This window comes from Streptomyces sp. cg35 (genome assembly GCF_050410835.1).
Lineage (GTDB): Bacteria > Actinomycetota > Actinomycetes > Streptomycetales > Streptomycetaceae > Streptomyces.
The window spans coordinates 6540136-6655478 of record NZ_CP191268.1 but is presented as its reverse complement, the minus strand read 5'-3'; the positions used below and the strand labels follow the sequence as shown (position 1 = coordinate 6655478).

98 protein-coding genes and 1 tRNA gene (2 of these 99 only partly in view) are annotated in these 115343 nt (G+C 72.0%); 44 read left to right on the top strand and 55 right to left on the bottom strand.

The annotated features are described in order from the left end of the window. Positions 1-237, top strand: the 3' end of a protein-coding gene (gene hrpB / locus ACQUQD_RS30345) for an ATP-dependent helicase HrpB (protein ID WP_428955338.1). It extends 2337 nt beyond the left edge of the window; the window shows 237 of its 2574 coding nt (coding positions 2338-2574); its start codon lies off the left edge, out of view; its stop codon occupies positions 235-237. 18 nt (positions 238-255) lie between these two features. Here hrpB and ACQUQD_RS30340 read toward each other — a convergent pair whose 3' ends face one another. The 3 genes from ACQUQD_RS30340 to ACQUQD_RS30330 all read right to left on the bottom strand — a co-directional run bounded on the left by ACQUQD_RS30340 (position 256) and on the right by ACQUQD_RS30330 (position 3306). Further along, a complete protein-coding gene (locus ACQUQD_RS30340; protein ID WP_428955337.1) occupies positions 256-1248 on the bottom strand; it encodes a DUF3068 domain-containing protein in 993 nt (330 codons plus the stop codon). 29 nt (positions 1249-1277) lie between these two features. Beyond that, complete coding sequence (locus ACQUQD_RS30335) at positions 1278-1412, bottom strand: SPW_0924 family protein (protein WP_428955336.1); 135 nt, start codon at positions 1410-1412, stop codon at positions 1278-1280. A 157-nt stretch (positions 1413-1569) separates the two neighbouring features. After that, positions 1570-3306, bottom strand: coding sequence for a lytic transglycosylase domain-containing protein (locus tag ACQUQD_RS30330; protein ID WP_428955335.1), 1737 nt, complete (start codon positions 3304-3306; stop codon positions 1570-1572). A 221-nt stretch (positions 3307-3527) separates the two neighbouring features. Between ACQUQD_RS30330 and ACQUQD_RS30325 the strand changes: the two genes are divergently transcribed. Next, a complete protein-coding gene (locus tag ACQUQD_RS30325; RefSeq protein ID WP_428955334.1) occupies positions 3528-4391 on the top strand; it encodes a DUF4184 family protein in 864 nt (287 codons plus the stop codon). On the opposite strand, the gene ACQUQD_RS30320 is transcribed toward ACQUQD_RS30325, so the two are convergent. Next, positions 4333-5277 (bottom strand): serine hydrolase, encoded by a 945-nt coding sequence (locus ACQUQD_RS30320; protein WP_428955333.1) that lies wholly within the window; start codon positions 5275-5277, stop codon positions 4333-4335. The genes ACQUQD_RS30325 and ACQUQD_RS30320 overlap by 59 nt on opposite strands. A 291-nt stretch (positions 5278-5568) precedes the next feature. Next, a complete protein-coding gene (gene polA / locus ACQUQD_RS30315) occupies positions 5569-8238 on the bottom strand; it encodes a DNA polymerase I (protein ID WP_428957695.1) in 2670 nt (889 codons plus the stop codon). 225 nt (positions 8239-8463) lie between these two features. Between polA and ACQUQD_RS30310 the strand changes: the two genes are divergently transcribed. The 8 genes from ACQUQD_RS30310 (at position 8464) to ACQUQD_RS30275 (ending at position 18430) form a co-directional block, all read left to right on the top strand. Next, entirely contained in the window at positions 8464-10743 is a 2280-nt protein-coding gene (locus ACQUQD_RS30310; RefSeq protein ID WP_428955332.1) for an FdhF/YdeP family oxidoreductase, read from the top strand. A gap of 80 nt (positions 10744-10823) precedes the next feature. Beyond that, a complete protein-coding gene (locus ACQUQD_RS30305) occupies positions 10824-11294 on the top strand; it encodes a PaaI family thioesterase (RefSeq protein WP_428955331.1) in 471 nt (156 codons plus the stop codon). Positions 11295-11713: 419 nt separating this feature from the next. Further along, the gene (locus ACQUQD_RS30300) at positions 11714-12331 is read left to right on the top strand and encodes a hypothetical protein (RefSeq protein ID WP_428955330.1); all 618 of its coding nucleotides are present in this window, start codon (positions 11714-11716) and stop codon (positions 12329-12331) included. Between the two features lie 454 nt (positions 12332-12785). Then, entirely contained in the window at positions 12786-14009 is a 1224-nt protein-coding gene (locus ACQUQD_RS30295) for a branched-chain amino acid ABC transporter substrate-binding protein (RefSeq protein WP_428955329.1), read from the top strand. Positions 14010-14128: 119 nt separating this feature from the next. Next, entirely contained in the window at positions 14129-15058 is a 930-nt protein-coding gene (locus tag ACQUQD_RS30290; RefSeq protein ID WP_428955328.1) for a branched-chain amino acid ABC transporter permease, read from the top strand. Between the two features lie 5 nt (positions 15059-15063). Further along, the gene (locus tag ACQUQD_RS30285; protein ID WP_428955327.1) at positions 15064-16848 is read left to right on the top strand and encodes a branched-chain amino acid ABC transporter permease; all 1785 of its coding nucleotides are present in this window, start codon (positions 15064-15066) and stop codon (positions 16846-16848) included. Continuing rightward, on the top strand, positions 16845-17717 hold the full coding sequence (locus tag ACQUQD_RS30280) for an ABC transporter ATP-binding protein (protein WP_428955326.1): 873 nt from the start codon (positions 16845-16847) through the stop codon (positions 17715-17717). Before ACQUQD_RS30285 ends, ACQUQD_RS30280 begins: the two co-directional genes overlap by 4 nt. Then, positions 17714-18430 carry an ABC transporter ATP-binding protein gene (locus ACQUQD_RS30275; RefSeq protein WP_428955325.1) on the top strand — a complete coding sequence of 239 codons (717 nt, stop codon included), beginning with the start codon at positions 17714-17716 and terminating at the stop codon, positions 18428-18430. Before ACQUQD_RS30280 ends, ACQUQD_RS30275 begins: the two co-directional genes overlap by 4 nt. 68 nt (positions 18431-18498) lie before the next feature. Here the strand turns inward: ACQUQD_RS30275 and ACQUQD_RS30270 are convergent, their stop codons facing one another. After that, complete coding sequence (locus ACQUQD_RS30270; RefSeq protein WP_428955324.1) at positions 18499-19155, bottom strand: ANTAR domain-containing response regulator; 657 nt, start codon at positions 19153-19155, stop codon at positions 18499-18501. A gap of 103 nt (positions 19156-19258) precedes the next feature. Here ACQUQD_RS30270 and ACQUQD_RS30265 point away from each other — a divergent pair. The 3 genes from ACQUQD_RS30265 to ACQUQD_RS30255 all read left to right on the top strand — a co-directional run bounded on the left by ACQUQD_RS30265 (position 19259) and on the right by ACQUQD_RS30255 (position 22277). After that, positions 19259-19341, top strand: a tRNA-Leu gene (locus ACQUQD_RS30265). Positions 19342-19427: 86 nt separating this feature from the next. Further along, positions 19428-20207 (top strand): helix-turn-helix domain-containing protein, encoded by a 780-nt coding sequence (locus ACQUQD_RS30260; protein ID WP_428955323.1) that lies wholly within the window; start codon positions 19428-19430, stop codon positions 20205-20207. A 135-nt stretch (positions 20208-20342) separates the two neighbouring features. Then, positions 20343-22277 carry an alkyl/aryl-sulfatase gene (locus tag ACQUQD_RS30255; protein WP_428955322.1) on the top strand — a complete coding sequence of 645 codons (1935 nt, stop codon included), beginning with the start codon at positions 20343-20345 and terminating at the stop codon, positions 22275-22277. A gap of 70 nt (positions 22278-22347) precedes the next feature. Here the strand turns inward: ACQUQD_RS30255 and pyk are convergent, their stop codons facing one another. Then, positions 22348-23784: a pyruvate kinase gene (gene pyk, locus ACQUQD_RS30250; protein WP_428955321.1), complete on the bottom strand. Its 1437-nt coding sequence runs from the start codon at positions 23782-23784 to the stop codon at positions 22348-22350. Between the two features lie 139 nt (positions 23785-23923). Next, positions 23924-24628, bottom strand: a complete 705-nt coding sequence (locus tag ACQUQD_RS30245) for an SIMPL domain-containing protein (protein ID WP_428955320.1) — start codon at positions 24626-24628, stop codon at positions 23924-23926. A 147-nt stretch (positions 24629-24775) separates the two neighbouring features. On the opposite strand from ACQUQD_RS30245, the gene ACQUQD_RS30240 reads away from it, so the two are divergent. After that, on the top strand, positions 24776-26593 hold the full coding sequence (locus ACQUQD_RS30240; RefSeq protein WP_428955319.1) for a bifunctional metallophosphatase/5'-nucleotidase: 1818 nt from the start codon (positions 24776-24778) through the stop codon (positions 26591-26593). Here the strand turns inward: ACQUQD_RS30240 and ACQUQD_RS30235 are convergent. The 5 genes from ACQUQD_RS30235 to ACQUQD_RS30215 all read right to left on the bottom strand — a co-directional run bounded on the left by ACQUQD_RS30235 (position 26590) and on the right by ACQUQD_RS30215 (position 33558). Then, complete coding sequence (locus tag ACQUQD_RS30235) at positions 26590-28023, bottom strand: lysine N(6)-hydroxylase/L-ornithine N(5)-oxygenase family protein (protein ID WP_428955318.1); 1434 nt, start codon at positions 28021-28023, stop codon at positions 26590-26592. The genes ACQUQD_RS30240 and ACQUQD_RS30235 overlap by 4 nt on opposite strands. After that, complete coding sequence (locus ACQUQD_RS30230; RefSeq protein WP_428955317.1) at positions 28020-29408, bottom strand: pyridoxal phosphate-dependent decarboxylase family protein; 1389 nt, start codon at positions 29406-29408, stop codon at positions 28020-28022. Before ACQUQD_RS30230 ends, ACQUQD_RS30235 begins: the two co-directional genes overlap by 4 nt. A 213-nt stretch (positions 29409-29621) precedes the next feature. Beyond that, positions 29622-32126, bottom strand: a complete 2505-nt coding sequence (gene pepN / locus ACQUQD_RS30225) for an aminopeptidase N (RefSeq protein WP_428955315.1) — start codon at positions 32124-32126, stop codon at positions 29622-29624. A 205-nt stretch (positions 32127-32331) separates the two neighbouring features. Continuing rightward, a complete protein-coding gene (locus ACQUQD_RS30220; protein WP_428955314.1) occupies positions 32332-32664 on the bottom strand; it encodes a chorismate mutase in 333 nt (110 codons plus the stop codon). A 6-nt stretch (positions 32665-32670) separates the two neighbouring features. After that, positions 32671-33558, bottom strand: a complete 888-nt coding sequence (locus tag ACQUQD_RS30215; RefSeq protein ID WP_428955313.1) for a helix-turn-helix domain-containing protein — start codon at positions 33556-33558, stop codon at positions 32671-32673. 170 nt (positions 33559-33728) lie between these two features. On the opposite strand from ACQUQD_RS30215, the gene ACQUQD_RS30210 reads away from it, so the two are divergent. Continuing rightward, on the top strand, positions 33729-35471 hold the full coding sequence (locus ACQUQD_RS30210) for a glycoside hydrolase family 35 protein (RefSeq protein ID WP_428955312.1): 1743 nt from the start codon (positions 33729-33731) through the stop codon (positions 35469-35471). A 122-nt stretch (positions 35472-35593) separates the two neighbouring features. Here ACQUQD_RS30210 and ACQUQD_RS30205 read toward each other — a convergent pair whose 3' ends face one another. Continuing rightward, on the bottom strand, positions 35594-38722 hold the full coding sequence (locus ACQUQD_RS30205; RefSeq protein WP_428955311.1) for an endo-alpha-N-acetylgalactosaminidase family protein: 3129 nt from the start codon (positions 38720-38722) through the stop codon (positions 35594-35596). Positions 38723-38951: 229 nt separating this feature from the next. Between ACQUQD_RS30205 and ACQUQD_RS30200 the strand changes: the two genes are divergently transcribed. Then, positions 38952-39857, top strand: coding sequence for a hypothetical protein (locus ACQUQD_RS30200; protein ID WP_428955310.1), 906 nt, complete (start codon positions 38952-38954; stop codon positions 39855-39857). A 348-nt stretch (positions 39858-40205) separates the two neighbouring features. Here the strand turns inward: ACQUQD_RS30200 and ACQUQD_RS30195 are convergent, their stop codons facing one another. The 3 genes from ACQUQD_RS30195 to ACQUQD_RS30185 all read right to left on the bottom strand — a co-directional run bounded on the left by ACQUQD_RS30195 (position 40206) and on the right by ACQUQD_RS30185 (position 44790). Beyond that, a complete protein-coding gene (locus ACQUQD_RS30195) occupies positions 40206-43010 on the bottom strand; it encodes a LuxR C-terminal-related transcriptional regulator (RefSeq protein ID WP_428955309.1) in 2805 nt (934 codons plus the stop codon). A gap of 90 nt (positions 43011-43100) precedes the next feature. Further along, the gene (locus tag ACQUQD_RS30190; RefSeq protein WP_428955308.1) at positions 43101-44036 is read right to left on the bottom strand and encodes an SDR family oxidoreductase; all 936 of its coding nucleotides are present in this window, start codon (positions 44034-44036) and stop codon (positions 43101-43103) included. Between the two features lies 1 nt (position 44037). Then, positions 44038-44790 carry an SDR family oxidoreductase gene (locus ACQUQD_RS30185; protein ID WP_428955307.1) on the bottom strand — a complete coding sequence of 251 codons (753 nt, stop codon included), beginning with the start codon at positions 44788-44790 and terminating at the stop codon, positions 44038-44040. Positions 44791-44970: 180 nt separating this feature from the next. On the opposite strand from ACQUQD_RS30185, the gene ACQUQD_RS30180 reads away from it, so the two are divergent. Continuing rightward, a complete protein-coding gene (locus ACQUQD_RS30180; RefSeq protein WP_428955306.1) occupies positions 44971-45873 on the top strand; it encodes a tyrosine-protein phosphatase in 903 nt (300 codons plus the stop codon). Between the two features lie 57 nt (positions 45874-45930). Then, the gene (locus ACQUQD_RS30175) at positions 45931-46899 is read left to right on the top strand and encodes an SDR family NAD(P)-dependent oxidoreductase (RefSeq protein ID WP_428955305.1); all 969 of its coding nucleotides are present in this window, start codon (positions 45931-45933) and stop codon (positions 46897-46899) included. 114 nt (positions 46900-47013) lie between these two features. Here ACQUQD_RS30175 and ACQUQD_RS30170 read toward each other — a convergent pair whose 3' ends face one another. The 4 genes from ACQUQD_RS30170 to ACQUQD_RS30155 form a co-directional block, all read right to left on the bottom strand. After that, entirely contained in the window at positions 47014-48630 is a 1617-nt protein-coding gene (locus ACQUQD_RS30170; protein WP_428955304.1) for a DEAD/DEAH box helicase, read from the bottom strand. Positions 48631-48721: 91 nt separating this feature from the next. Continuing rightward, the gene (locus ACQUQD_RS30165) at positions 48722-48925 is read right to left on the bottom strand and encodes a cold-shock protein (RefSeq protein WP_005318814.1); all 204 of its coding nucleotides are present in this window, start codon (positions 48923-48925) and stop codon (positions 48722-48724) included. Between the two features lie 143 nt (positions 48926-49068). Next, positions 49069-49704: a TetR/AcrR family transcriptional regulator gene (locus ACQUQD_RS30160; RefSeq protein ID WP_428955303.1), complete on the bottom strand. Its 636-nt coding sequence runs from the start codon at positions 49702-49704 to the stop codon at positions 49069-49071. An 88-nt stretch (positions 49705-49792) separates the two neighbouring features. Beyond that, entirely contained in the window at positions 49793-50353 is a 561-nt protein-coding gene (locus tag ACQUQD_RS30155; RefSeq protein ID WP_428955302.1) for a HutD/Ves family protein, read from the bottom strand. A 98-nt stretch (positions 50354-50451) separates the two neighbouring features. Here ACQUQD_RS30155 and ACQUQD_RS30150 point away from each other — a divergent pair, with 98 nt between their 5' ends. Together ACQUQD_RS30150 and ACQUQD_RS30145 are read left to right on the top strand one after the other, a co-directional pair. Then, a complete protein-coding gene (locus tag ACQUQD_RS30150) occupies positions 50452-51366 on the top strand; it encodes a rhomboid family intramembrane serine protease (protein ID WP_428955301.1) in 915 nt (304 codons plus the stop codon). Between the two features lie 58 nt (positions 51367-51424). Further along, complete coding sequence (locus tag ACQUQD_RS30145) at positions 51425-52339, top strand: chitosanase (protein WP_428955300.1); 915 nt, start codon at positions 51425-51427, stop codon at positions 52337-52339. A 124-nt stretch (positions 52340-52463) separates the two neighbouring features. On the opposite strand, the gene ACQUQD_RS30140 is transcribed toward ACQUQD_RS30145, so the two are convergent. From ACQUQD_RS30140 to ACQUQD_RS30130, 3 genes are all read right to left on the bottom strand, one after another. After that, entirely contained in the window at positions 52464-53924 is a 1461-nt protein-coding gene (locus ACQUQD_RS30140) for a glutamate synthase subunit beta (protein ID WP_428955299.1), read from the bottom strand. Continuing rightward, positions 53917-58527 carry a glutamate synthase large subunit gene (gltB, locus tag ACQUQD_RS30135; protein WP_428955298.1) on the bottom strand — a complete coding sequence of 1537 codons (4611 nt, stop codon included), beginning with the start codon at positions 58525-58527 and terminating at the stop codon, positions 53917-53919. Before gltB ends, ACQUQD_RS30140 begins: the two co-directional genes overlap by 8 nt. A gap of 363 nt (positions 58528-58890) precedes the next feature. Next, on the bottom strand, positions 58891-59622 hold the full coding sequence (locus ACQUQD_RS30130) for a VIT1/CCC1 transporter family protein (RefSeq protein ID WP_428955297.1): 732 nt from the start codon (positions 59620-59622) through the stop codon (positions 58891-58893). Between the two features lie 279 nt (positions 59623-59901). On the opposite strand from ACQUQD_RS30130, the gene ACQUQD_RS30125 reads away from it, so the two are divergent. The 10 genes from ACQUQD_RS30125 (at position 59902) to ACQUQD_RS30080 (ending at position 71291) form a co-directional block, all read left to right on the top strand. Beyond that, positions 59902-60939 (top strand): LacI family DNA-binding transcriptional regulator, encoded by a 1038-nt coding sequence (locus ACQUQD_RS30125; RefSeq protein ID WP_428955296.1) that lies wholly within the window; start codon positions 59902-59904, stop codon positions 60937-60939. A gap of 19 nt (positions 60940-60958) precedes the next feature. Then, complete coding sequence (locus ACQUQD_RS30120) at positions 60959-61918, top strand: carbohydrate ABC transporter permease (protein ID WP_428955295.1); 960 nt, start codon at positions 60959-60961, stop codon at positions 61916-61918. Next, complete coding sequence (locus ACQUQD_RS30115; protein ID WP_428955294.1) at positions 61915-62763, top strand: carbohydrate ABC transporter permease; 849 nt, start codon at positions 61915-61917, stop codon at positions 62761-62763. The genes ACQUQD_RS30120 and ACQUQD_RS30115 overlap by 4 nt, the downstream gene beginning before the upstream one ends. Next, positions 62763-64076, top strand: a complete 1314-nt coding sequence (locus tag ACQUQD_RS30110) for an ABC transporter substrate-binding protein (RefSeq protein ID WP_428955293.1) — start codon at positions 62763-62765, stop codon at positions 64074-64076. The genes ACQUQD_RS30115 and ACQUQD_RS30110 overlap by 1 nt, the downstream gene beginning before the upstream one ends. 36 nt (positions 64077-64112) lie before the next feature. Further along, positions 64113-65213, top strand: a complete 1101-nt coding sequence (locus tag ACQUQD_RS30105; RefSeq protein ID WP_428955292.1) for an ADP-ribosylglycohydrolase family protein — start codon at positions 64113-64115, stop codon at positions 65211-65213. A 286-nt stretch (positions 65214-65499) separates the two neighbouring features. Continuing rightward, positions 65500-66699, top strand: coding sequence for an ADP-ribosylglycohydrolase family protein (locus ACQUQD_RS30100; RefSeq protein WP_428955291.1), 1200 nt, complete (start codon positions 65500-65502; stop codon positions 66697-66699). Further along, complete coding sequence (locus ACQUQD_RS30095; protein ID WP_428955290.1) at positions 66696-67856, top strand: ADP-ribosylglycohydrolase family protein; 1161 nt, start codon at positions 66696-66698, stop codon at positions 67854-67856. Before ACQUQD_RS30100 ends, ACQUQD_RS30095 begins: the two co-directional genes overlap by 4 nt. Continuing rightward, the gene (locus ACQUQD_RS30090; protein ID WP_428955289.1) at positions 67856-69211 is read left to right on the top strand and encodes an ADP-ribosylglycohydrolase family protein; all 1356 of its coding nucleotides are present in this window, start codon (positions 67856-67858) and stop codon (positions 69209-69211) included. Before ACQUQD_RS30095 ends, ACQUQD_RS30090 begins: the two co-directional genes overlap by 1 nt. Further along, positions 69208-70419 (top strand): CaiB/BaiF CoA transferase family protein, encoded by a 1212-nt coding sequence (locus ACQUQD_RS30085; protein WP_428955288.1) that lies wholly within the window; start codon positions 69208-69210, stop codon positions 70417-70419. The genes ACQUQD_RS30090 and ACQUQD_RS30085 overlap by 4 nt, the downstream gene beginning before the upstream one ends. Beyond that, the gene (locus ACQUQD_RS30080; RefSeq protein WP_428955287.1) at positions 70416-71291 is read left to right on the top strand and encodes an HpcH/HpaI aldolase/citrate lyase family protein; all 876 of its coding nucleotides are present in this window, start codon (positions 70416-70418) and stop codon (positions 71289-71291) included. The genes ACQUQD_RS30085 and ACQUQD_RS30080 overlap by 4 nt, the downstream gene beginning before the upstream one ends. A 90-nt stretch (positions 71292-71381) precedes the next feature. Here ACQUQD_RS30080 and lgt read toward each other — a convergent pair whose 3' ends face one another. The 11 genes from lgt to hisI all read right to left on the bottom strand — a co-directional run bounded on the left by lgt (position 71382) and on the right by hisI (position 80056). After that, the gene (lgt, locus tag ACQUQD_RS30075) at positions 71382-72374 is read right to left on the bottom strand and encodes a prolipoprotein diacylglyceryl transferase (protein ID WP_428955286.1); all 993 of its coding nucleotides are present in this window, start codon (positions 72372-72374) and stop codon (positions 71382-71384) included. Between the two features lie 71 nt (positions 72375-72445). Continuing rightward, the gene (locus tag ACQUQD_RS30070; RefSeq protein WP_428955285.1) at positions 72446-73219 is read right to left on the bottom strand and encodes a DsbA family protein; all 774 of its coding nucleotides are present in this window, start codon (positions 73217-73219) and stop codon (positions 72446-72448) included. A gap of 72 nt (positions 73220-73291) precedes the next feature. Then, complete coding sequence (trpA, locus tag ACQUQD_RS30065; protein ID WP_428955284.1) at positions 73292-74107, bottom strand: tryptophan synthase subunit alpha; 816 nt, start codon at positions 74105-74107, stop codon at positions 73292-73294. Continuing rightward, on the bottom strand, positions 74104-75393 hold the full coding sequence (gene trpB / locus ACQUQD_RS30060; RefSeq protein ID WP_428955283.1) for a tryptophan synthase subunit beta: 1290 nt from the start codon (positions 75391-75393) through the stop codon (positions 74104-74106). Before trpB ends, trpA begins: the two co-directional genes overlap by 4 nt. Positions 75394-75499: 106 nt before the next feature. Further along, on the bottom strand, positions 75500-75646 hold the full coding sequence (gene trpM, locus ACQUQD_RS30055) for a tryptophan biosynthesis modulator TrpM (protein WP_428955282.1): 147 nt from the start codon (positions 75644-75646) through the stop codon (positions 75500-75502). A 10-nt stretch (positions 75647-75656) separates the two neighbouring features. Next, the gene (trpC, locus tag ACQUQD_RS30050; protein ID WP_428955281.1) at positions 75657-76466 is read right to left on the bottom strand and encodes an indole-3-glycerol phosphate synthase TrpC; all 810 of its coding nucleotides are present in this window, start codon (positions 76464-76466) and stop codon (positions 75657-75659) included. Positions 76467-76596: 130 nt separating this feature from the next. Beyond that, on the bottom strand, positions 76597-77034 hold the full coding sequence (locus ACQUQD_RS30045) for a DUF2752 domain-containing protein (RefSeq protein WP_428955280.1): 438 nt from the start codon (positions 77032-77034) through the stop codon (positions 76597-76599). A gap of 103 nt (positions 77035-77137) precedes the next feature. Beyond that, on the bottom strand, positions 77138-77386 hold the full coding sequence (locus ACQUQD_RS30040; protein WP_428955279.1) for an HGxxPAAW family protein: 249 nt from the start codon (positions 77384-77386) through the stop codon (positions 77138-77140). Positions 77387-77479: 93 nt separating this feature from the next. After that, the gene (locus ACQUQD_RS30035; protein WP_428955278.1) at positions 77480-78130 is read right to left on the bottom strand and encodes a TIGR02234 family membrane protein; all 651 of its coding nucleotides are present in this window, start codon (positions 78128-78130) and stop codon (positions 77480-77482) included. A gap of 49 nt (positions 78131-78179) precedes the next feature. Then, positions 78180-79673: an anthranilate synthase component I gene (locus ACQUQD_RS30030; RefSeq protein WP_428955277.1), complete on the bottom strand. Its 1494-nt coding sequence runs from the start codon at positions 79671-79673 to the stop codon at positions 78180-78182. A gap of 11 nt (positions 79674-79684) precedes the next feature. Further along, positions 79685-80056 carry a phosphoribosyl-AMP cyclohydrolase gene (hisI, locus tag ACQUQD_RS30025; protein WP_428955276.1) on the bottom strand — a complete coding sequence of 124 codons (372 nt, stop codon included), beginning with the start codon at positions 80054-80056 and terminating at the stop codon, positions 79685-79687. 84 nt (positions 80057-80140) lie between these two features. Here hisI and ACQUQD_RS30020 point away from each other — a divergent pair, with 84 nt between their 5' ends. Further along, positions 80141-80776 (top strand): TIGR03085 family metal-binding protein, encoded by a 636-nt coding sequence (locus tag ACQUQD_RS30020; RefSeq protein WP_428955275.1) that lies wholly within the window; start codon positions 80141-80143, stop codon positions 80774-80776. Between the two features lie 47 nt (positions 80777-80823). Continuing rightward, positions 80824-81225 (top strand): VOC family protein, encoded by a 402-nt coding sequence (locus ACQUQD_RS30015; RefSeq protein ID WP_428955274.1) that lies wholly within the window; start codon positions 80824-80826, stop codon positions 81223-81225. Positions 81226-81234: 9 nt separating this feature from the next. Here the strand turns inward: ACQUQD_RS30015 and ACQUQD_RS30010 are convergent, their stop codons facing one another. The 14 genes from ACQUQD_RS30010 to hisD all read right to left on the bottom strand — a co-directional run bounded on the left by ACQUQD_RS30010 (position 81235) and on the right by hisD (position 94098). Beyond that, positions 81235-81615, bottom strand: coding sequence for a VOC family protein (locus ACQUQD_RS30010; protein ID WP_428955273.1), 381 nt, complete (start codon positions 81613-81615; stop codon positions 81235-81237). A 151-nt stretch (positions 81616-81766) separates the two neighbouring features. Beyond that, positions 81767-83011 (bottom strand): MFS transporter, encoded by a 1245-nt coding sequence (locus ACQUQD_RS30005; RefSeq protein ID WP_428955272.1) that lies wholly within the window; start codon positions 83009-83011, stop codon positions 81767-81769. 12 nt (positions 83012-83023) lie between these two features. After that, positions 83024-83614 (bottom strand): ArsR/SmtB family transcription factor, encoded by a 591-nt coding sequence (locus tag ACQUQD_RS30000; RefSeq protein WP_428955271.1) that lies wholly within the window; start codon positions 83612-83614, stop codon positions 83024-83026. Positions 83615-83702: 88 nt separating this feature from the next. Continuing rightward, positions 83703-84932, bottom strand: coding sequence for a PucR family transcriptional regulator (locus ACQUQD_RS29995; RefSeq protein WP_428955270.1), 1230 nt, complete (start codon positions 84930-84932; stop codon positions 83703-83705). 168 nt (positions 84933-85100) lie between these two features. Beyond that, positions 85101-87065 (bottom strand): LuxR C-terminal-related transcriptional regulator, encoded by a 1965-nt coding sequence (locus ACQUQD_RS29990; protein WP_428955269.1) that lies wholly within the window; start codon positions 87063-87065, stop codon positions 85101-85103. A 102-nt stretch (positions 87066-87167) separates the two neighbouring features. Next, complete coding sequence (locus tag ACQUQD_RS29985) at positions 87168-88100, bottom strand: alpha/beta hydrolase family protein (protein ID WP_428955268.1); 933 nt, start codon at positions 88098-88100, stop codon at positions 87168-87170. Between the two features lie 274 nt (positions 88101-88374). Further along, on the bottom strand, positions 88375-89130 hold the full coding sequence (gene hisF, locus ACQUQD_RS29980) for an imidazole glycerol phosphate synthase subunit HisF (RefSeq protein WP_428955267.1): 756 nt from the start codon (positions 89128-89130) through the stop codon (positions 88375-88377). Next, the gene (locus tag ACQUQD_RS29975) at positions 89127-89546 is read right to left on the bottom strand and encodes a RidA family protein (RefSeq protein ID WP_428955266.1); all 420 of its coding nucleotides are present in this window, start codon (positions 89544-89546) and stop codon (positions 89127-89129) included. The genes hisF and ACQUQD_RS29975 overlap by 4 nt, the downstream gene beginning before the upstream one ends. Then, a complete protein-coding gene (gene priA, locus ACQUQD_RS29970) occupies positions 89543-90271 on the bottom strand; it encodes a bifunctional 1-(5-phosphoribosyl)-5-((5-phosphoribosylamino)methylideneamino)imidazole-4-carboxamide isomerase/phosphoribosylanthranilate isomerase PriA (RefSeq protein ID WP_428955265.1) in 729 nt (242 codons plus the stop codon). Before priA ends, ACQUQD_RS29975 begins: the two co-directional genes overlap by 4 nt. Then, positions 90271-90909, bottom strand: coding sequence for an imidazole glycerol phosphate synthase subunit HisH (gene hisH, locus ACQUQD_RS29965; protein WP_428955264.1), 639 nt, complete (start codon positions 90907-90909; stop codon positions 90271-90273). The genes priA and hisH overlap by 1 nt, the downstream gene beginning before the upstream one ends. 9 nt (positions 90910-90918) lie before the next feature. Then, the gene (locus ACQUQD_RS29960; protein WP_428955263.1) at positions 90919-91083 is read right to left on the bottom strand and encodes a hypothetical protein; all 165 of its coding nucleotides are present in this window, start codon (positions 91081-91083) and stop codon (positions 90919-90921) included. Positions 91084-91085: 2 nt separating this feature from the next. Then, on the bottom strand, positions 91086-91679 hold the full coding sequence (gene hisB / locus ACQUQD_RS29955; protein WP_026246354.1) for an imidazoleglycerol-phosphate dehydratase HisB: 594 nt from the start codon (positions 91677-91679) through the stop codon (positions 91086-91088). Beyond that, entirely contained in the window at positions 91676-92776 is a 1101-nt protein-coding gene (locus ACQUQD_RS29950; RefSeq protein WP_428955262.1) for a histidinol-phosphate transaminase, read from the bottom strand. Before ACQUQD_RS29950 ends, hisB begins: the two co-directional genes overlap by 4 nt. After that, complete coding sequence (hisD, locus tag ACQUQD_RS29945) at positions 92773-94098, bottom strand: histidinol dehydrogenase (protein ID WP_428955261.1); 1326 nt, start codon at positions 94096-94098, stop codon at positions 92773-92775. The genes ACQUQD_RS29950 and hisD overlap by 4 nt, the downstream gene beginning before the upstream one ends. A gap of 311 nt (positions 94099-94409) precedes the next feature. Here hisD and ACQUQD_RS29940 point away from each other — a divergent pair, with 311 nt between their 5' ends. The 5 genes from ACQUQD_RS29940 to ACQUQD_RS29920 all read left to right on the top strand — a co-directional run bounded on the left by ACQUQD_RS29940 (position 94410) and on the right by ACQUQD_RS29920 (position 99604). Continuing rightward, positions 94410-95924, top strand: coding sequence for an oxidoreductase (locus ACQUQD_RS29940; protein WP_428957694.1), 1515 nt, complete (start codon positions 94410-94412; stop codon positions 95922-95924). Positions 95925-96054: 130 nt separating this feature from the next. After that, entirely contained in the window at positions 96055-97029 is a 975-nt protein-coding gene (locus ACQUQD_RS29935) for a hypothetical protein (protein ID WP_428957693.1), read from the top strand. Positions 97030-97034: 5 nt separating this feature from the next. Beyond that, the gene (locus ACQUQD_RS29930) at positions 97035-97820 is read left to right on the top strand and encodes an LON peptidase substrate-binding domain-containing protein (protein WP_428955260.1); all 786 of its coding nucleotides are present in this window, start codon (positions 97035-97037) and stop codon (positions 97818-97820) included. Positions 97821-97838: 18 nt separating this feature from the next. Then, positions 97839-98342, top strand: a complete 504-nt coding sequence (gene ybaK, locus ACQUQD_RS29925; protein WP_428955259.1) for a Cys-tRNA(Pro) deacylase — start codon at positions 97839-97841, stop codon at positions 98340-98342. A gap of 299 nt (positions 98343-98641) precedes the next feature. Then, a complete protein-coding gene (locus tag ACQUQD_RS29920) occupies positions 98642-99604 on the top strand; it encodes a dihydrodipicolinate synthase family protein (RefSeq protein ID WP_428955258.1) in 963 nt (320 codons plus the stop codon). Positions 99605-99607: 3 nt separating this feature from the next. On the opposite strand, the gene ACQUQD_RS29915 is transcribed toward ACQUQD_RS29920, so the two are convergent. From ACQUQD_RS29915 to ACQUQD_RS29900, 4 genes are all read right to left on the bottom strand, one after another. After that, the gene (locus ACQUQD_RS29915; protein WP_428955257.1) at positions 99608-100294 is read right to left on the bottom strand and encodes a DUF2567 domain-containing protein; all 687 of its coding nucleotides are present in this window, start codon (positions 100292-100294) and stop codon (positions 99608-99610) included. Between the two features lie 34 nt (positions 100295-100328). Beyond that, on the bottom strand, positions 100329-101156 hold the full coding sequence (locus ACQUQD_RS29910) for an ABC transporter permease (protein WP_428955256.1): 828 nt from the start codon (positions 101154-101156) through the stop codon (positions 100329-100331). Then, positions 101153-102133 carry an ABC transporter ATP-binding protein gene (locus ACQUQD_RS29905; RefSeq protein WP_428955255.1) on the bottom strand — a complete coding sequence of 327 codons (981 nt, stop codon included), beginning with the start codon at positions 102131-102133 and terminating at the stop codon, positions 101153-101155. Before ACQUQD_RS29905 ends, ACQUQD_RS29910 begins: the two co-directional genes overlap by 4 nt. A gap of 172 nt (positions 102134-102305) precedes the next feature. After that, positions 102306-103538 carry an NYN domain-containing protein gene (locus ACQUQD_RS29900; RefSeq protein ID WP_428955254.1) on the bottom strand — a complete coding sequence of 411 codons (1233 nt, stop codon included), beginning with the start codon at positions 103536-103538 and terminating at the stop codon, positions 102306-102308. Between the two features lie 275 nt (positions 103539-103813). On the opposite strand from ACQUQD_RS29900, the gene ACQUQD_RS29895 reads away from it, so the two are divergent. Continuing rightward, positions 103814-103993 carry a hypothetical protein gene (locus tag ACQUQD_RS29895; protein ID WP_428955253.1) on the top strand — a complete coding sequence of 60 codons (180 nt, stop codon included), beginning with the start codon at positions 103814-103816 and terminating at the stop codon, positions 103991-103993. A 113-nt stretch (positions 103994-104106) separates the two neighbouring features. Here ACQUQD_RS29895 and dnaE read toward each other — a convergent pair whose 3' ends face one another. Further along, entirely contained in the window at positions 104107-107646 is a 3540-nt protein-coding gene (gene dnaE / locus ACQUQD_RS29890; protein WP_428955252.1) for a DNA polymerase III subunit alpha, read from the bottom strand. A gap of 179 nt (positions 107647-107825) precedes the next feature. Here dnaE and ACQUQD_RS29885 point away from each other — a divergent pair, with 179 nt between their 5' ends. The 5 genes from ACQUQD_RS29885 (at position 107826) to ACQUQD_RS29865 (ending at position 113849) form a co-directional block, all read left to right on the top strand. Then, a complete protein-coding gene (locus ACQUQD_RS29885; RefSeq protein ID WP_428955251.1) occupies positions 107826-109151 on the top strand; it encodes a DUF2252 domain-containing protein in 1326 nt (441 codons plus the stop codon). 55 nt (positions 109152-109206) lie between these two features. Beyond that, entirely contained in the window at positions 109207-109884 is a 678-nt protein-coding gene (locus ACQUQD_RS29880) for a hypothetical protein (RefSeq protein WP_428955250.1), read from the top strand. Between the two features lie 54 nt (positions 109885-109938). Continuing rightward, positions 109939-110757 carry a thioredoxin domain-containing protein gene (locus ACQUQD_RS29875; RefSeq protein ID WP_428955249.1) on the top strand — a complete coding sequence of 273 codons (819 nt, stop codon included), beginning with the start codon at positions 109939-109941 and terminating at the stop codon, positions 110755-110757. Positions 110758-110846: 89 nt separating this feature from the next. Beyond that, complete coding sequence (locus ACQUQD_RS29870; RefSeq protein WP_428955248.1) at positions 110847-112517, top strand: alkaline phosphatase D family protein; 1671 nt, start codon at positions 110847-110849, stop codon at positions 112515-112517. 342 nt (positions 112518-112859) lie between these two features. Beyond that, complete coding sequence (locus ACQUQD_RS29865) at positions 112860-113849, top strand: zinc metalloprotease (RefSeq protein WP_428955247.1); 990 nt, start codon at positions 112860-112862, stop codon at positions 113847-113849. A 16-nt stretch (positions 113850-113865) separates the two neighbouring features. Here ACQUQD_RS29865 and ACQUQD_RS29860 read toward each other — a convergent pair whose 3' ends face one another. Further along, positions 113866-114435: a dienelactone hydrolase family protein gene (locus ACQUQD_RS29860; RefSeq protein WP_428955246.1), complete on the bottom strand. Its 570-nt coding sequence runs from the start codon at positions 114433-114435 to the stop codon at positions 113866-113868. Positions 114436-114497: 62 nt separating this feature from the next. Between ACQUQD_RS29860 and ACQUQD_RS29855 the strand changes: the two genes are divergently transcribed. Further along, on the top strand, positions 114498-115343 hold the 5' portion of the coding sequence (locus tag ACQUQD_RS29855) for a mechanosensitive ion channel family protein (RefSeq protein WP_428955245.1). It continues 264 nt past the right edge of the window; the window shows 846 of its 1110 coding nt (coding positions 1-846); the start codon lies at positions 114498-114500; the stop codon falls past the right edge of the window.

Here is a 115343-nt window from a genome sequence, read left to right as displayed (position 1 = left end):
AAGCTGCAGGAGATGTTCGGGCTGGACGAGACGCCGCGGGTGGCCGGGGTGCCGGTGCTCGTGCATCTCCTCTCCCCCGCCGGGCGGCCCGCCGCCGTCACGGCGGACCTGGTGTCCTTCTGGCGCGACGGCTACCGCGCGGTGCGGGCCGATCTGCGGGGCCGCTACCCGAAGCACCCGTGGCCGGAGGACCCGGCCACGGCGGCGGCGACCAAGCGGACCAACCCCCGGCGCTGATAAGGCTGTTGGCGGGGGTCAGACGCCGGCCGGCTCCGGCTCCTGCGCGGGCCGGGGTTCCGGCTCGCCCGGCCGGCGGCCGCGGGCCTCCAGCCACAGGGCGAGGGCGAGCAGCAGCACGCCGAGGACCAGGAAGCCCCACGGCAGGTACGAGGTGAGCAGCAGGACGAGCGTGCGCTGGGACGTGACCAGGTCGACGGTCGACTTGATGAAGTCCTCGCGCATCTTCACGTCACCGGCGAACGCGGTGACCTTGTCGCGGCCGCCGAGCAGCGTGCCGCCGCGCATCTCCTCCTTGTGCTGCTCCTCGCCGTAGACGGGGGCGCCGGTCGTCGGATCGACCAGGAAGGTGCGGACCGTGGTGTACCACATCTGGGTGCCGGTCTTGGCGATCGATTCCGCGGTGATGCCCTGCACCGGGAGCTTCTTGGGGAAGGGGACCTTCGTCCAGGGGATGGTCTGCTCGAAGCGGTAGACCGTGACGCCGCGGAAGTCCTCGGTGCCCTTGTAGTGGATGGGGCGGGTGATGCGGGCGCGCGCGTCGAAGTACTCGTAGTCCCGCTTCTCCGTCAGGAACGGCCACTTGAACTCGATGCCCTCGCGCGTGACCTGGTCGCCGTCGACGGACTCACCGGTGGCGTGCACGGGCTCCTGGCTGTGCGCGTCGAAGATGTAGCGCTCGGGGATCTGGGAGACGAACGTGCCGTCGGGGCCCACGATGTAGCTCAGGCCGTCCCAGACGACGACGTCCCGCCCGGCGCTCTTCTCGATCTTGTCCGACTCCTCGACGTTGCCCTTGAGGGTCTGGACGACGGTGAGCTTGGGGACCTTCTTCGCCTGCATGGAGCCGTAGTCGATGAGGGTCGCGTTCTTCGCCTCCAGGACCATCGTCTGGTACTGGCTGGGCGGGATCTTCGCCAGGCGCGGGAAGGCGTACCAGCGCATCAGCGGGGACAGCGCCGTGAAGAACACGGCGAAGGCGAGCAGGATCAGGCTGGCCTTGCGGCGCATCTCGGCGGCCCTCCTCAACTTCGGTCGCGCTACGGGTGTTCGGGGACGGTGGTCAGCAGCGGCTTCGGGGACGTCTCGCCCGGTGGCGAGCCGATCGCCGAGATGGTGAGGACGAGGGCGAAGGCGGCGGCGAGTCCGATCGCCGCGGCGACGAGGGCGCGCATGTCCGACCTCCCTGAACCGTGCGACACACGGGATCTGATGAGGCGTCAGGCCTCTGAGTCGGTGCACCGTAGCAATGCCGGGCCCAGATGAGAACACGTTGCACACACGACGAAGCCCTCCGGCCCGCTGGGGTCGGAGGGCTGTGCGCGCCGGGCGTTACGCGGAGGGGCTCGCGGACTCGGACGGCGTCCCGGAGGCGCCGTCGGACGGGGCCGCGGTCACCTTCAGCTCGACGGTGAGCGTGCCGCCGCCGGTCGTGTCGATCCGCAGCAGGAACGTGCCGGCCGTGTCGTCCGCGTACAGCTTCGGCAGCTTGAGCACTCCGTCGGCGTCGGTCTTCAGGTCCTTCAGGGTGCGGACCGTCTTGCCGTCCGCGTCCTTGAAGTACGGGCCCTTGTCCGCCTCGGCCGGGTCGTCGGCCGACGTGATGAGCGTGGCGGTCGCGGCGACACCGTCGGCCACGGCGCCCTTGTACGTCGCCTTCACCTCGACGGCGTCCGCGAACGCCTCGCCGGCGACGCAGCTGAGCTCCTTGTCGCTGGTGCGGGCCAGCTTGTCGGCGGCCCGGGCGGTGACGGTCGCCGTGTAGTCGAGACCGGGCAGGGAGCGGCCCACGACGGTGGCACGGACCGTGAACCCGCCGGTCTTCTCGCCCGCGGTGATCTTGGGCGCGGTGGCCACGCCCGAGCTGTTCGTGGTGACGACGGCGCTCGCGGCGCCGCCCGCGAACTTCGCGTCCGTCCCGCCGATGATCGCGAACCGCACCTTGACCTTGGCGACGCCCTTGCCCTTGGCGTTCTGCGGGCGCACCGCGACCTGCTCGCCGAAGGTGTCGCCGGCCATCGCGGTCAGCTTGCCGGTGTCCGCGTCGGCGAGCTTGGTGACGGTCTCGGTGGGGGTGGGCGTGGGGGTGGGGGTGGTGGGCGGGTCCGTCGGTCCGGGGCTCCCGGAACCGCCGCCGGGCTTGCCCGGCTTGTCGGGGCTCGGCGACGTGCCGGGCGAGTCGGGCGACGGGGTGGGGGTCGGCGTCGGGCTCGGCGAGGGGCTCGCTCCGCCGCTGCCGCCACCGCCGCTGGGGTTGCGCGGCAGGACACCGGTGCCGTTGGGGACCTCGTGCGTGCCCTTGCGGTAGTACTCCAGCCAGGACAGGACGGTCGCCAGGTAGTCCGAGGAGTTGTTGTAGCTGAGGATCGCCTTGTTCAGGTCCGCGGCGTTGGACAGGTCACGGTCGGCACGGCACAGGTAGTGCCCGGCGGCGAGGGCCGCGTCGTAGATGTTGTTCGGGTCCTTCTTGCCGTCGCCGTTGCCGTCCCGGCCCGCCCACTCCCACGTCGACGGAATGAACTGCATGGGGCCGACGGCGCGGTCGTGCACCGTGTCACCGTCGTACGAACCGCCGTCGGTGTCGGTGATCTTCGCGAAGCCGTTGCCGTTCAGCACCGGGCCGAGGATCGCGGTGATCGTCGTGCCGTTCGCGTCGACGTTGCCGCCGCGCGCCTGGCCCGACTCGACCTTGCCGATCGCCGCCAGCAGCTGCCACGGCAGGTTGCAGCCCGGCTTGCTGGCCGCGAGCTCGGCCTCCGCCTTCTTGTAGGCGTCCAGGACGGTGGCGGGAATGCCCGAATCGGCGCCCCCGCTGCCCGCGCCCCCGGGCGAGGCGCTGGGACCGTCGGTGGGGCTGTCGAGCGGCGGCAGATCGGTGAAGTAGTCCGGTCCGGTCGCGCCGCCGGGCGGCGTCGGGTCGTCGGAGCGGTCCGCGGCCGACTTCCCGCCGCCCGTCTGCGGAGGGGTCACGCCGGGAGCCTGTGACGCGGACAGGGCCGCCACCGCCGCGGCGGCGACCGCGGCCGTCATCGCACCCCTGCGCAGCCGCCTGCCGAATACCGCCGCCATACCGCGAACCCCTCCCGTATAGCCCGTCAAAGCCGGTCTGTCCGGCCCGCCCCGGATCGCGGGACGTACCGGATCCCTGCACTCCCCAGCGCACGGACCCAGCCGACACTACGACAACTTCCGCCGCGCAGACACCTGTTCGCGCCCGGTATTCACCGATTGATCAGGTACGCGCTGTCGTACGCTTCCACGCTCGCACGTTCTCGATCCCAGGGGGTTCCGTGCCGTTCACCATCAGTCATGCCGCCGCTGTGCTGCCGTTCGTTCGGCACGACGGTTCGGGGCGCGGCCGGCTCGTGCCGTCGCTGCTCGTGGCCGGCTCGTTCGCGCCGGACGTCACGTACTTCGCGGCGAGCGCGGTGCCCGGGGCGATGGAGTTCGGCACGTTCACGCACTCCTTCACGGGGGTCTTCACGGTGGACGTCCTGATCGCGCTCGCGCTGGTGGCGCTGTGGCGACTGGTCCGGGAGCCGGTCCTCGCGCTGCTGCCGCGACGGGTGCGGGACCGGGTGTGGACGGTGGCCGGGGGACGGGGCGGCGGGGCCGGCCGCCGGTGGGCGTGGTGGTACGTCTCCGCGGCGATCGGGGCGACGACACATGTGGTCTGGGACGCGTTCACGCATCACGACCGCTGGGGGACGCGGGTCCTGCCGGTGCTCGGCGAGAGCGTCGCCGGGTCACCGCTCTACTGGTACGCGCAGTACGGGAGTTCGGCGCTCGCGCTGGGCGTGATCGCGGTGTTCGTGTGGCGGTCGGTGCGCGGCGCCGCCGCCACGGCCGGGCTCGCCGCCGCGTCGGTCCGGGAGCGGTGGCTGGCGCTCGTCCTGATCGGCGGGTGCGCGTGCGGCTGCGGCGCGGTGCGGGTGGTGCGCTGGCTCGCGTACGTGGACGAGGAGGGCCTCGCCTGGAAGCCCTGGGAGATCGTCCCGACGCTGTGCTTCGGAGCGGGCGCGGGACTCGTGCTCGGCCTCGTCCTGTACGCGGCGGCGGTCAGGGCGCTGGGGCGGACCGGGCGTCCGGCAGGGCCTACGGGTGCGGGAGTTCAGGCGCCCACGGCGGAACCGAGCCGTCCGAACGCTCGCTGATCTCGTCGGCCGGGGTGAGGCCGCGGGCGACGGCGCGCCCCTTGTTCAGGTTCCGGTGGACGGCCTGGGCAACACGCTCCACGGTGCGCACGCCGTACGCCATGGACGGGTTGTCGTGGGACAGGACGGCGATGCGGTAGGTGCGGCCGCCGCCGGTGAACGCGCCGATGCTGTGGATGCGCCAGCCGTGGGTGGCGCGGGGCAGCCAGCCGTTCTTGAGGTGGGCGCGCAGGCCGCGCGGCATGCCGGCGGTCACGCCCCAGCGCTGGTCCTTCCTGACCTCGCTCATCAGCTTCAGGCCGTAGGCCCGGTACGTGACGAACGGCCGGGGTCCGGTCAGCCCGCCGAGCAGGCGCAGCTGGTCGGCGGCCGTGGTGCGGGTCAGGCCCCAGTAGCCGTACGGGCCGAGGCTGGTGCGGGTCGTGCCGGCGCGGCGCAGCGTACCGGCCAGGTAGGGGTGGCCGAGGTCGTTCCACAGGCGGCTCGCGGCCGCGTTGTCCGAACTGCGGATCATGGGGCGGAGGTTGCGCCCCTCCCACGGGGTGAGGGGGCGGCCCCGCTGCTGGGCGCGGCGCAGGGTGGCCTCCAGCATGAGGACCTTCACGATGGACGCCGAGTCGTAGCTCAAGCCCGCGTCGAGGGTGCAGTTCAGGTTGGTGCGGTTGTCGTGCAGCGCGACGGAGACGGTGCCGCGGCGGCCGGCGAGGGCGCTGCGCAGGTCGCGGGTGAGCTGCTTGGCGAGCGCGGGGTTCTTGGGGGCGCGGCAGGTGGGATTGCGCTCCGCGGCCTGCGCGGTGGGGGCGGTGCCGAGCAGGGAGGCCCCGAGCAGGGAGGTGCCGAGCAGGAGCATGAGGGCGGTGTGCTTACGGCGGGGTTGTGGCGGCATTGCCCCATGGTGCGGGGGCACTCCGTCGGGGGGCGCGGTGTGAGGTCTGAACGGGGGTGTGGCTTCACGCGTGCGCGCCGTGGGGTGGGGGGTGGTGAGGTTTCGTCGGCGGGTGCGGGTGTTTCGTGGCTGGTCGCGCAGTTCCCCGCGCCCCTGGAGACGCGCACGGCGTGCGCCGTCTCCAGGGGCGCGGGTTCGGGAAGGCGCGGCGAAGCCGCAGCCTTCAGGGGAGCGGGGAACTGCGCGACCAGCCACAACGCACCCGCACCCGGCGAAACCATCCGCCGGAGGCTAGTGCGCCGCGGACTCCCAGTCCGTCCCCAGGCCCACCGAGACATCCAGCGGCGCCCGGAGGGCAACCGCGGCGGCCATCTCGCGGCGGACCAGCTGCTCCGCGGCCGCGGCCTCGCCGGGGGCGATCTCCAGGACGATTTCGTCGTGGACCTGGAGCAGCATCCGGGACGTGAGCTTCGCCTCCGTGAGCGCCTTGTCCACGTTGAGCATCGCGATCTTCACGATGTCGGCGGCGGTGCCCTGGATCGGTGCGTTGAGCGCCATCCGCTCGGCCATCTCGCGGCGCTGCCGGTTGTCCGAGTTCAGGTCGGGCAGGTAGCGGCGGCGGCCCAGCATCGTCTCGGTGTAGCCGGTGGCCCGCGCCTCGTCGACGGCCCGGCGCAGATAGTCGCGGACCCCGCCGAACCGCTCGAAGTACGTGTCCATCAGGGCACGCGCCTCGCCCGCCTCGATGTTCAGCTGCTGCGAGAGGCCGAACGCGGAGAGGCCGTAGGCCAGTCCGTACGACATCGCCTTGATCTTGCGGCGCATCTCCGCGTCGACCGCCGAGGGCTCCACGCCGAACACCTGCGCGCCGACCGTGGTGTGCAGGTCCTCTCCGGAGGTGAACGCCTCGATGAGGCCCTCGTCCTGCGACAGGTGCGCCATGACGCGCAGCTCGATCTGGCTGTAGTCCGCCGTCATGAGGGTCTCGAAGCCCTCGCCGACGACGAAGCCGCGGCGGATCGCGCGGCCCTCGTCCGTGCGGACCGGGATGTTCTGCAGGTTCGGGTCGGTCGACGAGAGGCGGCCGGTCGCGGCGACCGTCTGGTTGAACGTGGTGTGGATGCGGCCGTCCGCCGCGATCGTCTTGATCAGGCCCTCGACGGTGACGCGGAGCTTGGCCTGCTCGCGGTGGCGCAGCATGATCACGGGCAGCTCGTGGTCGGTCTGCGTGGCGAGCCAGGCGAGCGCGTCCGCGTCCGTCGTGTAGCCCGTCTTCGTCTTCTTCGTCTTCGGCAGGTCCAGCTCGCCGAAGAAGACTTCCTGGAGCTGCTTGGGCGAGCCGAGGTTGAACTCGTGGCCGACGGAGGCGTGGGCCTCCTTCACGGCCTGCTGCACGGCGCCCGCGAACATCTGCTCCATCGACTCCAGGTGGGCGCGGTCGGCGGCGATGCCGTACCGCTCCAGGCGCGCGAGGAGCACGGAGGTGGGCAGCTCGATGTCGGTGAGCAGCTCGGCCGCGCCGACCTCCTTGAGGCGCTCGCCGAACGCCTCGCCCAGGTCGAGGATGGCGCGGGCCTGGACCATGAGGGCGTCGGCCTCGGCCTGGTCGTCCTCGTCGGTGCCGAAGGCGAGCTGCCCGTCGGCGGCCGCGGCCGGGGCCAGCTCGCGGCCCAGGTACTCCAGGGACAGCGCGTCGAGCGCGAAGGAGCGGCGGCCGGGCTTGACCAGGTACGCGGCGAGCGCCGTGTCCATGGTGATGCCCTCGACGCTCCAGCCGTGCTCGGCGAAGACCCGCATGACGCCCTTGGCGTTGTGCAGGACCTTGGGCTTCGCGGCGTCGGCGAGCCACTGGGCGAAGGCCTTCTCGTCGGCCTCGTCGAGCGCCGACGGGTCGAACCAGGCGGCCTCTCCCCCGGCGGCCGCGAGCGCGATCTCCGTGACCGAACCGGCGCCGAGCGCCCAGGTGTCGACGGATGCCAGGCCCAGGACGGCCGTGCCGTGCTCGGCGAGCCACGGGGCCAACTCGCCCGTGCCGAGCACCTTTCCGTCCAGCTCGACGCCCGGCTCGGCCGGCGTCTCCTCGGCCTCGGCGGCGCCCGGGTCGACGGCGAACAGGCGCTCGCGCAGCGACGGGTTTCGGATCTCCAGGGTGTCCAGGATCATCGCGATCGCCGTGCGGTCGTACGGCGCGCGCTCCAGGTCGGTGACGCCCTTGGGCAGCTCGACGTCGCGCACCATCTCGGTCAGCCGGCGGTTGAGCTTGACGGCGTCCAGGTGCTCCCGCAGATTCGCGCCCGCCTTGCCCTTGACCTCCTCGGCGCGCTCGACCAGCTCGGCGAACGAACCGAACTGGTTGATCCACTTCGCGGCGGTCTTCTCGCCGACGCCGGGGATGCCCGGCAGGTTGTCTGACGGGTCGCCGCGCAGGGCCGCGAAGTCGGGGTACTGGGCCGGCGTCAGGCCGTACTTCTCCTGGACCTTCTCCGGCGTGTAGCGGGTGAGCTCGGAGACGCCCTTGGTCGGGTAGAGCACCGTCACGTGGTCGGTGACGAGCTGGAAGGAGTCGCGGTCGCCGGTGACGATGAGGACGTCGAAGCCCTCGGCCTCGGCCTGCGTGGCGAGCGTGGCGATGACGTCGTCGGCCTCGAAACCGTCGACGGCGAAGCGCGGGGTGTGCATCGCGTCGAGCAGCTCGCCGATCAGCTCGACCTGGCCCTTGAACTCGTCCGGGGTCTTCGACCGGTTCGCCTTGTACTCGGTGAACTCCGCGGAGCGCCACGTCTTGCGGGACACGTCGAACGCCACGGCGAAGTGCGTGGGCGCCTCGTCGCGCAGTGTGTTCGCCAGCATCGACGCGAATCCGTAGATCGCGTTCGTCGGCTGGCCCGTCGCCGTCGTGAAGTTCTCCGCGGGCAGCGCGAAGAACGCCCGGTACGCCAGCGAGTGCCCGTCCATGAGCATCAGCCGGGGGCGCCCACCTGCACCGGAGCCCGTCGCCTTCGTCGCGGTTGTCTTCGCCGTCTTTGCTGCTTTCTCTGCCACGTCCCCGATCCTGCCACGCCCCACTGACACTCCGGCCCACTGCGACCGGGCGGCGAGGCCGTCGGTCACCCGTGCGAGGATCGGAGACGTAGCTCACAGCACGGCCCAGCACGCTCGCAGGACCAGCTCGAAGGGGAGTCAGCCATGGCCAGCAAGCCGCCCGCGTCGGACCCGGTACAGGACGCACCGCAGGTCGCGGCCCCGCAGCACCATGCCGCAGGGCTTCCCGCCGTCAGGCACTCCCTCAAGATCGCGCGCGAGCAGATGGGCGTGAAGCGCACCGCGCTGACGCTGCTGCGCGTCAACCAGAAGGACGGCTTCGACTGCCCCGGCTGTGCCTGGCCCGAGCCGGAGCACCGGCACGCGGCGGAGTTCTGTGAGAACGGGGCGAAGGCGGTCGCCGAGGAGGCCACCCTGCGCCGGGTGACGCCCGAGTTCTTCGCCGCGCACCCGGTCGCCGACCTGGCGACGCGTTCCGGGTACTGGCTGGGCCAGCAGGGCCGCCTCACGCACCCCATGTTTCTCGCGGAGGGCGCCGACCGCTACGAGCCGGTGACGTGGGAGCGGGCCTTCGACATCATCGGCGACGAGCTGGCCGCGCTGGACTCCCCGGACGAGGCGGTCTTCTACACGTCGGGCCGGACGAGCAACGAGGCGGCGTTCCTCTACCAGCTGTTCGCCCGCGAGTTCGGCACGAACAATCTGCCCGACTGCTCGAACATGTGCCACGAGTCGTCCGGTTCCGCGCTCACGGAGACCATCGGCATCGGCAAGGGCAGCGTCCTGCTGGAGGACCTCTACAAGGCGGACCTGATCATCGTGGCCGGGCAGAACCCGGGCACGAACCACCCGCGCATGCTCTCCGCCCTGGAGAAGGCCAAGTCGGGCGGCGCGAAGATCATCTCCGTGAACCCGCTCCCCGAAGCGGGCCTGGAGAAGTTCAAGAACCCGCAGACGCCGAAGGGTCTCACCAAGGGCGCGTTCCTGACCGATCTGTTCCTGCAGATCCGGCTCGGCGGCGACCAGGCCCTGTTCCGCCTCCTGAACAAGCTGATCCTCGACACGGAGGGCGCGACCGACGACGCCTTCATCGCCGAGCATACGCATGGCTACGAGGAGTTCGCGGCGGCCGCCCGGGCCGCCGACTGGGACGAGACGCTGAAGGCGACCGGCCTGTCGCGCGCGGACATCGAGCGGACCCTGGAGATGGTGCTCGCCGCCAAGCGCACCGTCGTGTGCTGGGCGATGGGCCTGACCCAGCACAAGCACTCCGTGCCGACCATCCGCGAGGTGGTCAACTTCCTTCTGCTGCGCGGCAACATCGGCCGCCCGGGCGCCGGTGTCTGCCCCGTCCGCGGCCACAGCAACGTGCAGGGCGACCGCACGATGGGCATCTTCGAGCGGCCCGCGCCCGCGTTCCTGGACGCCCTGGAGAAGGAGTTCGGCTTCGCGCCGCCGCGCGAGCACGGCTTCGACGTCGTCCGCGCCATCCGCGCCCTGCGCGACGGGGACGCGCAGGTCTTCTTCGCGATGGGCGGCAACTTCGTGTCCGCCTCCCCCGACACCGACGTCACCGAGGCGGCGATGCGCCGCGCCCGCCTGACCGTGCACGTCTCCACGAAGCTGAACCGCTCGCACGCCGTCACCGGCGCCCGCGCCCTGATCCTGCCCACGCTCGGCCGCACCGAGCGCGACCTCCAGGGCGGCGGCGAGCAGTTCGTGACCGTCGAGGACTCCATGGGCATGGTGCACGCCTCGCGCGGCCGCCTGGAGCCGGCGAGCAGGCACCTGCTGTCCGAGCCCGCCATCGTGGCCCGCCTCGCCCGCCGCGTCCTGGGCGCCGCATCCGCCACGCCCTGGGAGGAGTTCGAGAAGGACTACGCGACGATCCGCGACCGCATCGCCCGCGTGATCCCCGGCTTCGAGGACTTCAACGCGCGCGTGGCGGACCCGTCCGGTTTCGCGCTGCCGCACGCCCCTCGCGACGAGCGGCGCTTCCCCACGACCACCGGCAAGGCCAACTTCACGGCGGCGCCCGTCGAGTACCCGCACCTCCCGGAAGGGCGGCTGCTGCTCCAGACCCTGCGCTCGCACGACCAGTACAACACCACCATCTACGGCCTCGACGACCGCTACCGCGGGATCAGGAACGGCCGCCGGGTCGTCCTCGTCAACGCCGAGGACGCCAAGGAACTCAGCCTGGCGGAGGGTGCGTACGTCGACCTCGTGAGTGAGTGGAGCGACGGCGTCGAGCGGCGCGCGCCCGGCTTCCGCGTCGTCCACTACCCGACGGCCCGCGGCTGCGCGGCCGCCTACTACCCGGAGACCAACGTGCTGGTGCCGCTGGACGCCACCGCGGACACCAGCAACACCCCCGCCAGCAAGTCCGTCGTCGTGCGCCTGGAACAATCGAGCACCGACTGAGCGTTCGCTCAGCCAGGTGGGAAGCTTTTCCAGCAGAACAGCACACAGGTAAGCAGGCACGACGGACGGAGCCGGGCCCCATGGGCGAGCAGAACCAAGTGAAGTTCCCGCAAGAGGTCATCGACGAGTACGCGGCGCTCGGCGTCGACCTGCCCGCCCTGTTCTCCGCCGGGCACCTCGGTACCCGGATGGGCATCGAGATCAAGGAGGCGGCCGCGGACCGCGTCGTCGGCACGATGCCCGTCGAGGGCAACACGCAGCCGTACGGCCTGCTGCACGGCGGCGCCTCCGCGGTCCTCGCCGAGACCCTCGGCTCGGTCGGCTCGATGCTGCACGGCGGCCTCGGCAAGATCGCCGTCGGCGTCGACCTGAACTGCACGCACCACCGCGGCGCCCGCTCGGGCCTGGTCACCGGGGTGGCCACGCCGGTGCACCGCGGGCGGTCCACGGCGACGTACGAGATCGTCATCACGGACGAGCAGGACAAGCGGGTCTGCACGGCGCGTCTGACCTGCCTGCTGAAGGAAGCGCCCACCGCGCCCACCGCCTAGGACCCGTCCGGCGGATCGTGTCGCGGGCGAGCCGGTCCCGGCGCGGCGCACGGACCTCCGCGTGCCCGCCGGACGCCGCGCGGATGCCGCGCCGGTGAGCGACGAGGGGCCCGGTCCCGTACGGCGATGCGCCGGAGAGTGACGGACGGGCACCGGTCCCGACACCTTCCGGCCCGCCCCACCGCGCGCGGGGGCCGCGCACGGACGCGGGCGGCGCGGCCCGTGGCGCCGCCGTGCGCACTTCGCGAGCGGGCCGCGGCAGCGACGCCCGCCCACGCCGCCTCATCGGGCCACCACGCCTCCAGGGGCGCGCGGCAGGGGGGATCCGCCCGGCGCGGACGCCGGCCCGCCGGACGACCCCAACCACCGCCGCACCGCGGGAAGTTGACGGAACTCCCGGCTCCGGCTCACCGTCGGGCATGACCGGCATCGGGCCCGTCGAGCCGTACGAACCGCCCGACGCCCCCTCCCCTCAGGCACCTCCGCCACCGGCAGACACCCTCGGTGACGACGCGCGGCGCCTGTCCGACCGCTGGACCGAACTGCCCCCGCACCGGCGCCGGTTAGCCGTGACCGCCGCGGCGACCCTCGTCGCCCTCGCCGCCTGCGCCGTCCTGCTCACCCGCCCGGAACCCGCGCCGACGCGTCCGTCCGTCCCCTGGCCCGCCCAGGTCACTCACCTGCGGTACAACGGCACGGACACCCGACCCGGCACCTTCCGCTTCACCGTGCGCGTCGACCGCGGCACGTCAGTGACGATCCATCAGGTCCTTCCCGGCTTCGGACAGTTGACGGCCGACACCACGCCACGACCGCCCTTCACGGTGACCCCCGGCATCCCGCGCGCCCTCGCCGTGCGCATCGGCGTACGCGACTGCACCACCCTGCCCCGACTCCTGGACATGACCTACCTGGACCTTTCCCTGCACAACCGGCGCGGACAGGAACTGCACAGCTTCATCTTCGTCGACCGTTACCCGCACGCCCTCCTCGCCCACCTGCGCGCCACCTGCGGGCCGCCCGTGCGTCACCGATGACCGACAGCCACCGACGACCTCACACGGCGGTAACACAGAGTTACCTCTGTCGCAACGAAGCAATGCGAGGGTCACGGCGCACACCCGCGCCCACCGCACCGCGCACCCCTCGCGCACACCGCGCGCCCATGCGTGTACCGCACACCGACCCAGGTCACCTCAAGTCCCATTGGAGAACTGCGCGTTCTCGACATGCGAACACCGCACACCGCGCCCGCACCCCCCGGGCCCGCCCCAATCGTCCGCACTGCGCCCACCCGACCCCGCCCCGGCATAACAAGAGCGTCACAGCCTCTTCCACACCTGCTCAGCACTCCCCACCTGCCCTTATAGTCACGGCCAGTCACCGCGCCGCCGGGCGCGTCACTTGCACGGCCCCTGTACCAACCCGTACGGCCCGGCGAGACACACGGCCTCCCAAGACCGGAAGGCCGCGCCAGGGAGAGGAATGATCGTGCGACACCGTTCTCTGCTCATACTCACGTCCGTGCTCACCACCGGAGCACTCACGCTCACCGCCTGCGGTTCGCGCGACGATGACAACAAGGAGTCCGGCAAGACCACCACCGTGGTCATCGGCGTGGACGCCCCGCTCAGCGGCGACCTGTCGGCCATCGGCATCGGCATCAAGAACTCCGTCGACCTGGCCGCCAAGACTGCCAACAAGAACAAGGAAGTCCCGGGCGTCACCTTCAAGATCAAGGCGCTCGACGACGTCGCGAACCCCTCCACCGGCGGCCAGAACGCGACCACGCTCGTCGGCGACAAGACCGTCCTCGGCGTCGTCGGCCCCCTGAACTCCAGCGTCGCCCAGTCGATGCAGAAGACCTTCGCCTCCGCGAACCTGGTCGAGATCTCGCCCGCGAACACCGCCCCCGAGCTCACCCAGGGCGCCAAGTACGCGACGACGAAGTCCCGCCAGTTCAAGACGTACTTCCGTACCGCCACGACGGACGCGCTCCAGGGCCCGTACGCCGCCCAGTACGCGTACAACACCCTCAAGCTCAAGACGGTCTACTCCGTCGACGACAAGAAGACCTACGGCGCGGGCCTCGCCCGCACCTTCCGCGAGGAGTTCACCAAGCTCGGCGGCAAGGTCGTCGCGACCGACCACATCAACCCCGACGACCGCGACTTCGGCGCCATCTCCACCAAGATCAAGAACTCCAAGGCCGACTTCGTCTACTACGGCGGCGAGTACCCGGCCGGCGCCCCGCTCTCCAAGCAGATCAAGGACGCCGGAGCCAAGATCCCGGTCATCGGCGGCGACGCCCTGCAGAGCGCCGACTACATCAAGCTCGCCGGCAAGAACGCCGAAGGCGACTTCGCCACCTCCGTCGGCGCCCCGCCGGAGCAGCTCGACACCGCCAAGAAGTTCATCGCCGACTACAAGGCCGGCGGCTACACCGACCCGTACGAGACCTACGGCGCCCTGTCCTACGACGCCGCCTGGGCCATCATCCAGGCCGTCAAGTCCGTCGCGAACGACAACGACGGCAAGCTCCCCAGCGACGCCCGCGCCAAGATCACCGAGGCCACCCAGAAGGTCTCCTTCAACGGCGTCACCGGCCAGGTCGCCTTCGACGAGTACGGCGACACCACCAACCGCACCCTCACCGTCTACCAGGTCAAGGGCGGCAAGCACACCCCGGTCAAGACCGGCGAGCTGGAGAACTGACCCACAGGGAACCCCCGCGGTAACCCTCCCCGGGATCCCACCGCACCAGCCCACGGCGCGGGGGGCACACAACAGCCCCCCGCGCCCTCGCACTTGACGACAACCTCGGAGGCCCAGCGGTGCACGATCTGCCGCAGCAGCTGGTCAACGGCCTGATCCTCGGAGCCCTGTACGGCCTCATAGCCGTCGGCTACACCATGGTCTACGGCATCATCCAGCTCATCAACTTCGCCCACGGCGAGATCTACATGATCGGCGGCTTCGGCGCCCTCACCATGTGGCTCTGGCTCCCCGGCGGCACGTCCCTCGCCATCGCGATGCCCCTCATGCTCCTCATGGGCATCGCCTGCTCCGTCCTCGTCGCCGTCGGCGCCGAACGGTTCGCCTACCGCCCCCTCAGGAACGCCCCCCGGCTCGCCCCGCTCATCACCGCGATCGGCCTGTCCATCGCGCTGCAGCAGGTCGTCTGGGCGTTCTACCCCGACGCCAAGGCCGACCGCACCTTCCCCCAGTTCTCCGGCGGCCCCATCGACCTCGGAGCCTTCACGCTCCAGCGCGGCGACCTCTTCCTCATCATCGCGGCCCCCCTGTGCATGGCCTTCCTCGCCTACTTCGTCGCCAGGACCCGCACCGGACGCGCCATGCAGGCCACCTCCCAGGACCCGGACACCGCCCAGCTCATGGGCATCAACACCGACCGGATCGTCGTCACGGCCTTCGCCATCGGCGGCGCCTTCGCCGCCGTCGCCGCCATGGCCTACGGACTCAAATACGGCCAGGTCGGCTTCAAGATGGGCTTCATCGCCGGCCTCAAGGCCTTCACCGCCGCCGTCCTCGGCGGCATCGGCAACATCTACGGCGCCATGATCGGCGGCCTCGCCCTCGGCCTCGCCGAAGCCCTCGCCACCGCCTACATCCAGGACATCCCCGGCATGGAGCTCCTCGGCGGCGGTGCCTGGAAGGACGTCTGGGCCTTCGTGCTCCTCATCCTCGTGCTCCTGCTGCGCCCCCAGGGCCTGCTCGGCGAGCGCGTCGCGGACAGGGCGTGATCACCATGACCGACACCACCACCACGGCCCCCGCACGCGCCGTGCTCCCGCTGCCCGAGAAGGCCGCCCGCTACGGCACCGCCGCCGGCGCCCTCCTCACCACCGCGAGCACCTTCCTCGCCTGGACCTGGACCGCGGAATTCCCCGGCGACCTCACCGTGACCGGCTACCCCGGCGGCCTGCAGGTCCTCACCCTCGTCGGCGGCCTCATCACCCTGCTGCTCACGCTCTCCGCCCTCGGCATCCGCGGACTGCGCTGGCTCACCCCCGGCGGCAGCACCGCACCCACCCTGCTCTTCGCCCTCGGCACCCTCGGCACCACCGGCTACACCCTCGGCGCCATCAGCTACAGACTCGGCGGCGTCGTCAACCTCGAACCCGGAGCCTGGATCGCCGGCATCGCCGCGCTCCTCACCGCCGTGTTCGCCCTCGGCATCCCCGCCGACGAACCCGACCCCGAGGCCACCGGCGCCGGCGCCCGCCTGCGCGCCGCCCTCAAGGCACCGCCCGCACGCCCGGCCGCCGTCACCCTGCCGTCCTGGGCCGAGATCCTGCTGATCGCCGTCGCCTTCGGCATCGCCCTCTACGTCTTCACGTACGGCATCGACACCGAATACGTCGAGCTCTTCACCGGCTACCTGATCCTGGTCCTCTTCGGCGGCATCGCCCTGACCAAGACCGGTCTGCCCTCGCGCCTCACCGCGCTCACCGCGAAGCACCGCACCATCGCGCTCACCGCGGCCTTCGTCGCCGCCGCCGCGTTCCCCTTCACCCAGTCCAACGACACCTACACCAACGTCGCCGCCAACATCCTGGTCTTCGCCACCGTCGCCCTCGGCCTCAACGTCGTCGTCGGCCTCGCCGGCCTCCTCGACCTCGGCTACGTCGCCTTCCTCGGCGTCGGCGCCTACGCCGCGGCCCTGGTCTCCGGCTCCCCCGACTCCACCATCGGCGTCCACTTCCCGTTCTGGGCCGCCGTTCTCACCGGCGCGGCCGCCTCCCTGGTCTTCGGCATCGTCATCGGCGCCCCGACCCTGCGACTGCGCGGCGACTACCTCGCCATCGTCACCCTCGGCTTCGGTGAGATCTTCCGCATCACCATGAACAACCTGGACGGCGACTCCGGGCCCGACATCACCAACGGCCCCAACGGCATCCCGAACATCCCCGACCTCGAAATCTTCGGGTTCAACCTCGGCGAGACCCACACCGTCCTCGGCGTCGACCTCGGCCGGTTCGCCAACTACTACCTCCTGATGCTCGTCTTCACGATCATCGTCGTCACCGTCTTCCGCCGCGCGGGCACCTCCCGCATCGGCCGCGCCTGGGTCGCCATCCGCGAGGACGAGACCGCCGCCCAGGCCATGGGCATCAACACCTTCCGCCTCAAGCTCCTCGCCTTCGCCCTCGGCGCCTCCCTCGCCGGCATGGCAGGCACCGTCCAGGCCCACGTCCAGTACTCGGTCACCCCCGACCAGTACAAGTTCGTGGAGAACGCGCCGCCCAACTCCGCGTTCCTGCTCGCCGCCGTCATCCTCGGCGGCATGGGCACCGTCAGCGGACCCCTCGTCGGCGCCTCCCTGCTCTACCTCATCCCCGCCAAGCTGCAGTTCATCGGCGAGTACCAGCTCCTCCTCTTCGGCGTCGCGCTCATCCTCCTGATGCGCTTCCGCCCCGAAGGCCTCATCGCCGACCGCCGCAAGCAGCTCGAATTCCACGAGATCGACCAACTCGACGTGCCAGAACAGCGATTGCCCGAAGAACCGGCCGTCACCAAGGCGGGGGCGTGACCACCATGACCACGACCACGACCACGACGACCCGTACCGTCCTCGAAGCCAGCGGCGTCACCATGCGCTTCGGCGGCCTCACCGCCGTCCGCGACGTCGACCTCACCGTCGGCGAGGGCGAGATCGTCGGCCTCATCGGACCCAACGGCGCCGGCAAGACCACCTTCTTCAACTGCCTCACCGGCCTCTACGTGCCGACCGAGGGCAAGGTCTCCTACAAGGACACCGTCCTGCCGCCCCAGCCCCACCTCGTCACCCAGGCAGGCATCGCCCGCACCTTCCAGAACATCCGCCTCTTCGCCAACATGACCGTGCTGGAGAACGTCCTCGTCGGACGCCACACCCGCACCAAGGAAGGCCTCTGGTCGGCCCTCCTGCGCGGCCCCGGCTTCAAGAAGGCGGAACGGGCCTCCGAGGAACGCGCCATGGAACTCCTGGAGTTCACCGGCCTCGCCAAGAAGCGCGACCACCTCGCCCGCAACCTCCCCTACGGAGAACAGCGCAAGCTGGAGATCGCCCGCGCCCTCGCCAGCGACCCCGGACTCCTCCTCCTCGACGAGCCCACCGCCGGCATGAACCCCCAGGAGACCCGCGCCACCGAGGAACTGGTCTTCGCCATCCGCGACCAGGGCATCGCCGTCCTCGTCATCGAGCACGACATGCGGTTCATCTTCAATCTCTGCGACCGCGTCGCCGTCCTCGTCCAGGGCGAGAAACTCGTCGAAGGCACCAGCGACGTCGTCCAGGGCGACGAACGCGTCATCGCCGCCTACCTCGGCACCCCCTTCGAAGGCGCCCCCGAGGACACCGCGCTCGACGAAGTCCAGGCCGCCGAAGCGCAGGCCGCCGCCGAAGGAGACGACCAGTGACCGCACTGCTGGAGGTCGAGGACCTCAAGGTCGCGTACGGCAAGATCGAAGCCGTCAAGGGCATCTCCTTCCGCGTGGAGGAGGGCCAGGTCGTCACCCTCATCGGCACCAACGGCGCCGGGAAGACGACGACGCTGCGCACGCTCTCGGGCCTCCTGAAGCCCCTGAGCGGCAAGATCACGTTCGCCGGACAGCCGCTCAACACGGTCCCGGCCCACAAGATCGTCGCCATGGGCCTCGCCCACTCCCCCGAAGGCCGGCGCATCTTCCCCCGCCTCAGCATCGCCGAGAACCTCCAGCTCGGCGCCTTCCTCCGCAAGGACACGGCAGGCATCACGAAGGACATGCAGCGCGCCTACGACCTGTTCCCCATCCTGGGCGAACGCAGGAAGCAGGCGGCGGGCACGCTCTCCGGCGGTGAGCAGCAGATGCTCGCCATGGGACGGGCGCTGATGTCCCAGCCCAAGCTGCTCATGCTCGACGAGCCCTCCATGGGCCTCTCCCCGATCATGATGCAGAAGATCATGGCGACCATCGCCGAGCTGAAGGCACAGGGCACCACGATCCTGCTCGTCGAGCAGAACGCCCAGGCGGCCCTGTCGCTCGCCGACCAGGGCCACGTCATGGAGGTCGGCTCCATCGTCCTGTCCGGCTCCGGCCAGGACCTCCTCCACGACGAGTCCGTCCGCAAGGCGTACCTCGGCGAGGACTGAACCCGCACATGACCGAGGCCCGCACCCCATCGGGGCGCGGGCCTCGGTCATGCCCAGGGGGCCGGGTCTCAGCCCTTCGACGCCTTCTTCTCCGCGGCGTCCTCGATGACCGCCTCGGCGACCTGCTGCATCGACAGCCGGCGGTCCATCGACGTCTTCTGGATCCAGCGGAACGCCGCCGGCTCCGTCAGCCCGTACTCCGTCTGCAGGATCGACTTCGCCCGGTCCACCAGCTTGCGGGTCTCCAGACGCTGGGTGAGGTCCGCGACCTCCTGCTCCAGCGTCTTCAGCTCCGTGAAACGCGAGACCGCCATCTCGATCGCCGGCACGACGTCGCTCTTGCTGAACGGCTTCACGAGGTACGCCATCGCGCCCGCGTCCCGGGCCCGCTCGACGAGGTCGCGCTGGGAGAACGCGGTCAGCATCAGGACCGGCGCGATCGACTCCTCGGCGATCTTCTCCGCCGCGCTGATGCCGTCCAGCTTCGGCATCTTCACGTCGAGGATCACGAGGTCCGGCTTGTGCTCACGGGCCAGCTCGATGGCCTGCTCACCGTCGCCGGCCTCGCCCACGACGGTGTAGCCCTCTTCCTCGAGCATCTCTTTGAGGTCGAGGCGGATCAGGGCCTCGTCCTCGGCGATGACGACACGGGTCGTCAGCGGCGGGACGTGCGACTTGTCGTCGTCGGCGGCGTCAACGGGCTGGGGCGACTCGGGGGCGGTCACGGGGGCGCTCCTTGTTCGGGCAGGCTATGGGCTGCTCCTAGAGACTACCTAGCTGCGGCCGCGCGTGATGACCCGGTACACTTCCGACGCGGCCAGCGGCCGGGCCGGGTTGGTGGAACGGTATACACGGAGGTCTCAAACACCTCTGCCTGAAAGGGCTTGCGGGTTCGAATCCCGCACCCGGCACACAGTTCCGTAAGTGGATGTTCGCGTTCTCGTGAACATCCGCTTTTTGCTGCGCGGCGTCACAATCGCTCACGCACAGTTACCCCATGGAACAGCACGCACCTTCGGTACGGGCACAAGCAATCGCGCTGATGCGCCAGGGCGTCGCCAACCGCGTCGTCGCGGAGCAGCTGAACGTCCCGAGGGGAACCGTCGGCTGGTGGCGCAGCGAGGACCGCAGAGCCCGAGGTGAGGCGTACGAGCCGGTGACGGACTGCCCCAGGTGCACTGGCCGTGACTTTGGCAAGGCCGCCTATGCGTACTTACTCGGCCTCTATCTCGGCGACGGCCACATCATCTCCAAGCCCCGACAGCACCACCTGTCCATTTTCTGCAACGCCACGCAGACCGGGTTGATCGCGGCCGCCGCGGAGGCCATGCGCCATGTCATGCCGCTCCCTCGCGTGAGCCTGCGCGAGAGGCCCGGCTGCATCGAGGTGAAGTCGTACACCAAGCACTGGACCTGCCTGTTCCCCCAGCACGGCCCCGGCAAGAAGCACGAGCGCGAGATCGCCCTGGTCTCCTGGCAGCGGGAGATCGTCGACGCGCATCCCTGGGAGTTCGTGCGGGGTCTGATCCATTCCGACGGCTGCCGGATCACGAACTGGACCACCCGGCTCGTCGGTGGCGAGCGCAGGCGCTACGAGTACCCCCGGTACTTCTTCACCAACAAGTCCGACGACATCCGGCAGCTCTACACGGACACCCTCGACAGGCTGGGTCTCGTCTGGACGCACTGCACGCGCAACGGCAGCCCGTACAACATCTCCGTCGCGCGTGCGGCAGACGTCGCCCTCCTCGACCTCCACGTGGGACCCAAACACTGACCCGCAATAGGACCCGTCACAGCGCCCCCGGCCGCCCCCTGGGACCCGCCCCAATTCCCCCGCGAGTTCTTGACCGGCCCACCCGCCTCGCACGATGTTCGGGGTCACACCCACCCGTCGTCCGAAGAGGTACGCATGAGCCCGATCAACCGGCGCCGCTTCGTCGCGGCCGCGGCCGGCGCCGCCGCGGCCGCCGTGGCCGTGAGCCCGGAGTCCGCGTTCGCAGCAGGGTCCGGCAGGAGCGTCGGCGCGACGGACGAGGACGGTCCGGACTTCGGCGACAGAGGCGATTTCACCGACGCCGACAAGGGGTTCGTCGCCGCTCTGTCCCCGGGCGTCGTCAGGAATGCGGACGGCAAGGTCGTCTGGGACAACGACGCGTACGACTTCCTGAAGCAGGACGCTCCGGCCACCGCCAGCCAGAGCCTGTGGCGGCAGTCCCAACTCGTCCGCAAGCAGGGCCTGTACAAGGTCACCGACCGGATCTATCAGGTCCGGGGGCTCGATCTGTCGAACATGACGATCGTCGAGGGCGACACCGGCATCATCGTCATCGATCCGCTGATCTCCGCCGAGACGGCCGCCGCCGCGCTGAAGCTGTACCGGGACCATCGCGGCGCCGGCAAGGAGGTCACCGCTCTTCTCTACACGCACCCGCACGTGGACCATTTCGGCGGCGCGTACGGCGTCCTGCCGAACGGGGCGGGGGACGTGCCGGTCGTCGCGCCGGAGGGGTTCCTGGAGCACGCGGTGTCGGAGAACGTGTACGCGGGGACGGCGATGACGCGTCGCTCCGCCTATATGTACGGCGCCCAGCTCCCCACGTCGGCCAGGGGGCAGATCGGCTGCGGTCTCGGGCAGAACGTGTCGCTCGGGACCGTCGGGCTGATTCCGCCGACCAGGAGCATCACGCGGACCGGGCAGGTCGAGACGTACGACGGCGTGCGGTTCGAGTTCCAGATGACGCCGGGGACCGAGGCGCCCGCCGAGATGAACTTCGTCCTCCCGGATCTGCGGGCCGTGTGCATGGCGGAGAACGCGACGCACACGATGCACAACATCATCACGCTGCGCGGTGCGCAGGTGCGGGACGCCCGCCAGTGGGCGCATTGTCTGGACGAGTCGATCGGCCTGTTCGCGGGGCGGGTGGACGTGGCGTTCGCGTCGCATCACTGGCCCACCTGGGGCGGCGACGAGATCACCGAACTGCTCACGCAGCAGCGGGACTTGTACGCGTATCTGCACGACCAGACCCTTCGGATGATCAATGTCGGGATGACGGGCCGGGAGATCGCCGAGGAGATGAGGCTGCCGCCCGCGCTGGAGGGGTGGGCCAACCGCGGCTACTACGGGTCCGTGAGCCACAACGTGAAGGGCATCTATCAGCGCTACATGGGCTGGTTCGACGCGAACCCGGCTCATCTGTGGGAGCACCCGCCCGTCGAGGAGGCGAAGCGGTACGTCAAGGCGATGGGCGGGCGGACGGCGACCGTGCTGAAGGCGAAGGGGTTCGCGCGGGACGGGGATCTGCGGTTCGCCGCGACGTTGTTGAACCACGTCGTGTTCGCGGATCCGGAGCACAAGGCCGCGAAGGCCGAACTTGCCTCTGTTTACGAGAAGTTGGGGTTCGCGACGGAGAACGCGGTCTGGCGGAACTTCTATCTCACCGGGGCCATGGAGCTGCGTGAGGGGGTGCGGCCCGGCGATTCGTCGACCGTGGGCCCGACGATGATGGCGGCGCTGAGCGTCGAGCAGCTCATCGATTCGGTGGCGATCCGTGTCAACGGGCCGAGGGCCTGGGATCTGAAGGTGCGGATGGACTGGAGTTTCCCGGCGTCCGGCGTCGTGTTCCATCTGACTTTGCAGAACGGCGTGTTGACGTATCGCAGCGATACGAAGGCGGATCCGGCCGCGGAGGTCACGCTGACCATGACCAAGCCTCAGTTGCTCGCTCTGCTGGGCGGCAAGGGGCTGGGGGACATCGGGGTCGTGGGGGACGCGTCGCTGTTGCAGAAGCTGCTGGCGGTCGTGGACGAGCCGGATCCCGGTTTCGCCGTGGTGACGCCGTAGGAGCGGGCGGATACGCGGCCGGGGCCGCACCCCGGGGAGGGGTGCGGCCCCGGCCGCGGTGGGTGACCGGTTACTTCGGGCTGTCGTCCTCGCCGATGTGGTGGATGCGGACGAGGTTGGTGGAGCCGGGGACGCCGGGCGGGGAGCCGGCGGTGATGACGACGATGTCGCCCTTGCGGCAGCGGCCGATCTTGAGGAGCTGCTCGTCGACCTGGGCGACCATCGCGTCGGTGGAGTCCACGTGCGGGCCGAGGAACGTCTCGACGCCCCAGGTCAGGTTGAGCTGCGAGCGGGTCGCCGGCTCGGGGGTGAAGGCCAGCAGGGGGATGGGTGAGCGGTACCTGGACAGGCGCTTCACCGTGTCGCCGGACTGGGTGAAGGCGACGAGGAACTTCGCGCCCAGGAAGTCGCCCATCTCGGCCGCCGCGCGGGCGACGGCGCCGCCCTGGGTGCGGGGTTTGTTGCGCTCGGTCAGGGGCGGCAGGCCCTTGGCGAGGATGTCCTCCTCGGCCGCCTCGACGATGCGGCTCATCGTCTTGACGGTCTCGATCGGGTATTTGCCGACGCTGGTCTCGCCGGAGAGCATGACCGCGTCGGTGCCGTCGATCACGGCGTTCGCGACGTCGCTGGCCTCGGCGCGGGTCGGGCGCGAGTTGTCGATCATCGAGTCGAGCATCTGGGTGGCGACGATGACCGGCTTGGCGTTGCGCTTGGCGAGCTTGATGGCGCGCTTCTGCACGATCGGGACCTGCTCGAGGGGCATTTCGACGCCGAGGTCGCCGCGGGCGACCATGATGCCGTCGAACGCGGCGACGATGTCGTCGATGTTGTCGACGGCCTGCGGCTTCTCCACCTTGGCGATGACCGGGAGGTGGCGGCCCTCCTCGGTCATGATGCGGTGCACGTCCTCGATGTCGCGTCCGCTGCGTACGAAGGAGAGCGCGATGATGTCGGCGCCGATGCGCAGGGCCCAGCGGAGGTCCGCCTCGTCCTTGTCGGAGAGCGCGGGGACGGAGACGGCGACGCCGGGGAGGTTGAGGCCCTTGTGGTCGGAGACCATGCCGCCTTCGACGACCTCGGTGCGGACGCGGGGGCCGTCGACGCCGGTGACCTGGAGGCTGACCTTGCCGTCGTCGACGAGGATGCGCTCTCCGGGGGTGACGTCCTCGGCGAGGCCGCCGTAGGTGGTGCCGCAGCTACGGCGGTCGCCCTGGATGCCGTCCTCGACGCTGATGGTGAACTCGTCACCGCGTTCAAGGAGTACGGGGCCTTCGCTGAAGCGGCCGAGTCGGATCTTCGGGCCTTGAAGGTCGGCGAGGATGCCGACGCTGCGGCCGGTCTCGTCGGAGGCCTTTCGCACGCGCTGGTAGCGCTCCTCGTGTTCGGCGTAGGTGCCGTGACTGAGGTTGAAGCGGGCTACGTCCATTCCGGCCTCGACGAGTGCCTTGATCTGCTCGTACGAGTCGGTGGCGGGGCCCAGGGTACAGACGATCTTTGCTCGGCGCATGATTCGAGCCTAGGCCTTACCGGCCGGTAGAGAATTGGCCGGGCGTGACTACTCAACGACCTTTGTATGAAGGGCTATTGACAAGCGCCGCTAAGTTTTGAATTTGATCGCGGGCGCGCTCCAATGAGCAGGTGGGATGTCAGAGCTGGGGCGGGTGCATCGTGAATCGCGCATTGACCTGGGCGTGCACGTGCTGGCGTTCGGGTTCGAGGTCGAGGGCGGGTGCGCTGTCGGGGGTGTCCCCGGCGAAGGCGGCGCGGGGCATGCCGCGGGCGAGTTCGCGCCCCGTCCAGGAGTGGTCCTCTGCTGCGACGTCGGCGAGTTCGACGAGGGCGGCGAGGGTGGTGCCGAGGGCGTCGGCGTATTCGCGGGCGCGCTGGACGGCTTCGTGGACGGCCTGCCGGCGTGCCTGGGCGTGGACCGGCGAGGTGGGGCGCAGGGACCACCAGGGTCCGTCGACGCTGGTGAGGTCGAGGTCGGCGAGGCGGGTGGCGAGTTCACCGAGGGCGGTGAAGTTGGTGAGGTCGACGGTGACGTGGACTCGGCCGTGGTGGGTGCGGATGCGTTCGCCGCGGCCGTGTTTGGCGAATTCGGGGGTGAGGGAGAAGGCTCCGGTCTCGAGGTTCTCGACGGCGTCGCCGTAGGTCTTGACGAGGTCGAGGACGCCGGTGTTGCGGCGGGTGAGGTCGTCGAGGGTGGCGCGGCGGTCGGTGCCGCGGGCGCTGACGGTGATGCCGATGCGGGCGAGTTCGGGGTCGGCTTCGAGGTGGGCTTCGCCGCGGACGGCGATGCGGGGTGCCTCGGGTGTCCCGAATGGCGTGGGTTCGGCGGGTGTGGGGGTCATGGCCCCACTGTCTCACTGGTGTCCGCCCCCGGCCGGTCATCGGATCGAAACCTGGAGGGGGTGTTGCGGGGGTGGGTTCTGCGCCAGAATCTACGCGCGTTACACGTGTGTTGACTCATCGCCAGTGGTGCCCCGAGGAGTACAGAGATGCCGTTGAACCGCAGAAGGTTTCTGGGACAGTCCGCCGCGACGGGCGTGGGGGTGGCGCTGACCGGCGCCCTGGCCGCACCGGCCGCGGAGGCCGCGGAGCGGGGTCACGGGCACGGGCACGGACCCGAGAAGCGGAAGCGGTACTCCTTCACGGTCATGGGCACGACCGACCTGCACGGGCACGTCTTCAACTGGGACTACTACAAGGACGCCGAGTACGCGGACACGGCGGGCAACGCGCAGGGTCTGTCGCGGATCTCGACCCTGGTGAAGCAGGTGCGCGAGGAGAAGGGCCGTGGCAACACGCTGCTGATCGACGCGGGCGACACGATCCAGGGCACGCCGCTGACGTACTACTACGCGCGCGTGGAGCCGATCACCGCGAAGGGTGGTCCGGTGCACCCGATGGCGCAGGCGATGAACTCGATCGGCTACGACGCGGCGGCGCTCGGCAACCACGAGTTCAACTACGGCATCGACACGCTGCGCACGTTCGAGTCGCAGCTGAAGTTCCCGCTGCTCGGGGCGAACGCGGTGGACGCGAAGACGGAGCGGCCGGCGTTCCGGCCGTATGTCATCAAGAAGCTGCGCACGCCGCACGGCAAGGACGTGAAGGTGGCGATCCTGGGGCTGACGAACCCGGGGATCGCGATCTGGGACAAGGCGTACGTGCAGGGTGTGCTGAAGTTCCCCGGCATCGAGGAGCAGGCCGCGCTGTGGGTGCCGAAGCTGCGCTCGATGGGCGCGGACGTGGTGATCGTCTCGGCGCACACGGGTGCCTCGGGCACGTCGTCGTGGGGCGATCAGCTGCCGTACGTGGAGAACGCGGCGGCGAACGTGGCGGCGAAGGTGCCGGGGATCGACGCGATCCTGGTCGGGCACGCGCACGTGGAGATCGAGCAGCAGGTCGTGACCAATGAGAAGACCGGGAAGCCGGTCGTCCTGTCGGAGCCGCTGTGCTACGCGGAGCGGCTGGCTCTCTTCGACTTCGAGCTGGAGTGGGAGAAGGGCCGCTGGACGGTGGCGTCGGTGTCGTCGAAGCTGCTGAACTCGAACACGGTGGCGGACGACCCGAAGATCACGAAGCTGCTCGCGGACGAGCACGCGCTGGTCGTGAAGTACGTGAACCAGGTGGTGGGCCGGGCGACGGCGACGCTGACGACGGAGGACGCCCGTTACAAGGACGCGCCGATCATCGATCTGATCAACAAGGTGCAGGCGGATGTCGTGACGGAGGCGCTGAAGTCGACGCAGTACGCGTCGCTGCCGGTGCTGTCGCAGGCGTCGCCGTTCTCGCGTACGTCGCAGATCCCCGCGGGGGACGTGACGATCCGCGATCTGTCGAGCCTGTACGTGTACGACAACACGCTGGTGGCGAAGTTGCTGACGGGTGCGCAGGTGCGGGCGTACCTGGAGTACTCGGCGGAGTATTTCGTGCAGACGGCGGCGGGTGCGGCGGTCGATGTGGACAAGCTGACGAACGCGAACAACCGGCCGGACTACAACTACGACTACGTGTCGGGTCTTTCGTACGACATCGACATCGCGCAGCCGGCGGGTTCGCGGATCAAGAACCTGAAGCACGGCGGTGCGGATCTGGACGACGCGGCGCAGTTCGTGTTCGCGGTGAACAACTACCGGGCGAACGGCGGTGGCGCGTTCCCGCACGTGGCGACGGCGCAGGAGCTGTGGGCGGAGTCGATCGAGATCCGGACGCGGATCGCGGAGTGGGTGACGGCGAAGGGCGTCCTCGACCCGGTCGACTTCGCGTCGGTGGACTGGAAGCTGACGCGGGACGGGACGCCGGTGTTCTAACCCTGGAGTTTGATCAGATTGCCGCGCTCACCTGTCTGCTGTCCGGGCAGGGGGGCGCGGTTCTCGTGTCCGGTGAGGCCGAAGGTGGTGAAGGCGGTGCGCCGGGGCTGCGGGTAGGGGTCCTTGCCCGTCAGGGAGTTGAGGATGGTGGAGCTGCGCCAGGCGGCGAGGCCGAGGTCGGGGGCGCCGACGCCGTGCGTGTGGCGCTCGGCGTTCTGTACGTACACCGCTCCCTGCACCGACTTGTCGAGGACGAGGCGGAACTGCTCGTCGATCCGCGGGCGTTCGCTGTTGTCCCGGCGGATGTAGGGGTCGAGTCCGGCGAGCATCCCGTCGAGCGGGCGCTCCTTGTAGCCGGTGGCGAGGACGACGGCGTCGGTGGTGAGGCGGGAGCGGGTGCCCTGTCCGCGGTGTTCGAGGTGGAGTTCCACTTTGGTGGTGGCGACGCGGCCGGCGGTGCGGACGCTGACGCCGGGGGTGAGGACGGCGTCGGGCCAGCCGCCGTGCAGGGTGCGCCGGTAGAGCTCTTCGTGGATGGCGGCGATGGTGTCGGCGTCGATGCCCTTGTGGAGCTGCCACTGGGCGGGGACGAGGCGGTCGCGCTCGGGTTCGGGGAGCTGGTGGAAGTACGAGGTGTAGTCGGGCGTGAACTGCTCGAGGCCCAGCTTGGAGTACTCCATGGGCGCGAACGCCTCGGTGCGGGCCAGCCAGTGGATCTTCTCGTGGCCCGCGGGGCGGTGCCGGAGGAGGTCGAGGAAGATCTCGGCGCCGGACTGGCCGCTGCCGATGACGGTGACGTGTTCGGCGGCGAGCAGGCGCTCGCGGTGGTCGAGGTAGTCGGCGGAGTGGACGACGGGCACGGTGGGCGCGTCGGCGAGGGGCTTGAGCGGCTCGGGGACGTGGGGCTCGGTGCCCACTCCGAGGGCGACGTTCTTCGTGTACGTGCGGCCGAGGGCCTCGGCTTCTCCGTCGGCGTCGAGCTGGGTGAAGTCGACCTCGAAAAGGGCGCGTTCGGTGTTCCAGCGGATGGCGTCGACCTGGTGGGAGAAGTGGAGCCCGGGCAGGTTCTCGCTGACCCAGCGGCAGTAGGCGTCGTATTCGGAGCGCTGGATGTGGAAGTTCTCGGCGAAGTAGAAGGGGAAGAGCCGCTCGCGGGTCTTGAGGTAGTTGAGGAACGTCCAGTGGCTGGTGGGGTCGGCGAGGGTCACCAGGTCGGCGAGGAAGGGGACTTGGAGCGTGGCGCCGTCGATGAGCAGCCCGGGGTGCCACTGGAAGGCGGTGCGCTGTTCGTAGAAGACGGTGTCGAGCTCGGTGAGGGGGTGGGCGAGCGCGGCGAGGGAGAGGTTGAAGGGGCCGATGCCGATGCCGACGAGGTCGCGGGGCGCCTCGTCGGGCGGGGTGGCGGACTGCGGGGTGGGCGCGGCTGTCATCGGGGCGTGTGTCCTTCCACCAGTTTCAGGAGGGCGGCGAGGTCGCCCGGTTCGGTGTGCGGGTTGAGCAGGGTGGCTTTGAGCCAGAGGGTGCCGTCGTCGGTGCGGGCCCGGCCGAGGACGGCGCGGCCTTCGGTGAGCAGGCCGCGGCGGATCGCGGCGATGGTCTCGGCGCTCGCGCCCGTGGGCCGGAACAGGACGGTGGAGAGGGTCGGGGTGTCGTAGAGCTCGAAGGCGGGGTGGGCGTCGACGAGCCGGGCCAGGTGGTGCGCGAGGGCGATGACCTGGTCGGTGAGGGCGCCGAGTCCGGTGCGGCCGAGGGCTTTGAGCGTGACGGCGATCTTGAGGATGTCGGGGCGGCGGGTGGTGCGCAGGGAGCGGCCGAGGAGGTCGGGCAGGCCTGCTTCGGTGTCGTCGTCGGCGTTGAGGTAGTCGGCCTGGTACGTGAGGGCCTGTACGTCGGCCGGGTCGCGTACGGCGATGAGTCCTGCGGCGACGGGCTGCCAGCCGAGCTTGTGCAGGTCCAGGGTGACGGTGTGGGCGCGGGCGAGGCCGTCGAGGAGGGTGTGGTGGCGGGCGCTGAACAGGAGGCCCGCTCCGTAGGCGGCGTCGACGTGCAGGCGGGCGCCGTGCTGTTCGCAGACGTCGGCGATCTCGGGGAGCGGGTCGATGAGGCCGGCGTCGGTGGTGCCGGCGGTGGCGGCGACGAGCTTGGGCCCGGGCAGGTCGGTGAGGGCCTCGTCGAGGGCGGCGGGGTCGAGGGTCCCGGTGGGTGCGGGCACGGCGATCGGGTCGGGCAGACCGAGCAGCCAGGCGGCGCGGGCGAGGCTGTGGTGGGCGTTGTCCCCGACGAGGAGCCGGACGGGTGCGCGGTGGCGGGTGGTCTCCCGGGCCAGCAGGACGGCGAGCTGGTTGGCCTCGGTGCCGCCGGTGGTGACGAGGGCGTCGCCGGGCGCCGTGTCGCCGTACACCTCGCGGGCGAGGGCGGCGGTCACGAGGGCTTCGAGGGCGGAGGCGGCGGGGGCCTGGTCCCAGGAGTCCATCGAGGGGTTGAGGGCGCTCGCGGCGAGGTCGGCGGCGGTGGCGACGGCGAGCGGCGGGCAGTGCAGGTGGGCGGCGCACAGGGGGTCGGCGGGGTCGGCGGCGCCTTCGGTGAGCGCGGTGACGAGGGTGCGCAGGGCATCGTCGGCGCCGGTCCCCTGCTCGGGCAGGAGGGTGCCCGCCCGGTCCTGCAGCCGGGTGGCGACGGCGTCGGGGCCGCCGGCCGGGAGGGGGCCGCCGCGGAGTGCGGCCCCCTCCTGGAGTGCGTCGAGGACGGTGGTGAGCAGGGGCCGCAGGGCGTCGGGGCCCTGGGTGCCTCCGGCGAGGGGCGGATGAGCGCTCACGGGCGCAGCCCGTTCCTCGAAAGGGCGGTGGTGGGCGACGGGCGGGCGCTCATGGGGGTCCTTCGGGTGCGTGACTGGCGGGGCGGCCACGAGGCCGTGCGCCCACCAGTCTTGAACCTTCGGGAAGTAGACCTTCGGTAAATGCGACAGGAATACCCGAAAGGGGTACTCCTTGGCCGGAAAGGTCTGTTGGTGGTGTATAAGGCGTGGCGGTTAGGGCTGTTGGGCCTGCCGTACCCGCAATGCCCTTGCCAGGTCGTCGAGTTGGTCGGTGAGCTTGCGGCGCAGGGCCGGGGTGGGGGTGCCTTCGGCGAGGGTCCGCTCGCCGAGGTCGAGGGTGTCGGTGTCGATGGCGTACGTGGGGAAGGCGTGCCGTCCGGCGGCTTCGGCGATGGCGGGGCCGCGGCGGTCGGCGAGGGCGGTGACGTCGGTGAAGTAGCGGGGTACGTAGCACCGCAGCAGGCCGGCCTGTTCGGGCTGCCAGAAGCCCTGGGCGGTCGCGGTGAACAGGTAGTTGGACAGGTCCTGTCCGGGGTCGGTGGTGAACATCGCGTCCCAGGCGGCCTGTTTGGCCTGCGGGTCGGGCAGGGCGGCGCGGCAGCGGGCGGCGCCTTCCTGTCCGGCGGCGCTGGGGTCGTGGGCGAGTTCGGCCTCGATGACGGCCTCGTCGACGGCGCCGAGGACGCTGAGCCGGCCGAGGATGCGCCAGCGCAGCTCGGGGTCGAGGTCGGGGCCGCCGCGGACGGCGCCGGAGTCGTACCAGTCGCGGATGACGTCGGCGTGCTGGGCGGCGTCGACGAGGTGGCGCACGGCGGTCAGGCGCAGGCCGGGGTTGCTGCCGTCCTCGGTGCGGCGGATGAGGTCCTCGCACAGGGCGGTGAGCAGGGTGAGCGCGGCGGGGCGGTCCTCGGGGGCGCTGTAGCGGTCGGCGACCTGGGTGTGGGCGAAGGCGAGGACGCCCTGGACGAGGGCGAGGTCGGTCTCCGCGGCGAGGTGGGCGCCGACGGTCTCCAGGTAGGCGGCGGGCTCCAGTTGCCCGTCGCGGACCATGTCGCGCAGCGTGTTCCACAGGACGGCGCGGGTGAGGGGGTCGGGGACTTTGGAGAGGCCGCGCAGGGCCGCTTCCTCGGAGGCCGGGTCGAGGCGGACCTTGGCGTAGGTGAGGTCCTGGTCGTTGGGGACGATCAGGGCGGGCCGGGGGCCGAGGAACGTCTGGGGCGTCCGGTCCGCGGGCACGTCGACGTAAAGGCGCTCGCTCAGGACGAACGCGCGGTGGTCGGCGGGGTCGCGGTCGTAGCGGCCGAGGGCGATGCGGTGCGGGCGGCTGCCGGTGCGCTCGGCGGCGAGGGTCCAGGTGTCGTCGGTGCCGGTGACCCGGGCGGTGAGGGTGTCGACTCCGGTGGTGCGCAGCCAGGCGTCGGCCCAGGCGTGGACGTCGCGTTCGGTGGCGGAGGCGAGGGAGTCGAGGAAGTCGGCGAGGGTGGCGTTGCCGAACCTGTGGCGCTTGAAGTGGGTGTTGATGCCGGCGAGGAAGTCCTTCTCGCCGAGCCAGGTGACGAGCTGGCGCAGGGCGGAGGCGCCCTTGGCGTAGGAGATCCCGTCGAAGTTGAGGAGGGCGGAGGCGGTGTCCTCGACGGCTTCGGGGGCGACGGGGTGGGTGGAGGGCCGCTGGTCCGCGTCGTAGCCCCAGGACTTGCGGGCGACGCCGAAGTCGACCCAGGTGTCGGTGAAGCGGGTCGCCTCGGTGAGGGTCTGGTAGCCCATGTACTCGGCGAACGACTCGTTCAGCCAGATGTCGTCCCACCACTTGAGGGTGACGAGGTCGCCGAACCACATGTGGGCCATCTCGTGGGAGATGACCATGGCGCGGGTCTGCCGCTCGGTGTCGGTGACGGCGGAGCGGTAGACGAACTCGTCGCGGAAGGTGACGAGTCCGGGGTTCTCCATCGCGCCGGCGTTGAACTCGGGGACGAACGCCTGGTCGTAGGAGTCGAACGGGTAGGGCTCGTCGAACTTCTCGTGGTAGCGGTCGAAGCACGCGCGCGTGACGTCGAGGATCTCGTCGGCGTCGGCGTCCAGGTAGGGCGCGAGGGAGCGGCGGCAGTGCAGGCCGAAGGGCAGGCCGCGGTGTTCGGTGCGGACGGAGTGCCAGGGTCCCGCGGCGACGGCGACGAGGTAGGTCGACAGGAGCGGGGTGGTGGCGGCCTGCCACTTCCCCTCCCCCAGGTGTTCGGTGACGCTGTTGGCGAGGACGGTCCAGTCGTCGGGGGCGGTGACGGTGAGGTCGAAGACGGCCTTCAGGTCGGGCTGGTCGAAGGCGGCGAAGACGCGCTGGACGTCCTCCATGAACAGCTGCGTGTAGACGTACGTCTCGCCGTCGGTGGGGTCGGTGAAGCGGTGCATGCCCTCGCCGGTGTGCGAATAGCGCATCGCGGTGTCGAGGCGCAGCTCGTGCGGGCCCTCGGTGAGGCCGGTGAGCGGCAGCCGGTTGCCGTCGAGCGAGGCGGGGTCGAGGGGCTGTCCGTCGAGGGTGGCGGAGCGCAGCTCGGCGGGTTTGAGCTCGACGAAGGTGTCCCCTGTCGCACGCGCGGTGAACCGGATCGCGGTACGGGAGTCGAAGGTGTCGGCGCCGGTGGTCAGGTCGAGGTCGACGGTGTACCGCTCGACGTCGATGAGCCGGGCTCGGGTCTGCGCTTCGTCGCGCGTCAGTACGGGCATGAGGTCATGGTGCCGTACGGCTCCGGCGCGGGAACAGGGCGGCTCGTGCGGCCCGGCCAGGGGCGCGGGGAGCTGCGCGGCCGGCCACGACGGCGCGGCAGCCGCCGAGGGATCTCGACCGGCTACGGCGCCGCGGCCCCGGGGCTCCGGCCCAGGCCCTGCTCCTCGGTCGCCGGAGGGGCTCGATGGTGCGCCGGTGCGTGCGTCAGCGCTTGGTGTCCTCGGCGATCTGCTCGTGGTGGCGGATGACCTCGCTGATGATGAAGTTGAGGAACTTCTCGGCGAACGCGGGGTCGAGCTTGGCGTTCTCGGCGAGCTGGCGCAGGCGCTCGATCTGGCGGGCCTCGCGGGCCGGGTCCGCCGGGGGCAGGGCGTGCTCGGCCTTGAGGTGGCCGACCTGCTGGGTGCATTTGAAGCGCTCGGCGAGCATGTGGACGACGGCGGCGTCGATGTTGTCGATGCTGTCGCGGAGCCGGGCGAGCTCGGCGCGCACCTCGGGATCGACGGCCGACTGGTCTGCGGGCTTGCTGGTGGTCATGACGGATCAGCCTACGTGGACCATGGGCGGGTCGTCGGGGTCGGGGATCTTGTCCGACCAGCCGCCGGGTACGGCACGGCCCTGCTGCTCGCGGAAGCGGACGGGTGCGGTGCCGACGCGGCGGGTGAACAGGCGGGAGAAGTAGGCGGGGTCGTCGTAGCCGACGCGGCGGGCGACGGCGGCGACGGGCAGTTCGGTGGCGGCGAGGAGTTCCTTGGCGCGGCCGAGGCGGATGCCGAGGAGGTAGTCCTTGGGGCTGCAGCCGGCGCCTCTGCGGACGGCGGTGCGCAGTTCGGCGGGGGTCATGCCGTGCCGGGCCGCGTGTTCGGCGACGGACAGCGGCTGGAAGGCGTCGCGGGCGAGGGCCTGGAGGACGGGGTCGCCGTCGGGGGCCATGTCGGCGCGGGCGCGGCGCAGGGCGACGAGGAGTTCGTGGACGGCGGCGCCGGTCTCGACCTCCAGGAGGGGGTTGCCGCGGCGGGCGGCGCGGGCGATACGGCCGACGGCGGCGCGGGCCGGGGCGGCGTCGGAGAGGGGCACGAGGGGCCGGTCGGGCTCGATGTAGCCGAGTTCGGTGTAGGTGGCGGTGGCGGGGCCGGTGAAGTCGACGAAGCACTCGTCCCAGCCGGTGTCGGGGTCGGCTCCGTAGTGGTGGGGGCGGCCGGGGGTGAGCCAGATGAGGGCGGGGGCGGTGACGGGGGCGCGGCGGCCGTCGGTGCCCTGGAACCAGCCGCTGCCCGCGGTGACGACGACGGCGACGTGGTGGTCGAGGGTGCGGGGTCCGACGGTCGGCAGCAGTCCGTGCTGGAGGCCCACGCCGAGGCAGACCAGGCCGAGGCGGTGGTGGACCGGGCTGGGTGTGAAGTACCGCATCCAGGTGTGGTACGTGGACATATGTCCCCTCCCGTGGTGCTTGTCCTGCGTGTTGTGGTGGCGTTCGGGGCACCGGGGGCGCCTTCCCGCGTCCAACACCAGCCGATCTTTGTCCATGGACCCCGTGGCCCGCCAGAGGTGAAGGTGGCGGCCGGTAGGTGAGGCGCCTATCGGGCACGGAGGAGCACGTGATGGCCGAGTTCAGGGTGGGCGAGGACGACTTCGAGGTGGACGGCAGGCCGGTGCGGCTGCTGTCGGGTGCCTTGCACTACTTCCGGGTGCACGAGGAGCAGTGGGCGCACCGGCTGCGGATGCTGAAGGCGATGGGCCTGAACTGTGTGGAGACGTACGTCCCGTGGAATCTGCACGAGCCGCGGCCGGGCGAGGTGGACGACGTGGCGGCGGTGGGCCGGTTCCTGGACGCGGCGCGGGAGGCGGGGCTGTGGGTGATCGCCCGGCCGGGTCCCTATATGTGCGCCGAGTGGGAGAACGGCGGGCTGCCGCACTGGGTGACGGGCCCGCTGGGGGCGCGGATCCGGACCAGGGATGCGGAGTTCCTGGCGTCCGTGGAGCGCTGGTTCCGGGTGCTGTTGCCGTACATCACGGAGCGGCAGATCGACCGGGGCGGCCCGGTGATCATGGTGCAGGTGGAGAACGAGTACGGCAGTTACGGCTCGGACGGCCTCTACTTGCGGGCCCTTGCGGACCTTCTTGTCGAACTCGGTGTGACAGTGCCGCTGTTCACCTCGGACGGGCCCGAGGACCACATGCTGACGGGCGGTACGGTCCCGGGGATGCTGGCGACGGCGAACTTCGGCTCCCACGCGCGCGAGGGCTTCGCGACGCTGCGCAGGCACCGCCCCAAGGGGCCGCTGATGTGCATGGAGTTCTGGTGCGGCTGGTTCGACCACTGGGGCGCCGAGCACGTCGTGCGCGATCCGCGGGACGCGGCCGAGGCGCTGCGGGAGATCCTGGAGTGCGGGGCCTCGGTGAACCTGTACATGGCGCACGGCGGGACGAGCTTCGGCGGCTGGGCGGGGGCGAACCGGGGCGGGCGGCTGCACGACGGGCCGCTGGAGCCGGATGTCACGTCGTACGACTACGACGCGCCGATCGACGAGTTCGGCCGGCCCACCGAGAAGTTCTGGCTGTTCCGGGAGATCCTCGGCCGGTACGCGGACGGGCCGCTGCCCCAGGTGCCCGAACCGCCGGCGGCGCTCGCCGCGCCGGTCACGGCCGGGCTGACCGCGTTCACGCCGCTGGACGGTGTGCTGGAGGCGCTGGGCGGGCCGGAGACGGAGCACGCCGTGCCGCCGTCGTTCGAGGCGCTGGACGTGGACCGCGGCCTGGTGCGGTACGCGGTGACGGTGCCGGGGCCGCGCAAGCCGTATCCGCTGCGGGCGAGCGGGCTGCGGGACCTCGCCGTCGTGTACGTCGACGGGGAGCGGGCCGGGGTGCTCACGGAGGAGGAGCCGGTGCTCGCGGAGCCTGTCGCCGGGCACGCGCGCGTGGAGCTGTGGGTGGAGTCGCTCGGCCGGGTCAACTACGGGCCGCGCACGGGCGAGCCGAAGGGGATCACCACCGGGCTGCTGCACGAGCGGCAGTACGTCCACGGGGTGCGGGCCAGGGGGCTGCGCCTGGACGCGTTCGTGCCGGAGCGGGTGGCGTCCCTGCCGTCCGTGCCGCCGGGCGACGGGCTTCGGGGCCTGTACCGGGGGTCTTTCGAGGTGGCGGGGGCCGGGGACGCCTCGCTCGAACTTCCGGGCTGGACGCGGGGGTTCGTGTGGGTGAACGGGTTCTGCCTGGGGCGGTACTGGGCGGCCGGGCCGCAGGATGCCCTGTTCGTGCCCGGGCCTGTGCTGCGGGAGGGGGTCAACGAGGTGTGGGTGCTGGAGGTGGACCGGGCGGGTGAGCCGGGCGTGCGGCTGCGCTGAGGCGGGGCCGGGGGCGCCTGTTCGTCCGCCGGGTGCGGTGGGGCGGCGGGTGCGGCTTTCGCCGTGGCCCGCAGCGCAGTTCCAGGCGCCCCTGGATGCGCACCCGGCGGACGGGCACGCGTTCAGGCCCCCTGGAGCTCGGTCACCTCGAACGCGTCCAGGGTGAACTCGGCCGTGCCGTCGTCCCCGGTCTTGCGGAGCCCGACCCACGCCTCGCCCTGCGCGGGCGCGGTGAACTCGTAGGTGAGGGTGGCCGGTTGGGTCGCGACGGGCAGGTCCTTACGGTCCAGCTCCCGCGGCTGCGGCTCGTCGACCGCCGTGATCCAGGCGTACTGGCCGGCCAGCTCGCACGCGTACCGGAGGCGGACCCGGTACCGCTTGCCGGGCAGGAAGCGGACGGTGTGCGGGACCGTGCGGTGGACGAGGCCGGTGTTCTCGCCGCGGGACTTCAGGGACTGGGTGCCGTCGATGACATCGTCGACGGCCTTGCCGTTCCAGCTGCGCTGCGTGAAGGGCGCGTGCCGCTGCGCGATGTGGGTGCGCGGATCGGTGGAGCCGCCGGCGTCGCCCTTCACGAAGGGGCCCCAGCCCTGCGGTACGTGCTCGAAGTCCTCGGCGGCGAGGACGTCCCGGGGAACGGTGGGCCGCACGGCCGCGGCGATGCGTACGTTGTCGAAGCGGACGCGGGCCCGGCCGGCGTCCGCGCGCAGGGTGAGAGTGACGGGGCCGCCGCCCTCGGGGACGGTGAAGTACGTGAACATCCGCTGGAAGCGGGTGTCGTGCTTGCGGTCGGCGGCGACGTGGTTGACGGCGGTGGACGTGTCCGTCCAGTTGGTGGCGGTGACGCCGTCGGCGGTGCGCACCTCCAGGGAAGCCTTGCGCCGCTCCCCCGCTGTCGCGCCGACCTCGACCTGGACGGACGCGACGTAGCTGCCGGGGGCGAGGCGGGACAGGCGCTGGGAGACGGTGGCGGCGGCGCCGGGCGCGATGAGGAGTTCGTGGTCGCCGAGGTCGCTGAGTGCGACGGCCGCGGGGCCGGTGACCTGCCAGCCCGCCAGGGAGCCGGAGTGGAATCCGGGGTCGTGGAGCGGGGTGCCCTGCCCCCAGTCGGGGTCGCGGTCCAGGTCGGTGCGGCGCCGGTAGAGGACGTACGGCTGGTCGGCGTCGGCGCGGAGCGTGACCTTGCCGCCGGCGACGGGCACGTGGGCGACGAAGACGCGGCCCTGGTCGGTGAGCCGGTACAGGGCGACGCGCGACAGGCCGGTCCAGGCGCGCGGGAGCTGCCAACTGCTGCTGCCGCCTTCGGGGTTGTAGTGGTACAGCTTCGCCGGGTCGGTGGCGTTGCGGGGTTCCCACGGCAGCAGGTAGGTGCCGTCGTCGTAGACGAGGCGGCCGTCGGTGGTGATGCGGCGGGTGCCGGTGGCGTCGCTGACGCTGGTGCGGGTGGCGCCGAAGAACGTGATGTCGTGGTCGCCCCACGCCTTGATGGGCTGCGCCTGGAGGTACTTGGCGGGCAGCGAGTGGGTCCAGATGAGCCGGTAGAAGGCGGTCCAGTCGGTCTTGCCGACCCAGCCTTCGAAGTTGCCCATGCGGGCGACGCCGAGGAGGGTGGGCCACTTGTCGGCGAAGACGTCCTTCTGGTGGTGCCGGATGAAGCGGATCAGCCGGGAGTTGATGCCGCGCGAGGTGTCGGCGCCGTAGTCGGTCTCGGTGGCCCAGTGCGACCACAGGGCGGAGCGTTCGAAGCCGTGGCCCCATTCGGTGGTGATGTTCCAGCCCTGCTCGCGGAAGGTGCGCTGGAGGCGGTCGGAGGTCCAGCCGGACTCGCGGAACACGTCGATGTAGAGGGTGTTCAGGGCCGGGTCGGTGTCGCGGCGCAGGTCGGCGAAGCGCCGGACGATGTCGCCGGAGACGAGGTCGCGGCGCTGGTCGATGCGGTAGCTCTGGTCGAGCCAGTCCCACTGCTCGTCCGCCTTGTCGACGAGGGTCTCGGAGAAGGCGTGGGCGACGGGGTAGGACTCGGTGGCGTTGACGTGCACGCCGAAGTCGCTGTTCCACTTCTTGCCCTCGCGGACCAGGGTGTTGAGGTCGTCGAGGCCGCCCGCGCGGGTGTTGTAGTTGCCCGCGTAGTCGGGGTGCGCGGAGTCGTGGCCCTCGGACTGGTAGCCCTTGAGCAGCGTGTACTGGCGCAGTCCGTCGGTGGCGAGGTGGATGCGCTTGACGTTGTCGAGGGTCGCGAGGAACGGGTTGGTGGCCTGCGAGGCGAAGTTGAACGGGATGTGCGGGACGACCCGCAGGTGCTGCTCGTCGGCGCCGCGCGGGGTGACGGCGATGTCGCGGAAGGCGATCGCGGCGTCCTGCCAGTCGACCGTGCCGTCGCCGTTCCGGTCACCGGTGACGATCACGGTGGCGTACGGGAGGGGTTCGGTGGCGTCGACGGGGGCGGTGGCGGCGCGGTGCGTCCACTGGCCGGGGGTGAGGCGGGCGGCGGTGTGGCCGTCGCCGCGGACGGTCTCGCGCCACAGGCGGCCGTTCTCCCAGGTGGTGCCCGCGGCGGTGTCGGGCTTGTCGTAGACCGTGTTGGTCTCGACGGCGCCGCCGAGGGTGTCGTGGGCGACGACGGCGTAGGCGCAGCCGGTGGGTGCTTCGGCCGGACTGTCGGCCTTCGGTGTGACGAGGGTGTCGCCGCTCTTGGCCTTGTCGAGCTGCACCTTCGCGGCGAGGAGGGCGGCGCCGGGCTGGTCGCTGCGGACGGACAGCAGCGCGAGGCCGGGGATCTGCAGGGTGCCGACGCGGAGTGCGGCGGTGTCGGCGATGCGGGTGACGCGCCAGTCGACGCGGAAGCCCTCGACGGTGATGCGTACGTCGATGGTGGTGCCGCCGTCGAGGGCGAGCCGGTAGTCGGCGCGGTCGGTACCGGCCGTCGACGTCACCTTCGGGGTGTGCTCGACGCCGTCGACGAGGACGGTCGTGACCGGGTCGGGCTGGGCGTGCAGGACGGCTCCGGTGGCGCGGTCGGTGTAGGAGACGACGGCCGGGAAGGCGGTGGCGACGCGGACGTCGAGGTCCCGGGAGCGGAGCACGGCGGCTGTACCGGCGGTGTCCGCGGCGCGGGCGGTGGTGGTGCCGGCGAGGCCGAGCGTCAGGGTGGTGCCCGCGGCGGCGCCGGCGGCGACGACGGCCCTGCGGCTGGGCCCGTCATGGCCTCTCGAGGGACCGGTGGGCGGCTTCGGCTGGCCTGTGGGGGGCACGGCGCACTCCTTCTCGCGGCGGTTCGGCGTGTCGATCACGATGCGCCGCGTGGGGCGAGGGCGCCCATGGACAAAGGAGGGACAGGTGTTGGACTAACGGACGCGCAGGGGCGGCCGGACCGCCCGTGAGGGGGTCTGGTGCCGGAGGCGGGCGGCCTTACTCTGGAGGCGCCGGGTCCGGGGGCGGGCCCCGGGGGAACACGGCCCGGCGGCCCCAGGGGGTGCGCGCGTGGCGAACGGCGGACCGGTGGTGCACGGCTATCCGCACCTGGAGACCGTGCGGTCGGCGATCACCGCGCTGTACAAGCGCCTCTCCTACGACACGGTGCACACCTTCGCATCGAGTGTCGTCCCCGCCGACGTGGCCTTCGGCGACCAGGACGATCTGCACCTGGGGGCGCAGCGGGTGGCGCGCGAGATGGTGCGGCACTATCACCTGCCGGACGCGCGCATGATCGTCGGCTTCCGGGAGATGCAGCACGCGGCGAGCGTCGAACTGGCCGCGGGGCCCGAGTACTTCATCGAGCTGAACGACCGGTTCCGTACGCATCGCCGGGACATCGGGGCGGCGCTGGCGCACGAGGTCATGCATGTGTATCTGCACCGGCTCGGCCTGTCGTTCCCGGGGACGCGGGACAACGAGATCCTCACCGACACGGCCGCGACGTACCTGGGCGCGGGCTGGCTGCTGCTCGACGCGTACCGGGAGGACGCGGCGTCGTCGCAGAAGCTCGGCTATCTGACGCCGGAGGAGTTCGGGTACGTACTGGCGAAGCGGTCGCTGGCGTTCGGCGAGGCACCGGAGACGTGGTTCACCAGCGCGCAGGCGTACACGGCGTACACCAAGGGTCTGGCGCAGGCGCGGCGCGACGAGCAGCAGCCGCCGTTGACCGCGGCGGGCTGGGCGGGCCGGCGCCGGTACGCGAAGGACCGCCGCTACGCGCAGGACCACGGCCCGCACGGGCCCGCGCCGGCCGGGCCGTACTCGTTCTCGGCGACCGGGCCGCAGGGGCGGTCGGGGCTGCGGGTGGCGTTCCCCTGCCCGACGTGCCACCAGCGGATCCGGGTGCCCGTGCGCGGGCGGGTGCGGGCGCGGTGCGGACTGTGCCGCACGGTCCTGGAGTGCGACACGTAGGGGGCGGCTCGCGGTCCGCCGAAGCCGTCCCGGCCGGCGGAGTCCCGGACTCGGGAGGCAGGGGCGCCGACATGCTGTGCGTCGTCCGGGTGTGCCCCGGGGTGAGGGCCGAGGCGGGACGCTGCCGCGCGGCGCGTGACGGTGCTTTCACGGCCGGGCCGTCCGGGGCGGCGGCCCGGTTCCCGGCGGTGGCGGCCGACGACGGCGCGGGGCCGCCGTGCGCCCGTCCCACGACCGTGGGGGGATCTCCCCCCTGGATCCCCCTGGATCCCCCGTGGCCCCCGTGGTGGTGCGTCCGGGCACTTCGACCGTAGGGCGCCGCGGTTGCCCGGCGCCCCGGGAGGCGGCCTAGGGACTTCCCCGGTCCGCGTCCTGCGGGCTGCGGCCCGGCCGGCTGCGGTCGAGGCGGGCGGCGAGGCGGGTGCGGGAGTCGACGCCGAGCTTGGCGTAGATGCGGCCGAGGTGGTACTCGACGGTCTTCACGCTGATGACGAGTTCGCGGGCGACCTGCCGGTTGGTGAGCCCCGCGGTGACGTGCCGGGCGACGGCCAGCTCCTGCGGGGTGAGCAGCGCGGCGGCGCCCGCGCCGCGTTCCCGGCGCTCGCCGGGGTCGATGCCGCAGGCCGCCAACTCCCTTTCGCAGCGCTCCAGATCGGGCCGTGCCGCGAGCCGGGCGAGGAGGTCGCGGGCCGTGCCGAGCTGCTCGGCGGCGCGGGTCCGTTTCCCGGTGCGGCGCAGGAAGGCGCCGTACGCGAGGTGGGCGTGGGCCCGGTCGAAGGGGGCCGCGACGTGCGGGGCCTGTTTGAGCGCGGCGCGGTAGGCCCGGTCGGCGGCGGGGTTGTCCCCGCGGGCCGCTTCCAGGGTGCCGCGGGCGCGGGCGGCGCGCAGCAGGGCGCCGTGGTGGCCGCGCCGGACGGCGATCACCTCGTACGGGGCGAGGGCCGCGGCGGCGCGCCGGTCCTCGCCGAGTGCGCTCCAGGCGTCGGCGAGCAGGTCCCGCCACGGGGTCGGTCCGGGCTCCTCGATGTCGCCGCGGCGGGCGAGCCCCGGCAGCGGCTCCAGGGCGAGGGCGACCTCCTCGTGGCGGCCGCGGGCGCGGGCGAGGTGGGCCTCGGCGAGCGCGGACCACAGGACGGGCTGGGCGTGGCCGAGGCGCGCGTATTCGGCGACGACCCGGGCGTGCGCCTCGGCCTTGGCGAACTCTCCCCGGGCGCTGTGGAGTTGGGCTGCCAGCATGCGGCAGTACAGGGCGATGTGCGGCTGGTCGGTGTCGGCGGCCAGGGTGAGGGCCTGGTCGGTGTGGGCCAGGGCGTCGTCCCAGGCGCCGATGCCGTGTTCGGCGGAGGCCAGGCACGTCGCGGTGACGACGCGGAACGAGGCGGCGCGGCTCCGGCTGCTCGCGTGGACGGCGGTCAGGTCCTGTACGGCGCCGGGGAGATCGCCCGTGATCTCGCGCAGGGTGCCGCGGCCGAGGAGTTCCTCCAGCTGGGCGGGGGTGGCGACGGCCGGGTCGGGCAGCGGGCCGAGCCCGTCGAGGGCCGCCGCCGCGCCGCCGCTCATCGCCAGGCCGCTCAGCCGCAGGTACCGGATCATGTCGGTGGCGGTGTCCTGCGGGGCGAGCCGCAGCGCGGTCTCCGCCCATTCGGCCATCTCGGCGCCGCGTGCCGTGCTCCCGCACAGGGCGGCGAACTGTCCGGCGACGCGGGCGCCGAGGACGGGTTCGCGGGCCGGGTCGCAGCGGCGCCAGGCGTCCCGGAGCAGGGCCTCGGCCCGGCCGAGGTCGAACAGGAGCAGCCGTCCGAGCAGATAGCTCCGCCAGCCGCTCGGTGCGAACTCGGCTATGTGCGCGGCGACTTCGGCGACGTCCGGGATGTCGCCGGCGAGCAGCCCGCACTCCACGGACTCCAGGGTGAATCGTTCGCGGCGGTCCGGGCGTGCGCTGAGCCGGGCGGCGTCGGCGAGGTGGCGCGCCGCGCACGCCCAGGCTCCGTCGGCGGCGAACTCCCGTCCTGCTGTGGCCAGTTCGTCGGCGAGCCGGTCGTCGGTGCCGGTGGCGGCGAGGGCCCGGTGCCGGAGGGCGGCCGCGCGGTCCGGGACGGTGCCGGCCGCGGCGCCGTGGAGTGCGGCGCGGCGGGCGGGGCCCAGGCGGTGGTAGACGGCGGCGTGCACCAAGGGGTGCGGGAAGCGGATCCCGTCGGTGCCGGGCCGGACGTCGAGGAGGCCGTTGTCGACGGCCTCCTCCCATGCAGCCAGCGCCGTCGTGGAGGGCCGGTCCGCCGCCGGTCGCGGGGCGGAGGCGGCCGGGCCCGGCGGTTCCCCGAAGGCGATCCGCGCCGCCGCCGTGAGGGTGCAGTGCGCGCCCAGGACGGCTGCCGCGCTGACGAGTCGCTCCGTCGGGGCGCCGCAGGCCGCGAGGCGGTCCAGGACCAGGGCCGTGAACGACTTCGGGGCCGGGGGTGTGACGTCGGGGCGTTCCAGCGCGTCGACCAGCGCCGGGCCCTCCTGGTCGAGGAGGGCGAGGACGTGCAGCGGGTTCCCGGAGGTGTGCGCGTGCAGGCGGGTCGCGGCCCGGGCGGTGAGCCGCAGGCCCTTCGCCCGGGCGGCCAGCCGGCGCAGCTCGCCGGGGTCGAGCCCGCCGAGCCCGACCCGTACGCAGCCGGCCGACGTGAACAGTCGCCGCACCCCTTCCGGGACCCCGCCGTGCTGCACGTCGCGGGCCACCACCAGCGCGACGACCCGGTCGGCCCGCAGCCGGCGCACGGCGAACGCGAAGGCGGTGAGCGACGCCGGATCGGCCCACTGCGCGTCGTCGACGACCAGCGCCACGGCGCCCGCGTCCCCGGCCTCCTGCGCCTCGTCGACCGCTTCGAGGAGCGCGGCCCCGGCCTCGACCGGATCGGTCCACGCCCGCCCGGCGCGTCCGCCGAGCAACTGCTCCACCACGCCGAACGCGAGGCCGGTCTCGGCCTCCTCGCCGCTCGCGTGCAGCACGTGGGGCATGTCGCCGAGGAAGCGATGCACCAGCGCCGTCTTGCCGACACCGGCCGCGCCCTCGATCAGCACCCGCTGCGGCGCCCCGAGTCCGGCGGCGCCGCGCGCGCGTTCCAGCACGGCCAGCGCGTCCCCGCGCCCGACGAACCGCTCGGCCTCCACCTCTTCAAGCTAGCGCTCCGCGAGGGCACCCGGCCATCGGCGGCGGGGCCGCGGGGCGCGATGGGCCGCCACGTCTTCGCGGCCCGCCGCTCAGGACGCCCCGTAGACGCTTCCCGGGGTCTCGGCGCGGGCCAGCAGTTCCCGTGCCGCGCCGCCCGCTCCCGCCGGGGTCCACCGCTCGGCCTTGTCGACGGTCGGCCCGGGCCGCCACCCCTCCATCACCGTGATGCGGCCGCCCTCCACCTCGAAGACCCGGCCGGTCACCCCGTCACTGGCCGCCCCGGACCCGAGCCACACCACCAGCGGCGACACGTTCTCCGGCGCCATCGCGTCGAACTCCCCGCCCCCCGGGGCGGCCATCGTCCCGGCGAACGCGGTCTCGGTCATCCGGGTCCGCGCGGCCGGCGCGATCGCGTTGACCTGCACCCCGTACCGCCCCATCTCGGCGGCGGCCACCAGCGTCAGCCCGAGGATCCCGGCCTTGGCCGCGCTGTAGTTGCCCTGCCCGACCGACCCCAACAGACCCGCTCCGGACGAGGTGTTGACGACCCTGGCCGTCACCGTCCGGCCCGCCTTCGCCTCGGCCCGCCAGTACGCGGCGGCCTGCTGGAGCGGCAGGAAGTGCCCCTTGAGGTGGACCCGCATCACGGCGTCCCAGTCGTCCTCGGCCAGGTTCACCAGCATCCGGTCCCGCAGGAACCCGGCGTTGTTCACCAGCGTGTCGAGCCGCCCGTACGTGTCGACGGCCGCGGCGACGAGGGACGCGGCGCCCTCCGAGGTGGCGATGTCGGCCCCGTGCGCCGTCGCCTCGCCGCCCGACGCCCGTATCTCCTCGACGACGTGAGCGGCGGGACTGTCCGGCGCGGGCGCTCCGTCGAGGCCCACCCCGAGGTCGTTCACGACGACCTTCGCGCCTTCGGCCGCGTAGGCGAGGGCGTGCGCGCGCCCCAGCCCGCGTCCGGCGCCGGTGACGGCCACCACCCGCCCCGCGCACAGTCCGCCGCCGACCGGCTTCGCGTCCGTCATCTCACGCCTCCTTGTTGACCGTTGCCGCATCCAGGAACGCGGGGCGTTCGCCGCCGCCGTGCACGAGCAGGCTCGCCCCGGTGATGTACGCCGCCGCGTCCGACGCCAGGAACACCGCGGCGTCGCCGATCTCGCGGGGCTCGGCGAGCCGGCCCAGCGGCACCGTGGCGCCCACCGCCGCGATGCCGTCGTCGTCGCCGTAGTGCAGCGCGGAGAGTTCCGTGCGCACCATGCCGAGCACGAGGGTGTTGACCCGGATGTCCGGCGCCCATTCCACGGCCATGGACCGCGCCAGGTTCTCCAGGCCCGCCTTCGCCGCCCCGTACGCCGCCGAGCCCGGCGAGGGGCGCGTCCCGCTGACGCTGCCGATCATCACGATCGAGCCGCGCGCCGCCGCGAGCCGTTCGCGGGCGGCGAGCGAGGCGGTGAGCGGCGCCGTCAGGTTCAGTTCGATCACGCGGGCGTGGCGCTCGGCGTCCGTGTCGCCGAGCAGCCGGTACGGCGTGCCTCCCGCGTTGTTCACCAGCACGTCCACCCGGTCGAGCCCCGCGAACACCTCCCCCACGGCCACGGTGTCGCGCAGGTCGACGGGGACGAACTCGCAGCCGTCCAAGGCATCTTCGGGCGGCCGGCGGGCACAGACCAGCACCCGCGCCCCGGCCCGCACGAACGCGCCCGCGATCCCCGCCCCCACCCCCCGGGTGCCGCCCGTGACGACGACGACCCTCCCGCTCAGGTCCGGCCCCTGCCCCATGCCCCCTCCTCCTGACCCTCCCGGTCTTCTGGGCCCTTCCCGGCCCGTTCCGCAGGCCTCGGCCGCCTGCTACCGTCGAGCGCGATCGCGTACCAAACAAACGTTAGGTGGAAAGGTAGCCGAACCCCTCGTTCGCCGCCACCACCCCGCTCCTGAAGCCCTCCACAAGGGAGTTCACGTATGCCAGGCACGCACAGCACCGCCCTGTCCCGCCGGACCCTGATCGGTGCCGCGCTCGGCACGGCCGCCGCGGCGGCGGTCGCCCCGGCCGCCGCCGCCCTGTCCGGCACACCGCCGATCCGGCACATCCCGCTGCAGGGCGCGGTGAACGTCCGCGACATCGGCGGCCACCGCACGCCCGGCGGCCGGGTCCGCCACGGGCTCGTCTACCGCGCCGACGCGCTGAGCAAGCTCACGGACGCCGATCTGACGACGCTGGGCGAACTGGGACTGCGTCATGCCGTGGACTTCCGGGTGCCGTTGGAGGTGCAGTACGACGGCGCGGACCGACTGCCCGCGGGCGTGGCCGGCATCTCCCGCCCGGTCACCGACAACGGGCTGTACGCGCAGATCCTCGCCGCCATCGGCTCCGGCGACCCGGCCCGGCAGGAGGAGATGCTGGGGAACGGGAAAGCGGCGGCGTTCATGCGGAGCGTGTACCCGATGTTCGTCTCCAGCGCCGACAACCGCGGGCGGTTCGCGGCCACCCTGCACGACATCGCGTACGGCGGCCGGGACGCGCTCCTGTACCACTGCACGTCCGGCAAGGACCGCACCGGCTGGACGACCTACGTGCTGCTGCGCCTGCTCGGCGTGCCCGAACGCGCCGCCGTGGCCGACTACTTGGCGTCCAACACCTTCCGCGCCGCCTACGACGCGCGGCTCCGCGAGAGCCTGCGGCAGTCCGGTGCGATGCGGAACCCGGATCTGCTGATCCCGCTCCAGGAAGTGCGCACCGACTACCTCGCGGCGGCCCTCGGCCAGGTGCGCCGCGAGTACGGCGGTCTGCGGCGGTACGCGGCCGAGGGCCTCGGGGTCGACCGGCGTACGGCCGGGCTGCTGCGGGCCCGGCTCGTGCACTGACCCGGACGCCCGGCGTCACTTGCCCTCGTGTGCGCTCCAACTCCTAATGTCCCGGGCATGACCAGCAGCACGCGACAACACAGGATCGGCAGCGGGTTCGGGGCGCACAGCACGGCGGCCGAGGTCGTCGCCGGGATCGATCTCACCGGGCGGACGGCCCTCGTCACCGGCGGCTACTCGGGCCTCGGCCTGGAGACGACCCGCGCGCTCGCCGCGGCGGGAGCCCGCGTCATCGTGCCGGCGCGCCGCCCGGACCAGGCGCGCGAGGCCCTGCGCGGTATCGGGGGCACGGAGGTGGCCGCGCTCGACCTGTCGGACCTGGAGAGCGTCCGCGCCTGCACCGACCGCCTCCTCGACTCGGGCCGCACCCTGGACCTCGTCATCACCAACGCCGGGGTCATGGCGGCCCCCGAGACCCGGGTGGGACCCGGCCTGGAGTACCAGTTCGCGACGAACCACCTGGGCCACTTCGCCCTGGTGAACCGGCTGCGCCCGGCGCTGTCCCCGCACGGTGCGCGCGTCGTCGCCCTCTCGTCCTCCGGCCACTTCCTGACCGGCATCCGCTGGCACGACCTCGACTTCCGTACGGGCTACGACCGCTGGCTCGCCTACGGTCAGGCCAAGACGGCCAACGCCCTGTTCGCGCTGCACCTGGACCGGCTCGGCGCGGCGAGCGGTCTGCGTGCGTACGCCGTGCACCCGGGGTCGATCCTGACCCCGCTGCAACGGCACATTCCGCGCGAGGAGTGGGCCGGGCGCGGCTGGGTCACGGAGACGGGCGCGCCCCGGCCCGGTTTCAAGACGCCGGAGCAGGGCGCGGCGACCACCGTCTGGGCGGCCACCGCGCCGGTGCTGGACGGGTACGGCGGCGCGTACTGCCAGGACTGCGACCTGGCCGAGTCCGTGCCGGACACCGCCGAGGACATGCTCGTCGGCGGGGTCAAGTCCTGGGCGCGGGACCCGGAGGCGGCGGCCCGGCTGTGGTCGCTGTCGGCGGACCTGACCGGCGTGGACGCCTTCGCCTGACCGGGCCCGCGTTCGAGCGCCAGGGCCTGTCCGGCGGATCGTGTCGCGGGCACGGGGCCCGGCACGCCGACCAGCACGGGCCACCCGGACGCGGCCTGACCCGCCGGACAGCCCCTAGGCCGCGGCCCTGCGGGGACCGCGCGGGCCGTGGCCACGGCGGTTGCCGCCGGCCGTGGAGCCGTTCGCCGCGCCGGTGCCCGAGCGGCGCCGGCCGCCGGACGCACCCTGAGAGGAACGCTGGCCGCCCTGCGCGGACCGCTGGCCGCCCTGCGAGGAGCGCTGCCCCTCGCCGCCCGCGGCACGGCCCGCGCCGCTGCCGCCGTTGCCCGAGCCACCGCCGCGCGAGCGGCGCGAACGGCGCGGCTTGGCGGCGGCCGCGGGGGCGGTGGGCTCCGGGACGGCGATGGTCACGGCCACACCGGAGGGCTCGCGCGCCCCGGTGATCGCCACCAGCTCCTCGTCCGTGGACCGGACCTGGGTGGTGCGGGGCTGCACCTTGGCGTCCCGCATCAGGCGCTGCACGTCGCGCTTCTGCTCGGGCAGCACGAGCGTGACGACGCTGCCGGACTCGCCGGCGCGGGCCGTACGGCCGCCGCGGTGCAGGTAGTCCTTGTGCTCGGTGGGCGGGTCGACGTTGACGACCAGGTCGAGGTCGTCGACGTGGATGCCGCGCGCGGCGACGTTCGTGGCGACCAGCGCGGTGACCCGGCCGTCCTTGAACTGCTCCAGGGTGCGGTTGCGCTGCGGCTGGCTGCGGCCGCCGTGCAGCGGCGCGGCGAGCACGCCGCTGGCCAGCAGGCGCTTGGCGAGCCGGTCGGCGGAGCGCTTGGTGTCGACGAAGAGGATGACGCGTCCTTCACGGGCGGCGATGCGCGCGGTGACGGCCTTCTTGTCGGTCTCGTCGAGCAGGTGCAGGACGTGGTGCTCCATCGTCGTGACGGCGCCTGCGGACGGGTCGACCGAGTGCACGACGGGGTCGGTGAGGAACTGCCGCACCAGCCGGTCCACGTTCCGGTCGAGGGTCGCCGAGAACAGCATCGTCTGGCCGCCCGGCGCGACCTGCTTCAGCAGCGCGGTGACCTGCGGCATGAAGCCCATGTCGGCCATCTGGTCGGCCTCGTCGAGGACCGTGATCCGGACCTGGTCGAGGGCGCAGTCGCCGCGCTCGATGAGGTCCTTCAGACGCCCGGGGGTGGCGACGACGACCTCGGCACCGCGGCGCAGCTGGCCGGCCTGCCGGGAGATCGACATGCCGCCGACGACGGTGGCCAGGCGCAGCCGGAGCGCGCCGGCGTACGGGGTGAGGGCGTCGGTGACCTGCTGGGCGAGCTCGCGCGTGGGGACGAGGACGAGCGCCAGCGGGGTCTTCGGCTCGGCCTTGGCGCCGGCGGTGCGGGCGAGCAGCGCGAGGCCGAAGGCGAGGGTCTTGCCGGAGCCGGTGCGGCCGCGGCCGAGCAGGTCCCGGCCGGCGATCGAGTTGGGCAGCGTCGCGGCCTGGATCGGGAAGGGCTCGGTGACGCCCTGCTCGCCCAGGGTCTTCAACAGGGCGGCGGGCATGTCGAGTTCGGCGAAGCTGTCGACCGGGGGCAGCGCGGGAGTGGTGTTCTCCGGCATGGTGAACTCGCGCGGCGGCGTGGGCTGTTGCCTGCGCTGCTGCTCGGGGGCGCGGCGCCTTCCGGCCCCGGCGGGACGGGGGGAACGCTGGCGGGACGGGCGGGACGAGCTGGCCATGCGGCATGCCTTCCGGGGACTCCGGGGGTGGGGACAGCATGAGCCGGGGCCCGCACCGTGAAGGTGCGGACCCCGGCCCGGTGATGCTCGATCAGGCGGGGAGGATGTTCTCCGCCTGCGGGCCCTTCTGGCCCTGCGTCACGTCGAACGTGACCTTCTGGCCCTCCTGGAGCTCACGGAAGCCCGAGGTGGCGATGTTCGAGTAGTGGGCGAAGACGTCGGCGCCGCCGCCGTCCTGCTCGATGAAGCCGAAGCCCTTTTCCGAGTTGAACCACTTCACGGTACCGGTGGCCATGTAATTCTCCTTGAAACAGGTAGCAGCCCCCCATTCCGAGAATGCCCCGGCAAAACAATAATGCGCCTGAGGAACATTCCCGTCAGGCGCACATAAAGTCTATGGGTACCAAAACTGCAACACGGAGACCTTAGCACGCCCTCTCACCGGGCCGCGATTCCGTCCAGGACCATGGACAGGTACTGGCGGGCGATCTCCTCGGGGCTGTGCTGTCCGCCGGGCCGGTACCAGGAGGCGGCCACCCAGACGGTGTCGCGCACGAACCGGTACGTGAGGCGGATGTCGAGGTCGGCGCGGAACACCTGGTCCGCGACGCCGCGCTCCAGGGTCGTCAGCCACGTCTTCTCGAACCTGCGCTGGGACTCGGCGAGGAACTCGAACCGCTCCTGCACGGCGAGCTGCCTGGCCTCCTTCTGGTAGATCGCGACGGCGGCGCGGTGCCGGTCGATCTCCCGGAAGGACTCGGTGACGAGGGCCTCCAGGGTCTGCCGGGGGCCGGGCTCGGCATCGAGGACGGCGTCGTAGCCGGACCACAGCTCGTCGAGGAAGGTGCGCAGGATCTCCTCCAGCATCGATTCCTTGGAGTCGAAGTGGTAGTAGAGGCTGCCCGCGAGCATGCCCGCCTCGTCGGCGATCTTACGGACGGTGGTGGCGTTGTAACCCTGGGCGGCGAAGACCTCGGCGGCGGTGGCCAGGATCTCGCGGCGCCGCTCGGGCGACGCGGCGGCCTTCGCCGACGGGGGCTTCTTGGTCACCTGGGGCTCCTTGTTCGTGGGCACGCCCCCATTGTGGTCCGTCGGCGCGGCGAGCAGCCCCGGCCCCTCCTGGCGGCGCCGCGGGCGTGCCCCGGTCATGGCGCGAGGCGCGTCACACTCCGCCGACGACGGCGACGGGCCCCGTCGCGTACAGGTCCACGGCGCCGTCCGCGGTCACGAGGGCGGCGTCGTGGCGGCCGAGCGTCCGCCCCGCCACCTGCGCGCCCGCCTCGGTGAGGGCGACGACGAGCGAGGGGCCCGGCGCGAGGGGCAGCCGGCCGCGGACGACGGCGACGGACGGGGGCTGGGCGAGGGCGTCGCGCCGCCACATGACGTTGAAGTTGACGACGGGCCCGCCGAGCAGCCGGCAGCCGGTGGGCACGTCGCCCGCGAAGTCCCTTGGTTCGTAAGGGGAGTCGACGAGGGTGGCGGCGGCGCCGACGGTCAGTTCCATGCCGTCGCCCTCGACCATGGTGAGCGTCCGGTCGACGCCGGGGAACGCGGAGAACGGCCCGTCGGCGGCCACCTCCGCGAGACTGACCCGCCAGCGGAAGTCGCCCGTGCCCGCGCCCTGCGGGGCTCCGGCGATCTCGCGGGTGACTCCGCCGCCGTTCTTCCAGGCGACGGCGGTGCGGTCGGCGGCGGGCAGCAGGCGTACGGCGGTGTCGATCATGAGCGCCGAGGGTACGCCGGGCGCACCCGCTCCGACCAGGCCCGCCGGGGGTGGCTATGTTGTTCGCCGCCCTACGTTGATGACCTCAGGAGCCGGCCGTGGAGCCCACCTCTCAGTCCGCCACGACGCCGACGTGCTACCGGCACGCCGGCACCGAGACGCACATCGGCTGCGTCCGCTGTGAACGGCCCATATGCCCGGCCTGCATGCGCGAGGCGTCCGTCGGGTTCCACTGTCCGGAGTGCGTGCGCGAGGGGAGCCGCTCGGTGCGGCAGGCCCGCACGGTGGCCGGCGGCCGGATATCGGCCGTGCCGCTGGTGACGTACGCGCTCATCGCGGTGAACGTCCTCGCCTACCTGGGCGAGGTGATCAGCCCCGGCATCGTCGAGCGGCTGCAGATGCTGGGCCAGGGCCTGGTCGGCCCCGACGGCGCGCGCTACGTCTTCCAGGACAGCTACCCCTCGGACTTCCACGCGGACGGGGTGGCCGCGGGCGAGTGGTACCGGCTGCTGACCGGCGCGTTCCTTCATATGCCGCCCACCGAGGGCGTGTTCGGGGTCCTGCACATCGCCCTGAACATGTGGTCGCTGTGGAACCTCGGCCGGATCGTCGAGTCCCAGCTGGGCCGCGTCCGCTATCTCGCGCTCTATCTGGTGTCCGCGCTCGGCAGCTCGGTCGTCGTCCTGCTGATCGCGCCGGACACCCCGACGGTCGGCGCGTCCGGCGCGGTCTTCGGGCTCGGTGCGGCGTACTACGTGATCGCGCGGCGGATCGGTGCGGACATGCGCCAGGTCAACCAGTTCATGGCGTACTTCCTGCTGTGGATGCTGATCTCGGCCGGGTTCACGTCGTGGCAGGGGCATCTGGGCGGCCTGCTCACCGGCGGCCTGGTGACGGTGGGGCTCGTGTACGCGCCGCGGGAGCGGCGGGGGCCGGTGCAAGGAGTGGTGTGCGGGGCGGTGGTGGTGCTGCTGGTGGCGCTGGCCGCCCTGAAGGTGGCGGCGCTCGCCTAGCGCGAGCGGTGCGGGGTCCACAACTCGGCCGTGACGGCGGCCGCTTACCCTGTCCCGCATGAAGCGCGCAGGCTGTCTGGTCCTCTCGTTCCTCGCCGTGGCCCCTGTCGCCACGGCGGCGGTCTTCTTCCTGTCCCCCGACGGCAAGAACGACGACGCGTCCGGCGGCCCCGGGACGTCGGCGACGGCGTCCGCGCAGCCCGGTCAGGTCGGCAAGTCGGCCGCGGAGCGCAAGGCCGACGACGAGCTGATCGCGGACCTGCCGCCCGGCCTCGCCGCCCCCGCCAAGAAGGAACTCGCGCAGCAGATCGTCGCCAGCGCCGAGAACTCCACGCTCGACTGGCGCGGCCAGTACGGCTACATCGAGGACATCGGCGACGGCCAGGGCTACACGGCGGGCATCATCGGCTTCTGCACCGGCACCCACGACCTGCTCACCCTGGTCGAGCGCTACACCGAGGCGCACCCGGACAACGGCCTGGCCCGCTACCTGCCCGCCCTGCGCAAGGTCGACGGCTCGGACTCGCACGAGGGCCTCGACCCCGGGTTCACCGAGGCCTGGAAGGCGGAGGCGAAGGTGGCGGCCTTCCGCAGGGCCGAGGACGAGGAGCGCGACCGGGTCTACTTCGACCCGGCGGTCCGCCTCGCCAAACTCGACGGCCTCGGCACGCTCGGCCAGTTCGTGTACTACGACGCGATGGTCTTCCACGGCCCGGGCACGGGCCCCACCGGCTTCTACGGCCTGCGCGAGGCCGCGATCAAGGAGGCCGACACCCCGTCGCAGGGCGGCGGCGAGAAGGCGTACCTGGACATCTTCCTGGACCTCCGGCGCAAGGCGATGAAGGAGCGGAAGCAGGACATCGACACCTCGCGCGTCGACACGGCCCAGCGGCAGTTCCTCTACGACGGGAACCTGTCGCTGAAGACGCCGTTGACGTGGCAGGTCTATGGAGAAACGTTCCGGGTGCCGTAGCCCCCCGTAGCCCCCGGCCCCGGACGCACCGCGACGCCCGCCCAGGCGTCCGGTCGGGGACAGTTAGGGCGAGCGTCGCGCTCAGTTCCGTACGCCGTTGTACGGGACGTTCAGGGACGGGGCGTCACACCATGAGGGCGCGGTCCGTCGGGCGGATCGGCGCCGGGAGTTCCGAGGCGCCGGTCAGGAAGCGGTCCACGCCGCGGGCGGCCGAGCGGCCCTCCGCGATGGCCCACACGATGAGCGACTGGCCGCGGCCCGCGTCACCGGCGACGAAGACGCCGGGGACGTTGGTCTGGAAGTCGCCGTCGCGGGCGATGTTGCCGCGCTCGTCGAGGTCCAGGCCGAACTGGGAGACGAGGCCGTTCTCCTGGTCGGTGCCGGTGAAGCCCATCGCGAGGGTGACCAGCTGGGCGGGGATCTTGCGCTCCGTGCCCGGCTTCGGCGTCAGCTTGCCGTCGATGAACTCGACCTCGGTGAGGTGCAGCCACTGGACGTTGCCGTCCTCGTCGCCCTCGAAGTGGGTGGTGGAGACGGAGTAGACCCGCTCGCCGCCCTCCTCGTGCGCGCTCGTGACCTTGTAGAGCATGGGGAAGGTGGGCCAGGGCTGACCCGCGTTCCGCTCGTCGCCGGGGCGCGGCATGATCTCCAGCTGCGTGACCGAGGCCGCGCCCTGGCGGTGGGCGGTGCCCACGCAGTCCGCGCCGGTGTCGCCGCCGCCGATGACGACGACGTGCTTGCCCTCGGCGGTGATGGGGGGCTGCACGAAGTCGCCCTCCTGCACCTTGTTGGAGAGCGGCAGGTACTCCATCGCGAAGTGGATGCCGTTCAGCTCACGGCCCGGGACCGGCAGGTCGCGGGAGATCGTGGCGCCGGCGGCGACGACCACGGCGTCGTAGCGCTTGCGCAGCTTGGCGGCGTCGAGGTCACGGCCGATCTCCACGCCCGTACGGAACTTGGTGCCCTCCGCGCGCATCTGCTCGATGCGGCGGTTGATGTGGCGCTTCTCCATCTTGAACTCGGGGATGCCGTAGCGGAGGAGTCCTCCGATGCGGTCCGCGCGCTCGTAGACGGCGACCGTGTGACCGGCCCGCGTCAGCTGCTGGGCGGCGGCCAGGCCCGCCGGGCCCGAGCCGATGACCGCGACCGTCTTGCCGGAGAGCCGCTCCGGGGCCTGGGGCGCGACGTCGCCGCGGTCCCACGCCTGGTCGATGATCGACACCTCGACGTTCTTGATGGTGACGGCCGGCTGGTTGATGCCGAGCACGCACGCCGACTCGCACGGAGCCGGGCACAGGCGGCCGGTGAACTCCGGGAAGTTGTTCGTGGCGTGCAGCCGCTCCTGCGCCGCCGACCAGTCCTCGCGGTACGCGAAGTCGTTCCACTCGGGGATCAGGTTCCCCAGCGGACAGCCGTTGTGGCAGAACGGGATGCCGCAGTCCATGCAGCGCGAGGCCTGCTTGCTGATGATGGGGAGCAGCGAGCCGGGAACGTAGACCTCGTTCCAGTCCTGCACGCGCTCGCCGACGGGACGCGTCCTGGCGACTTCGCGCCCGTGGTTGAGAAAGCCCTTGGGATCAGCCATTGGTCGCCGCCTCCATCATCTTCTCGGTGATCTCGGTCTCGGAGAGACCGTCTCGCTCGGCGGCGTCCTTGGCGGCGAGCACTGCCTTGTACGTGCTGGGGATGATCTTGCTGAAGCGGGCCACCGAGGCGTCCCAGTCGGCGAGCAGCTTCTCGGCGACCGTGGAGCCGGTCTCCTCCACGTGGCGGCGCACGACGTCGTGCAGCCACTGCTTGTCGGTGTCGTCCAGGGCCTCGACCGCGGACTGGCTCGCGCCGTTCACGTTGTCGGTGTCCAGGTCGATGACGTACGCGATGCCGCCCGACATGCCGGCCGCGAAGTTGCGGCCCGTCTCGCCGAGGACCACCGCGTGACCGCCGGTCATGTACTCGCAGCCGTGGTCGCCCACGCCCTCCGAGACGACCGTGGCACCGGAGTTGCGGACGCAGAAGCGCTCGCCGGTGCGGCCGCGCAGGAACAGCTCGCCGCCCGTCGCGCCGTACGCGATGGTGTTGCCGGCGATCGTCGAGTACTCGGCGAGGTGGTCGGCGCCGCGGTCCGGGCGGACCACGATGCGGCCGCCGGACAGGCCCTTGCCGACGTAGTCGTTGGCGTCGCCCTCCAGGCGCAGCGTGACACCGCGCGGCACGAACGCGCCGAACGACTGGCCCGCCGAGCCGGTGAAGGTGATGTCGATGGTGTCGTCGGGCAGGCCCGCGCCACCGAACTTCTTCGTCACCTCGTGGCCGAGCATGGTGCCGACCGTGCGGTTGATGTTGCGGATGGCGACCTGGGCGCGCACCGGCTGGGCGTCGGCCTGGTCCTGGGCCGCGAGGGCGTCGGCGGCGAGCTTGATCAGCTCGTTGTCGAGCGCCTTCTCCAGGCCGTGGTCCTGCGTGATCAGCTGGTGGCGGACGGCGCCCTCGGGCAGGTCCGGGACGTGGAACAGCGGCTCCAGGTCGAGGCCCTGCGCCTTCCAGTGGTTCACCGCCCGCTCGGTGTCGAGGAGTTCGGCGTGGCCGACGGCCTCCTCGATGGAGCGGAAGCCCAGCTCCGCGAGGAGCTCGCGGACCTCTTCGGCGATGAACTCGAAGAAGTTCACGACGAACTCGGGCTTGCCGGAGAACCGGTCGCGCAGCGTCGGGTTCTGGGTGGCGATGCCGACCGGGCAGGTGTCCAGGTGGCAGACGCGCATCATGACGCAGCCGGAGACGACGAGCGGCGCGGTCGCGAAACCGAACTCCTCGGCGCCGAGGAGCGCGGCGATCAGCACATCGCGGCCGGTCTTCAGCTGGCCGTCGGTCTGCACGACGATGCGGTCGCGCAGGCCGTTGAGCAGCAGGGTCTGCTGGGTCTCGGCGAGGCCGAGCTCCCAGGGGCCACCGGCGTGCTTGAGCGAGGTGAGCGGGGACGCGCCCGTGCCGCCGTCGTGGCCGGAGATGAGGACGACGTCCGCGTGCGCCTTGGAGACACCCGCGGCGACCGTGCCGACACCGACCTCGGAGACCAGCTTCACGTGGATGCGGGCCGCCGGGTTGGCGTTCTTGAGGTCGTGGATCAGCTGAGCCAGGTCCTCGATGGAGTAGATGTCGTGGTGCGGCGGCGGGGAGATCAGGCCCACGCCCGGCGTCGAGTGACGCGTCTTGGCGACCCACGGGTAGACCTTGTGGCCGGGCAGCTGACCGCCCTCACCGGGCTTGGCGCCCTGGGCCATCTTGATCTGGATGTCGTCGGCGTTGACCAGGTACTCGGACGTGACGCCGAAGCGGCCGGAGGCGACCTGCTTGATCGAGGAGCGGCGCGCCGGGTCGTACAGACGGTCCGGGTCCTCGCCGCCCTCACCGGTGTTGGACTTGCCGCCCAGCTGGTTCATGGCGATGGCGAGGGTCTCGTGGGCCTCGCGCGAGATGGAGCCGTAGGACATGGCGCCGGTCGAGAACCGCTTGACGATCTCGGAGACGGGCTCGACCTCGTCGATCGAGATCGGCTGCCGGCCCTCGGACTTGAAGTTGAACAGGCCGCGCAGCGTCATCAGCCGCTCGGACTGCTCGTTCACCCGGTCCGTGTACTTCTTGAAGATGTCGTAGCGGCGCGAGCGCGTGGCGTGCTGGAGGCGGAAGACCGTCTCCGGGTCGAACAGGTGCGGCTCGCCCTCGCGGCGCCACTGGTACTCGCCGCCGATCTCCAGGGCGCGGTGCGCCGGGGCGATGCCGGAGGCCGGGTAGGCCTTGGCGTGGCGGGCGGCGACCTCCTGGGCGATGACGTCCAGGCCGGCGCCGCCGATCTTGGTGGCCGTGCCGTTGAAGTACTTCTCGACGAAGGCCTCGTCGAGGCCGACGGCCTCGAAGACCTGGGCGCCGCGGTAGGAGGCGACGGTCGAGATGCCCATCTTGGACATGACCTTGAGGACGCCCTTGCCGAGCGCGTAGATCAGGTTGCGGATCGCGCCCTCGGCCTCGCCGTTCTCGTCGCCCGACAGGAACGTGCCGGCGCGGACCAGGTCCTCGACCGACTCCATGGCCAGGTACGGGTTGACGGCCGCGGCGCCGAAGCCGATCAGCAGGGCGACGTGGTGGACCTCGCGCACGTCACCGGCCTCGACCAGCAGGCCGACCTCGGTGCGCTCCTTGGTGCGGATGAGGTGGTGGTGCACGGCGGCGGTGAGCAGCAGCGACGGGATCGGCGCGTGCTCGGCGTCGGAGTGCCGGTCGGACAGGACGATCAGGCGGGCACCGGCGTCGATGGCCGCGTCGGCCTCGGCGCAGATCTCCTCGATCCGGGCGGCGAGGGCGTCGCCGCCGCCGCTCACCCGGTACAGGCCGGACAGGGTCGCGGCCTTCATGCCGGGCATGTCGCCGTCGGCGTTGATGTGGATGAGCTTGGCCAGCTCGTCGTTGTCGATCACCGGGAACGGCAGGGTGACCGAACGGCACGACGCGGCGGTCGGCTCCAGCAGGTTGCCCTGCGGGCCCAGCGAGGAGCGCAGCGAGGTGACGAGCTCCTCGCGGATCGCGTCCAGCGGCGGGTTCGTGACCTGCGCGAACAGCTGGGTGAAGTAGTCGAAGAGCAGGCGCGGGCGCTGCGAGAGGGCCGCGATCGGGGTGTCCGTGCCCATCGAGCCGATCGGCTCGGCGCCGGTCTTGGCCATCGGCGCGACGAGGATGCGGAGCTCCTCCTCGGTGTAGCCGAAGGTCTGCTGGCGGCGCGTGACGGAGGCGTGCGTGTGCACGATGTGCTCGCGCTCGGGCAGGTCGGAGAGCTCGATCTCGCCGGCTTCCAGCCAGTCGCCGTAGGGGTGCTCGGCGGCGAGGCCGGCCTTGATCTCGTCGTCCTCGATGATGCGGTGCTCGGCGGTGTCGACGAGGAACATGCGGCCGGGCTGCAGCCGGCCCTTGCGGACGACCTTCGCCGGGTCGATGTCGAGGACGCCGACCTCGGAGCCGAGGACGACGAGGCCGTCGTCGGTGACCCAGTAGCGGCCGGGGCGCAGGCCGTTGCGGTCGAGAACGGCGCCGACCTGGGTGCCGTCGGTGAAGGTGACACAGGCCGGGCCGTCCCAGGGCTCCATCATCGTGGAGTGGTACTGGTAGAAGGCGCGCCGGTCGGCGTCCATGGAGTCGTGGTTCTCCCACGCCTCCGGGATCATCATCAGGACGCTGTGCGGAAGCGAACGGCCGCCGAGGTGCAGCAGCTCCAGGACCTCGTCGAACGAGGCGGAGTCGGAGGCGTCCGGCGTACAGATCGGGAAGATCCGCTCCAGCTTCTCCGAGCCGAACAGCTCGGAGGCGAGCTGGGACTCGCGGGCGCGCATCCAGTTGCGGTTGCCCTTCACGGTGTTGATCTCACCGTTGTGGGCGACGAAGCGGTAGGGGTGCGCGAGCGGCCACGACGGGAACGTGTTCGTGGAGAAGCGCGAGTGGACGAGCGCGACGGCCGAGGCGAAGCGGCGGTCGGACAGGTCCGGGAAGAAGGGCTCCAGCTGGCCGGTGGTCAGCATGCCCTTGTAGACGATGGTGCGGGCGGAGAGCGACGGGAAGTACACGCCGGCCTCGCGCTCGGCGCGCTTGCGCAGGACGAAGGCCTTGCGGTCCAGCGCGATGTCCTTCGCGGCACCGTCCGCGTCCGCCACGAAGATCTGCCGGAAGACCGGCATCGTCGAGCGGGCGGTGGCGCCGAGCAGCTGCGGGGCGACGGGGACCTCACGCCACCCGAGGACGTTCAGGCCCTCTTCACCGGCGATGGTCTCGAGCTGCGAGACGAAGGACTCGGTGTCGTTCTCCGGCAGGAAGGCGATACCGACGGCGTACGCACCGGCGTCGGGCAGGTCGAAGTCGACCGACTCGCGCAGGAAGGCGTCCGGAACCTGGGACAGGATGCCCGCGCCGTCACCCGAGTCGGGCTCGGAGCCGGTGGCACCGCGGTGCTCCAGGTTGCGCAGAACTGTGAGCGCCTGCTCGACCAGCGTGTGGCTCGCCTCACCGGTGAGGGTGGCCACGAAGCCGACGCCGCAGGCGTCGTGCTCGTTGCGCGGGTCGTACATGCCCTGGGCGGCAGGGCGAGCATCCATGTGCGACCAGTTCTGGCCGTTCGCGGAATGCTGGGACGGCTGGCGCGGCGTACGCATCGGCTCTCCCGTCGTCGTCGTGGCATTTTTCAAGTGCCGAGGGACGACGTTGGCCCTCTGCGGAGGTACTGCTGATGTACTGCAAAGTTCATGCTGCTGCAAAATTTCGTGCAGGTTACATGATGGAACGATTCTCAGGAAGCGGATAGTTCGTTCCAACATGCGGACACCGCGGGTGGCGGCGGAAGGGGGCCCTGGGGACAGATCAGTGACCGGGGGGCCGATGTGCCGATGCGCGTCGCGGGCCTCATTGCCCACAGCGCTTACGGCTCATGCCCCGTGGTCAAGTACTCGAAACCGTCCAGTAACGACTACTTATGCAAGGCCCTGTATAGCCATCTTCCGGCCGTGACCGGCGAACCGTCAACCTATTGCCGTTCCGAAGAGACTGCCCAGGAGATACGTCACACCCGCCGCGGCGCCGCCCAGGGCCAACTGCCGCAATCCGCTGAACCACCAGGAGCGCGCCGTCACCTTCGCCACGACGGCGCCGCACGCGAAGAGTCCGATCAGCGCGAGCACCACGGCGGGCCACAGCGCGCTCGCCCCCAGCAGGTAGGGCAGTACGGGGATGAGGGCGCCCAGCGCGAACGAGCCGAAGGAGGAGACCGCGGCGACCGTCGGCGAGGGCAGATCACTCGGATCGATGCCGAGTTCCTCGCGCGCGTGGATCTCCAGGGCCTGCTCGGGGTCGCGCGACAACTGCCGGGCGACCTCCGCGGCCAGCTCGGGCTCGACACCGCGGGACACGTACAGCTCGGCGAGCTCCCGCTCCTCGTCGACCGGGTGCTTGCGCAACTCCCTTCGTTCGACGTCGAGTTCGGCCTCGACCAGCTCGCGCTGGGAGGCGACGGAGGTGTACTCGCCGGCCGCCATGGAGAAGGCGCCGGCGGCCAGGCCCGACAGACCGGTGATGATCACCGTCTGCTGCGAGACGGCGCCGCCCGCGACACCGGCCATCAGCGCGAAGTTGGAGACGAGGCCGTCCATCGCTCCGAACACCGCCGGACGCAGCCAGCCGCCGTTGACGTCGCGGTGGGTGTGATTGTCCCGGTGCGCGTCGTGCAGCGTCGCCTCGGTCTCGATGATGGCCATGCTCGTGATCCCCGCTCCCCTAGGTCGTTTACGGACCCGAAAGTACGCGCGAAAAAACGCCTCCGCTAGCAAGGAAGGCCGTACTTACCTGCGGTTTTGCACCCTGCGCAACAGGCCGGGCACGCGCTGACCTCGACCTTCCCCGACTCACCCGTGAGATGGATCACGTGATCGCTCCGTTGACGGGCCGGGAAACATGACCGCAACATCTGTAAACGTTTCCAGCAGCCGGAAACGTTTACAGCAACCAGACGTTCGCTGACACAAGGGGGCAAAGAGGTGCCGAGGACAGCGACCGCACCGCAGGGCGGTCAGCCGACGATCGTCTCCATCGCCGAGCGCGCGGGAGTCTCGATCGCCTCCGTCTCGCGCGTCCTCAACGGCGTCGGCGCCCGCCGCGACACCGTCGAGCGGGTCGAGCGCGCCGCCGCCGAGCTCGGCTACGTGCCGAACGCGGTGGCCCGCTCCCTCAAGGACGGCCGCACCCGGCAGCTCACCTTCGCGATGCCCGACATCGGCAACCCGGTGTACGTGGCGATGGTCCGCGCCATCCAGTCGGTGGCGAAGGCGGCCGGGTACCGCCTGCTCCTGCACTCCACGGACGCCGTCGTCGACGACGAGCTGGCCGTGCTGCGCAGCCTCGGCGACCGGACCAGCGACGGGCTCATCATCTGCCCCATCCGCATCACCGACGAGCACATCGAGGCGCTGCGCACCGCGGCCGGTCCCGTCGTGGTCATAGGGTCCCTGCCGGACGACGTGCCCGTGGACAGCGTGCGCGCCGACTCCGTCGCGGGCGCCTCGCTCGCCGTACGCCACCTGTACGAGACCGGGCGCCGCCGGATCGCCTTCGTCAACGGCCCCTGCGACACGGTCCCCGGCCGCAACCGCGCCGCGGGCTACCGCGCGGCGCTCGACGACTGCGGCCTCGTATACGACCCGGCGCTCGTCGTGCACACCGACTTCGGCATCGAATCCGGCGCCGAGGCCGCCGCGGCCCTCCTGGACCGGTCCCCCGACGCCGTCTTCTGCGCCAACGACCAGCTGGCGCTCGGCGCCGCCCGCGCCCTGCACTCCCGCGCGCTGCGCATACCCGAGGACGTCGCCGTCGCGGGCATGGACGACAGCGTGCTCGCGCAGGCCGGCTGGCCCCCGCTGACCAGCGTCGACCTCGGCTCCACCGAGCGCGGCCGGCGCGCCGCCGAACTGCTTCTGGAGCGCCTCGGCGCCTCCGGGACCGCCACCCCCCGCAGCACCACCGCCCCGCCCCGCCTCGTCGTCCGCGCCTCCACGGGCCGGGCGGCGCCCGACAGTTGAGAGCCACGAGGTTCGATCCATGAGTCTCACCGCCGACCGGGACAGTGCCGTCCCGGGCAGCCGCGGCACACCGCCGCCCCGCACTCCGGACCAGCGCAAGCGCGCGCTCGGCCTGGACCGGGGCGCCTGGTTCCTGCTGCTTCCCGCGCTGGTCCCGATCCTGATACTCAGCGTGGGCCCGCTCCTGTACGGCCTGTCGCTCGCGTTCACCGACGCGCAGGCGGGCCGCACGTCCCCCACGCAGTTCGTCGGCCTGGACAACCTGCTCGACCTGCGCCACGACAGCCTCTTCTGGGAGTCGTTCCGCATCGGCCTGATCTGGGCGGTGTGCGTCACGGCGCTGCAGTTCGTCCTGGCGCTCGGCCTCGCCCTCCTCCTCAACCAGAACCTGCGTTTCCGCTGGCTGGCCCGCACCCTCGCGCTGGTGCCCTGGGCGATGCCCGAGGTCGTGGTCGGCATCATGTGGCGCCTCGTCTACCACTCCGACGCGGGCATCCTGAACAAGACGCTGACCCAGCTGGGCCTGATCCACGAGAACATCGACTGGCTCTCCGACCTCTCCTACGCGCTGCCCGCGGTCATCGTCGTCGGCGTCTGGGCCGGCATGCCGCAGACCACGGTCGTGCTCCTCGCCGGTCTGCAGAACGTGCCGCACGAGCTGCGCGAGGCCGCCCAGCTGGACGGCGCCGGACTGTGGCGCCGCTTCACCACGGTCACCTGGCCCGCGCTCAAGCCGGTGGTCCTCGCCGTCACGGCCCTGAACTTCATCTGGAACTTCAATTCCTTCGGCCTGGTGTACGTCCTCACGCAGGGCGGCCCGGGCGGACAGACCCGGCTGCCGATGCTGTTCGCGTACGAAGAGGCCTTCAAGTACGGCCAGTTCGGCTACGCGGCCGCGATGGGCCTCGTCATGATCGCGGTGATCGCGGTCCTCCTGACGCTGTTCCTGCGCAAGAAGCTCAAGGAGGACGCAGCATGAGCGTGAGCCCCGCACTCCCCCGGGCCGCCGGCCGGGCGGGCCAGTACCTGGCCCTGCTCTGCTACCTGGTCTTCCTGGCCTTCCCCCTGCTCTGGCTGCTGTCGACCTCGTTCAAGTCGCCGCAGGAGCTGGGCTCGATCGACCCGTCCTGGCTCCCGCGGCACCCGAGCCTGGACAACTACCGGGCGGCCTTCGACGCGCAGCCGCTGCTCCACTCGGCACTGAACAGCCTGGTCGTCGCGGTCAGCGCCTCGCTGATCTCGGTGGCGATCGCGGTCCCGGCGGCGTACGTGATGGTCCGCTACAAGAGCCGGGTCGGCCAGGCCGGCACGGTCTGGATCCTGGTCAGCCAGATGTTCCCGTTCGTCCTGGTGATCATTCCGCTGTTCCTGGTGCTGAAGAACCTGCACATGATCGACAGCATCCCCGGCCTGATCATCGTCTACGTCGTCTGGAACCTGCCCTTCTCGCTCTGGATGCTCCAGGGCTACGTGAAGTCGGTTCCGCGCTCCCTGGAGGAGGCGGCGGCGATGGACGGAGCGGGCCGTCTGCGCACGCTGACGAGCGTGGTCCTCCCGCTGCTGGCCCCCGGCCTGGTGGCGACGCTGATGTTCAGCTTCGTGACGGCCTGGAACGAATTCTTCTTCGCGCTCGTGCTGCTCAAGTCCCCGGAGAACCAGACGATGTCGGTCATCCTCACCCGTTTCCTCGGCGCCGAGGGCGTCGCGGACCTGGGCCCCCTCGCCGCGGCCTCGGTCCTCGCCACGATCCCCAGCCTGGTCTTCTTCGCGCTGCTCCAGCGCCGGCTCGTGGGCGGCATGCTCAGCGGGGCGGTGAAGGGCTGATGCGCACCCGACGGATCACGGCGGCGGCCGCGGCCGCCCTCTGCCTGACCCTCGTCGCCGGATGCGGCGGCGACGGCTCGGACCCGTCCGACGGCACGGTCACCCTCGAATTCCTCAGCCTGGCCTGGCAGAAGGAGTCGGTCGACGCCAACAAGGCGCTCGTCAAGCGGTGGAACGACACCCATGACAAGGTCAAGGTCAAGTATGTGCAGGGGAGTTGGGACAACATTCACGACCAGCTCCTCACCTCCTTCGAGGGCGGCGAGGCGCCGGACATCTTCCACGACGACGCCTCCGACCTCACCGACTTCGCGAACGGCGGCTACCTCGCGGATCTCGGCCCGTATCTGCCGAAGTCGCTGAAGGAGGACATCCCGCAGGCCTCCTGGGACACGACGACGTTCGACCACAGGACGTACGGCATCCCGTTCCTCCAGGAGCCGCGCGTCCTGATCGCGAACACGAAGCTGCTGAAGCAGTCCGGCGTCCGCATCCCGACCGCTCAACACCCTTGGACCTGGGACGAGTTCGAGAAAGTCAGCAAGAAGCTCACCCACGACAAGAACAAGGACGGCCGGCCGGACACCTACGGCGTCGCCTGGTCGATGAAGGAACCCGTCAGCCAGTCCGTCAACCTCTCCCTGTCCACCGACGGCAAGATCTTCTACAAGGGCGAGGACGGCAAGAACGAGATCCGTTACGACGCGGCCGACTCCGCGGTCGCGCAGCTGATCAACCGGCAGGTCAACGAGGACCGCACCGCGCCCAAGTCCGGCCTGGGCATGTCGGGTTCGGACACGCTGCCCGGCTTCTTCGCGGGCCGCTACGCGATGCTCCCGCTCAACTTCTCGTACCGCCAGCAGGTCCGGCAGCAGGCACCCGAGGGCTTCGACTGGACGGTGCTGCCCATGCCGTCCGGCGCCGGCGGCCTGGCACAGGGCACGGCCCCGCAGACCCTCTCGGTCTCCCAGGACAGCAGGCACAAGCAGGCGGCGACCGACTTCATCGCGTACCTGACGCAGGCCGAGCACCAGGTCCAACTGGCGCGCGGCGACTGGCTGTTGCCCACGAGCACCGAAGCGCTGAAGGCCCCCTCGCTCACCACGGACAAGAACGGCTGGAGGACGGGGGCCGACATAGCGAAGGGCCTGCGCCCCTCGCCGGTGCTCGGGGTGCGCGGCTACGCGGAGTGGAAGGACAAGATCGCCACTCCGGCCTACCAGGAGTACTACAACGGCGCGTTCGGCATCGATGAACTGCGCAAGCGCCTGGCGGGCGACGGCAACCGCATCCTCGACCGCTACCAACGCTGAACCGAGCACGACCCCAGAAAAGAGCACGAACACACCATGAGCGTCAGCGTCGACCCGGATCCCCCCGCGGACGGCACCGCGGCCCCCCGCAGGCTGCGCACGGTCCCGCATCCCCCGCCGCCCGGCACGATCTCCCTGCGGGACCGGGCCAGGGGCGCGCTCCTCGGCCTCGCCGTCGGCGACGCGCTCGGCGCGCCCGCCGAGAACATGAAGCCGTCCCAGATCCGCGAACGCTGGGGCCGCATCGAGGGCTTCGTCTCCGCCGATCCGGCCGGGACGGACGACACCGAGTACGCGATCTTCTCCGGCCTGCTGCTCGCCGAGCACGGCGCGGCCCTCACCATCGCCGATGTCGAGGCGGCCTGGCACACGTGGATCGCGGACCGGGACGAGGGCCCGTTCAAGGGCGCGGGCTTCAGCGAGCGCGGCACGCTGGAGAATCTGCGCCGCGGTCTCGCGGCGCCCATCTCGGCGCAGCACCGGCACGCGTGGAGCGACGGCCTCGCCATGCGGGCGGCCCCCTTCGGTGTCCACGCGGCCGGCCGCCCCGCCGAAGCGGCGCGCCTGGTGTCCATCGACGGCACGGTGTCGCACGACGGGGAGGGCATCCACGGCGGACGGGCGGTGGCGGCCGGAGTGGCGGCGGCGATGGTCAGCCACAACCCGGACGCGGTCGTCCAGGCGGCGCTCTCCGTGGTGCCGGAGGACTCCTGGACGGCGCGCTCCCTGCACCGGGCGGTGTCGGCGGCGCGCCGGGCCCGCCGGGACCCGGACGGCACCCAGCTGTCCATGGAACGAGCGGTGCGCAAGGCGGTCGTCATCGGCGGCTACCCCTGGACGGACCTGGCGCCGGAAGCGGTCGGGCTCGCCTTCGGGGCGTTCGCGGTGGCCCGCGGCGACTTCCGTGAGTCCGTCCTCACGGCGGTGAACATGGGCCGCGACGCGGACACGACGGCGGCGGTCGCCGGGGCGCTCGCCGGGGCACTGTGCGGCGAGGCGTCGATCCCGGAGGCGTGGTCCGCGGCGATCGGCCCGGTTCGCGGCAGCTGCCTCCCGTCCATGGCGGGCAAGCACATCCTCGACGTGGCGGACCGCCTGACCCCGCCCCCGCCGGACCGCGAGGGAGCGGTGGCGTGACCCGGCACGGCAGATCGCCCAAGGCGGGGCCGCGGCCGATGGCGCCGCACTCGGACGAGAAGCCCCACCGGGCTGAGGCCGCACGTCGACGGGAGGGGACGTGTCGGGGTGCCCCCGCCGGACACCACAGGCATTCAGCGCCGGACGGCGCGCCTACGGCGTACGGAGGCGACGAGACCCATCCGGCCGGGGAAGTACCCCGGCGCGGCCCCGCCCCACGAACCGACCGCCGGCGCACCACCCCGGCAACGCACACCCCCGCCCCACCGAAAGGCCAGGCCTCCCCATGACGACCGCCCCGGCGGAGACGACGTCCCGCATCGAGGGTCTTCTGCTCGGCATCGCCGCAGGGGACGCGGCCGGCTGGCCGTCCGGGCGGCACCGCGCCGCCCGGCTCCCCGACTGGACCCGCCGTCTCACCCGCGAACTGGACACGTTCGCCGAGCAGAACGCGACCACCACCCTCCCCGTCCCGATCGCCCTGAACCAGCCCCCCGAGCCGCTCCGCCTCGGCCCGTCCGACGACGCCGAATGGGCCGCGTTCACCGCGCACGCCGTCCTCGACGCGTACGCCGAGGGCCTCGGCGACCTGCCCCCGGACCACCGTGTCCGCTCGGCGCTCGCCCTGGCCTGGAACACGCTCGCCGACGAGATCGCCGCGGCGGCCGCCCGGGCCGACGAGATCGAGTCGGCGAAGATCCCGCTGCGCGCCCGGATCTCCGTCCGCGCGGGCCTGGGCAATCTGGCCGCAGGTCTGCGGCCCCCGGCCACCGGCCACGACAACCCGCACTACTTCGACGACGCGGCCTGCGTACGGGCGGCCGTCCTCGCGGTCGTCCACCCGGGACAGCCCGAACGCGCGGCGGATCTGGCCGAGTTCGACGCCCGGTACACCCAGGACGGCGACGGCGTGCACGGTGCCCGCGCGATGGCGGCGGCCGTGGCGGCGGCGCTCGGCGGGGCACCGGTCGACGCCTGTGTGGACGCGGCGCTGGCCCAGCTCCCCGACGGCACCGAGATCCACCGCAACGCGCACCGCGCGGTGGAACTGGGCCGCACCACGGCGGCCGCCCGCCCGGGCCTGCCCGGCAACGCGTTCGCGCTCGTGCCCGTCCTGGAGCACGAGATCGTCGACCACGTCTACAGCTACGGCATCGCGGCCGCGGAGACGGTCCCCGTCGCCCTGGCCGTCGCCACGGCCGCCGCGGGCGCGGTCACCGAAGCGGTCCCGACCACCGCGTGCCTGTCCCGCGTCGCGGACTCGGCGCCCGCCCTGGCCGGTGCCCTCACCGGCGCGATCGGCGGCGCGGAGGCGCTCCCGCAGACCTGGCGCGACGCCTGTCGCACGCTGGCCGGCTGCGCGCTGCCCCGCCTGGCGGGCACGGACCTCACCGACCTGGCGGCACGCCTCGCGGCCACGCACGCACCACCACGGTCACATGCACACCTGATCAACTCGGCCTCCTCGGAAGGAACTTCGGCATGAGCAGCGTCCCCACTCACCCGTCACTGGAGGACCGCACCACCGGCGCCCTCGTCGGCGCCGCCGTGGGCGACGCGCTCGGCGGCCCGGTCGAGGGCTGGACCCCGGAGGCGATCGCGGAACGGCACGGCGGCCGGGTGCGCGGCATCGTCGAGCCGTTCTACAAGGACGACTGGAAGACGGCCCGCCCGATCGCGCCGTACCACAAGGGCGACGGCCACGTCACCGACGACACCCTGATGACGCACGCGCTGATCCGCGTCTACGAGAAGGTCCGCGACCACCTCGACGCGTACGCCGTCGCCGACCACCTGGTCCCGGACCTGATCACCACGCCCCGCTGGATCCCGGAGCTGGAGGCGGAGGCGCTCCCGCTCCAGCGCATCTTCCTCGCGGAGAAGTGGATCGTGGCCCGCATCCACTACGGCCACATCGACCCGCGCGAGGCGGGCGTCGGGAACATCGTCAACTGCGGTGCGGCGATGTACATGGCGCCGGTCGGCGCGGTCAACGCGGGCAACCCCCTCAAGGCGTACGAGGAGGCGCTGGACGTCGCGGGCGCGCACCAGAGCTCGTACGGCCGCGAGGCGGCGGGCGTCTTCGCGGCGGCCGTGGCGGCGGCGTACAAGCCGGACGCGACGCCCACCACGGTGATCGACGACGTCCTCTCCCTCGCCAAGGACGGCACGAAGGCGGCGATCGAGGCGGTCTGCGAAGTGGCGTCCCGCTTCGACGACTTCGAGGACGCGCTCCAGCCCCTGCGCGAGGCGGTCACCCCCTTCGACACGGTCGGCCCGGACTACCGCAAGCCGTCGCTGGGCGCCCGCCGCCCGTCGCGCCTGCACTCCATCGAGGAGCTCCCGGTCGCGCTCGGCATGCTGCTGGTGGGCCGCGGCGACTTCCGGCACACGGTGCTCGGCTCGGTGAACTACGGCCGCGACTGCGACTCGATCGCCACGATGAGCGGCGCGATCGTCGGCGCGCTGTACGGGGAGGGCGCGGTGCCCAAGGAGTGGAGTGCGGAGGTGGCGCGGGCCAGCAGGCTGGATCTGCACGCCCCGGCCGCCGCCCTCACGCGCGTCACGCGTGAGGTGCACGCGCGCGATCTGGAGCGCCGCCGCGCCCACGAGGCGGCGTTCGCGTCGGTCGCGGGGCTGTGATGCTGCGTCTGACCTGGGTCCAGCCCGAGGACCTGCTCGGTCACGAGCTGCGCCAGGCCGCGCAGGACGGCCGCGACGCGTCCGCGGTCGAGCGGCGCTGGACGGCGGTGGGCGGCCACCTGGCACCGGATCGGGCGGGCGCGTCCGCGGGGCCGACTCCGCCCGAACTTCGGTCTCTCGCCGGGCAGTTGCTGGACGAGCTGGCGGTCCTGCCGTCGCCCCTGGCGGCGGACGAGCCCACCGGTCTCACCGCGATCCGGGACGCCTGCCCGGCCTGGCCGCACTCCCCCACCGCCGCGCACCAGGCGTCGTACGACGCGGTCCACGCGGCCTGGCTGGGCCGGGCCGCCGGATGTCTGCTCGGCAAGCCGGTGGAGAAGCTGCCCCTCGCCGGGATCCGTGCCGTCGCGCGGTCCACCGGCAACTGGCCGCTGAGCGGCTGGTTCACGGAGGTCGGCCTCGACCCGGAGCTGGCCGCCGCGTATCCGTGGAACCGGCGCAGCGCGCCGACCTCGCTCGCCGAGAACATCGACGGCATGCCCGAGGACGACGACCTCAACTACCCGCTTCTCGCCCTGCTGTTGCTCCAGCGACACGGCACCGGCTTCACCACCGAGGACGTGGCGAAGCTGTGGCTCGACGAGCTGCCCGCCGGGCGCACCTTCACCGCCGAGCGCGTCGCGTACCGCAATCTTCTCGACGGCCTCGAACCTCCCGCCACCGCCGCTCACCGCAACCCGTTCCGGGAGTGGATCGGCGCGCAGATCCGCGCCGACGTCTTCGGCTGGATCAATCCCGGGGACCCGGCGCGCGCCGCCGAGCTGGCGCACCGGGACGCCGTGCTCACGCACACCGCCAACGGCGTGTACGGGGAGATGTTCACGGCCGCCGTCATCGCGGCCGCGGGCTCGGGCACGGTGGACGTGCACGCGGCGCTGCGGGCCGGCCTGACGGTCGTACCGCCGCGCTCGCGGTACGCGAGGGCGGTGCGCCTCGGCATCGAACTGGCCGAGAGCCAAGAGGACTTCGACACCGTGGTGGACGAGCTGCACGGCGTCTACGCCGACCACCACTGGGTGCACGTCCTGCCCAACGCGGCCCTGCTGGCCGCCGCGCTCACCCACGCCGACGGTGACTTCTCCGGCTCCATCTGCCGGGCGGTGTCGGGCGGCTGGGACACGGACTCCAACGGCGCGACGGCCGGTTCGATCGCGGGCCTGCTCGCGGGCGGCCCGGACGCGCTCGGCGCGCGGTGGACGGCTCCGCTGAAGAACCGCCTCGCCACCACGGTCGCGGGCTTCGACGGCATCGGCTTCGACGAACTGGCCAGGATCACTCTGGAGGCCCGCGCATGACGACCACTCAACAGACGACTCAGAACGGCCCGTTGACCGGACTGCGGGTCCTCGACCTGGCCACCCTCTTCGCGGGCCCGCTCTGCGCCACGATGCTCGGCGACTTCGGCGCCGAGGTGGTGAAGGTGGAGCATCCGCGCAAGCCGGACCCGTCCCGGGGCCACGGTCCGGCCAAGGACGGCATCGGCCTGTGGTGGAAGCTGCTCGGCCGCAACAAGAAGAACCTCACGCTGGACCTCTCCTCCCCCGGCGGCCGCGAGGTGCTGCTCAAGCTGGTCGCCGAGTCGGACGTCGTCATCGAGAACTTCCGCCCCGGCACCCTGGAGAAGTGGCACCTCGGCTGGGAGGAGCTGAGCGCCGCCAACCCGCGCCTCGTGCTGGCCCGCGTCACCGGCTTCGGTCAGTTCGGCCCGTACGCGCGCCGCCCCGGGTTCGGCACGCTCGCGGAGGCGATGAGCGGCTTCGCGGCGATCACCGGCCAGCCGGACGGCCCGCCGACCCTGCCCCCGTTCGGCCTCGCCGACTCCATCGCCGCGCTCGCCACCTCGTACGCGGTGATGGCGGCGCTGCGCGGCCGGGACGTGACGGGCCGCGGTCAGGTCGTCGACATGGCGATCATCGAGCCGATGCTGACCATCCTCGGCCCGCAGCCCACCTGGTACGACCAGCTCGGTTACGTCCAGCCCCGCACCGGCAACCGCTCCACGAACAACGCGCCCCGCAACACGTACCGCACGAGCGACGACAAGTGGGTCGCGGTCTCCACGTCCGCCCAGTCGATCGCGGAACGGGTGATGCACCTGGTCGGCAGGCCGGAGTTCATCGACGAGGAGTGGTTCGCGACGGGTGCGGGCCGCGCGGGTCACGCGGACGAGCTGGACGCGGCGGTCGGCGGCTGGATCGCGGTCCACACCCGCGACGAGGTGGTGGCGGCCTTCGAGAAGGCGGAGGCGGCCATCGCCCCGATCTACGACATCCGTGACGTGATGCGGGACGAGCAGTACCGGGCCCTGGACTCCATCACCGAACTCCCCGACCCGGACCTCGGCACGGTCAAGATGCAGAACGTCCTGTTCCGCCTCTCCGAGACGCCGGGCGCGATCAAGTGGACGGGCCGCCCGCACGGCGCGGACACGGACGAGATCCTCGACGGCCTCGGCCTGTCGCAGGCGGACATCGCCACCTTGCGGAAGGCTGGTGCGGTATGAGCACAGTGTTCCTGACCTGGCTGTACGTCCCCGGGGACCGCCCCGACGTCGTGGCGAAGGCGCTCGGCTCGGGCGCCGACGTGGTCCTCGTCGATCTGGAGGACGCGGTCGCCCCCGAGCGCAAGGCGTACGCGCTCGACGCGACGGCGGAGCTGCTCGCCGACAAGCACGAGGTGCCGGTGCACGTGCGGGTGAACGCGCTGGACGGGCCGCTCGCCGAGCGGGAGGTGCGGCGCCTCACCCCGCTGCCCGGTCTGGACGCGCTGCGGCTGCCGAAGGTGCACGACACCGCGGACGTGGCCCGGGTCGCCGACTGGGCGGTCGACGTGCCGCCGCTGTACGCCCTGCTGGAGTCGGCGCTGGGCGTCGAGCACGCCTACGACATCGCCTCCCACCCCTGTGTGCACGGCGTCGCGCTCGGCGAGGCGGATCTGCGGGCCGACCTCGGCGTCGCGGACGCGGCGGGCCTCGCGTGGGTGCGCGGCCGTGCGGTGGTCGCGGCCCGCGCCGCGCACCTGCCGCCCCCGCCCCAGTCCGTCTACCCGGACATCCGCGACACGGCGGGCCTGGCCCGGTCCTGCGCCGAGGGCCGCGCGCTCGGCTTCTTCGGCCGGACGGCGATCCACCCGCGTCAGCTCCCGGTGATCGAGGAGGCGTTCCGTCCGACGGAGGCGGAGCTGGCGGCGGCCGAGGAGATCGTGGGCGCGGCGGCCACCGACGCGGGGGCGCTCGCGCTCCCGGACGGCCGTTTCGTGGACGCGGCGGTGGTGGCCTCCGCCCGCAGAACCCTGGCCCTGGCAGGCCGGCCCACCACCGCTGACCGGCCCACCACCCCTGACCGGTCCGGCACCCCCAGCCCGTCCGGCGTTTGAGGACGAGCCCTCAGGGCGATACACCCGCACCAAGAAGGGCGCCGAACCAGAGACGGTTCGGCGCCCTTACGAGCGTACGGCGAAAACCAATCAGGCCTTCTTGGCCCCGGCCTCGTCCTTGGCCCCGGCGTCAGCACTCTTCACAGCGCCATCGCCATCGGCAACCCCATCCGCACCGCCATCAGCGTCGGCCTCGGCCTTGGCATCGGCATCCGCCGTGGCCGGCTCCTCGGCTGCGCCGGAAGCGCCGTCCCCGTCCTCGTCGGAGGCACCCGGCTCCACGATCTCCTCGCGTCCCGGTCGCGTCTTCGCCGACACCACCAGGTAGACCACGGCGAGCACGAAGACGATCAGCGCGGTCCAGTTGTTGAGGCGCAGACCGAAGATGTGGTGCGCGTCGTCGACCCGCATGTACTCGATCCAGAACCGGCCCACGCAGTACGACGCCACGTACAGGGCGAACGCCCGCCCGTGTCCCAGCTTGAACCTGCGGTCGGCCCAGATGACCAGCAGCGCGACGCCGATGCACCACAGGGACTCGTAGAGGAACGTCGGGTGGTACGTGCCGGGCACCCGCCCGTCCGTGTCCGAGGTGATCTTCAGGGCCCACGGCAGATGCGTCTCCCGGCCGTACAGCTCCTGGTTGAACCAGTTGCCCCAGCGGCCGGCGGCCTGCGCGAGGGCGATGCCCGGCGCGAGGGCGTCGGCCCAGGCGGGCAGCGGGATGCCACGGCGGCGGCAGCCGATCCAGGCACCCACCGCGCCGAGCGCGATGGCGCCCCAGATACCGAGGCCGCCCTCCCAGATCTTGAAGGCGTCCACCCAGTCACGGCCCTCGCTGAAATACAGCTCGTAGTCCGTGATCACGTGGTAGAGACGCCCGCCGACCAGGCCGAACGGCACCGCCCAGACAGCGATGTCGGCGACCGTGCCGGCCCGCCCGCCGCGGGCGATCCAGCGCCTGTTGCCCAGCCAGACGGCCAGGAAGACGCCGATGATGATGCAGAACGCGTAGCCGCGCAGCGGGATGGGTCCGAGATGGATGACCCCGCGCGACGGGCTGGGAATGTAGGCAAGTTCCATGGCAGGGTCGACGCTACCGTGCCGGGCCGCGGACACGTCCAGCAGCCCGGCTACGTCTCCATAACAAGGGCCTACTTGTCGGCGTCCTGCACCGTCTTCTTCAGCTTGTCCGGCGTCATGGTCTGGTCGTCCATGATGTTCTTGCCGTTGAGCAGGACCGTCGGGGTGCCCTGGTAGCCGCCGTCCTGGAACGCCTTGTACGACTTGTTGATCCAGCCGTTGTGCGTGCCGTCGTCCACACAGGACTTGAAGGTGTCGGTGACCAGCCCGTCGACCTTGCCGGCCAGGTCGATCAGCTTGCCGTTGTCGGCGAAGGTGTCCTTGGTCTCCTCCGGCTGGTTCTCGTACAGCACGTCGTGGTACTCGGGGAACTTGCCCGCGCCCTGGGCGCACGCCGCCGCGTTGCCCGCGTGGAGGGAGCCGCTGCCGCCCATGTTCGAGTCGATCAGCGTGACCGTGTGGTACTCGACCTTCAGCTGGCCGGCGTCGGTCAGCTCATGGATCGTCGAACGGTAGTTGTCCTCGAAGGACTTGCACGCGGGGCAGCGGAAGTCCTCCCACACCGTGAGCGTCGACTTGGCGCTGTCCTTGCCGACGGGGATCGCCAGATCGTCCTTGCCGGTGGCTCCCTTCGGCGCGACCACGGCATCCGACGAGCCGCCGGAACTGTCGTCACCGGAATTCGCCGCGGCCACGCCGATCACGGCGGCCAGCCCCAGCACACAGACGACGGCCGCGCCCACGATCAGGGTCCGGCGCCGCTTCTCGGCGGCTTTCTGCTTCTCGCGCTCCACGGCCAGCCGCTCGCGGGCCGTTCGCTTTCCCTCACGGTTCTTCTCGCTCACACCCGCCCAAACGAACCGGGGAGGCACGAGCGTGCCTCCCCGGTCCCACTTCCACCCATATGAGGGACGTTGCTACGCGTCGCCCCGTACGCCGGCCGCGAGTTCACCGGCGAGGGCGCGGACCGCGTCAAGACCGGCGGCCTCGTCGTCGGCGTCCAGCATCCGCTTCACGAACGCCGAGCCGACGATGACGCCGTCCGCGAAGGCGGCGACCTCCTTGGCCTGCCGGGCGTCGGAGACGCCGAGGCCGACGCAGACCGGCAGGTCGGTGGTGGCCTTGGTGCGGCGGACGAGGTCCTGGGCCTGGTTGCCGACGGACTCGCGGGTGCCGGTGACACCCATCAGCGAGGCGGCGTAGACGAAGCCCGAACCGGCCGCCGTGATGGTGGCCAGGCGCTCGTCCTTGCTGCTGGGCGCGACGACGAAGACGGTCGCGAGACCGTGCTTCTCCGCGTGCTCGCGCCACGTCGCCGACTCCTGCACGGGCAGGTCGGGCAGGATGCAGCCGGCGCCGCCCGCCTCGGCGAGCTCGGCGGTGAACCGCTCGATGCCGTAGCGGTCGATGGGGTTCCAGTACGTCATGACGAGGACCGGCTTGCCGGTGGCCTCGTGGGCCTCGCGCACCGTGCGCATGACGTCCTTGATCTTGACGCCGCCGCGCAGCGCGATGTCGTCGGCGGTCTGGATGACCGGGCCGTCGAGCACCGGGTCGGAGTGCGGCAGGCCCACCTCGACCACGTCGGCGCCGCCGTCGAAGACGGCCTTGATCGCCGCGATGCCGCCGTCGACCGTGGGGAAACCGGCGGGCAGGTAGGCGATGAGGGCGGAGCGGCCCTCGGACCTGGCAGCGGCCAGGGTGTCGCTCAACAGCTGGATGTTGCCGCTCACTTGGCGTCCCCCTCGATCTCCGCGGTGTCGGCGGCGTCGGCCGCGACCTCGGCGTCGGCACCCTCGTCGTACAGCCCGAAGTACCGGGCGGCGGTGTCCATGTCCTTGTCGCCGCGCCCGGACAGGTTGACGATGATCAGCCCGTCCTTGCCGAGCTCCTTGCCGACCTCGAGCGCGCCCGCGAGGGCGTGCGCGGACTCGATGGCCGGGATGATGCCCTCCGTGCGCGACAGCAGGCGCAGTGCCTGCATCGCCGCGTCGTCGGTGACGGCGCGGTACTCACCGCGGCCGCTGTCCTTGAGGAAGGCGTGCTCGGGGCCGATGCCCGGGTAGTCCAGACCGGCCGAGATCGAGTACGGCTCGGTGATCTGGCCCTCGTCGTCCTGGAGGACGTAGGAACGGGAGCCGTGCAGGATGCCGGGCTCGCCGGCCGTCAGGGTCGCGGCGTGCTCGCCGGTCTCGACGCCGTGGCCCGCGGGCTCGCAGCCGACGAGACGGACGTCGGTGTCCGGGATGAACGCGTGGAACAGGCCGATGGCGTTGGAGCCGCCGCCGACGCAGGCGATCGCGGCGTCGGGCAGCCGTCCGGCGCGCTCCAGGATCTGGCGGCGGGCCTCGACGCCGATGACGCGGTGGAAGTCGCGGACCATCGCCGGGAAGGGGTGGGGTCCGGCGACCGTGCCGAAGAGGTAGTGCGTGCGGTCGACGTTGGCGACCCAGTCGCGGAACGCCTCGTTGATGGCGTCCTTGAGGGTGCGGCTGCCGGACTTCACGGCGACGACCTCGGCGCCCAGCATGCGCATGCGGGCCACGTTCAGGGCCTGGCGCTGGGTGTCGATCTCGCCCATGTAGATGGTGCACTCGAGGCCGAACAGGGCGCAGGCGGTGGCCGTGGCCACGCCGTGCTGGCCCGCGCCGGTCTCGGCGATGACGCGGGTCTTGCCCATGCGCTTGGTGAGGAGGGCCTGGCCGAGCACGTTGTTGATCTTGTGCGAGCCGGTGTGGTTCAGGTCCTCGCGCTTGAGGAAGATCCGGGCGCCGCCGGCGTGCTCCGCGAACCGGGGCACCTCGGTGAGACTGCTGGGGCGGCCGGTGTAGTTGACCAGGAGGTCGTCGAGTTCGCGGGCGAACTCGGGGTCGTTCTTGGCCTTCTCGTACTCGACGGCGACCTCGTCGACTGCGGCGACGAGGGCCTCCGGGATGAACTTGCCGCCGAACGCGCCGAAATAGCCTTCGGCGGACGGGACGATCCCCTCCGGGTCGGGGATGAAGTACTCGCTGGGCATGCGTGAGCCTCACGGTGAGTCGGTGGAAACAACTGATCGCCGTGGGGGCGTGGGTACTCGGTCGAGTGCGGACCGTCTTGGGTTGCTCGCGCCGTTCCCGCGCCCCTTACAGGGCGCCCTGCCATCGCATGCCGTTGACCTGACCCGGCTCGTCACCGATGACGTACCGCACGCGCCGCCCGTGCACCCTGCGCGCGGGCGCCCGGCAGCCGCGCGGGCGGCAACCGGGGGCGAGGCGGACGGCGATGGACATGGTGCGGGTCTCAGCCCCGTCCGTGGCGCAGCGCGGGGTGCGCGCCGGCGGCGACCAGGTCGGAGACCGCGGAGCGCGGGTCGCGGCCGGTCACCAGGGACTCGCCCACGAGGACGGCGTCGGCGCCCGCGTTGGCGTACGCGATGAGGTCGTGCGGGCCGCGCACGCCGGACTCGGCGACCTTGACGATGTGGTCCGGGATGTCCGGGGCTACGCGCTCGAAGGTGCCGCGGTCGACCGTGAGGTCCTTGAGGTTGCGGGTGTTGATGCCGATGACCTTGGCCCCGGCGTCGACGGCCCGCTCCACCTCGTCCTCGTCGTGCGCCTCGACGAGCGGCGTGAGGCCGATGGACTCGGCGCGCTCGATGAGGGACTCCAGGGCGGGCTGGTCGAGGGCGGCCACGATCAGCAGGGCGAGGTCGGCGCCGTACGCGCGGGCTTCCCACAGCTGGTACGAGGTGACGATGAAGTCCTTGCGCAGGACCGGGATGTCGACCTTGGCGCGGACCGCCTCGAGGTCGGCGAGGGAGCCGCCGAAGCGCCGCTGCTCGGTGAGGACGGAGATGACGGCCGCGCCGCCCGCCTCGTAGTCGGCGGCGAGGGCCGCCGGGTCGGCGATCGCGGCCAGCGCGCCCTTGGAGGGGCTGGACCGCTTGACCTCACAGATGACCTTGACGCCGTCGCCGCGCAGGGCCGCGACCCCGTCCTTGGCGGCTGGAGCCTTCGCCGCGCGCTCCTTGAGCTCGTCGAGGCTGACGCGCGCCTGCCGTTCCGCGAGGTCGGCACGGACTCCGTCGATGATCTCGTCGAGCACACTCACGCGAGGGGACTCCTTTCCTGGCAGTTCGGTTCTCTGGGCAACCGAGTGGTCACTGTGATGGTATCCGGAGGAGGGCGAAGGCTCCGCATCCGGTTGACGGCGATCCCACTACCTGGACAAATGCTGTTGATCAAGGGAGCAGGAAGCCACCGACGGGCAGGTTCCGGACAACCGTGAAGGTCAGCACGACCGCGCCGAGTGTCCACAGGTGTACGCGCCCGAGGCCGAGGCCGAGCGGACGACCACGGGCCGCCCGCACGGCCCACACGGTCCACAGCACGGCGAAGAGGGCGTAACCGGCCACGGCCAGGGCGTTGGCGCCGAGGGCTCCGCCCAGGTCACCGTGCACGATGGCGTGGGCGCTGCGCAGGCCGCCGCAGCCGGGGCAGTAGACGCCGGTGGCCTGCAGGAGCGGGCAGGCGGGGTAGTGGCCGGGCTCGTTCGGGTCGACGGTGCCGACGTACGCGAACGCCGCCGCGACCGCTCCGAGGAGCCCGAGCGGCACGGCCAGCCTGCGCAGGGCGCCGGTGCGGGGGGCGGCTTCGGTGTCGGTCGTCTCGACGGTCACCCGTGAATTCTGCCCCGGTGGAGCGGGCTGCGCGCCCGGGGACACGCGAAAGGGGCGGTGCGGCGAGTCCGCCGCACCGCCCCCGCGTCGTTCTGCGAGCGGCTCAGGCCTCCGAGCCGGCGGTCGCGGCCGGGACGGTCTTGAGCTGCAGCTCGGCACGGCGCGGCTTGCCGAGGCCCATCGCGCTCATCGCGCCGCCGACGATCGCGGCGACCGCGAGCAGGGCGATGCCCGCCCAGAAGCCGGCCACGCTGCCCATCACCATGAAGGCACCGGAGACACAGAAACCGATGAAGGCGATGATGACTCCGGTCCAGGCGGCCGGGGTGTGTCCGTGGCTGGTGTCCGCCATGGCTTGCTCCTCGTGACTAATGGCCCGTGCGTACACGGGCTTGCATCGTTCGTTTCCATTGTCCCGTACGCGCTGTACGGGCCGGACCCGGGGTCAGGCGGTGCCCGTCGGGTCCTCGCCGCGGTCGAGGGCCTTCCACAGGTCCTCGGGGCGGTCCGGGTCGACGGGCTTCTGCCGGCGGGCCCGGGGTGCGCCGCTGCGCTCGTAGCGGCCGCCCATCGAGGGCCAGGCCGCGCCGTACACGACGGCGAGGATCCCGGCGATCAGGATGAGGGCGCCGCCGCCCGCCGCGACGTACGGCCAGGCGGTGTGACTGAGCGCGTCGATGGTGCCGGCCGCGTCGCCGGAGGCCTGGGCGGCCTTCTCGTCGAGCGCGGAGCTGTCGTCGGCGCCGAGCACGGCGGCGGCGACGGCGCCCGCGCCGCTGAGCGCGAGCAGCGCGGCGACCAGGACGCGGCCCGCCCGGCGCACCGCGAACACGGCGACGAGGGCGGCGAGCCCCACGATGGCGAGGGCCGCGGGGACGCCCGTGACGTCGCTGCCCTTGGCCGTCAGCGGGAGCTTGCCCCCCGCGACGGCGGCGACGCCGGAGCACCACTCCTGCCGGGACGCGAGCAGCGCGACCGCGGCGCCCGCGGCCCCGAAGAGCAGGGCGACGCCGAGACTGCGCCGGCCGCTGCTGCTCGGCCCGGCGGTCTCGGAGGCTTCGGTTCGGGGGTGCGGTACGGCAGTCACGTATTCCACTATCGCCTGTCCGCGCGGGTGTATGTGACCCGGGGGCGGGAGGCGTGGGTCACTTCACACCGTGGGCGGCGCCGAGCCGGTTCGCCGTGTGGACGGCACGGAGCACCGCCGCGGCCTTGTTGCGGCACTCGGTGTCCTCGGCGACCGGGTCCGAATCGGCGACGACGCCCGCGCCCGCCTGCACGTACGCCGTGCCGCCGCGCAGCAGCGCGGTGCGGATGGCGATGGCGGTGTCGGAGTCGCCCGCGAAGTCGAGGTAGCCGACGCAGCCGCCGTACAGGCCGCGCCGGGACGGCTCCAGTTCGTCGATGATCTGCATCGCGCGGGGCTTGGGGGCGCCGGAGAGGGTGCCGGCCGGGAAGCAGGCGGTGAGCACGTCGAAGGCGGTGCGGTCCCCGGCGACCTGGCCGGTGACGGTCGACACGATGTGCATGACGTGCGAGTACTTCTCGATGGACATGAAGTCGACGACCTCGACGGAGCCGGGCTCGCAGACCCGCCCGAGGTCGTTGCGCCCGAGGTCGACGAGCATGAGGTGCTCGGCGCGCTCCTTGGGGTCGGCGAGGAGTTCGTCGGCGAGCGCCTGGTCGTGCTGCGGGGTGGTGCCGCGCGGCCGGGTCCCGGCGATGGGGTGGACCATGGCGCGGCCGTCCTCGACCTTGACGAGGGCCTCGGGGGACGAGCCGACGACGTCGAACCCGTCGAAGCGGAAGAGGTACATGTACGGGGACGGGTTGGTGGCCCGCAGGACCCGGTAGACGTCCAGCGCGCTCGCCGTGCACGGGGTCTCGAACCGTTGGGAGGGCACGACCTGGAAGGCCTCGCCCGCCCGGATCCGCTCCTTGATGTCCTCGACGGCCTCCTGGTACTGCTCGCCGCCCCACAGCGCGGTGAACTCGGGCAGCTCGGACGGCGGGAGTGCGGCCGGGGCGGACTGCACGGGCTTGCCGAGGTCGGCCTCCATGGCGTCGAGCCGGGCGACGGCGTCGGCGTAGGCCTCGTCGACGCCGGTGTCGAGGTCGTTGTGGTTGATCGCGTTGGCGATGAGCAGGACGGACCCGTCCCAGTGGTCGAGCACGGCGAGGTCGCTGGTGAGCAGCATCGTCAGCTCGGGCAGGTTCAGGTCGTCCCGCTCCCCCGGGCCGATCTTCTCCAGGCGGCGCACGATGTCGTAGCCGAGATAGCCGACCATGCCGCCGGTGAAGGGGGGCAGGCCCTCGTAGCGCGGGGTGTGCAGCGTCTCGACGGTGGCGCGCAGGGCGGCGAGGGGGTCGCCGTCGACGGGGACGCCGACCGGCGGGGTGCCGAGCCAGTGGGCCTGGCCGTCGCGCGTGGTCAGCGTGCCGGTCGAGTGCACGCCGACGAACGAGTACCGGGACCAGGACCGTCCGTTCTCCGCGGACTCCAGGAGGAACGTGCCGGGGCGTTCGGCGGCGAGCTTGCGGTACAGGCCGACCGGGGTGTCGCCGTCCGCGAGGAGCTTGCGGCTGACGGGGATCACGCGGCGGTCGGTCGCGAGCTTGCGGAAGGTCTCGAGATCCATGGCGGCCGACCCTACTGCTTCACGGGGAGGATGTCGGCGTCGAAGCAGGTCCGGGCGCCGGTGTGGCAGGCGGCGCCCACCTGGTCGACCTTGACCAGGACGGTGTCCGCGTCGCAGTCCAGGGCGACCGACTTCACGTGCTGGAAGTGGCCGGAGGTGTCGCCCTTGACCCAGTACTCCTGGCGGCTGCGCGACCAGTAGGTGCAGCGGCCCGTGGTGAGGGTGCGGTGCAGCGCCTCGTCGTCCATCCAGCCGAGCATGAGGACTTCGCCGGTGTCGTACTGCTGGGCGATGGCGGGGACCAGGCCGTCGGCGCTGCGCTTCAGGCGCGCGGCGATGTCCGGGTCGAGGCGGCCGGCGGCGGAGGGGGGCGTGCTGCTCATGGGGGCCATTGTGCCGCGCCGTGCGGGTTCCCTTTCGCGGGCGTCCACTGTCCGGACGGGGGAGGCGGTCGTAGGCTGGCGCCCATGTCGACCCATGCCAAGCGTGAACGACTTCTCCTCGCCGATCTGTTGGAGGCGGCGGGCCCCGAGGCCCCCACTCTGTGCGAGGGCTGGACCGCCCGTGACCTCGCGGCGCACGTCGTGGTGCGCGAGCGCCGGCCCGATGCCGCCGGCGGCACCCTCGTCAAGCAGCTCGCCTCGCGTCTGGAGCGGGTGCAGGGCGAGTTCGCGGAGAAGCCGTACGAGGAACTGATCCAGCTGATCCGGACGGGGCCGCCGCGCTTCTCGCCGTTCTCCCTCAAGCAGATCGACGAGGCGGCGAACGTGGTCGAGTTCTATGTCCACGCCGAGGACGTGCGCCGCGCGCAGGCCGACTGGTCGCCGCGGGAGCTCGACCCGGTCTTCGCCGAGGTGCTGTGGTCACGCCTGGAGCGGATGGCGCGGGTCGTGGGCCGCAAGGCGCCGGTGGGCCTGGTGCTGCGCCGCCCGGACGGCCGGACGGCGGTCGCGCACCGCGGTGCTCCGGTGGTCACGGTCACCGGCGAGCCGTCGGAGCTCCTGATGTACACGTTCGGCCGTCAGGACGCGGCGGACGTGGAGGTGGAGGGCGACAAGGCGGCCATCACCCAGCTCAGCGAGACGAAGGCGCTGGGCCTGTAGACACGGCACGCACCACACGCACCACACGCACCAACGGAAAGGCCCCCATGATCAAGCTCGCGATGACCAGCGTCTACGTGGACGACGTGGCCAAGGCCCACGCGTTCTACACGGACGTGCTCGGGTTCGAGACGCGGACGCACATCGACCTGGGCGACGGGACGCTGTTCGCGACGGTGGGGGCGGCCGGCGCCCAGGCGGACGTGGAGCTGCTCCTGGAGCCCGGCCAGGGGCCGATCGCGGAGCCGTACCGCGCGGCGCTGCGGGAGGCCGGCCTGCCCAGCATCGTGTTCTCGGTGGAGGACGTCGCGGCCGAGTACGAGCGGCTGCGGAAGCTTGGCGTGGCCTTCACCCAGGGCCCCGAGGAGCAGGGCCCGGTGATCACGGCGGTGCTCGACGACACGGTGGGCAACTTCGTCCAGCTGATGCAGCCGGCCGCGACCGGCTGACGGGTCCCGTCAGAGCGGGTTGATGCGCGCTTTCAGCAGGCAGAACTCATTGCCCTCGGGATCGGTGAGGACGTGCCACTGTTCCTCGCCGGTCTGGCCGATGTCGGCCCGGCGCGCTCCGAGCTTCAGGAGGCGTTCGAGCTCGGCGTCCTGATCGCGGTCGGTGGGGTTGAGGTCGATGTGCAGCCGGGACTTCCCCGGCTCCGGCTCGTCCCTGGCGCTCAGGATGATCGTCGGCTGCGCACCGCCGAACCCGTCGCGTGCGCCGATCTCGAGGGTGCCGTCGTCCTCGCGGTCGAGCACCACGAAGTCCAGGACCTCGCACCAGAACCGCGCCAGCACCTCGGGGTCGCGGCAACCGAGCACGAGTTCACCGATACGACATGCCATGGACGAAGACCTGCTCTCAGCGTCGGAACCGCCGGGCCGCGGGGCGCTCCTGGGCTCCCCGCGGCGGGAAGACGATCGAGACCGTACCGGGCGGTGCGAGCGGGTGTGAAGCGCTTTTCGGGGTCCGCGCCCCGCTCCCGTCGAACAGTCCTCAGGGGAGTTCGGCCCGGCGCAGGGGACCCGAGCAGAGGGCGACGACGCCGCCGAGCGCGCAGACGCCCGCGCACCCGGCGAACACCGCTCCCGTTCCCCACAGCGCGACGGCCCACCCGACCACGGGGAACGTGAGCGGTGCGACGCCGAAGCTGACCAGGGTGGCGGCGGAGGTGACCCGGCCGACGTAGGCGGGGCCCGCGTGGCTCTGCAGCAGCGCCCCGCTCAGGGTTCCGCACAGCCCGAGGGAGAGGCCGACGGCGAGTGCGACGCAGGCCGCGCCCACGACGGACGGCACCCGGGCGAGCAGGGCCATCGCCGCGGAGCCCAGCACGGCCATCACGCCGGTGACGAGCCCGGCGCGGGGCGCCCGTCCCCGTACGGTGATCAGGAGTGCGGCGGCCCCGGCGCCGACGCCGAACCCGGCGAGCACCCAGCCCATTCCGGTCGAGCCCCAGCCGCGCTCGTGGGCGAGGAGCGTGAGGCCGAGGTTCATCGGGCCGACGAAGCCCAGGTCGCCGAGGGCGATGACGAGCACGAGGGGCCGCAGGACGGGGTGGTGGGCGATGTGCCGCAGCCCGTCGCGCAGTTCGGCCGTGACGGCCGCGCGCTCCTGCCGGTCCGCGGGCGGCGGTCCGGCGTCCCGGACGGCGATCAGCAGCGGCAGGGACACCCCGATGAGCAGCGCGGCGGCGCCGAACGCCCCGGCCGTGCCGCCGAGCGCGATGCCGAGGCCGGCGAGCGGTCCGCCGAGCACGTTGGCGAGCCGGGTCGCGAGGGCGCGCAGCCCCTGCACGCGGGCGAGTTGGCCGCGTTGCGCGATGCGGGCGGGCAGGGCGCCCGCGGCGGGCAGGAACACGGCGTCGACGATCCCGAAGACGACGGCGACGGCGCCGAGCGCCCACAGTCCGGGGCTGGTCGCGAGCAGGGTCGCGGCCGCGGCGACGACGAGTGCGGCGCGCACGGCGCTGGTGGCGAGGACGACGCGGCGCGGTCCGTACCGGTCGGCGACCACTCCGCCGCCGAGCATGAGGACGGCGCGCGGTACGGCGCTGACCGCGGTGACGAGGCCGGCCTGGGCGGGGGTGCCGTGCTGCACGGCCGCCCAGGACAGGGCGAAGTAGTAGACGTTGTCGCCGACGGCGGACGAGACGTACGCGCTGAGCCAGCGCAGCACGTTCCCGTCGCGGTGGGCGGCCGGCGTGCCGTCGGTGGCGGTGTCCCGCAGGGCGGTGGACGCCATGGCGGGCCGCCCTCAGTTCCGGAACGGGAAGGCGTAGGTGTGCACCGCGACGTTCTCGCGGCCCTCGGTGTTCCCGGCGTCCTCTGCGGCCCGGCCCTGTTCCTCGTAGCGGCGCAGCAGTGCGCGCATCTCGCCGACGAGCTCGGTGAGTTCGGCCGCGGTCAGCCGCATCATGGACTCGGACGACTCGTGGGCCGTGGCCCAGGCGTCGTCCCAGGCGATCCGCTGGTCGAGGAAGCGCCGGTACATGTCGGCGCGCTGCTCGAAGAAGAGCCGGCTGGCGGCGGTGTGCGCGGCGGCCTTCTCGGGTGCGCTGCGGAAGTCGGCGTCGCGGATCTCGACGCCGTCGGACGCGGGCTGCCACCAGCGCTCGCGCCCGTCGACGCCCTGCGGCTCGGCTTCCTCGATGAGGCCGTGCTCGGCGAGCTTGCGCAGGTGGTAGCTGACGAGTGCGACGGCCTCGTCGACGTGCTCGGCGAGCTGCGAGGCGGTGGCGACGCGGCGCAGGCTCAGCTCGCGGTAGAGCATGCTGCGCACGGGGTGGGCGAGGGCCTTGAGCGTGCCCAGGTCGGTGATGCGGCGGTCTCTCTCTTTGCCTGCCATACCGCCACCGTAGATACGAAAGAAATGTTGCGCAATAAAAATTGCGGAACTTGTCCTGCGCTTCCGGGGCCGGGAGCGGGCCGGGACGTCAGTCGTGCGGGCGCAGGCGGTGCGCCTGCAGCGCCAGGGCGAGTTCCACGAGGTCGGTGGGGCGGGTCAGGCTCCGGCCGGTGAGCTGTTCGCAGCGGCGCAGGCGGTTGAGGACGGTGTTGCGGTGGCAGTACAGGCGGGCGGCGGCGCGCTGCGCGGAGCCGTCGCAGTCCAGCCAGGCCGTCAGGGTGTCGAGCAGCAACGCCCGGTCGGCGGACGGCAGGGTGCGCAGCGCGCCGAGCACCCGGTCGGCGAGGAGGTCTCCGAGCGCGGGGGCGCCGGCCACGAGGGCGGCGGGCAGTTCGTCGTCGAGCAGGACGGTGCCGCCGCTCGCGGGGCAGATCCGCAGGGCGGTCTCGGCGAGGCGCCGGGCGCCTCCGACGGCGGCGAGCCCCTCGACGGCGGAGCTCACGCCGACGCGTACGCCGGCCCCCCGGTCCGTCGACGCACGCCACGCGGCGGCGAGTTGCCGTACGTCGCACTCCCCCAGGGCGACGATGCCGCGCTCGGCGTCGGGCGCCGGGTGCCACACCGTCCGGGTGCCGGTGGGCGCGGGCGCCACCGTTCTGCCGCCCGCGACGAGCACGACGGCGTACCGGCCGCGCTCGGGCAGGCCGAGCGCGGCGGCGGCGTCGGGCAGGTCGGCGATGCGGGTGGCACCGTCGAGCAGGGCCGCGGCCGTCAGGCGGCGCCGGTTCTCGCGGCGCCAGGTCAGTTCGTGCTCCGCCCGGCGGTAGGACTCGGCGACGCAGGCACAGTGCTCGTCGACGAAGTTCCGCACGTCGGCAGCGAGATGGACGAGCAGATGCGCGTCCCGCGGATGGTGCCGGGTCACCTCGTCGACGAGCGCCTGCCAGACCAGGGCGCCGCCGAGCCGGAAGGCGTGCAGCAGGGCGTCGAGCGGGAGGCCGCGGGCCGCGCGTTCGGCGCCGATGCGGGCGGAGCAGGCCCGGGCGGCCTCGCGGGAGCGGGCGGGGTCGAGCAGGGAGGCGACGCTGTGCCGCAGGGAGCGCTGCACCTCGCGCCGTACGTCCCCGGGGTCGGCGTCGATCGCGGCGCGGTAGGCCGGTTCCCGTGCGTGCAGTTCGGCCGTCAACCGGTCGGTGAGCGTGGGCAGTTGCCCCATGAGCGGGAGCGCGGCGCGACGCAGTACGGCGACCGCGTCGGACCCGGCGGGCGGGGGTCCGGTCCGGGGGCGGGGTCGAGGGGGTACGAGGTGCACGGGCATCGCGGTCCTCCACGGGTCGGCTCGTGCCGGAGCGCGCCTGAGCCGCCCCGGGGCCCGAGAATGACATACCGTCTGGTCGGTCTCCAGCCCTCGGGACATAACGACACCGTGACGCGTACGGATCCGTGAGGTGCGGCCCGGGCGGGGACGCGGGGCCGGGACCGGATCTCAGGAGTGCGCGACAGGCCGTTCCGCGTGGTTCACGAGGCGGGCCAGTTCGACCCGGGAACGGACGCCCAACTGCGCGAACACGTTGCGCAGATGGTGGTCGACGGTGCGCGGGCTGACCGACAGGCGCAGGGCCACCTCGCGATTGGTGGCGCCCTCCGCGACGCAACGGGCGATGCGCAGCTGCTGCGGGGTCAACTCCGCGAGTCTGCCCGGAGGTTCGCGATGGCCGGGGGCTTCGCCGGTGGCGCGCAGCTCGGCGGCCGTCCGGTCGGCCCAGACCGTGGCGCCGCACCGCTCGAAGGCGACCAGGGCGTCGCGCAGCAGCACCCGCGCGCGGGCGGGCCGGCGCGCGCGGCGCAGCCATTGGCCGTGCAGGGCGGCGGTGCGGGCCCGCTCGAAGTCGCCGTCGGCCCGGTCGTGACGGGCCAGGGCCTCGGCGAACCGGGCGTCCGCGCGGGCCGGGTCGCCGGCGGCCAGCAGCGCCTGGCAGCGGGCCAGTTGGGCCAGCGCCTGCGGGTCGTAGCCCCGCTCGGTCCACACCGTGAACTCCGCGACGGCGGCCCGGGCCCCGTCCGGGTCGCCGGCCAGGGCCGAGGCCTCCACGAAGCACGGCACGGCGAGCATCCGGACCGCGAAGTGGCCGCGCCGCGGCCCCGGCCGCACGAGCGGTCCGAGCCGGGCCGCCGCCTCGGCCACCCGGCCCCGGGCCAGATCGGCGCGGGCCAGGGCCCATTGGGCGAGGGTGGCGGCCTGGACGAGACCGTGCCGGGCGGCGACGTCCTGCGCGGCCCCCGCGTGCCGGGCGACCGTCTCGGCGTCACTGTCCAGCGAGGCGACCAGGGCGAGGATCGCGTGCATGTGGGCGAGGACGTTGCGCTGCCCCGTGGCGCGCGCCGCCCGCAGCCCCTCCTCGGCGTGGGCCCGGGCGCGGGCGTGCCGCCCGGTGCGCAGTTCGCCGTACGCGAGCAGTTCCAGGGCCCGGGGCAGCTCGGGCCCCGCGTCGTGGGCGCGGGCGGCGGCGAGGGCGCGGCTGCCGAGAAGGCAGGCGGCGTCCACGTCCCCGGCGACGAGAGCGGCGGCCCCGGCCCGCAGCAGCGCGTCCGGGGCACCCGCGTCGGCGGCCCCGGCGACGACCCGGCGCAGCGCGGCCCGGCCCGCCGCGTAACGGTCGTCGAGAGCGGCGGACATCCCGAACCCGTAGTCGTGCCCGGTGGCGGCTCCCGCCCGCGGCTCCCCCACGTCCTCCCGGTACGCCTCCATGTCGCCGAGCGCCCACGACGCCTCCGCCGCGGCGAGCCGGGCGTCGAGCGCGTGGGCCGGCGGGCAGAGCCGGGCGGCCAGCAGCAGGCAGGCGCGGGCGTCGGCCATCGGGCCGTCGCGCAGGGCGAGCAGCCCGTGCACCAGCGCGGCGTTCCCCCGCACCTCGTCCGGCGGCGTCAGCTCCCCCACTTGGTCGAGCAGTTCGCGCGCCCGGTGCGGGCGTCCCGCGCGGCGCGCCTGGTCCGCGGCGGCCACCAGCAGGTCGGCGCGGACGGCCGGATCCGCGGTGAGGGCCGCCGCGTGGGCGAGGGCGGTGGCCCGCTCCCCGTGCGAGGGGCCCGGCAGCCGTGCCGCGGCGGCGAGTTCGGCGCCGGTCCGGCTGTCGGGATACGGCGCCGCGAGCGCCCGGTGCAGCAGCCCCGCCGGCCGGTGCCGCTCCCCCGCGGCGGCCTCGGCCAGCAGGCGGTGCGCGGCCCTGCGCTGCGCGGGCCGCGCCGCCTCGTACACCGCCCGCCGCCCGGCGAGCCGCAGCCGCCCGTCCGGGCTCCGCTCCAGGCCCGCGCGCTCGGCGGCGTCCAGCGCGTCCGCGCCGAGTCCGGCGGCCGCCGCGGCCCGCAGCACGAGGCCGCCGTCCACGCGCGCCCCCTCGGGGTCGCTCTCGTAGGCGGCTGCGGTCAGCAACAGGACATGTCTCGCGGTCACTTACGTCACCGTACGAGCGGACCGCCGCGCCCGCGGCGCCGGTTGGGAACGGACCCAACCGGCGCCGGACGACACTGTGCCCGGGCACAGCGCGTCAGAACGTCACGACGTGTGCGGGCAGTTGCCCCGGTACTCCGCGATGGTGAGGCTCGACGCGGGCAGCGGGCAGAGGAACTGCTCGTAGCGGGTGTCGTTGTCGATGAAGCGCTTCAGCCACGAGATGCTGTACTTCGCGATCGTGGTGTTGGACGAGTTCGGCGTGAAGTGCGTGGCGCCGCGCAGCTCCAGGTACGCCTTGTCGAGCGAGCTCGGCAGACTCTGGTAGAACGGCTCGGAGTGGGTGGCGACCGGGGCGATGGTGTCGCCGTCCGCGCCCACGACGAGCGTCGGGGTCTTCACCTCGGGCCAGGTCTTGTCGAGGTTCCAGCCGGTCAGCGGGATCGCGGCCTGGAGCGAGGGCCGGCTCTTGGCCGCTTCCAGGGTGCCGCCGCCGCCCATGGAGTGCCCCATGACGCCGAGCCGGCTGGTGTCGATCCGGCTGCGCACCGAGCTCTGCTGCGTCAAGTAGTCGAGCGCGGCGAGGAGTTGGCGGCCCCGGCTGTCGGGCTGGTCGAGCGTGGTGTTGGTGTCGATGGTGAAGACGACGAAGCCCTGCGAGGCGAGGCGCGGGCCCAGCCAGGCGATGGACGACTGGTACGCCGTGTAGCCCGGGGAGATCGCGACGGCGCCGAACGTGCCGTCGGCCGTGGACGTCGGGTAGTAGATGGTGCCGCCGCCGAAGCCGCTGACGCTCAGGGACGACACGGTGGTCTGCGAGACGGCGTACGAGCCGCGGGACGCCTCGATGCTCGACGTCGTCGGGGCGGGTCCGCGCTCGTAGGGGTTGTCGGCGGCCTGGGCGGTCAGGGTCTGCGAGGTCACGAGCCCGCCGACGGCCAGGAGGGCGGCGAGTCCGGTACGGATCAGGCGGGTGCGGAGTCTGTTCGCGGCTCGTCTGGCGTGCGCGGGGGGCGCTGCACTGGTGTGCTGCTGCACGACGCGGTCCTCTCGGTGGGGCGGCGCCCGTCCCGGGGCGCCGCCGTGGTCTCTGACATCGACCACGGTGGCGTCGGGCCGCCCCTTCCGCATCGGCGAAATCACCGGTCGCGGGTGCGCCTTCTCTTCCGCCTCGTCTTCATCGCGGGCGGGGCGGGTCATCTCATCGATGAGGCAGCAGCGCAGCTGCATGCCTCAGGGGCGCGGGGAACTGCGCGAGAAGCCCCACCGGGCCGCAGCGGCCGACGCACGACCACCCCCACGGCGAAACGGCCTACCGAACCGCACACCCCGCGGAGCGCAACGCCCCCTTGACCTCGCCGATCCGGAGATCGCCGAAGTGGAAGACGGACGCGGCGAGCACCGCGTCCGCCCCCGCCGCGACGGCCGGCGCGAAGTGGTCGAGGCGGCCCGCGCCACCGGACGCGATGACCGGGACGGTGACGTGCCGGCGAACGGCCTCGATCATCTCCAGGTCGTAGCCGTCCTTCGTACCGTCCGCGTCCATCGAGTTGAGCAGGATCTCGCCCGCCCCCAACTCGGCCGCCTGGTGCGCCCATTCGATCGCGTCGATACCGGCGGAGCGGCGCCCGCCGTGCGTGGTGACCTCGAACGTGCCCGACTCGGTGCGCCGCGCGTCCACGGACAGCACGAGCACCTGACGGCCGAACCGCTCCGCGATCTCCCGGATCAGCTCGGGCCGGGCGATCGCGGCAGTGTTCACGCCGACCTTGTCCGCCCCGGCGCGCAGCAGCTTGTCCACGTCGTCGGCGGTGCGGACGCCGCCGCCGACCGTGAGCGGGATGAAGACCTGCTCGGCGGTGCGGCGCACCACGTCGTAGGTGGTCTCGCGGTTGCCGGAGGACGCGGTGATGTCCAGGAACGTCAGCTCGTCGGCGCCCTCGGCGTCGTACACCTTCGCCATCTCGACGGGGTCGCCCGCGTCGCGCAGGTTCTGGAAGTTGACGCCCTTGACGACGCGGCCGTTGTCGACGTCGAGGCAGGGGATGACTCGTACGGCGAGGCTCATGATGTGCTGGCTCCCTGGCGGTACGCCTCGACCTCGACCTCGACGACCAGCGACGGGTCGACGAAGCCGGAGACGATCAGCATGGACGCGACGGGTCGGACGGTGTCGAAGAGCTCCTTGTGGGCCCGTCCGACCTCGTCCACGTCCCGCGCGTGCGTGAGGTACATACGGGTACGGACGATGTCCTCGCGGCCGAGGCCCAGCCGGCCGAGCGCCTCGACGGCCACGCCGAACGCGGTCACCGTCTGCTCGTACGGGCCGCCCTCGGCGATGACCCCGTCGACGACCGACGTGCAGCCGGCGACCAGCACGAGGCCGTTGGGCAGTTCGACCGCGCGGGCGTAGCCGAACTCCTCCTCCCAGGGGGCCCCGGACTGGACGCGCCGGACGCCGCCCGTGCCGCTTCCGTCGCTCACGACGAGACCGCCGCGAGCGCCTCTTCCAGCGTGAACGCCTTGGCGTACAGCGCCTTTCCGACGATGGAGCCCTCGACGCCCAGCGGGACCAGCTCGGCGATGGCGCGCAGGTCGTCGAGCGAGGAGACGCCGCCGGAGGCGACGACCGGGCGGTCGGTGGCCGCGCACACGTTCTTCAGCAGCTCCAGGTTCGGGCCCTGCAGCGTGCCGTCCTTGGCGATGTCGGTGACGACGTAGCGCGTGCAGCCCTCGGAGTTGAGCCGCTCCAGCGTCTCGTAGAGGTCGCCGCCGTCGCGGGTCCAGCCGCGGCCGCGCAGCGTCGTGCCGCGCACGTCGAGGCCGACGGCGATCTTGTCGCCGTGCTCGGCGATGACCTTGGCGACCCACTCGGGGGTCTCCAGGGCGGCGGTGCCGAGGTTCACGCGGGTGCAGCCGGTGGCGAGGGCGGCGGCGAGGGTGTCGTCGTCGCGGATGCCGCCGGAGAGCTCCACCTTGATGTCCATGGCCTCGGTGACCTCGCGGATCAGGGCGCGGTTGTCGCCGGTGCCGAACGCGGCGTCGAGGTCGACCAGGTGCAGCCACTCGGCGCCGGCGGACTGCCAGGCGAGAGCGGCCTCCAGCGGGGAGCCGTAGGAGGTCTCGCTGCCGGACTCGCCGTGCACGAGACGGACGGCCTGCCCGTCACGGACGTCGACGGCGGGAAGGAGTTCGAGCTTGGCAGCCATCAGAGGGTTCCGATCCAGTTCTTCAGCAGCTGGGCTCCGGCGTCGCCGGACTTCTCGGGGTGGAACTGCGTCGCCCACAGTGCGCCGTTCTCCACGGCGGCCACGAACGGCTCGCCGTGCGTGGCCCAGGTGACCTTCGGGGCGCGCAGGTGGGGGTTGTGCACTTCCAGCTCCCAGTTCTGGACGGCGTAGGAGTGCACGAAGTAGTAGCGCTCGTCGGCGTCGAGGCCGGCGAACAGCCGGCTGTCCTCGGGGGCGCGGACGGTGTTCCAGCCCATGTGCGGTACGACGTCGGCCTTCAGCGGCTCGACGGCGCCGGGCCACTCGTCGAGGCCCTCGGTCTCGACGCCGTGCTCGATGCCGCGGGCGAACATGATCTGCATGCCGACGCAGATGCCCATGACGGGGCGTCCGCCGGAGAGCCGGCGGCCGACGATCCAGTCGCCGCGGGCCTCGGTGAGCCCCTTCATGCAGGCGGCGAACGCGCCGACGCCGGGCACGAGCAGCCCGTCCGCGTTCATGGCCTTGTCGTAGTCGCGGGTGATCTCGACGTCGGCGCCCGCGCGGGCGAGGGCGCGCTCCGCGGAACGGATGTTCCCGAAGCCGTAGTCGAAGACGACAACTTTCTTGTCACTCATGGCAGTTGGTCAGTTCCAGTAGTCGAGCCGCAGCACACCCGCGACGAGGCACATGGCCGCGGCGATCGAGAGCAGCGTGATGAGGCTCTTGCCCATGCCCTGCTTGACGAACGAGTAGATGCCGCCGAGCAGGAACAGGCCGAGGACGATGAGGACGGTCGCGAGGCCGTTCATGGCTAGAGGGCGCCCTTCGTCGAGGGGAGGATGCCGGCGGCGCGCGGGTCCCGCTCGGAGGCGTAGCGCAGCGCGCGGGCGAGGGCCTTGAACTGGCACTCCACGATGTGGTGCGCGTTGCGTCCGTACGGCACGTGGACGTGCAGGGCGATCTGGGCCTGCGCGACGAAGGACTCCAGGATGTGCCGGGTCATCGTGGTGTCGTACTCGCCGATCATCGGCGCCATCTTCTCGGGCTCGGTGTGCACGAGGTAGGGGCGGCCGGAGAGGTCGACGGTGACCTGGGCGAGGGACTCGTCCAGCGGGACCGTGCAGTTGCCGAAGCGGTAGATGCCGACCTTGTCGCCGAGCGCCTGCTTGAAGGCGGCGCCGAGGGCGAGGGCGGTGTCCTCGATGGTGTGGTGCGAGTCGATGTGCAGGTCGCCCTCGGTCTTCACCGTGAGGTCGAACAGGCCGTGGCGGCCCAGCTGGTCGAGCATGTGGTCGTAGAAGCCGACGCCGGTCGACACGTCGACCTTGCCGCTTCCGTCCAGGTCGATCTCGACGAGGACCGAGGTCTCCTTCGTCACACGTTCAATACGTCCTACGCGGCTCATGCGCCGTACTCCTTCTTCACTTCGCGGGCCGCGTCCAGGAACGCGTCGTTCTCTTCGGGGGTGCCGACCGACATGCGCAGGCGTCCCGGCACGCCGTTGTCCCGGATCAGGACGCCGCGGTCGAGGATGAACTGCCAGACGGCGTGCGGGTCCTGGAAGACACCGAACTGGATGAAGTTGGCGTCGGCGACGGTCACGTCGAAGCCGAGGCCCTCCAGCTCCGCGACCACACGGTCGCGTTCGGCCTTGAGCTGCTCCACGTACTGGAGCAGCGTGTCGGTGTACTCCAGGGCGGCGAGGGCCGTCGCCTGGTTCACCGCCGACAGGTGGTAGGGCAGGCGAACCAGCTGGACGGCGTCGACCACGGCCGGGTCGGCGGCGAGATAGCCGAGGCGCAGCCCGGCCGCGCCGAACGCCTTGGACATGGTCCGCGAGATCACCAGGTTCGGGCGGCCCTCGATCAGCGACAGCAGCGAGTCGCCGTGGCTGAACTCGGTGTACGCCTCGTCGACGATCACCATGGCGTCCCGGCCGGCCGCCTCGTACAGCGCGAGGACGTCCTCGGCCGCCACCGCGTTGCCCGTGGGGTTGTTGGGGCTGGTGATGAAGACGACATGCGGCTTGTGGGTGCGGATCGCCTCGATCGCGGCGGGCACGTCGAGGGAGAAGTCCGCGGCGCGCGGGGCGCTGACCCAGCCGGTGTTGGTGCCGCGGGCGAGCAGCGGGTGCATCGAGTACGAGGGCTCGAAGCCGAGGGCGGTGCGGCCGGGGCCGCCGAACGCCTGGAGCAGCTGCTGGAGCACCTCGTTCGACCCGTTGGCCGCCCAGACCTGCTCGAAGCCGACCTGGTGGCCGGTGGTCCGGGTCAGGTACCCGGCGAGCTCGGTGCGCAGCTCGACCGCGTCCCGGTCCGGGTAGCGGTTGAGGTTCCGGGCCGCCTCGGCGACCCGCTCCGCGATGCGCGCGACGAGCGGCTCGGGCAGCGGGTACGGGTTCTCGTTCGTGTTCAGCCGGACGGCGACGTCCAACTGCGGTGCTCCGTAAGGGGACTTGCCGCGCAGCTCGTCCCGTACGGGAAGGTCGTCGATGCTGGTCACTTGTCTCCCGGCACCTTCCACTCGAAGCGGGCCTTCAGCGCCGCTCCGTGCGCGGGCAGGTCCTCCGCCTCGGCGAGGGTGACCACGTGGCGGGTGATCTCGGCGAGCGCGTCGCGCGTGTAGTCGACGATGTGGATGCCGCGCAGGAAGGACTGCACGGACAGACCCGAGGAGTGGCAGGCACAACCGCCGGTGGGCAGGACGTGGTTGGAGCCCGCGGCGTAGTCGCCGAGGGAGACCGGGGACCAGGGGCCCACGAAGACCGCGCCCGCGTTCCGCACCCTTTCGGCCACTTCGGCGGCGTCCCGGGTCTGGATCTCCAGGTGCTCCGCGCCGTAGGCGTTGACGACCGCGAGGCCGTCCTCGACCGAGTCGACGAGGACGATCGCGGACTGCTCGCCCTTCAGCGCGGGCTCGATGCGCTCCGCGCGGTGCTTGCTCACCGCGACCTGCTCGGCGAGCTCCCGCTCGACCGCGGCGGCGAGCTCCTCGGAGTCGGTGACCAGGACGGAGGCGGCCAGCGGGTCGTGCTCGGCCTGGCTGATCAGGTCGGCCGCCACGTGCACGGCGTCGGCGGTGTCGTCGGCGAGGACGGCGATCTCGGTGGGACCGGCCTCGGCGTCGATGCCGATCTTGCCGGTGAAGTGGCGCTTGGCGGCGGCCACCCAGATGTTGCCGGGTCCCGCCACCATGTTCGCCGGGGCGCAGGACTCGGTGCCGTGCGCGAACATCGCGACGGCGGTGGCGCCGCCGGCCGCGTACACCTCGTCGACGCCGAGCAGCGCGCAGGCCGCGAGGATCGTCGGGTGCGGCAGGCCGCCGAACTCCTTCTGCGGGGGCGAGGCCAGCGCGATGGAGGGCACTCCGGCCTCCTGCGCCGGAACCGTGTCCATGATCACGGAGGACGGGTAGACGGCCCGGCCGCCGGGCGCGTACAGGCCCACGCGGTCGACCGGGACCCACTTCTCGGTGACGACGCCGCCGGGGGCGACCTCGGTGCGCTCGGTGGTCCTGCGCTGGGCCCGGTGCACGATCCGCGCGCGCCGGATGGACTCCTCCAGGGCGGCCCTGACCTCCGGGTCGAGCTGCTCCAGGGCGTCCGTAAGGGCCTGGGCCGGGACCCGGACCTGGGTGAGGCGTACGCCGTCGAACTTCTCCGCGTACTCGATCAGCGCCGCGTCACCACGATGATGCACGTCCTCGCAGATCGGACGCACCTTCTCCAGGGCGGCCGTGACGTCGAAGTCGGCACGGGGCAGCAGCGAGCGCAGGGCCTGACCCTCGGGGAGGGCGGCGCCGCGCAGATCGATTCGAGAGATCACGCACCAATTCTCTCAGACGCGGGTTCGCCGTCGTTGGCCCGTATCAGTGACTGATACACGTCCGGTTTCAGCCGTTGTTCCGGCACCGGAAGACGACCTTCACCACTAGCGTTCAGACGGTCACCCAGCGGGCATGAACGGTTGTACGAAACCCACGAGTAGCAGGTGGCCGAGGTGACCGCGGGCCACGTGGGACGTGCGGGTGGCAGGGCGTACGGGGTGCACGGGGAGGAAGAGCGGTAGTGGTCGACGTGACGACCGGCAACGACGACGGAGACGTGCCGGACGGGCTGAGCGCCGCGGAAGTCGGGATGTGGCAGGCGTTCCGCAACGGCAGCGTCTACGACCTGCGCAGCGGGGACGCGACGGTGGACGATCCGCACGGCGGGCACCCCTGGGGGCCCGAGCGCAGTGTGCGGGCGCGGATCGTGGCCTGGCTGCTGCTGGACGGGCCGCCCGCCCTGTCGGGCCGGGTCTCGTCCCTCAAGCTCCAGGGCGTGCAGATCACCGACGTGCTCGATCTCGCGGGCGGCACGGTGGTCCCGTATCTCGAACTGAAGCACTGCCGCTTCGAGAAGGAGGTGCTGCTGCCGGAGGCGCACTTCACGACGGTACGGCTCGTCGACTGCTCGGTGCCGCGGCTGGAGGCCGCCCGGGTGCACACCGAGGGCGATCTGCATCTGCCGCGCTGCCGCTTCCACAACGGCATCCGCCTGACCGACGCGCACATCGGCACGGACCTGCTGCTCAACCAGGCCGTCGTGTTCCGCGACCGGCACAGCAAGTCGGTCATGGCGGACGGTCTGTCGGTCGGGCAGGACCTGCAGGCCGAGATGATGGAGACGCACGGCGAGGTCAGCCTGCGCGGCGCCACGGTCGGCGTCTCGCTCTCGCTGCGCGGCAGTCACCTGAGCAACACCTACGGCCGCCGGGCGCTGAACGCCCCGCAGATGACGGTCGAGCGCACGCTGTACCTGACCCCCGCGGGCCTCGGCAATCCGATCCAGTCCAGCGGCGCCACGCCCGCGCGCGGCACGCGGGTGCAGCGCTTCGAGTGCGTGGGCGGCGTCCGGCTCGACGACGGGCGGTTCGGTGACGCGGTCGACCTGGAGTCGGCGCGCTTCACGCTGGAGAACGACCAGGAGGTCTCGCTGCGCCGCATCCAGACCCCCGAGCTGCGCTTCCTCGGCGAGAAGCCGCAGTGCGGGAGGATCGTGCTGTCCGGCGCGAAGATCGTCAACCTGGTCGACAAGGCGGCGGGCTGGCCCGGCCCCGGGCAGCTGCGCATGGGCGGATTCACCTACGAGAACCTGATCCCGTTCGGCCCCTTTCCGCTCACCCGGCGCCTGGAGTGGCTCGCCGCGGCGACGCCCGAGTACAACCCGGAGCCGTACGAACGGCTCGCCACGGTGCTGCGCAACAGCGGCGAGGACGCCGACGCCCGCGAGGTGCTCCTCGCCAAGCAGCGCCGCCGCCGCGACACGCTGCCGGCCGCGGCGAAGGTGTGGGGCTACCTCCAGGACTGGACGGTGGCGTACGGGTACCGGCCGGGCCGGGCCGCGGTGTGGATGGCGGTGCTCTGGGCGGTCGGCGCGTTCGCTTTCGGCCATGCATCCCACCCGCCGATGAAACCGGGCGAGGGCCCGCACTGGGACTCGGCCCTGTTCGCCCTCGATCTTCTCCTGCCGGTGATCGACCTCGGCCAGTCCAGCGCCTGGCAGTTGCAGGGCGGCTGGCAGTGGGCGGCGGCGATCCTGGTGATGCTGGGCTGGATCCTGGCGACGACGGTGGCGGCGGGAGCGACGCGGCTGCTGCGCCGGAGCTAGCCCCGGCCGAACCGTTACCGTCCGGAGGCAACCAACGGTCCCCCGGAGCCGTCATCCCAGCGCAGACCCCGTTCCCGCACGCAGAGGAGGCACCGTGCCGTTCCTGCGTGCCTTCCTGCGGACCGTCCGCATGATCCGCCACACCGGAGCCCTGGCCGAGGGCCTGCCGCCGGACGACGAGGTCCTGCTCGACGCCCCGGACGAGCGGCTGGCCCCGGCGCTGGTCGAGGCCGGACGTGGGGAGTTCGGCCCGGTCGCCAAGGTCCTCGCGCACACGAGGGAAGCGGCCGAGTGGGAGAACCGCGACCGCTACGTGCAGCGCCTCGCCGCGTTCGCCGCCTCCCGCCCCGAGTGGTTCCACGCCTGGCAGTCCGCGTCCCCGCACGACCCGGACCTGCTGCTCGTCAAGGCCGAGCTGGCGGTGGACCGGGCCTTCGGCTCCCCGGCCCGCGCCGAGCTGCTGCGCGAGGTCACCCCGCTGATCCTGGCCGCCGCGGAGGCCGACCCCGGCGACCCCGTGCCCTGGCGCGTGGCCCTCGACCACGCCCGCGGCACGAACGCCCCGCACACCGTCTTCGAGAGCCTGTGGGCCCAGGCGGTGCGCCGCTCCCCGCACCACTACGGCTGTCATGTCGCGGCGCTGCAGTATTTGTCGGCCGCCTGGTACGGCTCGCACGCCGAATGCTTCGACTTCGCCGAGCGCGCCGCGCAGGACGCCCTGCCGGGCTCCCTCCTCCAGGCCCTGCCGGCCCGCGCGGCCCTCGCCTACCTGACGGCGCAGATCCCGCGGGGCATCCCGCGGGCCCGCCTCGACGCGGCCGCCGACCTGGCGATCGAGCTGTCCCGTACGTACGAGGCGGCCGATCCGTGGCCCGCCGAGGTGCGCAATCTGCTGGCCTGCGTACTGGTCGAGCTGGAGCGCTGGCCGGACGCCCTGGAGCAGCTCCGGCTGGTCGGCCCGTACGCCACGTCGTTCCCCTGGGACCGGCTCTCGGACGATCCGCTGGGCCTTTTCCTGGAGCGGCGTGACGGGGTGCGCCTGGAGGTCGCGGCGGTGCTGCCGCTGCGCGACGGACCAGGCGGCTCCGGCGCCCATTACGCTTGAGCGTCGTGACCACCGTCCGGCTTCCGCTCTTCCCGCTCAACTCGGTGCTGTTCCCGGGGCTCGTGCTCCCGCTGAACGTCTTCGAGGAGCGTTATCGCGCCCTGATGCGCGACCTGTTGAAGGCGTCCCCCGATGACCCGACCGACCCCGACGCCGATCCGGCCGTCTCCGACGAGCCGCGCCAGTTCGTCGTCGTCGCGATCCGCGACGGCCACGAGGTCGCGCCGACGTCGTCCGGCATGCCGGACGACGTCACCACCAAGGAGGCGGACGCGGGGCCCGCGGCCGGCTTCGGCGACGACCCGATCACGTCGTTCCACGCGGTGGGCTGCATCGCGGACGCGGCGACCATCCGCGAGCGCGCCGACGGCAGCTTCGAGGTCCTGGCCACCGGCACCCGCCGGGTGAAGCTGCACTCGGTGGACGCCTCGGGCGCCTATCTGACGGCCGAGGTCGAGGAGCTGCCCGAGGAGGACGGCGACGAGGCCGGTGCCCTCGCCGAGGGGGTGCTGCGGGCGTTCCGCTCGTACCAGAAGCGGCTGGCCGGTGCCCGCGAGCGGTCCCTGACGACGGGCGCGGAGCTGCCCGACGAGCCGTCGGTGGTGTCGTACCTGGTGGCGGCGGCCGCGGTGCTCGACGTACCGACGAAGCAGCGGCTGCTCCAGGCGCCGGACGCGGCGTCCCGGCTGCGCGACGAGCTGAAGCTGCTGCGCGCCGAGACGGCGATCATCCGGCACCTGCCTTCGCTGCCCGCGACGGAACTGACGAGACAAGCGACCAGCCTCAACTGACCTTAAGGAACGGGCACGTTGGCGAAGAAGGCCAAGAAGCAGCAGCAGTCGGGCGGGACCCCGGCGACGGTGGCGCTCACCGCGGCCGGCACGACCTTCACGGTCCACGCGTACGACCACGATCCGTCCCACCCCTCGTACGGCGAGGAGGCCGCCGAGGCGATGGGCGTCTCCCCCGACCGGGTCTTCAAGACGCTCGTCGCGGACGTCGACGGCCGGCTGACCGTCGCCGTCGTGCCGGTGGCGGGCCAGCTCGACCTCAAGGCGCTGGCGTCCGCGGTGGGCGGCAAGCGTGCCGCGATGGCCGATCCGGCGCTCGCCGAGCGCACCACCGGATACGTCCGGGGCGGGATCTCGCCGCTGGGCCAGCGCAAGAGGCTGCCGACGGTCATCGACGCGTCGGCCGGGCAGCACACGACGATCTGTGTCTCGGCGGGCCGCCGGGGCCTGGAGGTCGAGCTGGCGCCGGGCGACCTGGCGGCGCTGACCGACGCCGTACTCGCTCCCGTCGGGCGCGTCTGACCCCTCGACGTGCCCCGCCTCTTCGGCTAAGCACCAAGGACATGTCGAAGAAGACGCGCAAGCGGAAGTGGCGCATCAAGAAGGGCAAGTCCAACCACGGGCACCGGCCCGCCTGACGATCGGCGACGGCTCGACCGGCCGCGGAGACCCCGCCCCGCACGGGCGGTCTCCGCGGCCGCTGCGCTCCGGGGCCGCGGCCCCTGCCGCGCCCTTGACACCGCTGTCGCCGGTGCCGCACTGTCACCCTCAACATGGGACGTCCCACGTCCTACCTTCTTCTGCTCCGGGAGACCACCGCCATGACTCTCCGCGCACCGTTCCCCGCCCCGCTCCGCGGCGTCGTCCCGCCCCTGGTCACGCCGCTCACCCCGGAGGGCGAGGTGGACGTCGCGTCGGTGCGGCGGCTGACCGGTCATCTGATCGGCGCCGGGGTGCACGGCCTGTTCCTGCTGGGCTCCAGCGGCGAGGCGGCGTACCTCACGGACGGCCGGCGCCGCACCGTCCTGGAGGCCGCGGTGGAGGCGGCGGCCGGGCGGGTCCCGGTGCTCGCCGGCGTCATCGAGACGACGACCGCGCGGGTCCTGGAGCGGGCGGAGGACGCGGTGAAGGCGGGCGCGGACGCGCTCGTGGCGACCGCGCCGTTCTACACCCGCACGCATCCGGCCGAGATCGCCGACCACTTCCGGCGGCTGCGCGCGGGCGCCGGGCTGCCCGTGTTCGCGTACGACATCCCGGCCGCGGTGCACGGCAAGCTGAGCCGGGACACGGTCCTGGCGCTGGCCGCCGACGGCACGCTCGCGGGGCTCAAGGACTCCAGCGGCGACGAGGGCTCACTGCGCCGTCTGCTCGCCCCGCTGCGCGCGGCCGCGCCCGGCTTCTCGGTGCTCACCGGTTCCGAGCTCACGGTGGACGGCGCGCTGCTGGCGGGCGCCGACGGCGTCGTCCCCGGCCTCGGCAACGTGGACGCGCACGGTTACGTGCGGCTCTACGAGGCCGCCCGCGCGGGCGACTGGGACACCGCCCGGCGCGAACAGGACCGGCTCGCCGCCCTGTTCGGGATCGTCGACGCCGGCGACCCGGCGCGGATGGGCGGCTCGTCCTCCGCGCTCGGCGCGTTCAAGGCGGCCGTCCATCTCCAGGGGATCATCGGCTGCCCGGCGACCGCGGCACCCCAGGTCCCGCTGGGCGCGGCCGAGTTCGCGTACGTACGGCGTCATCTGGCCGAGGCGGGTCTGCTCCTGGGCGAGACGCGCGCGGAGTAGCCCTCAGGCCCCTGCCCCGGGCGCCCCCGGCGCGTGCTGCGGGGTGTGTTCGTAGTAGCCGGCGTACGGGTCCGGGTCCCGGGGGCCGAACAGGCCCGTGAGCCCGAGGTGGACCACCATTGCGGCCAGCGGCCAGGCGAGCAGCGCCCCCTTGGCCTTGAGTTCGAGGGGCGCGTCGAAGACGACCCCCTTGCCGACCTCCTTGGCGTGCGCGGCGACGTCCTGCGCGGGACCGAGCCAGATCCCGAACCGCCAGGCGAGCACGCCGCCGAGCAGGCCCCCCAGCGCGAGCGCCACGACCAGGGGCACCCCGCCGCGCTTGCGCCACAGGAAGACGACGACCGCGGTGACCACGCCGAACGCGAGCCCGAGCAGGGTGAAGGTGCCGTCGATCCCGATGGCCTGCTCCCCCTCGGTGTCCTTGAGGTAGACCGCCGAGCTGTCCGACACGAGCGGGATCCGCGGCGCGAGCCACAGCCACAGGGCGCCGAGCAGCAGGCCGACGAGCGCGACGCCCACCGTCACGACGACGGCCTCGCGCAGCTCGGTGCGCAGTCCGGGCCCGTCCTCCTGGGAGGCGGGCGGCGCGGGAGGCAGATGTCCGGTCATCGGGTCGGGGGCCTGCCACGGGTCACTGTGCCCGTTGTTGTGCGGGGGCTGATGAGGCGGCGGCGTCAGCGGTGCGGTCACCCTGCCATCGTGCCAGGCGTCCCTGCCGGGCGCGTCACCGGACGGCTGCCCGGCGGTACGCCCAGGTCGCCACGGCCAGCGAGGCGACGCCGACAGCGGCGCAGACGCCCAGGTCGAGCAGGACGGTGGGCCAGTCGGGGTGGTCCCCGAAGGTTCTCGCGAGGGCCTCGACGCCGTACGTGGAGGGCAGCAGATCGCGCGCGTACTGCACGACCTGGGGCATCCGGTCGGCGGGCAGCACACCGAGCAGCAGTGCCGCGGACATGCCCAACTGGCCGAGCAGTGTGGCCAGTTCGGCTCGTGGCGCGAGCAGTCCGAGCGCGGCGCCGAGCCCGGAGAGGGCGGCCCCGGCCAGCGGGATCACGGCGACGAGGACCCACAGATGCGTCAGCGGCAGGTCGAACATGGCGCAGCCGACGACCGCGGTGACCACGGTGCCGGGCACGGTGAACGAGGCGTACGCGCCCGCGGCGCCGAGCACCACGGAGGCGGGCGGCACCGGCAGGGTCGCGTAGTGGTCGAGTCCGCCGGCGGCGCGCAGCTGCCCGAAGTACTGGGCGAGCAGGTTGAGGGCGACGAACGCGACGACCAGCACCGCGGAGCCCGCGACGACGGCCCGCGCCTCGCTGCCGCCGCGGTCGACGACCCCGCGCATCAGGATCATGATCCCGATGGACTGGAAGGTCGCCACGAACAGCAGCGGGATCCGGGCCACCCGGGCCCGGGAGAGCTGGGCGCGGTAGACGGCGGCGAGCGACGGCAGGAATCCGGCCCGGGGCGCGAGCCCGTCGTCGGCGGGGCCGGCCGGCGCCACCTGTTCGCCGGACCGGGTGCGCACGGCCTCCGCGGATACGACACTCATGCCTTCACCAGGCCCTTCACGCTGCTGCGGCTCCCGCCGAGTGCCAGGTACACGTCTTCCAGGCTCGGGGTGGCGAGCGTGAAGTCGTCGAGGAAGTCGAAGGCCGGGCCGCCGGTGACGGCCGCGACGGCGGCACGGGCCTCGTCCGGCGCGAGCCGGAGGGACCAGCGCCGCCCGGCCTCCACGGCGTGCTCGCGCAGCCGGGCGACCTCGGGCAGCCGGGTCGGCGCCTCCTGGCGCCACACCAGCTCGACGCGCACCTCACCGGCGACGCGGTCCTTGAGCCCGGCCGGGGTGTCGCAGGCGATGACCCGCCCCTCGTCGAGCACGGCGACGCGGTCGAGCACGGTCTCCGCCTCGATGACGTTGTGGGTGACGAGCAGGACGGTCGTGCCGCGCTCGGCCCGCCTCCGGTCCACGGCGGCCCACACCGCGCGCCGCGCGACGGGGTCCATGCCGGTGGTCGGCTCGTCCAGCACGAGCAGCGGCCGCTCGCCGACCAGCGCGGCGGCGACACAGGCGAGCCGCCGCTGCCCGCCCGAGAGCTTCTTCAGCGGGCGCGAGGCGAGCGGGGTGAGCCCCAGCTCGTCCAGTACGTCGTCGCGCGCGGCCCGCGCGTCCTTGAGCGCGAGCCCGCGCAGCCGTCCGGTGGTCTCGGCGGCGAGGGACACGGTCAGTTCGTCGAGCGCGGTCGACTCCTGCCCGAGGTAGGCGAGGATCCGCGCGGCCCGCTCCGGGTACCGCACGATGTCGTGCCCGAGGATCTCCACGCTTCCGGCGTCGGGCCGCATCAGTCCGGTGAGCTGCCGTACGAGGGTGGACTTGCCGGCGCCGTTCGGCCCGAGGAGTCCGAAGATCTCGCCGCGCCGGATGTCGAGCCGGACGTCGTCCGTGGCCCGTACCTCCGGGGTTCCGGGTGCCCCGCGCCGTCCGCGCGCGGCGGGATAGGTCTTGCTGAGCCCCCGCACCGCGCACACCACAGCGTCCCCTTTATGGTTCGGGGCGGCCTCGCCGGTGCGCGTACTCACGAGGAACGAGAGTACGGGGTCCGGCCCGCCTCATTGCGCGCGGGGCCGGACAAATGAGGCGGGCGTCGCCCTCGCCGCGCGGGCCGGCGGGGCCGGAACCCCCGTCCGGCTAGCGGAAACGTCAGTCCCCCGCGGTCGCGTGCTCGGCGGTCCGCACGTCGATCTCGCGCCAGAAACCGGCCCGGATCGCGTAGCGGTCGTGCTCGTCGATCTGGTCGTCCTTGTGGGCCAGCAGCCCGAACCGCGCCGCGTACCTGAGCAGCTCGCCGTCGATCCGGTGCGGCACCCGGGGGTACATGGTGGCCAGCTTCTGCAGCAGGACGTGGTCGGCGAGGCGTGCCATCCAGCGGCGCGCGAAGACCTGCCCCACCTCGTACGGGTCGCCGCCGACCGTGGTGATGTCCTCCTCCCGGTCGGCCCAGCGCTGCTCCGCGGTGGTGAGCTGGGCGAGCGTGGGCAGGGACGCCGCCTCCGGGGGCTCGCCGCCGCCTCCCGGGCGCTCCACCCAGCCCTTGTCGGAGGACCAGCGCAGCGTCGCGTTCGCCGGGTGGGGTGCGGCGGCTCCGGCCGGTGCGCCGGGTCCGCGGAGCGCGGCCAGGTCCTTCGGCGTGGGCACGCCCTTGGTGCCGCGGTCCTCGGTGTCGCTGCCGGTCCGGGCGGCCGGCGCGTGCTGCGGCGGCGGCGCGTCCACCCCCTCGTCCACCGGGCGGCCGGTCGCGGCCGGCGCCGACTCGGGCAGCGGTGCGGAGAGGATCGCGGCGATCTCGGGGCGCGGTACGGGCGGCGGGGCGCAGATGCCGCCGAGCTCCTTGGCGCGGACGGCCTTGGTGATCCAGGCCCGGTCGAGCACGCGCCGCTCGTCGGCCTCGGCGACCAGGTCCTCGGACTGGTTGTAGTCGCCGTCGGCGGCCTGCACGGCCCAGAGGTGGACGGCGACGCCGTGCTCCTTGGCGGCCATCATGCCGGGCAGCAGATCGCCGTCGCCGGTCACGAGGACCACGTCCGAGCAGGCCCGGTTGCGCGCCAGCTCGGTCAGCTCGGCGTGCATGGCGGCGTCCACGCCCTTCTGCGCCCAGCGGCCGTCGCTGCGGGTCAGGGCGCCGAGCCGGACGGTGACCCGGGGCATGACGCGCAGCCTGCGGTGCTCGGGCTGCGGGACGCGGTCGGGGGCGCCGTCGAACCAGTAGATGCGCAGCAACTGGCGCTCGGTCTCGGACTCGGCACGGTCGCGCAGGCCCTGGATGAGGGCGGCGTGGTCGACGTGGATCCGGGATCGGGAGGGCTCACCCGCGAGGAGGCTCGCGGCGGCCCCCAGAAGATATCCGGCATCCACCAGGACGATGCAGCGGTCCACGCGATCCACCCTCTTTCGCCGACTTCCAACAGTCCGGACGCGCTCTCGGGGCGACGCCCACGGGTTCGCTTCGGGTTTCCTTCGAGTCTGCCCGACGGCACGGGGGTTAACGGCCCGAACTGGATCTTCGGCGTGGCGGATGCGGTGCCGGCGGGAGGAATGCGTGCCGACACCCCTTGTCACGCACGGTAATTCTCCGAAATGCGACCTTTCTCGTCATATGTGAATCTGAACGCGGCCCTGGCCCCTAGATCCCCCGCAGGAGGCAGATCACCATGGCCAAGAACAAGAACCGCAAGCAGGGCGCCCAGAACGACCGCGCGTCCGCCGCAGAGCAGGCGTCCGAGCAGGCCAAGTCGGCGGCCTCGGAGGCACAGGCGATGCCGCAGACGCTGGCGCAGGGCAGCCCGGCGGATGTTGCTCGTAAGCACCAGCGCCGCTTCGGCCACAACTGAGGCGACAACTGACGCCTGATTCAAGGCACTTGGCACACGGCGAGGGGCTCACCCGGACTTCCGGGTGAGCCCCTCGCTCATGCCGCGCTCGCGGCGGACCGTGCCGTGCCGGGTCAGCCCGCCAGGCAGGACGGGCCGAGGAGCACCTTCAGGTCGCCGAAGAGCGCCGGGTCCGGCTTCACGCGGTGCCGGTCGAGCCGCAGCACCGTCGTCTTGCGCGGCCCCTGGAGCTTGATCCGCACCTCGCTGTCGCCCCGGTGGTGGCTGAGGATCTCGCCGAGCCGGCTGACCATCGGCGGCGTCACCTTCAGCGCCGGGATGGTGAGGATCACCGGTGCGTTGGTGCCCGCGTTCGACAGGTCGGGGACCTGCATCTCCATGGCGACCAGGCGCGGCACGTCCTCGCGCTTGTCGAGGCGGCCCTTGACGAACACCACGGCGTCCTCGACGAGTTGGGTCGACACCAGCTGGTACGTCGCCGGGAAGAACATGCACTCGATGGAACCGGCGAGGTCCTCGACGGTCGCGATCGCCCAGGCGTTGCCCTGCTTGGTCATCTTGCGCTGCAGGCCCGAGATGATGCCGCCCACCGTGACGACCGCGCCGTCCCCGAAGTCGCCGCCGGTGAGCTGCCCGATGCCCGCGTCCGCCTTGTCGGACAGGACGTGCTCCAGGCCGAACAGCGGGTGGTCGGAGACGTACAGGCCGAGCATCTCCCGCTCCTGGGCGAGCAGATACGTCTTGTCCCACTCGTCGGTGGAGAACTCGACGTCGAGCCCGAAGCCCGGCTCGTCCGCGCCCTCGTCGCCCATCCCGCCGAAGAGGTCGAACTGCCCCTCGGCCTCCTTGCGCTTGACCGCGACCACGTTGTCGATCATCGGCTCGTACTGCGCGGTGAGGCCCTTGCGGGTGTGCTCCATGGTGTCGAACGCGCCCGCCTTGATGAGCGATTCGGTGGTCCTCTTGTTGCACGCCGCGGCCTCGACCTTGTCGAGGTAGTCGGGGAACGAGGAGAACTTCCCCTTCGCCTTGCGCGAGCGGATGATCGCGTCCACCACGTTCGTACCGACGTTGCGGACGGCCTCCAGGCCGAACAGGATCACGTCGTCGCCCTGGGCGGCGAAGTTGTGCACCGACTCGTTCACGTTCGGCGGGAGCACCTTGATCTTCATGCGCCGGCACTCGTTGAGGTAGACGGCCGACTTGTCCTTGTCGTCCTTCACCGACGTGAGCAGCGCCGCCATGTACTCGGCCGGGTAGTTGGCCTTCAGGTACGCGGTCCAGTAGGTGACCAGGCCGTACGCGGAGGAGTGCGCCTTGTTGAACGCGTAGCCGGCGAACGGCACCAGGACGTCCCACAGGGCCTGGATCGCCGCGTCGGAGAAGCCGTTCTTCTTCGCGCCCTCCTGGAACAGGACGAAGTTCTTCGCCAGTTCCTCGGGCTTCTTCTTGCCCATCACGCGGCGCAGGATGTCGGCCTCGCCGAGCGAGTACCCGGCGATGATCTGGGCGGCCTTCTGCACCTGCTCCTGGTACACGATGAGGCCGTAGGTCAGGCCGAGCGTCTCCTTCAGGGGCTCTTCGAGCTCCGGGTGGATCGGCGTGATCTCCTGGCGGCCGTTCTTGCGCTCCGCGTAGTTCGTGTGCGAGTTCATGCCCATCGGGCCCGGCCGGTACAGGGCCGAGACGGCGGAAATGTCCTCGAAGTTGTCGGGCTGCATCTGGCGCAGCAGCGAGCGCATCGGGCCGCCGTCGAACTGGAAGACGCCGAGGGTGTCACCGCGGCAGAGCAGTTCGAAGGTCTTCGGGTCGTCCAGCGGGAGCGAGAGCATCTCCAGGTCGATGCCCTTGTTGGCCTTCACCATCTTGACGGCGTCGTCCATGATGGTCAGGTTCCGCAGGCCCAGGAAGTCCATCTTCAGCAGGCCGAGCGACTCGCACTGCGGGTAGTCCCACTGCGTGATGGTGACGCCGTCGGTGTGCCGCACCCAGATCGGCGCGTGGTCGACGATCGGCTCGCTGGACATGATGACGCCGGCGGCGTGCACGCCCATCTGCCGGACCAGGCCCTCGACGCCCTTGGCGGTGTCGATGACCTTCTTGACGTCCGCCTCGTTCTCGTACATCCCCCGGATCTCGCCCGCCTCGCTGTAGCGCGGGTGCTTGGGGTCGGTGATGCCGGAGAGGTCGATGCCCTTGCCGAGGACGTCGGCGGGCATCGCCTTGGTGAGGCGGTCGCCCATCGCGTACGGGTAGCCGAGGACGCGCGCGGAGTCCTTGATCGCGTTCTTGGCCTTGATCTTTCCGTACGTGCCGATCATGGCGACCTTGTCGGCGCCGTACTTCTCCGTCACGTACCTGATCACCTCGACGCGCCTGCGCTCGTCGAAGTCGATGTCGACATCGGGCATGGAGACGCGCTCGGGGTTGAGGAACCGCTCGAAGATCAGTCCGTGCGTGATCGGGTCGAGGTCGGTGATGCCCATGGCGTACGCGACGATCGAGCCGGCCGCGGAGCCTCGGCCCGGGCCCACCGCGATGCCGTTGTTCTTCGCCCACATGATGAAGTCGGCGACGACCAGGAAGTACCCCGGGAACCCCATCTGGATGATGATGTCCATCTCGTACTCGGCCTGCTTCTGCCGGTCCTCGGGGACGCCGTCCGGGTAGCGGCGGCCCATGCCGACCCGGACCTCCTCCTGGAACCAGGTGACCTCGGTGAAGCCCTCCGGGATCTCGAACTTCGGCATGAGGTCGCGCTTCTCGAACATGCCGGTGGTGTCGATCTGCTGCGCCACCAGGAGCGTGTTGCGGCAGCCCTCCTGCCAGGCGTCCGAGGAGTCGACGGCGTACATCTCGTCGGTGGACTTCAGGTAGTAGCCCGTCCCGTCGAACCGGAAGCGGTCCGGGTCGGAGAGGTTCTTGCCGGTCTGGATGCAGAGCAGGGCGTCGTGCGCGGTCGCCTCATGGGCGTACGTGTAGTGCGAGTCGTTCGTCACCAGCGGCGGGATGCCGAGCTTCTTGCCGATCTCCAGCAGGCCGTCGCGGACCCGGCGCTCGATCTCGATGCCGTGGTCCATCAGCTCCAGGAAGTACCGGTCCTTGCCGAAGATGTCCTGGTACTCGGCGGCCGACTTCAGGGCCTCGTCGAACTGGCCCAGGCGCAGGCGCGTCTGCAGCTCGCCCGAGGGGCAGCCGGTGGAGGCGATGAGGCCCTCGCTCCACTGGGAGATCGTCTCCTTGTCCATGCGCGGCCACTTCTGCAGCCAGCCCTCGGCGTACGCGTCCGAGGAGAGCTTGAACAGGTTGTGCAGTCCCGTGCTGTTCGCCGCCCAGATCGTCTTGTGGGTGTAACCACCCGAACCGGACACGTCGTCGCGCTTCTGGTGCGGCTGGCCCCACTGGATCTTCCGCTTGTTGCGCCGCGACTCGGGGGCGACGTACGCCTCGATCCCGATGATCGGCGTGACGCCCGCCTTCTCGGCCGAGTGGAAGAAGTCGTACGCCCCGTGCAGGTTCCCGTGGTCGGACATCGCGATGTGCGTCATGCCCATCTCGTTGCACGCGTTGAACATGTCCTTCAGCCGCGCGGCACCGTCCAGCAGCGAGTACTGGGTGTGGACGTGCAGGTGCGTGAAGGGCGGCTTTGACACGGTGGGGGCCTCCAATGGCAAACGCGCGGCGACGGTGGCGGGGACAGCTTGGAAGTCTACGACCGACCGCTGACAAGACGCGGGCACTCCGGAGTACGGTCGGGCGTTGGACAGGTCAGAAGACCTGCCCTGCGTGTCACACAAGCCCACGCACCACCCGTACCAGGAGGCACCCGGCGATGTCGGTCCCGCAGCCCACCGCTGAGCAGCGCGGCGAGGAGATCCTCGCCGTCTTCGACACCGCGTTCGGCGAGCTCCTCGCCGCGGACCCCGCGGCGTTCCGGGTCAAGTTCCGCAAGATGGCCGCCTCGGCGTTCGCCTTCTACCGCGGCACGGCGTGCCTCTTCTACCACGACGTGGAGCGCGAGCAGCACGGCGGACCGTACCTGGACGACCGCACCAGCCGGGTGTGGATCCACGGGGACCTGCACGCGGAGAACTTCGGCACGTACATGGACGCCACGGGCCGGCTGATCTTCAATGTGAACGATTTCGACGAGGCGTACGTCGGCCCCTTCACCTGGGACCTCAAGCGCTTCGCCGCCTCGGTGGCGCTGGTGGGCTACGCCAAGGCGCTGGGCGACGACCAGATCACCGACCTGGTGCGCACGTACGCGGCGGCCTACCGCGAGCGCATCCACGCGCTCGCCACGGGCGCCAAGAGCGACGAGGTGCCGCCCTTCACGCTGGACACGGCCGAGGGCCCGCTCCTGGACGCGCTGCGCGACGCCCGCTCGCTGACCCGCTTCGGGCTGCTCGACTCCATGACGGAGATCCGCGACTTCGAGCGCCGGTTCGCCGAGGGCGGCGGCTCCGTCGAGCTGGACGCGGCGACGCGCTACAAGGTGCTGGCGGCCTTCGACGGCTACCTGGAGACGCTGCCGGAGTCGTCGCTGGCGCGCCCGGACTCGTACCGGGTGAAGGACGTGGTCGGGCGGCGCGGCATCGGGATCGGGTCGGCGGGGCTGCCCTCGTACAACATTCTTCTGGAGGGCAACAGCGACGCCCTCGAGAACGATGTGGTGATCTACATGAAGCAGGCCCAGACCCCGGCGGTGTCCCGGCACATCAGCGACGCGGCGATCCGGGACTACTTCCAGCACGAGGGCCACCGCACGGTCATCTCGCAGCGGGCCCTGCAGGCGCACGCGGACCCGTGGCTGGGCTGGACCGAGCTGGACGGGTCGGGCCAGCTCGTCGCCGAGGTGTCGCCGTACGCGGTGGACCTGGACTGGGGCGACATCGACGACCCGGAGGAGATCGCGGCGGTCGTCGCCGACCTCGGCCGGGCCACGGCGACGATGCACGCGGCGGCGGACGACCAGTCCGGCGAGTCGCTGGTGCCGTTCTCTACGGAGCGCGCCATCGACGCGGCGATCGCCGCCGACGAGGACGGTTTCGCGGGCGTCCTGGTCGACTTCGCGCACAGCTACGGGGCACGCGCGCGTGCGGACCACCAGATCTTCGTGGACCTGTTCCGCAACGGCCGGATCCCAGGGCTGTAACGCACAGGGACCCTTTAGGCATCGCTTACCGGAACCCATGGCACACTCCTCCGCGATGGACGACATATCCGGGACCCAGCTCAGAGCCGTGCGCGCGGCGCTCTTCACGGCGCTCGTCGTGACGCTCTCCGCCGCGTCGCACGTCCTGCTGTCCCGGGTCCCGCTGCCGCTCACGACGGTCGCCGCGATCGCCGTCGCCGTCTTCGTGATCGCGTACGCGCTGGCGGGCCGGGAGCGCGGCCTCGGCCGGATCGCGGCCCTGCTCGTCCCGCTGGAGCTGGCCGCGGACACGGTCTTCACCACCGGCCAGCACATCTGTTACGGCGAGGCGGGCGGCCCGGTCGCCGGTCCGCTGCGCTCGTTCGGCTTCGACGTGCTGTGCGGCGGGAGCGTCGGGACGCCGCTGGCCCGGATGACCGGCGGCACCGACGAGGCCGCCGCCCTGCTCGCCCACAGCGACCCGGCCGCGTCCTGGCTGCTGCTCGGCGCGCACGTCACGGTCGGGCTGCTCGCGGCCGTCTGGCTGCGCCGCGGCGAGCAGGCCCTGGCCCAACTGCTGCGCGCGGTGGCCGCCTTCACGTTCCGCCCGCTGCTGGTCGCCTTCGCCGCGGTCTCCGTCCGCCTGGACCCGGCCCCGAAGCGGCCGCGCCCCGCGGCCCTCGTCCGGGCCGCCCGCACCCGGTTCTGGGTGCACTCCGTGGGACGGCGCGGACCGCCGTGCCTGGCCGTTTGAGCCTGAGCACGACAGTCCCCCCAACACCTTTCACGAACTACGGAGCAACGGATCATGAGCAAGCGCAACAGCCAGCAGGCGAAGTCGGCGGCCCGCGAGCGGCTGCGGATCGAGCGGGAGCGGCAGGCCAAGAAGGACAAGGCGAAGCGGCAGGCGATCGTCGCCGGTTCCATCGTCGGCGTCCTGGCGATAGCCGGCGTCGTGAGCTACCTGGTGGTGCAGGGCAACAAGCCCTCGTACTGGGAGGCCGCGAAGAACGACGCGCTGGTCGCGCCCAAGAACACCAGCGGCAAGAACAACACCACCGTGGTCCTCGGCAAGGACTCGGCCAAGAAGACGATCATCGCGTACGAGGACTCGCGCTGCCCCGTCTGCGCCGCCTTCGAGCAGACCGTCGGCCCGACGGTCAAGAAGGACATGGACGCCGGCAAGTACAAGATCCAGTACGTCGGTGCCACCTTCCTCGACAACAACCTCCAGGGCGAGGGCTCCAAGAACGCGCTCAGCGCGCTCGGCGCCGCTCTGAACGTGTCGAAGGACGCCTTCTGGGACTACAAGGAAGCGCTCTACTCCACGAAGTGGCACCCGGAGGAGACGAGCGACAAGTTCAAGGACGACGCGTACCTCATCAAGATCGCGAACACCGTCCCCGAGCTGAAGAACGACAAGGCCTTCCAGAAGGACGTCAAGGACGGCACCTTCGACAAGTGGGCCCTGGAGATGTCGAAGAACTTCGACAACAACAAGTACGGGGTCCAGGGCACCCCGTCCTTCGTCCTCGACGGCAAGAAGCTCACCGGCTCCGACAGCGAGAACGCGCCGAGCACCGTCGCCGACTGGAACACGGCGGTGGACAAGGCGCTCAAGGGCTGACCGGCCCGATGTGACGCGCAGCCGACGAGCGGGCGAACTCTCCGGGTTCGCCCGCTCTCGGCATGTACTGGTCAGTAATGTGATCCTCCGTGACCAGTCGACCTCAGCCTGACGGCTTCCCCGAGAGCACCATCTCCCTTGCCCCGCGCCGCCGCACGGTCGTGAAGGCCGCGGCCGCCGGCGCCGTGCTCGCCGCGCCGCTCGCCGCCGCGGCCGCCGCCCGCGCCGCCGAGGCGCCCGCCTTCCTGCACGGCGTCGCCTCCGGTGACCCGCTGCCCGACGGGGTCCTGCTGTGGACCCGTGTGACGCCCACCGCCGAGGCCGTGCCCGGCTCCGGCCTGGGCCCGGACGTCGAGGTGGGCTGGGAGATCGCGCAGGACAAGGCGTTCGGCACGGTCGTCGCCCGGGGCACCGCGACCGCGAGCGCCGCCGCCGACCACACGGTGAAGGCGGACGTCCGGGGCCTGCGCCCGGCAACCGCCTACTACTTCCGCTTCTCCGTGGGCGGTGCGCTCTCCCCCGTGGGCCGTACGCGGACGGCGCCCGCCGCCGACACGTCCGCTCCCGGCCTGCGCTTCGGCGTGGTCTCCTGCGCCAACTGGGAGGCCGGCTATTTCTCCGCGTACCGGCACCTGGCCGCCCGCACCGACCTGGACGCGGTCCTCCATCTCGGCGACTACCTCTACGAGTACCGGACGGGCGAGTACCCGGCGGCGGCGTACACCGTCCGGCAGCACCGGCCCGCGCACGAGATCGTCTCGCTCGCCGACTACCGGGTCCGGCACGGCCTGACCAAGACGGACGACGACGTGCGGGCGATGCACGCCGCGCATCCCCTGATAGCGATCTGGGACGACCACGAGTTCGCCAACGACGCCTGGTCGGGCGGCGCCGAGAACCACACGCCGGACACCGAGGGCGACTGGGCCGCCCGCCAACAGGCCGCGAAGCAGGCCTACTTCGAGTGGATGCCGGTGCGCGCCTCGACCGCGGGCACCGTCTACCGCCGCCTGCGCTTCGGCAGACTCGCGGATCTGCACCTGCTCGACCTGCGCTCGTTCCGCTCCCGGCAGTCGGGCATCGGCAACGGCGACGTGGACTCGGCGGACCGTACGATCACCGGCCGCGCCCAGTTGGACTGGCTGAAGGCGGGTCTCGCGGGCTCCGAGGCGCGCTGGAAGCTGGTCGGCACCTCGGTGATGATCTCGCCGGTCGCGTTCGGCTCGCTCCCGGCCCGTCTGCTGGGCCCGCTCGCGGAGCTGCTGGGCCTGCCGAAGGAGGGCCTCGCGGTCAACGTGGACCAGTGGGACGGCTACACGCACGACCGCAAGGAGCTCATCTCCCACCTGCGCGACAAGGGCATCCGCGACACCGTCTTCCTGACCGGCGACATCCACATGGCCTGGGCGAACGACGTGCCGGTGACGGCGGCGACGTACCCGCTCTCGCCGTCCGCGGCGACGGAGTTCGTCGTCACGTCGGTCACCTCGGACAACCTCGACGACATCCTGCACGTCGCCCCCGGCACGCTCTCCACGGTCGCCGAGGGCGCCGTCAAGGCGGCCAACCGGCACGTGAAGTGGCTCGACATGGACTCCCACGGGTACGGCGTCCTGGACGTCACGGCCGAGCGCGCGCAGATGGACTACTACGTGATCTCCGACCGGGCCGACAAGAACGCGACGACCTCCTGGGAGCGCTCGTACCGCACGCTGAGCGGGACGCAGAAGACCGAGCGGGTCGGCTCCCCGGTGCGGTGACGCCGACGCGGTGCGGCCCGGCCGTGATACCTGTGCGCTGCATTCCGGTCACGGGCACGGACGTTAAGGGCGGATGACACCGCTCACGGTGGGTGGTGCGGACGCGGCCGCACGCGAGAGCCAATGCGGACACACCACCCACCTCGGTGACCCCCGCCGTTACGTCCGCGTCTCAAACTCCGGACGGCCGTCGAATTTCTTCTCACGGTTGCCCCGGTATGCCCGGCCCATTTCCGTGATCGGCGCGGCCAGTTAGCCGCTCCTCCTGGAGTGACATGAGCACGTAATCTCCCCGCGGCGGCGAGGAAGGCCCTCCCGCCCACGTCCGCGAGGAGCCCCCACATGACCACTCTTGCCCGCATGTCCCCGCGCCTGAGCCGCCGGCTGCTCGGCACCGCGGTGATGGCCGGAACCCTGGCCCTGGTCCCGCTCTCCGCCCCCACCGGCACCGCCGCCACGAAGACCACCGCCGAGAAGTGCGCGAGCACCGCGAACGCGGTCGCCCGCGAGAAGAAGCCGGCCGGAGCCGAGCACACCGCCGAGCCCAACGAGCTGACCGCCGCGCAGGCCAAGGCGATGAACACGGCGCTGGAGAAGAGACTCGACAAGATGCGCGCCGCCGGAACCCTGGAGCGGGGCCTGAGCGCGGCCGCGTCCACCACCGTCCCGGTGTACTTCCACGTCATCCACGCCGGCACCACCGGCAAGCTGTCCGCGGCCTCGATAGCCAATCAGATCAGCGTCCTGAACGCGGCGTACAGCGGGCAGGGCACCGGCAACACGAACTCGGGCTTCCAGTTCCAGCTGGCCGGCACCGACTACACGGACAACGCCGCCTGGTACAACGGCATCACGCCCGACTCGTCCGCCGAGTCGTCGATGAAGTCCGCGCTGCGCAAGGGCGGCGCGAACGCGCTGAACTTCTACACCGCGAACCTGGGCGACGACCTGCTCGGCTGGGCCACGTTCCCGTCCTCGTACACGTCGAACCCGAAGGACGACGGCGTGGTCGTCCTCGACACCTCGCTGCCGGGCGGCTCGGCGACGCACTACAACGAGGGCGACACCGGCACCCACGAGATCGGCCACTGGATGGGGCTTTACCACACGTTCCAGGGCGGGTGCAGCGGCAACGGCGACTACGTGTCCGACACCCCGGCCGAGAAGAGCGCCGCCTTCGAGTGCCCGACCGGGCGCGACACCTGCACCAACAAGACCGGTGTCGACCCGATCCACAACTTCATGGACTACACGTACGACTCCTGCATGTACCAGTTCACCGCGGGCCAGGTGCAGCGCATGAAGGACAGCTGGACGGCCTACCGGGGCTGACCCCGCCGCGGCAGGCTCACAGGGTCTCCAGGAAGCCGAGCGCCACCCGCCAGGTGGCCTCGGCGGCCTCCTCGTCGTAGTCGGGCAGGTCGGGGTCGGTGTAGAGGTGGCCGGCCCCGGCGTACCGGTAGACCTCCACGTCGGCACCGGTGCGGCCCATCTGGAGGTACCAGGCGGTCAGCCAGTCGTCCGTCTCGAACGGGTCGGGCTCGGCGACGTGCAGCTGGACCGGCAGCTCGTCCACGGAGGCGTTCTCCGCGATGTCGGAGGTGCCGTGCAGGAGCAGCAGGCCCTTCGCCTTGTCGTCGCCGAGGGCGAGGGTCTGCGCGGTGGCAGCGCCCAGTGAGAAGCCCGCGTACACCAGGCCCCGGTCGGAGTAGGGGGCAGCGGCCAGCACGGCGCGCTTGAGGAGCTCGTCCTTGCCGATCTCGTCCTTGTGGGCCATGCCCTCCTCGACCGTGTCGAAGGTGCGGCCCTCGAAGAGATCCGGGGTCCATACCTCGTGACCGGCGGCGCGCAGCCGGTCGGCCGCGGCCTGCACCGCAGGTCGCAGACCGTACGTCGAGTGGAAAAGCATGATGTTCATGGGCCCCATGGTGCCAGGAACGCCACAGGTTAGCCGCGGCCGATCCCGGTTACGGTCCCCTCATGGAGAACGTACTGCGCCCCCTCATCGTCATCGGCGGCTCGGTCGTGCTCACACTCGTGCTCGGGTGGGCTGTCGACCGTCTCTTGCAGCGCGCCGACCGGCGCCATCACGAGACCCCGCTGTGGGGTCTGCTGCGCCGCTGCCGGCTCCCCCTCCAGTTCGTGCTCTGCGCGGCTCTGCTGCGGGGCTCGTACGACCAGGCGAAGATCGCCGAGGAGCACTCCGCCGGTGTCGGGCAGACCCTCACCCTGGTCCTGATCGGCGCGACCGCCTGGCTGATCGTGCGGATCGCGTCCGCGATCGTCGAGTCGACCTACGCCCGCTACGCCAACGCCCACCGCGATCCGGCCCGGGTCCGCCGGGTGCGCACCCAGGTCACCCTGATCCAGCGGGTCGTCATCGCGGTCGTCGCCGTGGTGGCGGTGGCCTCGATGCTCTTCACCTTCCCCGGGTTCAGGGCCGCCGGTGCCTCGCTGCTCGCCTCCGCCGGTCTGCTGGGCATCGTCGCCGGTGTCGCCGCGCAGTCCACGCTCGGCAACATCTTCGCCGGGCTGCAGATCGCGTTCGGCGACATGGTGCGCATCGGCGACACGGTCGTGGTGGACGGCGAGTGGGGCACCGTCGAGGAGATCACGCTCACCTTCCTCGCCGTACGCACCTGGGACGAGCGCCGGATCACGATGCCCGTGTCGTACTTCACGTCGAAGCCGTTCGAGAACTGGTCGCGCGGCGGCGCCCAGATGACCGGCACCGTCTTCTTCCACCTCGACCACAGCGCCCCGGTGCCGCAGATGCGCGAGAAGCTCCACGACATCCTGCGCGACTGCGCCGCCTGGGACGGCCGC

Bases quoted from the DNA above. Each gene is read 5' to 3' on its own strand.
- ACQUQD_RS30340 (WP_428955337.1), bottom strand. From the start codon at position 1,248: ATGCGCCGCAAGGCCAGCCTGATCCTGCTCGCCTTCGCCGTGTTCTTC.
- ACQUQD_RS30335 (WP_428955336.1), bottom strand. From the start codon at position 1,412: ATGCGCGCCCTCGTCGCCGCGGCGATCGGACTCGCCGCCGCCTTCGCC.
- ACQUQD_RS30330 (WP_428955335.1), bottom strand. From the start codon at position 3,306: ATGGCGGCGGTATTCGGCAGGCGGCTGCGCAGGGGTGCGATGACGGCC.
- ACQUQD_RS30320 (WP_428955333.1), bottom strand. From the start codon at position 5,277: ATGCCGCCACAACCCCGCCGTAAGCACACCGCCCTCATGCTCCTGCTC.
- polA (WP_428957695.1), bottom strand. From the start codon at position 8,238: ATGCTCATGGACGGGCACTCGCTGGCGTACCGGGCGTTCTTCGCGCTG.
- ACQUQD_RS30310 (WP_428955332.1), top strand. From the start codon at position 8,464: ATGGCCAGCAAGCCGCCCGCGTCGGACCCGGTACAGGACGCACCGCAG.
- ACQUQD_RS30305 (WP_428955331.1), top strand. From the start codon at position 10,824: ATGGGCGAGCAGAACCAAGTGAAGTTCCCGCAAGAGGTCATCGACGAG.
- ACQUQD_RS30300 (WP_428955330.1), top strand. From the start codon at position 11,714: ATGACCGGCATCGGGCCCGTCGAGCCGTACGAACCGCCCGACGCCCCC.
- ACQUQD_RS30285 (WP_428955327.1), top strand. From the start codon at position 15,064: ATGACCGACACCACCACCACGGCCCCCGCACGCGCCGTGCTCCCGCTG.
- ACQUQD_RS30260 (WP_428955323.1), top strand. From the start codon at position 19,428: ATGGAACAGCACGCACCTTCGGTACGGGCACAAGCAATCGCGCTGATG.
- ACQUQD_RS30255 (WP_428955322.1), top strand. From the start codon at position 20,343: ATGAGCCCGATCAACCGGCGCCGCTTCGTCGCGGCCGCGGCCGGCGCC.
- pyk (WP_428955321.1), bottom strand. From the start codon at position 23,784: ATGCGCCGAGCAAAGATCGTCTGTACCCTGGGCCCCGCCACCGACTCG.
- ACQUQD_RS30245 (WP_428955320.1), bottom strand. From the start codon at position 24,628: ATGACCCCCACACCCGCCGAACCCACGCCATTCGGGACACCCGAGGCA.
- ACQUQD_RS30240 (WP_428955319.1), top strand. From the start codon at position 24,776: ATGCCGTTGAACCGCAGAAGGTTTCTGGGACAGTCCGCCGCGACGGGC.
- ACQUQD_RS30235 (WP_428955318.1), bottom strand. From the start codon at position 28,023: ATGACAGCCGCGCCCACCCCGCAGTCCGCCACCCCGCCCGACGAGGCG.
- pepN (WP_428955315.1), bottom strand. From the start codon at position 32,126: ATGCCCGTACTGACGCGCGACGAAGCGCAGACCCGAGCCCGGCTCATC.
- ACQUQD_RS30220 (WP_428955314.1), bottom strand. From the start codon at position 32,664: ATGACCACCAGCAAGCCCGCAGACCAGTCGGCCGTCGATCCCGAGGTG.
- ACQUQD_RS30215 (WP_428955313.1), bottom strand. From the start codon at position 33,558: ATGTCCACGTACCACACCTGGATGCGGTACTTCACACCCAGCCCGGTC.
- ACQUQD_RS30210 (WP_428955312.1), top strand. From the start codon at position 33,729: ATGGCCGAGTTCAGGGTGGGCGAGGACGACTTCGAGGTGGACGGCAGG.
- ACQUQD_RS30190 (WP_428955308.1), bottom strand. From the start codon at position 44,036: ATGACGGACGCGAAGCCGGTCGGCGGCGGACTGTGCGCGGGGCGGGTG.
- ACQUQD_RS30185 (WP_428955307.1), bottom strand. From the start codon at position 44,790: ATGGGGCAGGGGCCGGACCTGAGCGGGAGGGTCGTCGTCGTCACGGGC.
- ACQUQD_RS30180 (WP_428955306.1), top strand. From the start codon at position 44,971: ATGCCAGGCACGCACAGCACCGCCCTGTCCCGCCGGACCCTGATCGGT.
- ACQUQD_RS30175 (WP_428955305.1), top strand. From the start codon at position 45,931: ATGACCAGCAGCACGCGACAACACAGGATCGGCAGCGGGTTCGGGGCG.
- ACQUQD_RS30170 (WP_428955304.1), bottom strand. From the start codon at position 48,630: ATGGCCAGCTCGTCCCGCCCGTCCCGCCAGCGTTCCCCCCGTCCCGCC.
- ACQUQD_RS30165 (WP_005318814.1), bottom strand. From the start codon at position 48,925: ATGGCCACCGGTACCGTGAAGTGGTTCAACTCGGAAAAGGGCTTCGGC.
- ACQUQD_RS30155 (WP_428955302.1), bottom strand. From the start codon at position 50,353: ATGATCGACACCGCCGTACGCCTGCTGCCCGCCGCCGACCGCACCGCC.
- ACQUQD_RS30145 (WP_428955300.1), top strand. From the start codon at position 51,425: ATGAAGCGCGCAGGCTGTCTGGTCCTCTCGTTCCTCGCCGTGGCCCCT.
- ACQUQD_RS30140 (WP_428955299.1), bottom strand. From the start codon at position 53,924: ATGGCTGATCCCAAGGGCTTTCTCAACCACGGGCGCGAAGTCGCCAGG.
- gltB (WP_428955298.1), bottom strand. From the start codon at position 58,527: ATGCGTACGCCGCGCCAGCCGTCCCAGCATTCCGCGAACGGCCAGAAC.
- ACQUQD_RS30130 (WP_428955297.1), bottom strand. From the start codon at position 59,622: ATGGCCATCATCGAGACCGAGGCGACGCTGCACGACGCGCACCGGGAC.
- ACQUQD_RS30120 (WP_428955295.1), top strand. From the start codon at position 60,959: ATGAGTCTCACCGCCGACCGGGACAGTGCCGTCCCGGGCAGCCGCGGC.
- ACQUQD_RS30115 (WP_428955294.1), top strand. From the start codon at position 61,915: ATGAGCGTGAGCCCCGCACTCCCCCGGGCCGCCGGCCGGGCGGGCCAG.
- ACQUQD_RS30110 (WP_428955293.1), top strand. From the start codon at position 62,763: ATGCGCACCCGACGGATCACGGCGGCGGCCGCGGCCGCCCTCTGCCTG.
- ACQUQD_RS30105 (WP_428955292.1), top strand. From the start codon at position 64,113: ATGAGCGTCAGCGTCGACCCGGATCCCCCCGCGGACGGCACCGCGGCC.
- ACQUQD_RS30100 (WP_428955291.1), top strand. From the start codon at position 65,500: ATGACGACCGCCCCGGCGGAGACGACGTCCCGCATCGAGGGTCTTCTG.
- ACQUQD_RS30095 (WP_428955290.1), top strand. From the start codon at position 66,696: ATGAGCAGCGTCCCCACTCACCCGTCACTGGAGGACCGCACCACCGGC.
- ACQUQD_RS30090 (WP_428955289.1), top strand. From the start codon at position 67,856: ATGCTGCGTCTGACCTGGGTCCAGCCCGAGGACCTGCTCGGTCACGAG.
- ACQUQD_RS30085 (WP_428955288.1), top strand. From the start codon at position 69,208: ATGACGACCACTCAACAGACGACTCAGAACGGCCCGTTGACCGGACTG.
- ACQUQD_RS30080 (WP_428955287.1), top strand. From the start codon at position 70,416: ATGAGCACAGTGTTCCTGACCTGGCTGTACGTCCCCGGGGACCGCCCC.
- lgt (WP_428955286.1), bottom strand. From the start codon at position 72,374: ATGGAACTTGCCTACATTCCCAGCCCGTCGCGCGGGGTCATCCATCTC.
- trpB (WP_428955283.1), bottom strand. From the start codon at position 75,393: ATGCCCAGCGAGTACTTCATCCCCGACCCGGAGGGGATCGTCCCGTCC.
- trpM (WP_428955282.1), bottom strand. From the start codon at position 75,646: ATGTCCATCGCCGTCCGCCTCGCCCCCGGTTGCCGCCCGCGCGGCTGC.
- ACQUQD_RS30040 (WP_428955279.1), bottom strand. From the start codon at position 77,386: ATGGCGGACACCAGCCACGGACACACCCCGGCCGCCTGGACCGGAGTC.
- ACQUQD_RS30030 (WP_428955277.1), bottom strand. From the start codon at position 79,673: ATGGATCTCGAGACCTTCCGCAAGCTCGCGACCGACCGCCGCGTGATC.
- hisI (WP_428955276.1), bottom strand. From the start codon at position 80,056: ATGAGCAGCACGCCCCCCTCCGCCGCCGGCCGCCTCGACCCGGACATC.
- ACQUQD_RS30020 (WP_428955275.1), top strand. From the start codon at position 80,141: ATGTCGACCCATGCCAAGCGTGAACGACTTCTCCTCGCCGATCTGTTG.
- ACQUQD_RS30015 (WP_428955274.1), top strand. From the start codon at position 80,824: ATGATCAAGCTCGCGATGACCAGCGTCTACGTGGACGACGTGGCCAAG.
- ACQUQD_RS30010 (WP_428955273.1), bottom strand. From the start codon at position 81,615: ATGGCATGTCGTATCGGTGAACTCGTGCTCGGTTGCCGCGACCCCGAG.
- ACQUQD_RS30005 (WP_428955272.1), bottom strand. From the start codon at position 83,011: ATGGCGTCCACCGCCCTGCGGGACACCGCCACCGACGGCACGCCGGCC.
- ACQUQD_RS30000 (WP_428955271.1), bottom strand. From the start codon at position 83,614: ATGGCAGGCAAAGAGAGAGACCGCCGCATCACCGACCTGGGCACGCTC.
- ACQUQD_RS29995 (WP_428955270.1), bottom strand. From the start codon at position 84,932: ATGCCCGTGCACCTCGTACCCCCTCGACCCCGCCCCCGGACCGGACCC.
- hisF (WP_428955267.1), bottom strand. From the start codon at position 89,130: ATGAGCCTCGCCGTACGAGTCATCCCCTGCCTCGACGTCGACAACGGC.
- priA (WP_428955265.1), bottom strand. From the start codon at position 90,271: ATGGCTGCCAAGCTCGAACTCCTTCCCGCCGTCGACGTCCGTGACGGG.
- hisH (WP_428955264.1), bottom strand. From the start codon at position 90,909: ATGAGTGACAAGAAAGTTGTCGTCTTCGACTACGGCTTCGGGAACATC.
- ACQUQD_RS29960 (WP_428955263.1), bottom strand. From the start codon at position 91,083: ATGAACGGCCTCGCGACCGTCCTCATCGTCCTCGGCCTGTTCCTGCTC.
- hisB (WP_026246354.1), bottom strand. From the start codon at position 91,679: ATGAGCCGCGTAGGACGTATTGAACGTGTGACGAAGGAGACCTCGGTC.
- ACQUQD_RS29940 (WP_428957694.1), top strand. From the start codon at position 94,410: ATGTGGCAGGCGTTCCGCAACGGCAGCGTCTACGACCTGCGCAGCGGG.
- ACQUQD_RS29935 (WP_428957693.1), top strand. From the start codon at position 96,055: ATGATCCGCCACACCGGAGCCCTGGCCGAGGGCCTGCCGCCGGACGAC.
- ACQUQD_RS29920 (WP_428955258.1), top strand. From the start codon at position 98,642: ATGACTCTCCGCGCACCGTTCCCCGCCCCGCTCCGCGGCGTCGTCCCG.
- ACQUQD_RS29910 (WP_428955256.1), bottom strand. From the start codon at position 101,156: ATGAGTGTCGTATCCGCGGAGGCCGTGCGCACCCGGTCCGGCGAACAG.
- ACQUQD_RS29895 (WP_428955253.1), top strand. From the start codon at position 103,814: ATGGCCAAGAACAAGAACCGCAAGCAGGGCGCCCAGAACGACCGCGCG.
- ACQUQD_RS29885 (WP_428955251.1), top strand. From the start codon at position 107,826: ATGTCGGTCCCGCAGCCCACCGCTGAGCAGCGCGGCGAGGAGATCCTC.
- ACQUQD_RS29880 (WP_428955250.1), top strand. From the start codon at position 109,207: ATGGACGACATATCCGGGACCCAGCTCAGAGCCGTGCGCGCGGCGCTC.
- ACQUQD_RS29875 (WP_428955249.1), top strand. From the start codon at position 109,939: ATGAGCAAGCGCAACAGCCAGCAGGCGAAGTCGGCGGCCCGCGAGCGG.
- ACQUQD_RS29865 (WP_428955247.1), top strand. From the start codon at position 112,860: ATGACCACTCTTGCCCGCATGTCCCCGCGCCTGAGCCGCCGGCTGCTC.
- ACQUQD_RS29860 (WP_428955246.1), bottom strand. From the start codon at position 114,435: ATGAACATCATGCTTTTCCACTCGACGTACGGTCTGCGACCTGCGGTG.